103 protein-coding genes, 1 tRNA gene, 1 other RNA gene and 3 pseudogenes (2 of these 108 running past the window's edge) are annotated in these 114267 nt (G+C 72.5%); 59 read left to right on the top strand and 49 right to left on the bottom strand.

Annotated features, from left to right (window positions below; translation table 11 throughout):
- Both V2S66_RS17425 and V2S66_RS17420 read left to right on the top strand, forming a co-directional pair.
- On the top strand, positions 1-2829 hold the 3' portion of the coding sequence (locus V2S66_RS17425; protein ID WP_330796443.1) for a bifunctional nitrate reductase/sulfite reductase flavoprotein subunit alpha. 1440 nt of this gene lie to the left of the window's left edge; 2829 of the gene's 4269 nt are visible here — the last part of the coding sequence; the start codon falls outside the window, past its left edge; it ends in the stop codon at positions 2827-2829.
- A 65-nt stretch (positions 2830-2894) separates the two neighbouring features.
- Positions 2895-3110: an FmdB family zinc ribbon protein gene (locus V2S66_RS17420; RefSeq protein ID WP_330796441.1), complete on the top strand. Its 216-nt coding sequence runs from the start codon at positions 2895-2897 to the stop codon at positions 3108-3110.
- Positions 3111-3147: 37 nt separating this feature from the next.
- On the opposite strand, the gene V2S66_RS17415 is transcribed toward V2S66_RS17420, so the two are convergent.
- On the bottom strand, positions 3148-4392 hold the full coding sequence (locus V2S66_RS17415; RefSeq protein ID WP_330796439.1) for a coiled-coil domain-containing protein: 1245 nt from the start codon (positions 4390-4392) through the stop codon (positions 3148-3150).
- 148 nt (positions 4393-4540) lie between these two features.
- Between V2S66_RS17415 and V2S66_RS17410 the strand changes: the two genes are divergently transcribed.
- The 3 genes from V2S66_RS17410 (at position 4541) to V2S66_RS17400 (ending at position 6592) form a co-directional block, all read left to right on the top strand.
- A tRNA-Val gene (locus tag V2S66_RS17410) sits at positions 4541-4612 on the top strand.
- 1008 nt (positions 4613-5620) lie between these two features.
- Positions 5621-5821 (top strand): hypothetical protein, encoded by a 201-nt coding sequence (locus tag V2S66_RS17405; RefSeq protein ID WP_330796437.1) that lies wholly within the window; start codon positions 5621-5623, stop codon positions 5819-5821.
- A gap of 21 nt (positions 5822-5842) precedes the next feature.
- Entirely contained in the window at positions 5843-6592 is a 750-nt protein-coding gene (locus tag V2S66_RS17400) for a bestrophin-like domain (RefSeq protein WP_330796436.1), read from the top strand.
- A 90-nt stretch (positions 6593-6682) separates the two neighbouring features.
- Here the strand turns inward: V2S66_RS17400 and V2S66_RS17395 are convergent, their stop codons facing one another.
- Positions 6683-8104, bottom strand: coding sequence for a family 2B encapsulin nanocompartment shell protein (locus V2S66_RS17395; RefSeq protein ID WP_330796434.1), 1422 nt, complete (start codon positions 8102-8104; stop codon positions 6683-6685).
- A 221-nt stretch (positions 8105-8325) separates the two neighbouring features.
- On the bottom strand, positions 8326-9060 hold the full coding sequence (locus V2S66_RS17390; protein ID WP_330796432.1) for a DedA family protein: 735 nt from the start codon (positions 9058-9060) through the stop codon (positions 8326-8328).
- A gap of 647 nt (positions 9061-9707) precedes the next feature.
- Between V2S66_RS17390 and V2S66_RS17385 the strand changes: the two genes are divergently transcribed.
- On the top strand, positions 9708-10289 hold the full coding sequence (locus tag V2S66_RS17385) for a TMEM165/GDT1 family protein (RefSeq protein WP_330796430.1): 582 nt from the start codon (positions 9708-9710) through the stop codon (positions 10287-10289).
- Positions 10290-10302: 13 nt separating this feature from the next.
- Here the strand turns inward: V2S66_RS17385 and V2S66_RS17380 are convergent, their stop codons facing one another.
- From V2S66_RS17380 to V2S66_RS17370, 3 genes are all read right to left on the bottom strand, one after another.
- Positions 10303-10956 carry an HAD-IA family hydrolase gene (locus V2S66_RS17380; RefSeq protein ID WP_330796429.1) on the bottom strand — a complete coding sequence of 218 codons (654 nt, stop codon included), beginning with the start codon at positions 10954-10956 and terminating at the stop codon, positions 10303-10305.
- Between the two features lie 251 nt (positions 10957-11207).
- Positions 11208-11714, bottom strand: coding sequence for a hypothetical protein (locus tag V2S66_RS17375; protein WP_330796484.1), 507 nt, complete (start codon positions 11712-11714; stop codon positions 11208-11210).
- Between the two features lie 108 nt (positions 11715-11822).
- Complete coding sequence (locus tag V2S66_RS17370) at positions 11823-12974, bottom strand: peptidoglycan-binding domain-containing protein (RefSeq protein WP_330796427.1); 1152 nt, start codon at positions 12972-12974, stop codon at positions 11823-11825.
- Between the two features lie 269 nt (positions 12975-13243).
- Here V2S66_RS17370 and V2S66_RS17365 point away from each other — a divergent pair, with 269 nt between their 5' ends.
- A complete protein-coding gene (locus V2S66_RS17365; RefSeq protein WP_330796425.1) occupies positions 13244-15316 on the top strand; it encodes an MFS transporter in 2073 nt (690 codons plus the stop codon).
- A 120-nt stretch (positions 15317-15436) separates the two neighbouring features.
- Positions 15437-16234 carry a hypothetical protein gene (locus tag V2S66_RS17360; RefSeq protein ID WP_330796423.1) on the top strand — a complete coding sequence of 266 codons (798 nt, stop codon included), beginning with the start codon at positions 15437-15439 and terminating at the stop codon, positions 16232-16234.
- A gap of 141 nt (positions 16235-16375) precedes the next feature.
- On the opposite strand, the gene V2S66_RS17355 is transcribed toward V2S66_RS17360, so the two are convergent.
- Complete coding sequence (locus tag V2S66_RS17355) at positions 16376-16579, bottom strand: DUF397 domain-containing protein (RefSeq protein WP_330796421.1); 204 nt, start codon at positions 16577-16579, stop codon at positions 16376-16378.
- A 12-nt stretch (positions 16580-16591) separates the two neighbouring features.
- Positions 16592-17446, bottom strand: coding sequence for a helix-turn-helix domain-containing protein (locus V2S66_RS17350; protein ID WP_330796419.1), 855 nt, complete (start codon positions 17444-17446; stop codon positions 16592-16594).
- A gap of 339 nt (positions 17447-17785) precedes the next feature.
- Between V2S66_RS17350 and lanKC the strand changes: the two genes are divergently transcribed.
- The 4 genes and pseudogenes from lanKC to V2S66_RS17330 form a co-directional block, all read left to right on the top strand.
- Positions 17786-20533 (top strand): class III lanthionine synthetase LanKC, encoded by a 2748-nt coding sequence (gene lanKC, locus V2S66_RS17345; RefSeq protein WP_330796417.1) that lies wholly within the window; start codon positions 17786-17788, stop codon positions 20531-20533.
- A 44-nt stretch (positions 20534-20577) separates the two neighbouring features.
- Positions 20578-20697 (top strand): SapB/AmfS family lanthipeptide, encoded by a 120-nt coding sequence (locus V2S66_RS17340; RefSeq protein WP_330796415.1) that lies wholly within the window; start codon positions 20578-20580, stop codon positions 20695-20697.
- A gap of 195 nt (positions 20698-20892) precedes the next feature.
- A complete protein-coding gene (locus V2S66_RS17335) occupies positions 20893-22626 on the top strand; it encodes an ABC transporter ATP-binding protein (protein ID WP_330796413.1) in 1734 nt (577 codons plus the stop codon).
- Positions 22627-23041: 415 nt separating this feature from the next.
- Positions 23042-23998: pseudogene (locus V2S66_RS17330) on the top strand (ATP-binding cassette domain-containing protein); the annotation flags it as partial.
- 330 nt (positions 23999-24328) lie between these two features.
- Here the strand turns inward: V2S66_RS17330 and V2S66_RS17325 are convergent.
- Both V2S66_RS17325 and V2S66_RS17320 read right to left on the bottom strand, forming a co-directional pair.
- Positions 24329-24925 carry a response regulator transcription factor gene (locus V2S66_RS17325; protein WP_330796411.1) on the bottom strand — a complete coding sequence of 199 codons (597 nt, stop codon included), beginning with the start codon at positions 24923-24925 and terminating at the stop codon, positions 24329-24331.
- A gap of 269 nt (positions 24926-25194) precedes the next feature.
- Complete coding sequence (locus V2S66_RS17320) at positions 25195-25827, bottom strand: TetR family transcriptional regulator (RefSeq protein WP_330796410.1); 633 nt, start codon at positions 25825-25827, stop codon at positions 25195-25197.
- Between the two features lie 245 nt (positions 25828-26072).
- On the opposite strand from V2S66_RS17320, the gene V2S66_RS17315 reads away from it, so the two are divergent.
- The 3 genes from V2S66_RS17315 to V2S66_RS17305 are packed head-to-tail and all read left to right on the top strand — an operon-like array spanning position 26073 to position 29355.
- Positions 26073-27491: a glycosyltransferase family 4 protein gene (locus V2S66_RS17315; protein WP_330796408.1), complete on the top strand. Its 1419-nt coding sequence runs from the start codon at positions 26073-26075 to the stop codon at positions 27489-27491.
- Complete coding sequence (locus tag V2S66_RS17310) at positions 27491-28279, top strand: class I SAM-dependent methyltransferase (protein ID WP_330796407.1); 789 nt, start codon at positions 27491-27493, stop codon at positions 28277-28279. The genes V2S66_RS17315 and V2S66_RS17310 overlap by 1 nt, the downstream gene beginning before the upstream one ends.
- Positions 28276-29355, top strand: coding sequence for a prenyltransferase/squalene oxidase repeat-containing protein (locus V2S66_RS17305; protein ID WP_330796405.1), 1080 nt, complete (start codon positions 28276-28278; stop codon positions 29353-29355). The genes V2S66_RS17310 and V2S66_RS17305 overlap by 4 nt, the downstream gene beginning before the upstream one ends.
- A gap of 41 nt (positions 29356-29396) precedes the next feature.
- Here the strand turns inward: V2S66_RS17305 and V2S66_RS17300 are convergent, their stop codons facing one another.
- Entirely contained in the window at positions 29397-29684 is a 288-nt protein-coding gene (locus tag V2S66_RS17300) for a hypothetical protein (protein WP_330796403.1), read from the bottom strand.
- A gap of 73 nt (positions 29685-29757) precedes the next feature.
- Here V2S66_RS17300 and V2S66_RS17295 point away from each other — a divergent pair, with 73 nt between their 5' ends.
- Positions 29758-30564 (top strand): maleylpyruvate isomerase N-terminal domain-containing protein, encoded by an 807-nt coding sequence (locus V2S66_RS17295; protein WP_330796401.1) that lies wholly within the window; start codon positions 29758-29760, stop codon positions 30562-30564.
- Positions 30565-30655: 91 nt separating this feature from the next.
- Here V2S66_RS17295 and V2S66_RS17290 read toward each other — a convergent pair whose 3' ends face one another.
- The 3 genes from V2S66_RS17290 to V2S66_RS17280 all read right to left on the bottom strand — a co-directional run bounded on the left by V2S66_RS17290 (position 30656) and on the right by V2S66_RS17280 (position 33454).
- Entirely contained in the window at positions 30656-31480 is an 825-nt protein-coding gene (locus V2S66_RS17290; RefSeq protein ID WP_330796400.1) for a hypothetical protein, read from the bottom strand.
- Positions 31481-31657: 177 nt separating this feature from the next.
- Complete coding sequence (locus V2S66_RS17285) at positions 31658-32656, bottom strand: N-acetylmuramoyl-L-alanine amidase (protein WP_330796398.1); 999 nt, start codon at positions 32654-32656, stop codon at positions 31658-31660.
- Between the two features lie 159 nt (positions 32657-32815).
- Positions 32816-33454, bottom strand: a complete 639-nt coding sequence (locus V2S66_RS17280; protein ID WP_330796396.1) for a class I SAM-dependent methyltransferase — start codon at positions 33452-33454, stop codon at positions 32816-32818.
- A gap of 151 nt (positions 33455-33605) precedes the next feature.
- Between V2S66_RS17280 and V2S66_RS17275 the strand changes: the two genes are divergently transcribed.
- Together V2S66_RS17275 and V2S66_RS17270 are read left to right on the top strand one after the other, a co-directional pair.
- The gene (locus V2S66_RS17275; RefSeq protein ID WP_330796394.1) at positions 33606-35051 is read left to right on the top strand and encodes an MFS transporter; all 1446 of its coding nucleotides are present in this window, start codon (positions 33606-33608) and stop codon (positions 35049-35051) included.
- Positions 35052-35091: 40 nt separating this feature from the next.
- Positions 35092-35733 (top strand): response regulator transcription factor, encoded by a 642-nt coding sequence (locus V2S66_RS17270; RefSeq protein ID WP_330796392.1) that lies wholly within the window; start codon positions 35092-35094, stop codon positions 35731-35733.
- A gap of 432 nt (positions 35734-36165) precedes the next feature.
- Here V2S66_RS17270 and V2S66_RS17265 read toward each other — a convergent pair whose 3' ends face one another.
- The 5 genes from V2S66_RS17265 to V2S66_RS17245 all read right to left on the bottom strand — a co-directional run bounded on the left by V2S66_RS17265 (position 36166) and on the right by V2S66_RS17245 (position 41503).
- Positions 36166-37344 carry a sensor histidine kinase gene (locus V2S66_RS17265; protein WP_330796390.1) on the bottom strand — a complete coding sequence of 393 codons (1179 nt, stop codon included), beginning with the start codon at positions 37342-37344 and terminating at the stop codon, positions 36166-36168.
- A 59-nt stretch (positions 37345-37403) separates the two neighbouring features.
- Positions 37404-38216, bottom strand: a complete 813-nt coding sequence (locus V2S66_RS17260) for an ABC transporter permease (RefSeq protein ID WP_413966415.1) — start codon at positions 38214-38216, stop codon at positions 37404-37406.
- A complete protein-coding gene (locus V2S66_RS17255; RefSeq protein ID WP_330796389.1) occupies positions 38213-39202 on the bottom strand; it encodes an ABC transporter ATP-binding protein in 990 nt (329 codons plus the stop codon). Before V2S66_RS17255 ends, V2S66_RS17260 begins: the two co-directional genes overlap by 4 nt.
- A 131-nt stretch (positions 39203-39333) precedes the next feature.
- Positions 39334-39462, bottom strand: a complete 129-nt coding sequence (locus V2S66_RS17250) for a hypothetical protein (RefSeq protein ID WP_330796387.1) — start codon at positions 39460-39462, stop codon at positions 39334-39336.
- A gap of 550 nt (positions 39463-40012) precedes the next feature.
- Positions 40013-41503 (bottom strand): hypothetical protein, encoded by a 1491-nt coding sequence (locus V2S66_RS17245; RefSeq protein ID WP_330796385.1) that lies wholly within the window; start codon positions 41501-41503, stop codon positions 40013-40015.
- A gap of 242 nt (positions 41504-41745) precedes the next feature.
- Between V2S66_RS17245 and V2S66_RS17240 the strand changes: the two genes are divergently transcribed.
- The 4 genes and pseudogenes from V2S66_RS17240 to V2S66_RS17225 all read left to right on the top strand — a co-directional run bounded on the left by V2S66_RS17240 (position 41746) and on the right by V2S66_RS17225 (position 44683).
- Positions 41746-42618, top strand: coding sequence for a Nif3-like dinuclear metal center hexameric protein (locus V2S66_RS17240; RefSeq protein WP_330796383.1), 873 nt, complete (start codon positions 41746-41748; stop codon positions 42616-42618).
- Positions 42615-43358 carry a zinc ribbon domain-containing protein gene (locus V2S66_RS17235; RefSeq protein WP_330796481.1) on the top strand — a complete coding sequence of 248 codons (744 nt, stop codon included), beginning with the start codon at positions 42615-42617 and terminating at the stop codon, positions 43356-43358. The genes V2S66_RS17240 and V2S66_RS17235 overlap by 4 nt, the downstream gene beginning before the upstream one ends.
- Before the next feature lie 41 nt (positions 43359-43399).
- Positions 43400-44008, top strand: a pseudogene (locus tag V2S66_RS17230) (histidine phosphatase family protein); the annotation flags it as partial.
- A 114-nt stretch (positions 44009-44122) separates the two neighbouring features.
- A complete protein-coding gene (locus tag V2S66_RS17225; RefSeq protein ID WP_330796382.1) occupies positions 44123-44683 on the top strand; it encodes a hypothetical protein in 561 nt (186 codons plus the stop codon).
- A 158-nt stretch (positions 44684-44841) separates the two neighbouring features.
- Here the strand turns inward: V2S66_RS17225 and V2S66_RS17220 are convergent, their stop codons facing one another.
- Positions 44842-46371, bottom strand: a complete 1530-nt coding sequence (locus V2S66_RS17220) for an alpha/beta hydrolase (RefSeq protein ID WP_330796380.1) — start codon at positions 46369-46371, stop codon at positions 44842-44844.
- A gap of 89 nt (positions 46372-46460) precedes the next feature.
- Between V2S66_RS17220 and V2S66_RS17215 the strand changes: the two genes are divergently transcribed.
- Together V2S66_RS17215 and V2S66_RS17210 are read left to right on the top strand one after the other, a co-directional pair.
- Entirely contained in the window at positions 46461-47393 is a 933-nt protein-coding gene (locus V2S66_RS17215; protein ID WP_330796378.1) for a helix-turn-helix domain-containing protein, read from the top strand.
- An 88-nt stretch (positions 47394-47481) separates the two neighbouring features.
- On the top strand, positions 47482-47907 hold the full coding sequence (locus V2S66_RS17210; protein ID WP_330796376.1) for a PPOX class F420-dependent oxidoreductase: 426 nt from the start codon (positions 47482-47484) through the stop codon (positions 47905-47907).
- 54 nt (positions 47908-47961) lie between these two features.
- Here the strand turns inward: V2S66_RS17210 and V2S66_RS17205 are convergent, their stop codons facing one another.
- The 3 genes from V2S66_RS17205 to V2S66_RS17195 form a co-directional block, all read right to left on the bottom strand.
- Positions 47962-48498, bottom strand: a complete 537-nt coding sequence (locus V2S66_RS17205) for an NUDIX hydrolase family protein (RefSeq protein WP_330796374.1) — start codon at positions 48496-48498, stop codon at positions 47962-47964.
- A 195-nt stretch (positions 48499-48693) separates the two neighbouring features.
- The gene (locus V2S66_RS17200; RefSeq protein ID WP_330796372.1) at positions 48694-49701 is read right to left on the bottom strand and encodes an alcohol dehydrogenase catalytic domain-containing protein; all 1008 of its coding nucleotides are present in this window, start codon (positions 49699-49701) and stop codon (positions 48694-48696) included.
- Between the two features lie 929 nt (positions 49702-50630).
- Complete coding sequence (locus tag V2S66_RS17195) at positions 50631-52148, bottom strand: glycoside hydrolase family 3 protein (RefSeq protein ID WP_330796370.1); 1518 nt, start codon at positions 52146-52148, stop codon at positions 50631-50633.
- Between the two features lie 466 nt (positions 52149-52614).
- On the opposite strand from V2S66_RS17195, the gene V2S66_RS17190 reads away from it, so the two are divergent.
- The 5 genes from V2S66_RS17190 to V2S66_RS17170 are packed head-to-tail and all read left to right on the top strand — an operon-like array spanning position 52615 to position 57981.
- Positions 52615-53682: a phytanoyl-CoA dioxygenase family protein gene (locus V2S66_RS17190; RefSeq protein WP_330796368.1), complete on the top strand. Its 1068-nt coding sequence runs from the start codon at positions 52615-52617 to the stop codon at positions 53680-53682.
- 2 nt (positions 53683-53684) lie between these two features.
- A complete protein-coding gene (locus V2S66_RS17185) occupies positions 53685-55010 on the top strand; it encodes a DUF6271 family protein (protein ID WP_330796366.1) in 1326 nt (441 codons plus the stop codon).
- A gap of 5 nt (positions 55011-55015) precedes the next feature.
- On the top strand, positions 55016-56197 hold the full coding sequence (locus V2S66_RS17180; protein WP_330796365.1) for a type III PLP-dependent enzyme: 1182 nt from the start codon (positions 55016-55018) through the stop codon (positions 56195-56197).
- Positions 56198-56773, top strand: a complete 576-nt coding sequence (locus V2S66_RS17175; protein ID WP_330796362.1) for a GNAT family N-acetyltransferase — start codon at positions 56198-56200, stop codon at positions 56771-56773. It abuts the gene before it with no gap.
- On the top strand, positions 56773-57981 hold the full coding sequence (locus V2S66_RS17170) for an MFS transporter (RefSeq protein ID WP_330796360.1): 1209 nt from the start codon (positions 56773-56775) through the stop codon (positions 57979-57981). The genes V2S66_RS17175 and V2S66_RS17170 overlap by 1 nt, the downstream gene beginning before the upstream one ends.
- 185 nt (positions 57982-58166) lie before the next feature.
- Here V2S66_RS17170 and yaaA read toward each other — a convergent pair whose 3' ends face one another.
- On the bottom strand, positions 58167-58958 hold the full coding sequence (gene yaaA, locus V2S66_RS17165) for a peroxide stress protein YaaA (protein ID WP_330796358.1): 792 nt from the start codon (positions 58956-58958) through the stop codon (positions 58167-58169).
- 168 nt (positions 58959-59126) lie between these two features.
- On the opposite strand from yaaA, the gene rnpB reads away from it, so the two are divergent.
- Positions 59127-59531, top strand: an RNA gene (gene rnpB / locus V2S66_RS17160) — RNase P RNA component class A.
- Positions 59532-60157: 626 nt separating this feature from the next.
- Here rnpB and V2S66_RS17155 read toward each other — a convergent pair.
- The gene (locus tag V2S66_RS17155; protein WP_330796356.1) at positions 60158-61135 is read right to left on the bottom strand and encodes a transposase family protein; all 978 of its coding nucleotides are present in this window, start codon (positions 61133-61135) and stop codon (positions 60158-60160) included.
- A 322-nt stretch (positions 61136-61457) separates the two neighbouring features.
- Here V2S66_RS17155 and V2S66_RS17150 point away from each other — a divergent pair, with 322 nt between their 5' ends.
- The 9 genes from V2S66_RS17150 (at position 61458) to V2S66_RS17110 (ending at position 69997) form a co-directional block, all read left to right on the top strand.
- Positions 61458-62702 (top strand): helix-turn-helix domain-containing protein, encoded by a 1245-nt coding sequence (locus V2S66_RS17150; RefSeq protein WP_330796354.1) that lies wholly within the window; start codon positions 61458-61460, stop codon positions 62700-62702.
- A 109-nt stretch (positions 62703-62811) separates the two neighbouring features.
- Positions 62812-63387: a hypothetical protein gene (locus tag V2S66_RS17145; protein WP_330796352.1), complete on the top strand. Its 576-nt coding sequence runs from the start codon at positions 62812-62814 to the stop codon at positions 63385-63387.
- Positions 63384-63890 carry a hypothetical protein gene (locus V2S66_RS17140; protein ID WP_330796350.1) on the top strand — a complete coding sequence of 169 codons (507 nt, stop codon included), beginning with the start codon at positions 63384-63386 and terminating at the stop codon, positions 63888-63890. Before V2S66_RS17145 ends, V2S66_RS17140 begins: the two co-directional genes overlap by 4 nt.
- Positions 63877-64311, top strand: a complete 435-nt coding sequence (locus V2S66_RS17135) for an ATP-binding protein (RefSeq protein ID WP_330796348.1) — start codon at positions 63877-63879, stop codon at positions 64309-64311. Before V2S66_RS17140 ends, V2S66_RS17135 begins: the two co-directional genes overlap by 14 nt.
- Positions 64299-64874, top strand: a complete 576-nt coding sequence (locus tag V2S66_RS17130; RefSeq protein ID WP_330796347.1) for a hypothetical protein — start codon at positions 64299-64301, stop codon at positions 64872-64874. The genes V2S66_RS17135 and V2S66_RS17130 overlap by 13 nt, the downstream gene beginning before the upstream one ends.
- 538 nt (positions 64875-65412) lie before the next feature.
- A complete protein-coding gene (locus V2S66_RS17125) occupies positions 65413-65937 on the top strand; it encodes an NUDIX hydrolase (RefSeq protein WP_330796345.1) in 525 nt (174 codons plus the stop codon).
- A gap of 110 nt (positions 65938-66047) precedes the next feature.
- Positions 66048-66920 carry an endonuclease/exonuclease/phosphatase family protein gene (locus V2S66_RS17120; protein ID WP_330796343.1) on the top strand — a complete coding sequence of 291 codons (873 nt, stop codon included), beginning with the start codon at positions 66048-66050 and terminating at the stop codon, positions 66918-66920.
- Between the two features lie 104 nt (positions 66921-67024).
- Entirely contained in the window at positions 67025-67789 is a 765-nt protein-coding gene (locus V2S66_RS17115) for a DNA glycosylase family protein (RefSeq protein WP_330796342.1), read from the top strand.
- Positions 67790-67816: 27 nt separating this feature from the next.
- Positions 67817-69997 carry a B12-binding domain-containing radical SAM protein gene (locus V2S66_RS17110; RefSeq protein WP_330796340.1) on the top strand — a complete coding sequence of 727 codons (2181 nt, stop codon included), beginning with the start codon at positions 67817-67819 and terminating at the stop codon, positions 69995-69997.
- A 58-nt stretch (positions 69998-70055) separates the two neighbouring features.
- Here V2S66_RS17110 and V2S66_RS17105 read toward each other — a convergent pair whose 3' ends face one another.
- Positions 70056-70673: a hypothetical protein gene (locus tag V2S66_RS17105; protein WP_330796338.1), complete on the bottom strand. Its 618-nt coding sequence runs from the start codon at positions 70671-70673 to the stop codon at positions 70056-70058.
- Positions 70674-70748: 75 nt separating this feature from the next.
- Here V2S66_RS17105 and V2S66_RS17100 point away from each other — a divergent pair, with 75 nt between their 5' ends.
- The 3 genes from V2S66_RS17100 (at position 70749) to V2S66_RS17090 (ending at position 73388) form a co-directional block, all read left to right on the top strand.
- Positions 70749-71867 carry an aldo/keto reductase gene (locus tag V2S66_RS17100; RefSeq protein WP_330796337.1) on the top strand — a complete coding sequence of 373 codons (1119 nt, stop codon included), beginning with the start codon at positions 70749-70751 and terminating at the stop codon, positions 71865-71867.
- Positions 71851-72687 (top strand): endonuclease/exonuclease/phosphatase family protein, encoded by an 837-nt coding sequence (locus tag V2S66_RS17095; protein WP_330796335.1) that lies wholly within the window; start codon positions 71851-71853, stop codon positions 72685-72687. The genes V2S66_RS17100 and V2S66_RS17095 overlap by 17 nt, the downstream gene beginning before the upstream one ends.
- A 497-nt stretch (positions 72688-73184) precedes the next feature.
- Positions 73185-73388 (top strand): hypothetical protein, encoded by a 204-nt coding sequence (locus V2S66_RS17090; RefSeq protein ID WP_330796333.1) that lies wholly within the window; start codon positions 73185-73187, stop codon positions 73386-73388.
- A 285-nt stretch (positions 73389-73673) separates the two neighbouring features.
- Here V2S66_RS17090 and V2S66_RS17085 read toward each other — a convergent pair whose 3' ends face one another.
- From V2S66_RS17085 to V2S66_RS17070, 4 genes and pseudogenes are all read right to left on the bottom strand, one after another.
- Positions 73674-74120: a DUF6228 family protein gene (locus tag V2S66_RS17085; protein WP_330796331.1), complete on the bottom strand. Its 447-nt coding sequence runs from the start codon at positions 74118-74120 to the stop codon at positions 73674-73676.
- Between the two features lie 399 nt (positions 74121-74519).
- Positions 74520-75680: pseudogene (locus V2S66_RS17080) on the bottom strand (cytochrome P450 family protein).
- 4 nt (positions 75681-75684) lie between these two features.
- A complete protein-coding gene (locus tag V2S66_RS17075; protein WP_330796327.1) occupies positions 75685-76863 on the bottom strand; it encodes an MAB_1171c family putative transporter in 1179 nt (392 codons plus the stop codon).
- Positions 76860-77405, bottom strand: a complete 546-nt coding sequence (locus tag V2S66_RS17070; RefSeq protein ID WP_330796326.1) for a regulator component — start codon at positions 77403-77405, stop codon at positions 76860-76862. Before V2S66_RS17070 ends, V2S66_RS17075 begins: the two co-directional genes overlap by 4 nt.
- A 350-nt stretch (positions 77406-77755) precedes the next feature.
- On the opposite strand from V2S66_RS17070, the gene V2S66_RS17065 reads away from it, so the two are divergent.
- A complete protein-coding gene (locus V2S66_RS17065; RefSeq protein ID WP_330796325.1) occupies positions 77756-78598 on the top strand; it encodes a helix-turn-helix transcriptional regulator in 843 nt (280 codons plus the stop codon).
- Between the two features lie 38 nt (positions 78599-78636).
- On the opposite strand, the gene V2S66_RS17060 is transcribed toward V2S66_RS17065, so the two are convergent.
- On the bottom strand, positions 78637-79080 hold the full coding sequence (locus V2S66_RS17060; protein WP_330796323.1) for a helix-turn-helix domain-containing protein: 444 nt from the start codon (positions 79078-79080) through the stop codon (positions 78637-78639).
- Positions 79081-79510: 430 nt separating this feature from the next.
- Here V2S66_RS17060 and V2S66_RS17055 point away from each other — a divergent pair, with 430 nt between their 5' ends.
- The 10 genes from V2S66_RS17055 to V2S66_RS17015 all read left to right on the top strand — a co-directional run bounded on the left by V2S66_RS17055 (position 79511) and on the right by V2S66_RS17015 (position 86438).
- Positions 79511-79837 (top strand): transcriptional regulator, encoded by a 327-nt coding sequence (locus V2S66_RS17055; RefSeq protein ID WP_330796321.1) that lies wholly within the window; start codon positions 79511-79513, stop codon positions 79835-79837.
- A 1-nt stretch (position 79838) separates the two neighbouring features.
- The gene (locus V2S66_RS17050; RefSeq protein ID WP_330796319.1) at positions 79839-80858 is read left to right on the top strand and encodes a hypothetical protein; all 1020 of its coding nucleotides are present in this window, start codon (positions 79839-79841) and stop codon (positions 80856-80858) included.
- Entirely contained in the window at positions 80858-81565 is a 708-nt protein-coding gene (locus V2S66_RS17045) for an ATP-binding protein (RefSeq protein ID WP_330796318.1), read from the top strand. Before V2S66_RS17050 ends, V2S66_RS17045 begins: the two co-directional genes overlap by 1 nt.
- 120 nt (positions 81566-81685) lie before the next feature.
- A complete protein-coding gene (locus V2S66_RS17040; protein ID WP_330796316.1) occupies positions 81686-82252 on the top strand; it encodes a WhiB family transcriptional regulator in 567 nt (188 codons plus the stop codon).
- Positions 82249-82494, top strand: a complete 246-nt coding sequence (locus tag V2S66_RS34530; RefSeq protein WP_413966414.1) for a DUF2637 domain-containing protein — start codon at positions 82249-82251, stop codon at positions 82492-82494. The genes V2S66_RS17040 and V2S66_RS34530 overlap by 4 nt, the downstream gene beginning before the upstream one ends.
- 30 nt (positions 82495-82524) lie before the next feature.
- Positions 82525-83280, top strand: coding sequence for a hypothetical protein (locus tag V2S66_RS17035; RefSeq protein WP_413966413.1), 756 nt, complete (start codon positions 82525-82527; stop codon positions 83278-83280).
- 104 nt (positions 83281-83384) lie between these two features.
- Positions 83385-83609 carry a hypothetical protein gene (locus V2S66_RS17030; RefSeq protein WP_330796314.1) on the top strand — a complete coding sequence of 75 codons (225 nt, stop codon included), beginning with the start codon at positions 83385-83387 and terminating at the stop codon, positions 83607-83609.
- Between the two features lie 146 nt (positions 83610-83755).
- Positions 83756-84217: a MobC family plasmid mobilization relaxosome protein gene (locus V2S66_RS17025; protein ID WP_330796312.1), complete on the top strand. Its 462-nt coding sequence runs from the start codon at positions 83756-83758 to the stop codon at positions 84215-84217.
- Positions 84214-85959 (top strand): relaxase/mobilization nuclease domain-containing protein, encoded by a 1746-nt coding sequence (locus V2S66_RS17020; protein WP_330796311.1) that lies wholly within the window; start codon positions 84214-84216, stop codon positions 85957-85959. Before V2S66_RS17025 ends, V2S66_RS17020 begins: the two co-directional genes overlap by 4 nt.
- Before the next feature lie 341 nt (positions 85960-86300).
- Entirely contained in the window at positions 86301-86438 is a 138-nt protein-coding gene (locus V2S66_RS17015) for a hypothetical protein (RefSeq protein WP_330796309.1), read from the top strand.
- Between the two features lie 74 nt (positions 86439-86512).
- On the opposite strand, the gene V2S66_RS17010 is transcribed toward V2S66_RS17015, so the two are convergent.
- The 4 genes from V2S66_RS17010 to V2S66_RS16995 all read right to left on the bottom strand — a co-directional run bounded on the left by V2S66_RS17010 (position 86513) and on the right by V2S66_RS16995 (position 94926).
- Positions 86513-86743 (bottom strand): hypothetical protein, encoded by a 231-nt coding sequence (locus tag V2S66_RS17010; RefSeq protein ID WP_330796308.1) that lies wholly within the window; start codon positions 86741-86743, stop codon positions 86513-86515.
- Between the two features lie 211 nt (positions 86744-86954).
- On the bottom strand, positions 86955-90467 hold the full coding sequence (locus V2S66_RS17005; protein WP_330796306.1) for a ricin-type beta-trefoil lectin domain protein: 3513 nt from the start codon (positions 90465-90467) through the stop codon (positions 86955-86957).
- Between the two features lie 360 nt (positions 90468-90827).
- Positions 90828-92282 carry a glycoside hydrolase family 76 protein gene (locus tag V2S66_RS17000; RefSeq protein ID WP_330796304.1) on the bottom strand — a complete coding sequence of 485 codons (1455 nt, stop codon included), beginning with the start codon at positions 92280-92282 and terminating at the stop codon, positions 90828-90830.
- A 34-nt stretch (positions 92283-92316) separates the two neighbouring features.
- Positions 92317-94926: a lectin gene (locus tag V2S66_RS16995; RefSeq protein ID WP_330796302.1), complete on the bottom strand. Its 2610-nt coding sequence runs from the start codon at positions 94924-94926 to the stop codon at positions 92317-92319.
- Between the two features lie 542 nt (positions 94927-95468).
- On the opposite strand from V2S66_RS16995, the gene V2S66_RS16990 reads away from it, so the two are divergent.
- The 4 genes from V2S66_RS16990 (at position 95469) to V2S66_RS16975 (ending at position 104354) form a co-directional block, all read left to right on the top strand.
- The gene (locus V2S66_RS16990; RefSeq protein ID WP_330796300.1) at positions 95469-95807 is read left to right on the top strand and encodes a hypothetical protein; all 339 of its coding nucleotides are present in this window, start codon (positions 95469-95471) and stop codon (positions 95805-95807) included.
- Positions 95808-95828: 21 nt separating this feature from the next.
- Complete coding sequence (locus V2S66_RS16985; protein WP_330796299.1) at positions 95829-96950, top strand: ricin-type beta-trefoil lectin domain protein; 1122 nt, start codon at positions 95829-95831, stop codon at positions 96948-96950.
- A 427-nt stretch (positions 96951-97377) separates the two neighbouring features.
- On the top strand, positions 97378-100590 hold the full coding sequence (locus V2S66_RS16980) for a glycoside hydrolase family 3 C-terminal domain-containing protein (RefSeq protein ID WP_330796297.1): 3213 nt from the start codon (positions 97378-97380) through the stop codon (positions 100588-100590).
- Positions 100591-100886: 296 nt separating this feature from the next.
- Positions 100887-104354: a glycoside hydrolase family 3 C-terminal domain-containing protein gene (locus V2S66_RS16975; protein WP_330796295.1), complete on the top strand. Its 3468-nt coding sequence runs from the start codon at positions 100887-100889 to the stop codon at positions 104352-104354.
- Positions 104355-104750: 396 nt separating this feature from the next.
- Here the strand turns inward: V2S66_RS16975 and V2S66_RS16970 are convergent, their stop codons facing one another.
- The 7 genes from V2S66_RS16970 to V2S66_RS16940 all read right to left on the bottom strand — a co-directional run bounded on the left by V2S66_RS16970 (position 104751) and on the right by V2S66_RS16940 (position 107893).
- Entirely contained in the window at positions 104751-105080 is a 330-nt protein-coding gene (locus V2S66_RS16970; RefSeq protein WP_330796293.1) for an esterase, read from the bottom strand.
- A gap of 91 nt (positions 105081-105171) precedes the next feature.
- Entirely contained in the window at positions 105172-105384 is a 213-nt protein-coding gene (locus V2S66_RS16965) for a hypothetical protein (protein ID WP_330796291.1), read from the bottom strand.
- A 55-nt stretch (positions 105385-105439) separates the two neighbouring features.
- Positions 105440-105571 (bottom strand): hypothetical protein, encoded by a 132-nt coding sequence (locus V2S66_RS16960; RefSeq protein ID WP_330796290.1) that lies wholly within the window; start codon positions 105569-105571, stop codon positions 105440-105442.
- Positions 105572-105574: 3 nt separating this feature from the next.
- Complete coding sequence (locus V2S66_RS16955) at positions 105575-105721, bottom strand: hypothetical protein (protein WP_330796289.1); 147 nt, start codon at positions 105719-105721, stop codon at positions 105575-105577.
- A 64-nt stretch (positions 105722-105785) separates the two neighbouring features.
- Complete coding sequence (locus tag V2S66_RS16950) at positions 105786-106145, bottom strand: hypothetical protein (protein ID WP_330796287.1); 360 nt, start codon at positions 106143-106145, stop codon at positions 105786-105788.
- A gap of 81 nt (positions 106146-106226) precedes the next feature.
- Positions 106227-107315, bottom strand: coding sequence for an IS110 family RNA-guided transposase (locus V2S66_RS16945; RefSeq protein WP_330796285.1), 1089 nt, complete (start codon positions 107313-107315; stop codon positions 106227-106229).
- Positions 107316-107539: 224 nt separating this feature from the next.
- Positions 107540-107893: an SPDY domain-containing protein gene (locus V2S66_RS16940; RefSeq protein ID WP_330796283.1), complete on the bottom strand. Its 354-nt coding sequence runs from the start codon at positions 107891-107893 to the stop codon at positions 107540-107542.
- A 217-nt stretch (positions 107894-108110) separates the two neighbouring features.
- Between V2S66_RS16940 and V2S66_RS16935 the strand changes: the two genes are divergently transcribed.
- The gene (locus V2S66_RS16935; protein ID WP_330796281.1) at positions 108111-108380 is read left to right on the top strand and encodes a hypothetical protein; all 270 of its coding nucleotides are present in this window, start codon (positions 108111-108113) and stop codon (positions 108378-108380) included.
- Positions 108381-108383: 3 nt separating this feature from the next.
- Here V2S66_RS16935 and V2S66_RS16930 read toward each other — a convergent pair whose 3' ends face one another.
- Entirely contained in the window at positions 108384-108728 is a 345-nt protein-coding gene (locus V2S66_RS16930) for a hypothetical protein (protein WP_330796279.1), read from the bottom strand.
- A 392-nt stretch (positions 108729-109120) separates the two neighbouring features.
- Between V2S66_RS16930 and V2S66_RS16925 the strand changes: the two genes are divergently transcribed.
- Positions 109121-109459, top strand: a complete 339-nt coding sequence (locus tag V2S66_RS16925; RefSeq protein WP_330796277.1) for an STAS domain-containing protein — start codon at positions 109121-109123, stop codon at positions 109457-109459.
- 112 nt (positions 109460-109571) lie between these two features.
- Here V2S66_RS16925 and V2S66_RS16920 read toward each other — a convergent pair whose 3' ends face one another.
- From V2S66_RS16920 to V2S66_RS16895, 6 genes are all read right to left on the bottom strand, one after another.
- On the bottom strand, positions 109572-110060 hold the full coding sequence (locus V2S66_RS16920; RefSeq protein WP_330796276.1) for a hypothetical protein: 489 nt from the start codon (positions 110058-110060) through the stop codon (positions 109572-109574).
- A 33-nt stretch (positions 110061-110093) separates the two neighbouring features.
- Positions 110094-111023 (bottom strand): SPDY domain-containing protein, encoded by a 930-nt coding sequence (locus tag V2S66_RS16915; RefSeq protein ID WP_330796275.1) that lies wholly within the window; start codon positions 111021-111023, stop codon positions 110094-110096.
- A 20-nt stretch (positions 111024-111043) separates the two neighbouring features.
- Entirely contained in the window at positions 111044-111793 is a 750-nt protein-coding gene (locus V2S66_RS16910) for an SPDY domain-containing protein (protein ID WP_330796480.1), read from the bottom strand.
- Between the two features lie 193 nt (positions 111794-111986).
- Entirely contained in the window at positions 111987-112820 is an 834-nt protein-coding gene (locus V2S66_RS16905; protein WP_330796274.1) for a winged helix-turn-helix transcriptional regulator, read from the bottom strand.
- 43 nt (positions 112821-112863) lie between these two features.
- Positions 112864-113409 carry a hypothetical protein gene (locus V2S66_RS16900; RefSeq protein WP_330796273.1) on the bottom strand — a complete coding sequence of 182 codons (546 nt, stop codon included), beginning with the start codon at positions 113407-113409 and terminating at the stop codon, positions 112864-112866.
- A gap of 21 nt (positions 113410-113430) precedes the next feature.
- A protein-coding gene (locus V2S66_RS16895) for a hypothetical protein (RefSeq protein ID WP_330796272.1) crosses the window boundary here: on the bottom strand, positions 113431-114267 show its 3' portion. It continues 312 nt past the right edge of the window; 837 of the gene's 1149 nt are visible here — the last part of the coding sequence; its start codon lies beyond the right edge, outside the window; it ends in the stop codon at positions 113431-113433.

Here is a 114267-nt window from a genome sequence, read left to right as displayed (position 1 = left end):
GGCGAGGCGCTGCCCGACTGGCGGATCATCGCCGACATGGCCCGCGCCATGGGCTACGGAGCCGCCTTCGACTACGCCGGGCCCGAGGACGTCTTCGAGGAGATCCGGCAGGCCGCGAACCCCGCCACCGGCTACGACCTGAGCGGCGTGTCGTACCAGCGGCTGCGCGAGGGACCCGTGCAGTGGCCGGCCGCGCCGGACGGCCCGGAGCGCAACCCGATCCGCTACCGCACCGAGGACGGCGCACTGCGCTTCCCCACCCCGCACGGGCGCGCGGTCTTCCACGCCCGGCCGCACGTGCCGCCCGCCGAGATGCCCGACGACGACTTCCCCTACGTCCTCAACACCGGCCGGGTGCAGCACCAGTGGCACACCCTGACCAAGACCGGCCGCGTCGCCAAGCTGAACAAGCTCAACCCCGGCCCCTTCCTTGAGCTCCACCCCGGGGACGCCGCCGCGCTCGGCATCGGCGAGGGCGACCGGGTGGCGGTCGCCTCCCGGCGCGGCCGCGCGGTGCTGCCCGCCGTCCTCACCGACCGGGTACGCCCCGGCTGCTGCTTCGCGCCCTTCCACTGGAGCGACCTCTTCGGCGAGGAGTTCAGCGTCAACGCGGTCACCAGCGACGCGGTCGACCCGGTGTCGTTCCAGCCCGAGTTCAAGGTGTGCGCGGTCGCGCTGACGCGGGTCGGCGCCGCCGAGGAGACGCGGCGGGAGGCCGCCGGGCCGGCGCCGGGCGCGCGGCAGGACCGGTCCGCGGGGAGCGCCGCCGCCGTACCGACCGGGGTGGTGGTGCTGCCCGCGCCCGCCGGGGCCGACCCGGCCGGGACTCCGGTCCTGGCCGGTGCGGGCGCGGGCGCGGGTGCGGCGGCGGGTGCGACGGGGGGCGCGGGGGCCGCGGTCTTCGGGCTTGACCCGGCTCCCGCGCCGCCGCGGCTGGCCGAGCACGAACGGCGCTACCTCGCCGGCTTCCTGGCCGGCCTCGAACCCGGGCTGCGCGGGGTGCCGGTGCTCCCGGCGAGCGCGCCCTTCAGCGCGGAGCACGCGCTGTGGGTCAACGGCGTGCTGGCGGGCATGTACTCGCGCACCGAGGAGCCGCCCGCGCTCACCGCGGCCGCCCCGGCGCCCGCCCCCGCTCCCGCGCGGCAGATCCTCGTCCTGTGGGCCTCGCAGACCGGCAACGCCGAGGAGTTCGCGGGCGTCGCCACGCAGAAGCTGACCGCCGGCGGCCACCGCGCCTCCCTCGTCGCGATGGACGACATCACGCCGGACCTGCTGCCGCCCGACGCCGACCTGCTCGTGGTCACCAGCACGTTCGGCGACGGCGACGCGCCCGACAACGGCGACGCCTTCTGGACCGCGCTCGCCGCCGCCGACGCGCCCCGGCTCGACCGGGTCAGGTACGCGGTCCTCGCGCTCGGCGACTCCTCCTACGCCGACTTCTGCGGCCACGGCCGCCGCGTGGACGAACGGCTCGCCGCACTGGGCGCGGTCCGGCTGGCCCCGCGCACCGACTGCGAGCCCGACGCGGCGGACGCCGCCGCGCAGTGGCTGGACCTGGTGCTCGCCGCGCTCGGCCGGGAGCCGGAGGCCGTACCCGGGACCGGCGCGGGGGCGGAGCCCGTGGCGCAGGCCGTTCCGCCGGCGCAGCCGGACGCCCAGCGCCCGAGTCGGGTCCCGACCCGGCTCGCGGGCCCGGCGGCCGCCGCGCCGACCCGCGCCCGGGCCACCGCGCGGCTCGTCGGCAACCGCCTGCTGAGCCTGCCCGGCGCGGCCAAGGAGGTCCGCCGCTTCACCTTCGACACTCGGGACAGCGAGGTCCCGTTCAGCTACGGCGCGGGCGACGCGCTGGCCGTGCACCCGGTCAACTCCGCCTCCCTGGTGGCCGAATGGCTGGCCGCCACCGGCATCGACCCGCAGGCGCCGGTACCGGTGCGCGGCGTCGGCGAGGTGCCGTTCCACGAGGCGCTCCACCGCCACCTCGACATCACCCGGATCACACCCGGCCTGCTGCGCTTCGTGGCCGAGCGCAACCACGACCGGTTCCTGCGCAAGCTGCTGCGGCCGGACAACACGGACGAGCTGGCGCGCTGGTCCTGGGGCCGGCAGGCGGTCGACGTGATCACCGCGTACCCCGTCGCGGGCTGCGCGGCCGGCTGGACCGAGGTGCTGCCCGCGCTCCAGCCGCGGCTGTACTCGATCTCCTCCAGCCCGCTCGGCGACCCCCACCTGGTCTCGCTCACGGTGTCGGTGGTCCGCTACGAGAGCCCGGACGGCCGGCCGCGGGCCGGCGTGTGCTCGCCGTTCCTCGCCGACGCCGACCTGGGCACGGCGGTGCCGGTCCACCTCCGGCGCACCCGGCACTTCAGGCCGCCCGCAGACCCCGCCACGCCCATGGTCATGATCGGCCCCGGCACCGGGATCGCCCCCTTCCTCGGCTTCCTCGACGAGCGCCGCGCGCAGGGCCACCCCGGCCCGAACTGGCTCTTCTTCGGCGAGCAGCACCGCGCGACCGACTTCTACTACCGCGAGGAGCTGACCGCCCTCCTCGACCAGGGCGTGCTCACCCGGCTGGACACCGCCTTCTCCCGCGACCAGCGGGCGAAGGTCTACGTCCAGGACCGGATGCGCGAGCACGGCCCGCTGCTGTGGTCCTGGCTCGCCGGCGGCGCCCACGTCTACGTCTGCGGCGACGCGTCCCGGATGGCCAAGGACGTCGACGGCGCGCTGCGGGACATCGCCATGGCGCACGGCGGGCTCGGGCAGGACGCGGCGGCGGCGTACGTCAAGCAGCTGGCCGCCGAGCGGCGCTACGTCAGGGACGTCTACTGACGTCCGCTGCCGTCGGGTGACGGGTTTCGCCGGGCGCCGGGACGGGCTGCCGATACGCTGGGGCCATGCCCCGTTACGAGTACCGCTGCAAGGCGTGCGGCACCACCTTCGAGATGCGCCGCCCGATGTCCCAGTCCGATGCCCCCGCGCCGTGCCCGCAGGGCCACGACGACACGGTGAAGCTGCTCTCCACCGTCGCGGTCGGCAGCTCCGCCCCGGCCCCCGCGCCCTCGGGCGGCGGTGGCGGTGGCGGCTGCTGCGGAGGCGGCTGCTGCAGCTGAGCCGAGGCCGCGGCGAGGCCACTGCCCGGGGCCGGCGTCAGCGGCCCTGGGCGCGCTCTTCCCTGATGTTCGCCACGACGCGGTTCGCGGTCTCGCGCACCGCCGCGGTCTCGGTGAGGAACGCCCAGTAGTCCGGGTGGCGGCCTTCGAGGCCGGCCAGCGCGCTGTCCAGCCGGGCCACCGCCTCGTCCAGCGGGCGGGCGTGCCGCGGCTCCGGCGTCGTACGTCCCTGCATGGCAAGCCGCTGGGCGTCCCTGATCACGAAGCGGGTCTTCTCGACCTCCGCCTTCGGATCCTTGCGGACCTCCTTCAGCCGCCGCAGCCGGTCGCCCGCCGCGCCCACCGCGCCGTCCACGTCGTCCATCAGCGCGCGCACCGTCGCCAGCCGGGCGGTCGCGTCCGCCCAGCGCTGCCCGTCCCGGGCCGCGCGGGCCTCGGCGAGCGCGCTCTCCGCCTGCCGTACCGCCTGCGCGGCCTGCTCGGGCACCTGCTGGAGGTCCTGCCAGCACGCCGCGGAGAAACCGCGGCGCAGCTCGCTCAGCACCGGCGTGACGCCCTCCGCCCGGGTGCCCAGCGCCTGGACCCGGGTGCGCAGCGACACCAGCCGCTTGTCGATCTCCTGGGCGCGCTCCGGCAGCCGCTCCGCCTCGGCCCTGACCGCCTCCGCCTCGCGGCGCATCTCGTCGGCGCGCTGCACGGTCTGCTGGACGCCGTGCTTGCTCGCGCCCTCGTTCAGCCGGGTCAGCTCGGGGGCGAGCGCGGCCAGCCGGGCGGCGAGGTCGTCCGCCTTCAGCCCGGCGGCGCGGGCCGCGTCCAGCGCGTTGCTCGCCGCGAGCAGCGACTGCTTGGCGCGCTCACGGGCCGGCGCGAGCCGCGCGAGCTGCGTCTCGGCCTTGCCGAGCAGCGGGGTCAGCGAGGACTGGAAGCGCTCCAGCTCCCCTTTGACGTTCACCAGCTCGTCCTTGGCCCGGGTCAGCTCGGCGCGGGCGCGGGAGGCGGCGGTGTGGTCCAGTTCGTCGCGGTCGATGTCATGGGCGTCGACGGTGGCGATGTACGCCGCGCTGACCTGGTCGATCCGCTCGCCCAGCGCCCGGAAGGAGCCGAGGGCGCGGCGCGCCTCGGGGGAGTCGTCGACCGCGGCGATCGTCTCGATGGAGATCTCCAGGTCGCGCTGCGCGGTGTCCAGCTCGTAGAACGCCTGTGCGGCCGCGTCCTTGGCGGCCTGTGCCTCGGCGCGCAGATTGTCGTCGCCGCGCCGCCACCACGAACGTGCCGTCGTCACCGTGACACTCTCTCCCCGCGTTCCGCCGCCGACCCTGTCCCGACCCTGTCGCGGCCCTGTTCCAGCCCGTTGCTGTCCATCCTCCCACCCCGCGGACGGTTGCTGACCAGCCCCCGTGGCAAGGTACCCTGTGACGTCGCAACTCCCGGGGCGTGTAGCTCAGCGGTAGAGCGCCGCCCTTACAAGGCGGATGTCGGCGGTTCGAAACCGTCCACGCCCACCCCAGCCCCAAGCCCCGCCCGAGCCTTTCCGGCGGGGCTTCGCCGTACCCCGGGGCGCTCGGATCGGCGCCGCGTCCGCCGACGCATCATCGATCATACGAACGGTGGTTTGGCTGGGTATTGCTCCGTTCGAGGGAACGGGGTCGCTGCTCCGAATGGGGTGGGTCGGCGCTGCCGACGATGACCGGGTGAGCACTTCGTGGGGGAAGCGCGCCCCGACCTGGGCCGCGCTGATCGTCATCGTCCTCGCGACGGGTTCCTGGGGGCTCGACGCACCGGCTGCCGCCGCTGCCCGGGCCCGCTGCCCGTCGCACCAACCGTCTCCAGGCGGCGCCTGCGCCGCCGACCACGCCCGCGGCTCCGGGCCGCCGGGCCGCCGCGACACGTCGCCGAGCGGCGGCAGCTCGCCGGGGCCCGAGAGCACGCCGTCCGGCGGCGGCCATCCGCTGCCCGGCGCCGGTGGCGAGCCCTCCGGGCCGCCGAGCCCGCCCGGAGGTGTCGGCAGTACGCCGCCGAGCGCGGGCGGTGAGCCCTCAGGGCCGCCGAGCGCGCCGCCCGGTCACGCCGGGAGGCCGCCGCACGGCGGCCACGCTCCGGGCCACGGCAGCGCTCCGCCGTCCGGCGGGGACGCCCCGCCGGGGCACGGGCACAGGCCGCCAAGCCACGGCGACACGCCACCGGGGCACGGGCACGGGCACGCGCCGCCGGGCTGGCATCGGTGGTGTCGGGGGGAGTGGCCCTGGCATCGGCACCATCCGTGGCCGTGCACATGCCCGACGCCCACGCCCACGCCGACGCCCACGCCTACACCGACCCCGACACCCACACCGACCCCGACACCCACACCCACACCCACACCTACGCCGAGTCCGACGCACACGCCCACGCCCACGCCCACGCCGCCGCCGAAGGCGGCACCGGCTCCGCCGCCGCCCGTGCTGCGGCCGGTGCCCGTGCCGGCGCCGCCGGTCGTGCGGCCCACGCCCACGCCGGCTCCGCCGCCGGTGGTGCGGCCCAGTCCGACGCCGCCTCCGGCGACGGTCGCGCCCGTCGCGCTGCACTGGCCCGCGCACAAGCCGAAGGGCAGCGGGCCGCCCGCGCCGCACCGGCGCGCGCTCACCGTCACGATGCTGCTGACCACCGTGCCCGCGCTGCTCGCCGTCGCCGTGCTGCGGCCGGGCTCCAGCACGGCTCGCAGGAACCGCTAACAGGACAGGGGGAGTTCACAGATGTCGCAGTGGTTGGCTCTGCTGATCGCGATGGCCGCGGTCGGCGCTGTGGTGGTCAGCGTGGTGGTGCTCAGACACCGGAGGATCGCCGAGGACGACGATCCGTCGGAGACGCCGGACGTCATCGAGTACATGGTCATGATGATCGGGGTGGTCTACGCGATCGTGCTGGGGCTGGCGATCGCCGGAGTCTGGGAGGGCATGGGGTCCGCGCAGGCGGACACGGTGGCCGAGGCGCAGGCGCTGCACGAGGTGCAGGAGCGGGTGCAGGTCTACCCGGTGGACGTACGGGACAAGGTGCGCGCGGACGTGGACGCGTACGCGCGCTTCGTGGCGGACCACGAGTGGCCGTACATGCGCAAGCACGGCGAGCTGGCGCCGCAGGGGACCGTGCTCCTCGACCAAGTGCGCACCGATGTCACGCAGTTCACGCCGAAGACGGATCTCGCGGCGCAGGCGTACCAGCCGGTGGTCGACGCGGTCGCGGCCGCCGACCAGGCGCGGGTGGAGCGCGGGCAGAGCGCGGGCGCGACCATGCCGGGGGTGGTGTGGTTCGGGCTCGTCACGGGCGCGCTGGTGACCGTCGGGCTGATCTTCACCCTGCAGATCCGCAGGTCGCCCAAGGAGTTGCTGCTGGCCGGGCTGTTCAGCGCGCTGATCGCGTTCCTGCTGTTCCTGATCTGGGACCTGGACGCCCCCTTCGGCGGCGGACTGACCGTCTCCACCGACGTGTTCCGCCAGCTGCTCTAGCTGTGTCGCCCGGCGCGGCTCATGACGGCGGCCCCCCTGCCCGGCACGGCAGGGGGGCCGCTTCACCTCCGCGTCACGCGGAGGCGGAGGTCAGTGCCAGTTGGACACGTTCACGTTCTCCAGCACGCCCAGCGCGTCGGGCACCAGCACCGCGGCGGAGAAGTAGGTGCTCACCAGGTAGCTGATGACCGCCTTCTCGTCGACGCCCATGAAGCGGACGTTGAGCCCCGGCTCGTACTCGTCGGGCAGGCCGGTCTGGTTGAGGCCGATGACGCCCTGGTTGTCCTCGCCGGTACGGATGGCGATGATCGAGCTGGTCCTGGCGGGCGAGATCGGGATCTTGCCGCAGCTGAGGATCGGCACCCCGCGCCAGGCCGGCACCGTGGAGCCGTGCACCTCGACGGGGTCGGGGTAGATCCCGGCCCTGGTCCACTCGCGGGCGATCGCCGCGATGGTCTTGGGGTGGGCCAGCAGGTAGCGGGTGCCCCTGCGGCGGCTGATCAGCTCGTCCAGGTCGTCCGGCAGCGGCGGCCCGGCGTGCGGCTGGATGCGCTGCTCGTACTCCGCGTTGTTCAGCAGCCCGAACTCCGGGTTGTTGATCAGCTCGTGCTCCTGGCGCTCGCGCAGCGCCTCGACGGTGAGCTTGAGCTGCTGCTCGGTCTGGTTCATCGGCTCGTTGTAGAGGTCGGCGACCCGGCTGTGCACGCGCAGCACCGTCTGGGCCACGCTCAGTTCGTACTCGCGCGGCCTGACCTCGTAGTCCACGAAGGTGCCCGGCAGGGCGGCCTCGCCCCTGTGGCCTGAGGCGAGTTCGATGTTCGCCTCGCCGCGCTTGTTGGCCCGCTGGCGGGGCAGCGTCCGCACCGCCTCCAGGTGTTCGCGCAGCGGCTCGGAGACGCCGAGCAGCGATTCCAGCGCGGTGCGCGGGAGCGCCAGGACCGTCGCCGCGGTGGCGGCCTTCGCGGTGTACTCCCAGGTGTCGTCGCCGGAGAGCAGGGCCTGCTCGCCGAAGTGGTCGCCGTCGGCGAGCACCCCGAGCCGGGTGGGCTCGCCGTACGGGCCCTCGCCCAGTTTCTCGATCTTGCCGTGCGCGACCAGGTAGACGGTGTCGGCGGGGTCGCCGACCTCCGCGATGACCTCGCCCGCGTCGAACTCGCGCTGGACGAAGCGGTCCGCCAGCGCGGTCAGCGCGCCCGCGTCGTCGAAGGAGCGCAGCGCGGCGATCTCGCCGAGCTCCTGGGGGATGACCCGGACCTCGGACCCCGTCTTCACGAAGGTCACCCGTCCGTCCCCGACGGCGTAACTGAGCCGGCGGTTGACGCGGTAGGTGCCCGCGTTGACCTGCACCCAGGGCAGCACCTTGAGCAGCCACCGGGAGGAGATGCCCTGCATCTGCGGTGCGGACTTGGTGGTGGTCGCCAGATTCCTCGCGGCGGCCGTGTCGAGACTGGTGCGCGCCTGCCCGTCCTGCGCGGCGTTGGGTGCGGAGTCCTGACCCGCATCAACCGACATGGGCTGTCCTTCCGGTAAGAGGGTGATACGGCCCCGATTCTGTCGGTTACACAGAGTGCACGCTATTGCCGGAACGAGTGAGAATACTTTCCGAAATCCTGGTTAGTGCGCCGGGCGGGAGGCATGACCCGCACCTCAGCGCGCTGCGGCCCGAAGCGACGGTCAAGAAGAGTTGACGGCCGAGGAGTCGGTCGGCCGGGAGCCTTGACGGCCCTGAGCCCTCAGAGGGCCTCGACGACCGCGCCGCGGTCGGAGGGAGCCGTCTGGCCGGGGATGGCGGGCGCGGCGGGGACCGCCGGGACGGCCGGGATGACGGGGATGGTCAGCTCCACCGCCGCGGCCGCGTAGGTCGCCGCGAGCGCGAGCCGGCGCTCGCGCTGGAAGACGTACGCCGCGAAGGCGCCCGCCCCGACCAGCGCTCCGAAGGACATCGCGGTGCCGAACCAGCTGGCCCCGAGCCACTTGCCGCCGATCCAGCCCAGGCCCACGCTGTACGTCGCCCAGCAGACGCCGGCCAGCGCCGACCACGGCAGGAACTCCTGCGGCCGCCGCCGGGCGGCCCCCGCGCCGAGGCTCACCACGCTGCGCCCGGCGGGCGCGAAGCGGGCCAGCACCACGAGCGCGCCGCCGCCGCTGGTCAGCACCTGGCCGAGCCGTTCGTGCGCGGTCGACAGCCGCCGCGAGTTCGCCATCCTGCGGTCGAACCAGTCGCCGCTGCGGAACGCCAGCCGGTAGGCGATCAGGTCGCCGAGGCAGGACGCGCCCGCCGCGCAGGCCAGCAGGGCGAGGATGTCGACGACGTCGTCACCGGCCGCGCCCGCGGAGCCCGCGGTGGCCGCGCTGATCACCAGCACGCCGCTGGGCAGTACCGGCACGAAGACGTCGAGCAGGACCGACAGCGACACCAGCGCGTAGATCCACGGCCAGTCGAAGAGGGAGCCCAGTCCTTGCAGCACTTCGCCTCCTCGCTCTCCGCCGGTCGTCCGGGGGGTGGTTTCTGCGGTCCGTGCCGGTCCTGCGTGCGGCCCTGTGCGAGCGTTCCCGGTGCTCAGGGGGTGGGGCGGTGCGGCAGCGGATCTTCAACCGCCGTCAGCCGTACAGCGTACGCCAGTAGCGCCCGCCGGTTCCGTCGCGGGTGCGTGACGTAAGAGACAATCACGTCACTGTTACGACGGGAATACTTCGGGTGAAGCCGGTGCATGACAGTTTCCGCACGCCAGGGCGCGTGGCGTGGCGGCCGCCGGGGGGCCGGCGGCCGGCGCCGCGACCTTTTCGCGACCATCCTCACAGGTGCTTCACCGGCGCGGCACGCCCCGCTGCCCGGCCCGGCGCGACGACCACCTCCACGGGCCGCCCGGAACGGCGCCGCGAGGGTGCCGTAGACTGATCGGCAGCAGAAGGGGAGTAGCTCTTCGCCGGACCGTCGACATACTGCCGGGCCGTCCACGTGTGGACGTGCCGGGCCGGCGCCCGGAGGCGGTGCGGCGACGCACGCGCCAGCGAGACCTTCGGCCGCAGTGTTCCGACGCTGCCGTGCCGAGGCGACCCCTGTTCCTGCGGTTTCCCACGGCCCGGCGGCCCGACCGATCAAGGACCCGTCTCCGTGCTCAGCCTCTCCGTCGCCGCCGTGGTGTTCGGCGTCATATTCCTCGCAGAGCTGCCCGACAAGACCGCGCTCGCCGGCCTCGTCCTGGGCACCCGCTACCGCGCCTCGTACGTCTTCTGCGGCGTCGCCGCGGCCTTCGTCGTCCATGTGGCGCTCGCCATCGCCGCCGGCAGCCTGCTGACCCTGCTCCCGCACCGCCTGGTCCAGGCGGTGGTGGGCGTGCTCTTCCTCGGCGGCGCGGTGGTGCTGCTGCGCTCCCACGACGAGGAGGAGGAGAAGGTCCGCGACCCCGCCGACCAGAGCTTCTGGAAGGTCTTCGGCGCGGGCTTCATGCTCATCCTGGTCGCGGAGTTCGGCGACCTCACCCAGATCATGACCGCGAACCTCGCCGCCCGCTACGACGACCCGGTGTCCGTCGGGATCGGCGCGGTCCTCGGCCTGTGGGCCGTCGGGGCGCTGGGCGTCTTCGGCGGCCGCATGCTGATGAAGCGGGTGCCGCTGCGGCTCATCACCCGGGTCGCCGCCGCGGCGATGATCGTGCTGGCCGGGTTCAGCCTCTACGAGGCGATCGCCGGCTGAACCGTCGCGGGTGTCAGCCCGCGGTCACGACGAGGCCGCCCTCCGGGGCGGCCTCGACGCGTATCGCCGCCAGGCTGGCGACGTGCACGGTCGGTGCGTGCGCGGCGGCGCGCGGGCCGACGCCGACCACCCGCATCCCGGCGGCCTTCGCCGCCGCGATGCCGACCTCGGCGTCCTCGAAGACCACGCAGTCCTCGGGCGCGAACCCCAGCTCGGCGGCGCCCTTGAGGAAGCCCTCCGGGTCCGGCTTGCTCGCGCTCACCCGCTCGGCGGTGACCAGCACGGGCGGCAGCGGCAGCGCGGTGGCTGCCATCCTGGTCCTGGCCAGCTCCTCGCTCGCCGAGGTCACCAGGGCGTGCGGGTGCCGCGCCAGCGCGGCGAGGAAGGCGGGGGCGCCGTCGACCGGCACGACGCCGTCCGTGTCCGCGGTCTCCTCCGCGAGCATCGTGGCGTTCTCGGCGAAGTTCACCGCCATCGGGCGGTCGGGCAGCAGCGCGGCCATCGTGGCGTGGCCCTGCCGGCCGTGCACGACCCGCAGCACCTCGGCCGGTTCCAGGCCCTGGCGGACGGCCCACCGCCGCCAGCAGCGCTCGACGACCGCGTCGCTGTTCACGAGGGTGCCGTCCATGTCGAGCAGCAGGGCCTTGGCATGGAGGACGGTCGGCATCGTGGTGGGCTCCTCGCGGGGGTCACGGTCTACGCGGTGGCTCCGCCCGCCGGTCAGGGGAAGCGGGCGGAACCACTTTGTTTCTGTACGGTACAAAAGTTTTCCGGGTCGCGCCAGCCGGGGTCCCGGTGTTCACCCGTTGTTCTCCGTGCGGCTTCCCGCGCCCTGGGCCGGTGGGCCGGTGCCGGTGCCGGTCCCGGGTGTGCGGGGTCGGTGTCCGGCGGGGTGGTCGGGGGGACCGGCGGCCCCGCCTAGGACACGTACTGCAGGAGCCCCCACGTGAAGTGCGCGGTGACCCGCGCGCCACTCGCCGGGTCGGTCACGGCGAGCCGCGCGCGGCTCGGCGCGTCGGCGGGGAGCGCCGCCGCAGGCGGAAACGCGCGGGCCACCTCGTCCACCGTGCACGACCACGGCAGCAGCTCGTCGATCGTGCGGGGCGCGGCCACCGGCGCGCCCCCGGCCCGTACGAGCCACTCGTTCCAGACCGCGCCGCCCGTCGCCGCGGTGACGATCTCGAAGCGGAGGTCGGGCCAGAGCGGCAGCGGCCAGCGCAGCACGCGGCAGTCGAGGTCGCCGATGCGGCGCGCGGTGACGGACTCGGGTGCGCCGAGCGCCAGCCGGTAGCGGCGTTCACCGCCGGGGAAGGTGCGGGAGTGCACACGGGCCTGCCAGCGCTTGTGCGCCTCGCGCAGGTCCGTGTGGCCGGCGCCGAGGCGGCGCAGCGCGTCGTCGACCAGGTCGGGCTGGTGGTCGGCCATGCGGCGGAGCAGGACCAGCTGGAAGTGGGCGGGCCCGAAGGGCTCCTCGGGGCGGGCGCTGGGCCGGTGCGGTGACACCCGTCCAGTCAACCAAACCGCGGCAGCGGCTCAGTGCTGGTGTCCGCCCCAGCCGGAGGTCTGCCGCTCCAGGGCGGCGCGGGTGTGCGGCCCGTAGACGCCGTCGTGGCTGCCGTCGGCCGCGTCGCTCACCCAGTACCAGACCTGGAAGGTCGCCACCGCGCGCTGGACGTCCGCGTCGAAGACGCCGTCGATGGGGCCGTGGTAGACCCACACCTCGGCCAGTCGGGTCTGGAGGTCGGCGACGGAGGAACCGGTGTCGCCCAGTTGGAGTATCTGCGCCGTGGCGGGGGCGTTCCCGCCGGAGGGCGTCGTGGCGGCCGGGGGCGTCGGCGTCGGGCCCGGCGTGGTGGCGGTGGCGGTGGCGGTGGCCGCTGGCGTGGCGGTGGCGGTGGGCGCCGCGGCGGGCGACTGCGTGGTCCCGGGGGAGCGCGGCGCGCCGGTGGAGGGCGCCGGGGAGGCGGAGACGGCGGCCGGGACGGTCCTGGGGGTGGTGGCGGCGCGCTGGGTGACCGCCGCGGCGGTCGTGGCGGTGGCGGGCTCGGCGTCCGCGGGCAGCGTCACGTCGGGGGCGGCGGAGCCGGTGTCGGGCAGCGCGTAGCCGGTGCTGCCCTGCTCGTCGCTCATCACCTGGCCGGTCATCGCGACCGCGCCGGCGGCCAGTGCGGAGGCCGCGACGGCCGCCGCGGCCACCACGAAGCCGCGCCTGCGCCGCCGGTGCCTGCCGCGCAGCACCGCCTGCGCGTCCTCGCCGGCCTCGTCGCCGTACGGGTCCCGGTCGTCGTAGCCGGGGTGGCCGCCGTCGTGGTCCTGGGGGTACTCCCGGCCGGCGTAGCGCTCGGAGAACAGGCCGAGGTCGGCGGTGTCGGGTCCGTGGCCGACGACGGTGCCGACGAGCAGCGGCCGCACGGTGGTCTCCGCGGACCCGGCGCCCGGCTCGGAGACGTAGGGGCGGATGCGCAGCGGGTGGAAGCCCTCGGCCGCGGCCAGGTCGGCGGCGCGCTCGGCGGACCGCTCGGCCGCCCTGACCTCGCCGCCGTCCTCCGCGCTGCCGTACGGCTCGTAGGGGTGGTACGGCTCGAACGGGTCATGGCCCGGCGCCGCGGGCCCGGACGCCGGGGCGTCCCGCGGTACGGGCGGCATGCTCGGCCGCGCCTGCTCCTCCGGCTGCTCCGGCGTCACTGGATTCCCCTCCCGCCGTCGTCCCCGTCCCCCGCGCGCCCGCGGATGTCCTCCGCTTGGGCGTTCGCACGTTCATCAGATCGTGGTGATTATGCCGACACCTCTTGCCCGCGCACAGCCGGTCCCCCCACGGACCGTCGCTCATACCAGGCCATAACCGTACAAACGATGGGAATATGAAGGGTCGAATGTCGACATGGCCCGCCCGCACACCCTGGGAGCGGGCCGCGGGACGCACCCGGGACCGGCCGACACGGGAGGAGCCGCTCATGGCCCAGGACACCAGCACCGCCGCGGGGCCGGCCGCCGCGGGACCGGGCGGGCAGCACGACCGGCGGACGGTGCGCCTCGCCATCGGCGCGCTCGCGCTCGGGCTGCTGCTGGCCTCGCTCGACCAGACCATCGTCTCCACGGCGCTGCCGACCATCGTCAGCGACCTGGGCGGCATCGACCATCTGTCGTGGGTGGTCACCGCCTATCTGCTGGCCTCCACCGCGGCCACCCCGCTGTGGGGCAAGCTCGGCGACATGTACGGCAGGAAGCGGCTCTTCCAGACCGTCATCGTGATCTTCCTGATCGGCTCCGCGCTGTGCGGCATCGCCCAGAACATGGCCGAGCTGATCGCCTTCCGGGCGCTCCAGGGCCTAGGCGGCGGGGGGTTGATCGCGCTGTCCATGGCGATCGTCGGCGACATCGTGCCGCCCCGCGAACGCGGCCGCTACCAGGGCGTGTTCGGCGCGGTGTTCGGCGCGAGCAGCGTGCTCGGGCCGCTGCTCGGCGGGGTCTTCACCGAACAGCTCTCCTGGCGCTGGGTGTTCTACATCAACCTGCCGATCGGCGCCGTCGCGCTCGCCGTCATCGCCGCCGTGCTGCACATCCCTGCGCGCAGGACCGAGCACCGCATCGACTACCTCGGGATGGCGACCGTCGCAGCGGCCGCGACCTGCCTGGTGCTGGTCACCTCGCTCGGCGGCACGACCTGGGCGTGGTCCTCGCCGGGCATCGTCGGCCTCGCCGTCGCCGGGGTGCTGCTGGTCCTGGCGTTCGTGCTGATCGAGCGGCGGGTCCAGGAGCCGGTGCTGCCGCCGCGGCTGTTCCGCGGCCGCACCTTCGTGCTGTGCGCCGGGATGTCCTTCATCATCGGCTTCGCGATGTTCGGCGCGCTCACCTACCTCCCGACGTTCCTGCAGATCGTGCACGGCTACTCGCCGACGCTCTCCGGCGTCCACATGATCCCGATGGTCGTCGGCCTGCTGATCTCCTCGACCGCCTCCGGGCAGATCGTCAGCCGCACCGGGCACTACAAGGTGTTCCCGATCACCGGCACCGCCGTCACCATCGTGGGCCTGATCCTGCTGCACCAGCTCGACGAGCACACCGCGGTGTGGGTGATGAGCGTGTTCTTCCTGGTCTTCGGCCTCGGTCTCGGCCTGGTGATGCAGGTGCTGATCCTCGCGGTGCAGAACTCGGTCGGCTACGAGGACCTGGGCTCGGCCACCTCGGGCACCACCTTCTTCCGGTCCATCGGCGCGTCCTTCGGTGTGTCCATCTTCGGCACGGTCTTCGCCAACCAGCTTTCGGACAAGCTCGGTTCCGCGCTGCGCGGCCTCAAGCTGCCGCCCGGCGTCGACCCCGCAGAGCTGCGCTCCGACCCCACCGCGGTGGCCCGGCTGCCGGAGGCGGTCAAGGAGCCGGTGCGGCACGCCTTCTCGACCTCGATCACCACGGTCTTCCTGTGGGCTGTGCCGGTCGCGGCGGTCGGCTTCGTCCTGGCCTGGTTCCTCAAGGAGCAGCCGCTGCGCGGCTCGGTGACGGTGCCGGACGCCAACGAGACCTACGTCGCGAATCCGGTGGAGCGCTCCTCGCTCGACGAGATCGCCCGCTGCCTGTCGCTGCTGGGGAGCCGCGAGGCCCGGCGCGACCTCTACACCCGGATCACCGTGCTGTCCGGCGTGGACGTCCATCCGGCCACCAGCTGGCTGCTGTTGAAGCTCGCCCACGCCGGCCGGACCGATCCGGTGGAGCTGGGCGAGCGGAGCACCGTGCCGTCGGCGGTCATCGAGTCCGCCGCGGTCGAGGCGGAGTCCCTCGGCTACGCCCGCAGGGAGGGCAACCCGCTGGTGCTCACCGAGAGCGGGCAGGCGCTCGCCGGCCGGCTGACCGAGGCCAGACGCAGCGTCCTGGCCGGACTGCTCGGCGACTGGGACCCTCGACAGCACTCCGAACTGGCCGCGCTGGTCAACAAGTTGAGCGACGAGTTGTGCGGCGGCGACACCGACCGCCCGCAGCGCCGCGCCGCCGAGCGGACCGGCTCCACCCGCGCCGGCCATACCGCGACCTGACCGCCGGCCGCACCGCGTTCCGACCGCCGGGCCGGCCCGACCCGCGGGACGCGGGCGGAGTTTGGCGTGCGCGGCGGCGGCAAGGCGAGGTGCAGGAAGTGGAGAGACGGGAGGCACGTCATGTCCACAGGTGCGGTCCTGGCCCTCGCCGCCGTGCTCGTGATCGCGGCGGTCATCGCTGCGTTCACGCTGATCCACGACAGCGGAGGCGGCCGGCTCAGACGAAGGTTCGGCCCCGAGTACGAGCGCACGCTGGCCCGCCACGACGGCGACGACAGGGCGACGCGCGAGGAGCTGACCGAACGCGTCAGGAAGTACGGCGCCCTCGAACGGCGCCCGCTGGACCCTGGGAGCCGGGAGCGGTACGAGCTGCGGTGGCAGGCGGTCCAGGGGCGGTTCGTCGACGAGCCGGCGGCCGCGGTCGGCGAGGCCGACCGGCTGATCGGCGGCCTCGCCGCCGAGCGCGGCTTCCCCGCCGCCGGCTCGGACGAGCACTTCGACGCGCTCTCGGTGCACCACCCGCACCCGGTCCAGGGCTACCGCCAGGCCCACGCGCTGGCCGACCACGCCGGCGCCGGCGGCCGCCGGGCCACCGAGGACCTGCGCAGGGCGCTGGTCGCCGCCCGCGGCCTGTTCGACGAGCTGCTGGGCTCCGCCGCCGGGACCGCCGGGATCGCCGCGACCTCCGAGCCCGCCGGGGCCTCCGATGCCGCAGCGCGGACCCGCCCCGAGCCGTCCCGCGGGACGGACGCCGACGCCGGGAGCGACGCCGGCGCCGACGGCTCCGCGGACCGCGACGACGCGGACCCCCACGGCTTCACGGACCCCGAGGCCGCGCAGGACGGCGACGCCCGGCCCCGGCGTACCCCACTCGCCGCCCGCTTCGCCCCGCTCGCCGCCGCCCGCAAGCCCCGCTGACGGGCGGCCGGCGGCGCAGGCGTCGCCGGGGCGAAGCTCGGTGCGCGGATCGGCGCAAGGGTCAGCGCGAGCACCGGCGCGCGGATCGGCGCAAGGAGAGCCGGCGGCCCGAAGGCCGCCCTGGTCGTGGTCCCGCCCCCCTCAGGGGCGGGACGCCCGTGTTCCGCCCGTCCCGACCTTGATGACCTGGAGGAAACGCGCGAGATCCTGGCGTGTCGTCGTCAGGACCACCGCCGGGTTGTCGCTTTCCCGGAGCAGGACCGCGCCCCGGTGTGCGGTCAGCTCGACGCACTCGCCCTGCTCCTGCGAGTACGTGGACTTCTGCCAAATCAGGGGCGCGGTCATGGCCGGTGCCTTTCAGAGGTCTCTGGAGATGCTGTGGATGAATTCACGGGACCGGGCGCGGTCCAGAGCCACCTCCGCGAGGGTGTCGTACAGGACGCGGTAGTTGGCCAGGTGCGGCGCCGCGTGCAGGAAGCTGATCCCGTGGGCCGAGTCGATCTGCACGGTGTCGAGGGGGCGCACGGGTCCGCTCGCGTAGAGCATCGCGTGGCCGGAGCCGATGTGCCCGTCCGCGGCGAACGGGATGACGCGCACGCTTATGTGCGGCAGGTGGCTCAGCTCCTGGATGTGCTCCAGTTGCGCCTGCGCCACCTTGCCGCCACCGAACCGCATGCGCAGCGCGGCCTCGTGGACCAGCGCCTCGTACGGCGGTGCGGCGTCCCGGTAGAGGACGCCTGAGCGTTCCAGCCGCTGTGCCACCCGCGCCTCGAGCTCGTTCTCGGGGAGCGGGGGGATGGCGTAGCCGAAGACGGTGCGGGTGTAGTCCTCGGTCTGGAACACGCCGGGGATGTGGGTGATCTGAATGGTCCTCAAGTGCGCCGCGTGGTGTTCGAGTTCGGCGACGTCCAGGAGCGCGGCCGGCACCACGCCCCGGTAGGTCTCCCACCAGCCCTTGCGACCCTGGCCGTTGGCCATCGCCACGAGCGCGTCGATGAGCGCCGTGTCCCCGCACTCGTAGAACGCGGCGAGCCTGCGTAACCGCTCCTCGCTGACGCCGAGCCTGCCGGCCTCGATGTGGCTCACCTTGGCCGGGTCGGTGCCGAGCAGCCGCGCGGTGTCGCGGGCGGTGATGCCCGCCGCCTCCCGCATTTTCCGCAGCTCCGCACCGAGGCGCTCCTGGCGGGCGGTTGCGGTGCTTCTGAGCGGCATGGTGTCCCTTCTTGATGGTGGTTCCGAGTCTGCCGTTCCGCTCTCGCGGGGTCCAGATCGTTTCTGGAAATTCCGGAGACAATGTTGCAGAGGGGCACTATTGCCCCATAACGCCTTCTCTGGCAGAGCGTACGCCGACAGTCAACTCCCGTGTGCGCAGAGGTGGTTGCGCAGGCCCACTGGTTATCACGGGTCGGCCCGGGAAGCGCAGTCGCCGGCCGCGGGCCGGTCCGGCTGCGGCCGCCGGTGCGTTCTGCACGGCCACGAGGTGACATCGGTGACTTCTGCCGCCACGCGGTTGCGTGTGACTCTCATTCCGTCGCCATCCGAGGGGGATAGATGGACAACCGGTACGAGGCTTTCTGTCTGGTCGACCGCTTCTTCTACGAAAGCCTCGACCGGTTCTCCGCGCCGTCAGGAGCCGACGCGGCGCAACAGGCCGGAAAGGCCGGCGAAACGGCCGGCGAAACGGCCGGCGGGGGACCGCGGTTCGAGACCGCGGGGCGCGAGGTGCCGCCCGGCTGGCGCACCCTGCGCAACGGCGACTGGCTGCACGTCGACCCGCCGTCCGGTCCCGACGCCTATCCCGCGCAGGGCTGGAAGATCCACGTGTCGGCCGGACTCGGGAACGCCGACAAGGTCGCCGCGAAAGTCTGGGACTACTGCGTTCCGCGGGGAATCCCGTTCAAGTTCGTGCCGGGACCGCAATTGCTGCACCTGCGCAATTCGAAATACGCCGGGCGGGACACCAGCGGGAAGTTCGTCACCGTCTATCCGGCCGACGAGGGCCGGCTGCGGGTCGTCCTCGAAGAACTCGGCGAACTCCTCGACGGGGAGCCGGGACCGTACATCCTCACCGACCTGCGGTGGCGGCGCGGCCCGCTGTACGTGCGCTACGGCGCCTTCGCCAAGCGGTACTGCGTCGGGCCGCACGGCACCCTCGTGCCCGCCGTCGAGGACGGCGCCGGGCGGCTGGTTCCCGACGACAGGTCGCCGGCGTTCCACGTCCCGGCGTGGGTGACGCTGCCCGGTTTCCTGCAGCCGCACCTCGACGCGCGCAACGCCACGACGGTGGCCGAACTGCCCTACCGCATCGACAAGGCCCTCCACTTCTCCAACGGCGGCGGCGTGTACGCCGGCACCGACAGCAGGACCGGCGAGCGGGTCGTGCTCAAGGAGGGCAGGCCGCTGGCCGGCCTCGCCTCCGACGGCGCCGACGCGGTGGCCCGGCTGGAACGTGAACGCGACGCGCTGCTGCGGCTGTCCGGCCTCGGCGTCGCCCCCGAGGTCAGGGACTGGTTCACGGTGGACGACCACCGCTTCCTGGTGATGGACTTCGTGCCGGGCAAGCCGCTCAACTCCTTCTTCGCGCGCCGCCACCCGCTGCTCACCCCCGACCCCGACCCGGCGGCCGTGGCCGAGTACACCCGGTGGGCGCTGCGCATCCACGAGGGCGTGGAGAAGGCGGTGGCCGCGGTGCACTCGCGCGGGATCGCCTTCAACGACCTGCACATGTTCAACATCATGGTCGCCCCCGACGAGGAGACCGTCTCCCTGCTCGACTTCGAGGCGGCCGCCCCGGTCTCCGAGGACGCCCGCCAGTCGGTGGCGCACCCCGGCTTCGTCGCCCCACGGGACTGCCGGGGCGCCGACGTCGACCGCTACGCCCTGGCGTGCCTGCGGCTCGCGCTCTTCCTGCCGGTCACCACCCTGCTCGCGATCGACCGGGCGAAGGCCGCCCACCTCGCCGAGGTGATCGCGGCGGAGTTCCCGGTGCCGCGCGACTTCCTGGCGGAGGCGGTCCGCGAGATCACCCGCGACCACTCGGCCCCACCGCCCACCTCCCCGCCCGAAGGCGCCGCGCCGGGCGCCACCGCCCCCAGGGCCTCCGCGTCGTCCGCCGTCGGCGGCGGCTCCGCGGGAGCCGTGCGCGGCAGCCGGCTGCCGGCCGAGCCGGCGGACTGGCCGGCCGCGCGGGACTCGATGGCCGAGGCGATCCTCGCCTCGGCGACCCCCGGGCGCGAGGACCGGCTGTACCCCGGGGACATCACCCAGTTCTCCGAGGGCGGCGGGCTCGGCATCGCCCACGGTGCGGCCGGCGTCCTCTACGCCTTCGAGCAGGCCGGGCTGCCGCGCCACGAGGCCGGCGAGCGCTGGCTGCTCGACCGGACCGAGCGGCCGGTCAACGGCACCCCGCTCGGCCTGTACGACGGCGTCGCCGGCGTCGCGTACGTGCTGGACCTGCTCGGCCACTCCGAGCGGGCGCTCGGGCTGATCCGCACGCTGCTCGCCGAGCACTGGCAGCGGCTCGCCTCCGACCTGTCCGGCGGCCTCGCCGGGATCGGGCTGGTCCTCGACCACCTCGCGCACACCACCGGCGAGAGCGACCTGCGCGAACGGGCCCTGGAAGCGGCCGGCATCGTCGCAGGACGCCTGGCCACCGCCCGGCAGGGCGACTCCGGCGGCCGCCGCAGGGCCGGCCTGATGCGCGGCGCGACCGGCCCCGCGCTGCTCTTCCTGCGGCTGTACGAGCGGACCGGCGCGCCCGAACTGCTCGACCACGCGGCCGCCGCGCTGCGCACCGACCTCGACGCGTGCGTGCGCACCGCCAGCGGCGCGCTGGAGGTCGACGAGGGGTGGCGCACCATGCCGTACCTCGGCGACGGCAGCGCGGGCCTCGGCCTGGTCCTCGACGACCACCTCGGCCTCGCCCCGCACGGCCCGCACACCGCCGGCTTCGAGGAGGCGCGGGCCGCGATCGTCCGGGCCGCCACCTCGCGGCTGTACGCGCAGCCGGGGCTCCTCGCCGGCCGGGCCGGGATGGTCCTGCACCTCGCCCGCACGACCGCCCCCGGCGTGCCGGACGGCGCGCTCGCCGCGCAGATCGGCGCGCTCGGCTGGTACGGCATGGACTACGCCGGCGGCCTCGCCTTCCCCGGCAACCAGATGATGCGGCTGTCCATGGACCTCGCCACCGGCACCGCCGGCTGCCTGCTGGCGCTCGCCTCGGCCGGCGGCGCCGGGGCCCGGCTGCCCTTCCTCCCGCCGCCCCCGCGGCGGCCCACAGACCCGGCCCCGGTCGCGTGAGACCGGAGCCGTGCACCATCCCGCTCCCATCGAAAGGACATGTCATGGCGCTTCTCGACCTGCAGAACCTGGACACCGACGAGGGCAACCACCCCGCGGTCGCCGGGAGCTCGCTCAGCCTGATCGGCTGCATCAGCTCGGTCAGCTTCCTCGTCTGTCTCTGACTCCGCCGGTGACGGCGGGACCGCAGGGCCATGCCCGCCCGGCCCTGCGGTCTCCGCCCGGAGACGTCCGGGCGGGGCCCGCCCGCCGTGCCCAGCCCCTGCCCCGGTCGCGCGCCTCGCGGTGCGCGGCCGGGGCGCCCTTCCCCCGGCGCGGCCCCGTGTCGCGCCCCGACGCTTCCGGTGGAGGAATCCAGCATGGCGGTGACCACGGCCACCGGGGACCGCGTGCTCGTCGAGGCGGCGCGGCGCAGCCCCGTCCGGCTCACCGTGCTCGCCGTCCTCGCCCTGGCCGGCACCGGCCTCGCGCTCGCCCTGCCGGCCGCCCTCGGCCACACCCTCGACCTGCTGCTGCGCGGCCGCCCGGCCGGCGGCTGGGTCGCGCTGTGCGCGGCGACCGTCACCGGCCAGGTGCTGGTCGGCGCGGCCGCCGACGTGCTGGGCGCGACCACCACCGCGGCCGTCACCGCGGGGCTGCGGCGGCGGGCCGTGCGGCACGTGCTCGCCGCGGGACCGCCCGCGGTCACCGACGGCGCGGGCGACCTCGTCACCCGGCTGGTCGGCAACGCCGCCGACGCGGCAGCCGCCCCCGCCGCCGCGGCCGCGCTGCCCGCGACGCTCGCGGGACCCCTGGGCGGAGTCGTCGCCCTCGGGCTCACCGACCCCTGGCTCGCCGTGGCGTTCCTCGCCGGCGCGCCTCTTCTCGTGCTGCTGGTACGGAGTTTCGCCCGCGCGTCGTCCGACAGCATCACCCGCTACCAGGACGCGCAGGGCCGGATCGCCGCCCGGTTCGTCGACGCGCTGGGCGGCGCCCGCACCATCGACGCGGCCCGCAGCTGGGACCGCGAGCAGGCCCGGGTGCTGCGGCCGCTGGCCGAACTCTCCTTCCAGGGACGCCGGATGTGGCGGGTGCAGGGCCGCGCCACCGCGCAGGCCGCGGTGCTGGTGCCGCTGCTCCAGATCACCGTGCTCGCCGTCGGCGGACTGCGGCTCGCCCAGGGCGCGATCAGCGTCGGCGACCTCCTCGCCGCCTCCCGCTACGCGCTGCTCGCCGCGGGCATCGGCATGGTCGTCGGGCAGTTGGCGGGGCTGGTCCGCGGGCGCGCCGCGGCCCGGCGGCTGGCCGCGGTGCTGGCGGCGCCCGCGCCGGCCCACGGCGACCGGGAGCTGCCCGCGGACGGGCCGGGCACGCTGGAGCTGCGCGGCGTCAGCGTGGTGCGCGACGGCGTGACCGTGCTGGACCGGGTCGACCTGACGGTGCCGGGCGGGACGTGCGTGGCCGTGGTCGGCCGCTCCGGGGCGGGCAAGTCCGTGCTGGCGGCGCTGGCCGGCCGGCTCCGCGACCCCGACGCCGGCACGGTGCTGCTCGACGGCCGCCCGCTGCCGTCGCTGAGCCGCGCCGCGCTGCGCGACGCGGTCTCCTACGCCTTCGAACGGCCGGTGCTGCTCGGCGACACCGTCGGCGACGCGATCGGGTTCGGCCCGCGCCCGGCGCCCCCGGAGGCGACCGCGGCGGCGGCCGGCGCGGCCGGCGCGGACACCTTCGTACGGCTGCTGCCCGGCGGCTACGGCACGCTCCGCGCGGCGGCCCCGCTGTCCGGCGGCGAGACCCAACGGCTGGGCCTGGCACGGGCGTTCGCCCGGCCCGGACGGCTGCTGGTGCTCGACGACGCCACCTCCAGCCTGGACACCGTCACCGAACTCCACGTCGCCCGCGCCCTGCTGACCGGCCACGCGACCCGCACCCGGCTGCTCACCACCCACCGCGCGACCACCGCGGCCCGCGCCGACCTCGTCGTCTGGCTCGACGCAGGCCGGGTCCGGGCGGCCGCCCCGCACGCGGCGCTGTGGGCCGACCCGGCGTACCGCGCGCTGTTCGCCCCGGCGGCGGAGCGGCCCGACGCGCCGGAGGAGGTGCGGGGGCGTGGGTGAGCTCCGCGGATACCTGTGGGAGCGCCGGGCCGCGCTGGGGGTGCTGGCGCTGTGGTCGGTGCTGGAGGCCGCGCAGACCTTCCTCGGCGGGTACGCGCCCGCCCGCGCACTGGACGACGGGTTCCTGCGCGGCCGGACGGCGGTGGGCGCGGGCTGGCTCGCGCTGGCCGCGGCGGCCGTGCCGGTCGGCGCCTACGGCACCGCGCGGGTCTTCCGGGCGCTTGCCGACGTGGTCGAACCGCTGCGGGACCTGCTCGTCACCCGGGTGGTGCGGCGCGGGCTGCGCGGCGAGGGCGACCCGCCGGCCGCGGTGTCCCGGCTGACCCACCAGGTGGAGATCGCCCGCGACGCCTTCGGCGGCCTCGTCCTGGTGCTGCGCTCCTTCGTGTTCACCGCGGCCGGCGCCCTCGCCGGCATGGCCGCGCTGGCCCCGGTGCTGCTGCTGTTCGTCGTGGTGCCGCTCGCCGCCGGCATCGCCCTGTTCACGGCCGCGCTGCGCCCGCTGGCCCGCCGCCAGCACCGCGCGCTCGCCGCGGACGAGGCGCTCGCCGCCGAACTCGGCTCGCTCGCCGCGGGGTTGCGCGACATCACCGCCTGCGGCGCCGAGCAGCCGATGACCGTCCGCGCGGACGCCCGTATCCAGGCCGGCGCCGACACGGCCACGGCACTGGCCCGTTGGGGCGCGGCACGGTCCGCGGCCCTCGCGGTCGGCGGCCAACTGCCGGTCGTGCTGCTGCTGGTGGCCGGTCCCTGGCTGCTCTCCACCCACCGGGTCACCCCCGGCGCGCTGCTGGGGGCGCTCGCCTACCTGACGCAGTCCGTCCAGCCCGCCCTGCAGAGCCTCGTGCACACCCTCAGCGTCACCGGCAGCCGCCTCGGCGTCGTCCTGGACCGCGTCAACGGCCCGGACGCCGGCCGCGTCCCGGCGCCGCGTCCCGCGGAGCCCGCCGCCGCGGCGCCGGGCGTCGCGCTCGAACTGCGCGGCGTCACCTTCGGATACGGGCCAGGCGCGCTGCCGGTGCTGCGCGACCTGGACCTGCGGGTCCCGGTGGGCGAGCACCTGGCGGTGGTCGGCCCGAGCGGCATCGGCAAGTCGACGCTCGCCGGGCTGGCCGCCGGGACGCTGGCCCCCGGCGCGGGCACCGTACGCACCGCAGGGCCGCCTGCGCTGGTCCCGCAGGAGGCGTACGTCTTCCGCGGCTCGGTCGGCGAGAACCTCCGCTACCTGCGGCCCGAGGCGCCCGAGGCACCGGCGGACGCCGAGGTGCTGGCCGCGGCGGACGCGGTCGGCGCCGGCCGGCTGGTCGCGGCGCTCGGCGGCCTCGACGCGGAGGTCGACCCGGGCGCGCTGTCCGCGGGGGAGCGCCAACTGCTCGCCCTGGCCCGCACCTACCTCTCCCCGGCCGGCCTGGTGCTGCTCGACGAGGCCACCTGCCACCTCGACCCGGCCGCCGAGGCCGCCGCCGAGGCGGCCTTCGCGGCACGCCCCGGCGGGACCCTCGTGGTGATCGCGCACCGGATCAGCTCCGCGCTGCGCGCGGACCGGGTCCTCGTCCTCGACGGCACCCACGCGGTGTGCGGCACCCACCGCGACCTGCCGTCGCGCTCCGCCCTCTACCGCGACCTGGCCGGCAACTGGACCGACGGCGCGGCCCCGTCCGGCGGCCCACCGGCGGCGGCCGCAGAACCGGCCGCGGACACCTCACACCCAGCCGGCGACCTGGGAGATCCGTATGGCGTCGACCCGGTTGCGCGCGCCGGTCTTGCGGGTGATCGCGGCCAGGTAGTTGCGCACCGTGCCGTTGCTCAGGTGGAGGTCGCGGGCGATCTCGGTGACGGACGCCCCCTCGGCGCTGAGTGACAGGACGCTCAACTCGCGCCGGGTCAGCGGCATGTCCGCCGCCTGGAGGAACTCCATCGCCAGCGACTCGTCGACGAACCGTTTCCCCTGGGCCGCCTGGCGCACCGCGGCGGGCAGCCGGTCGGGCGAGCGGTCCTTGTTCACGAAGCCGAGGGCCTGCGCCTCGTAGGCCCGTCTGACGTTCCCCGGCTTCCCGCCACCGGTGAGCACCACCAGCGCGCCGGACGACCCGTCGCCCGCCGCGAACGCCCCTGAACGTTCGCGCCAGCCCGGACAGTCCGCGTCGACCACCCGCACATGCGGGTCCAACGACCGGGCGGCCTCACCCGCCTGCGGCCACCCGGCGTCCGCCACCTCGAAGTCCGACTCCCTCCTCAGCAGCGCGGCCAGTGCCGACCGCAGCAGATAGGTGTCGTGAGCCACCAGTACGCGTATCACTGTTGCCACTCCCTCGCGTCGTCCCCGTCGTGCTCGTCATCGCCCGCGGCAAGGCTGCTCCCGTGCGGCCTGCGGGCGTACGCGACCCCCCGGCGGCGGCGCGATCCCATTCCTACCCGGGCAATCCGACGGCAGGGTGGTCAAAACCGGCCAAGCGGGAGCATTCGGCGCCCCGTTGGAGGCTCCGGGGCGCGCGCCGCACCCGCGCACGCTCGCTCGTACGGGCGAGTGCCCCGGCGGGCGTGCGGTTCGGCCCTGCCCGGCCGGGGTCAGTCCAGCAGCCGGGACGCGGTCCTGATGTCCTGCCTGACCTGCGCGACCGTGGCGCGGCCCGACAGCCAGGCGACGAGCGTCGCGTGCCAGGTGTGCTCGATCACCCGTACGGCCGACAGCTGCCGGGCGTCGGGGCCGTCCGGCAGATCCATCGCGTCCACGATGATCGTGGTGGTCAGCCGGGACACCGTGTCGACCTCGGCGCTCACCGAGCGGTCCGCGAAGATCAGCGCGCGGACCATCGCGTCGGCGAGCTGCGGCTCGCGCTGCAGCCCGCGGAAGGCCCGCAGCAACGTCTCGGCGACCCGCTCGGAGGGCGCGGTGGCGGCCGGCGGCCGCTGCCGCAGCGCCTCGTGCAGCAGGGCCAGCTGGTCCTCCATGGTGGCGACCAGCAGGTGGATCTTGGAGGGGAAGTACCGGTAGAGGGTGCCGAGGGCGACCCCTGAGGACTCCGCGACCTCCCGCATCTGCACCGCGTCGAAGCCGCCGCCGCAGGCGAGCGTGGTGCTCGCGGCCAGGATCCGGCGCCGCCTGGCCTCCTGCCGCTCGGTGAGCGGCAGCGGCGACGGCCTGGCCTCGGCGGACTTCGCGCCGGGGGACGACGCCGGGCCCGTAGCCGTGTGCTCCATCGCGTGCCGCCCGCCCTTCGCCGTCACCGGGATGCCCGCGCCGCCCGCGCCGCGCGGCGCGCGCCCGGCCCCGCCCTGTGTGCATGATGGCAGGCGGGTGCCGTGCTGCGAATCACCCGGTGGGAGCCGCGAGGACCGTGCGGCGGCCGGTGGATTCCCGTTCTGTACCATCGAGTCTGAAACTTGTTCTAGATTAGCGCGACCGGTTACGCTCCGGCTCAATCGCAGGCACGAAGGGGGCCGGAGTGACCTCACAGGCCAGGCCGCTACGGATCGCGCTGCTCACCTACAAGGGCAACCCCTTCTGCGGCGGCCAGGGCGTGTACGTGCGCCACCTGTCCCGTGAGCTGGCCGCGCTCGGCCACCGCGTCGAGGTGATCGGCGCGCAGCCCTACCCCGTGCTGGACGCGGTCGGTGAAGGCGTCACGCTCACCGAACTGCCGAGCCTGGACCTCTACCGGCAGCCGGACCCCTTCCGCACCCCGACCCGCGGGGAGTACCGCGACTGGGTCGACGCGCTGGAGGTCGCCACCATGTGGACCGGCGGCTTCCCCGAGCCGCTCACCTTCAGCCTGCGCGCCCGCCGCCATCTCGCCGCCCGGCGCGCCGACTTCGACGTCGTGCACGACAACCAGACGCTCGGCTACGGGCTGCTCGGCCTCGGCCTGCCGCTGGTCACCACGATCCACCACCCGATCACCGTGGACCGGCGGCTGGAGCTGTCCGCCGCGCAGGACTGGAAGCGCCGGCTGTCGGTGCGCCGGTGGTACGGGTTCACGCAGATGCAGAAGCGGGTCGCCCGGCGGCTACCGTCGGTGCTGACCGTGTCCGGTTCCTCCCGCGACGAGATCATCGAGGACCTGGGCGTGCTGCCGCAGCGCATCCACACGGTGCCGATCGGCGCGGACACGCGGCTCTTCTCGCCCGACCCCTCGGTGCCCGAGGTGCCCGGCCGGATCGTCACCACCTCCAGCGCCGACGTGCCGCTCAAGGGCCTGGTCTTCCTCGTCGAGGCGCTCGCCAAGCTGCGCACCCGGCGGCCCGAGGCCCACCTCGTCGTGGTCGGCAAGCGGCCCGAGAAGGGCCCGGTCGCCGAGGCCGTCACCGCCTTCGGGCTGGAGGACGCCGTCACCTTCGTCAAGGGCATCTCCGACGCCGAACTGGTCGACCTGATCCGCAGCGCGGAAGCGGCCTGCGTGCCCTCGCTCTACGAGGGCTTCTCGCTGCCCGCGGCCGAGGCCATGGCCACCGGCACCGCACTGGTCGCCACCACCGGCGGCGCGATCCCGGAGGTCGCCGGTCCTGACGGCGAGACCTGCCTGGCGGTGCCGCCGGGCGACGCGGGCGCGCTGGCACGGGCGCTGGACCGGGTGCTCGGCGACGCCGCACTGCGGCGCCGGCTGGCCGCCGCCGGCCGGGCCCGCATCCTCGCCCGCTTCACCTGGGCGCGCGCCGCCCAGGCCACCGCCGAGCACTACCGCGAGGCCGTCGCGGCGCAACGCCTCGCGCGCGCGGGCGCGAAGCCGGGGCGGGCCGCGCCGACACAGACCGCGCCGACACAGGACAGGGCAGCGCAGGACAGGGCAGTGCAGGGCGGGCCCGCGGGGGACGCCCGGACCGTTGAGGCACCCGGCGCGGCCGGGAGTGTGGGGAGCAATCGCTGATGCTGACCGTCGACTTCACCCGTTTTCCGCTCGCCGCGGGCGACCGCGTGCTGGACCTCGGCTGCGGTGGCGGGCGGCACGCCTTCGAGTGCTACCGGCGCGGCGCCCGGGTGGTCGCCGTCGACCGCAACGGCGAGGAGATCCGCGAGGTCGCCAAGTGGTTCGCGGCGATGAAGGAGGCGGGGGAGGCCCCGGCGGGGGCGTCGGCCGTCGCGATGGAGGGCGACGCGCTCCACCTGCCGTTCCCCGACGAGAGCTTCGACGTCGTCATCATCTCCGAGGTGATGGAGCACATCCCCGACGACAAGGGCGTGCTCGCCGAGATGGTCCGGGTGCTGCGCCCCGGCGGCCGCATCGCCGTCACCGTGCCGCGCTACGGCCCGGAGAAGGTCTGCTGGGCGCTCTCCGACGCCTACCACGAGGTCGAGGGCGGCCACATCCGCATCTACAAGGCGGACCAGCTCCTCGACCGGATGCGTGAAGCGGGCCTGAAGCCGTACGGCACCCACCACGCGCACGGCCTGCACGCGCCGTACTGGTGGATCAAGTGCGCGGTGGGCGTGGACAACGACCGGGCGCTGCCGGTGAAGCTCTACCACAAGCTGCTGGTGTGGGACATCATGAAGAAGCCGCTGGCCACGCGGCTGGCCGAGCAGGCGCTGAACCCGCTGATCGGCAAGAGCTTCGTGGCGTACGCGACCAAGCCGCAACTGCCCCGCCTCGACGGGCCGGCCGACGCGCCGGCGCCGGACGAGACCGTGGCCGACGCCGCGGGTCCGGCCAAGTGACGTCGCTGGGCCGCGGACAGGGCCGTACCGAACGGCTCGTGCTGCCGGGCGTGCTCACCGCGGAACAGGCCGTCGCGACCGTCGCCGCGGTCGCCGCCGTGCAGCGCACCGACGGCGCGATCCCGTGGTTCCGCGGCCACCACCTCGACCCGTGGGACCACGTCGAGTCGGCGATGGCGCTGGACGCGGCAGGGGAGCACGAGCGCGCGGAGGCCGCCTACGACTGGCTGGCCCGCCACCAGAACCCGGACGGGTCCTGGTACGCCGGGTACCAGGACGGGGAGGCGCTGCAACCCACCGACCTCGGCCGCGAGTCCAACTTCTGCGCCTACGTGGCGGTCGGCGTCTGGCACCACTATCTGGCCACCGGCGACGACACGTTCGCGGACCGCATGTGGCCGGTGGTGCACGCGGCCGTGGAGTTCGTGGTGGCGCTCCAGCAGCCCGGCGGGCAGATCGGCTGGAAGCGCGAGGCCGACGGCACGCCGGTCGCCGACGCGCTGCTCACCGGCGGCTCCTCGGTCCACCAAGCGCTGCGCTGCGCGCTGGCCCTGGCCGAGCACCGCGAGGAGCCGCAGCCGGACTGGGAGTTGGCGACCGGCGCGCTGGGCCACGCGGTGGCCGAGCACCCGGAGCGGTTCCTGGACAAGAGCCGCTACTCGATGGACTGGTACTACCCGGTGCTGTCCGGCTCGGTGCGCGGCCCGCGCGGGGTGCGGCGGATCGACGCGGGCTGGGACCGGTTCGTGGTGCCGGGCCTCGGCGTGCGCTGCGTGGCGCCCAACCCGTGGGTCACCGGCGGCGAGAGCGCCGAACTCGCCCTCGCCCTGTGGGCGGTGGGCGAGTCCGACCGTGCCGTGCGCATCCTCGCCGACATGCAGCACCTGCGCGCCGAGGACGGCCTCTACTGGACCGGGTACGTCTACGACGACAAGGCCGTCTGGCCGGTCGAGCGGACCGCGTGGACCGCGGCGGCGCTGCTGCTCGCGGTGGCCGCACTCGGGGGGGACGAGGCGACCACCGCGGTCTTCGGGGCGGAGCGGCTGCCCGGGGGACTGGCGCCGGGCTGCTGCTGAGAGCGAGGCACGGCGGCCTCGGGCGAAGCGCGCGTCTGCCGTCAGGCGCGGTTGACCCGGCCCGCGATCGCGTGGCCGATCAGCAGGTAGACCACGGCGGGCAGACCGTAGTTGAGCACCGTGCGCCACTTGTCGTTGTCAGGTGTGAACAGGTTGCGCGACCAGCCCGAGAGCCAGTTCGCGGAGTGATGGACCCAGTCGACCAGGTCGTTCGCCCGGTTGGCGTCCAGCAGGGCGAACAGGATCCACAGGATCAGTATCAGTGCAGCGATGTCTGCGGCGATCAGGATGATCACCGCGGCGGGGTTACCGCCATACCGTCTGGCCATGACCACCGCCTTGCCCCACTACGGTGGTTGAAACTTGCTTTCGATTCGACAAGAAAAGGCGGCACCTCCGACCATGTCCCTGCTCGACCACGAGCGCTACTGCGCGGCCATCACCGACGAGACCGCCCTGCTGCGCGACACCGTGCGCGGCGCGGACCTGACCCGTACCGTGCCGACCTGCCCCGACTGGACGATCGGCCGACTCGCGGTGCACGTCGGCCAGGCGCACCGCTGGGTGGAGGCGATGGTCCGCGACCGGGCCGCGGAGGAACTGCCCGACGACGCCGAGCACATCGCCGACTACGAGCCGGCGGCTGGCGCCGACGCCCTCGACGCCTGGCTCGCGGACGGCGCGGACAAGCTCGCCGGCGCCCTGCGCACGGCCGGCGCCGAGCAGCCGATGTGGAGTTGGGCCCGGCCGCAGAACGCCGGCTTCTGGGCGCGCCGGATGGCCATGGAGACCGTCGTGCACCGCGCCGACGCGGCCATCGCCGCCGAGCGCCCGTACGACCCGGCGCCGGAGCTTGCCGCCGACGCACTCGACGAGTGGTTCGAGCTGGCCACCGACCCCGACGCGGTCGCCGAGGACCCCCGGGCGCGCGAACTCTTGGGCTCCGGGCAGACGTTGCACCTGCACGCCACCGACGTGCCGGGCGCGGAGTGGCTGATCGTCCGCGACCCCGACCGGCTGCGCTGGAGCCGCACCCACGCCAAGGCCGACATGGCCCTGCGCGCGACCCTCACCGACCTGCTCCTGGTCCTCCAGCGCCGCCTGTCGCCGGACAGCCCGCGGCTGGAGATCATCGGTGAACGCGCGCTGCTCGACCACTGGCTGGCGCGCACCGCCTTCGGCGCCTCCGCCGAGGACGAGACGGTCTGACCCCGCCGGTCCGCCCCGCGGACCCGCAAACGGCGGTGGGCCGCCCCCGAACTCGGGGGCGGCCCACCGCCGTCGCGTCGTGCGCCGCGGGTCAGCCGCGCTGGATGCCGCTGCTGTCCTGGAGCAGGCCGCGGCGGCCGTCCTGGGTCTGCGCGATCAGCGAGGGGCCGCGCTGGTCGACGGCCAGGTACCAGGTGCCGGGGGTGAGTTCGGCGATCTGGCCGCCCGCGCCGTCCTCGGCGAACAGCGGGCGCGGCACCGGGACGGCGAACCAGAAGGCGCTGAACTCCGCGGCGGGCGCGGCCGCCTGGGCCGCGGCGGGCTGCGCGGCGGCGCCGTACGGAGCGGCGCCGCCCTGCGCGTAGCCGGGGTCGACGGACTGCGCGCCGCCCGGGTAGCCGTAGCCGGCCTGCTGCGGCGCGGCGCCGTACGGCTGCGCACCGCCGACCCCGTACGGCTGCTGCTGGGCGGGCTTCGGGGCCCCCATCAGCGGGGCCTTGAGCGCCGGGAGGCGGTCGGACAGCGGGGCCGCCACGGCGATGGCGAGGCCGAAGATCAGCGTCAGCCAGTTGCCGGCGCCCTTGTCGTACCCGGTCGGACTGACGAAGAGGGTCGACCACACGGCCGTCCAGCCCACGAAGATCGAGAGCGCCACGGCCCACTGCGGAAGGCTCAGTCCCAGCAGCTGGCGGCCGGCGAACTGGCCCGAGCGCGCCACAAGCACCGCCGCCGCGGCGGCGAGGGCGGCGAGCGTCACCGACGGCAATATCGGGAAGAAGTCCGAGTGCCACAGGTTGCGCGAGGCGCTGCCGAGTTCGGTACTGACGCTGTAGAACGGCAGGAACGAAGCGATCAGGAGCAGCACCGCTGCTCCGATCACCGCGCCGTCTCCTCGGGTCAGGGAGCGGATGTTCACGTCAGGTCCTGTCCTTTGTCAGTTCGGTTCGTTCGGTCGTGCTGGCCGTACTCAGCCGTACGTGTCGTACCGGCATCGGGTGGTTCCGGGCGGTGCCCCATGGTACGGGTGTGATCATGACCGGGGGGCGGGGCAGGGGCATTGCTGCACGATCCATACCGGACCGCGACAGCCCCGTCACCTCTTCCCTTCCAGGAAGGCGGTGAGCCCGTCGGCGATGCCCTGGGCAGCGTGCTGCCGCCAGGCGGCGTCCGTCAACGAGGCGGCGTCGTGCGCGTTGCGCATGTTGCCGCACTCGATGAACACCTTGGGCACGGTGGAGAGGTTGAGGCCGCCGAGGTCGCTGCGGACGGTCAACCCGCTGCCGCCGCCCACGTAGTTCGCGAACGGCTCCTTGGTCGCCGCGGCGAAGTGCGACCGCAGCGTGGTGGCGAGCAGCAGCGAAGGTCCGGCGATGGCGCGGGTGTCGGCGATGCCGGCGTGCAGCGACTTGGGCGCGATCACGTGGAAGCCGCGGTCGGCGGCCGGAGCGCCGTCCGCATGGATGGACAGCGCCGCGTCGGCGTGCGCCTTGTCGCCGATCCAGGCACGCTCGTTGACGCAGGGGCCGTACGGCCGGTCGCCGTCGTAGGTCAGCGTGACCTTCGCGCCGCGCGCCCGCAGGATCGCCCGCACCCGGCGGGTGACGTCGAGGGTGTAGGACGCCTCGGCGTAGCCCGCGTTGGTCTCGGTGCCGGTGGTGTCGCACTCCTTGCGGGCGTTGCCGACGTCCACGAGCTTGTCGATCTCGGCGGTGTGCTTGGCGTTGCCGAGGTTGTGGCCGGGGTCGAGCACGACGACCTCGCCCGCCAGCGGAGGCGTTCCAGCAGGATGCGTGCCGGTGCCGGTGCCGGTCACGGGGCCGCTGCTCGCGGAGTGCGTCGCGCCGGGTGTGCTTCCGGCGGCGCGCGAGGCGCCTGCGCCGGAGTCCACGTCGTGGTCCACACCGGAGTCCACGCGGGTGTCGGCGCCGGTACGGCTCGCCCCGTTCGCCCCGTCCGCGCCCGGCGCGGCCGCGGCGGACGAGCCGGTGGCCGAGCATCCCGCGAGGCAGACCGCGGCCAGCGCGCCCACTGCCGTCATGGCGATGGCGGCTGCACCGCCCCGGCCGCCCCCGCGTGACTCGTTGCTGAACACGCCCGCGACTCTATAGGCCGGGTACGCCGCCCCGCACGGCCACGGTCCGGTTCGTCCCGTTGCGGGCGGCCGACCCGCCCGCGTCCCGCACGGCCGGTCACGCACCGCGACCGGACCCGGCCCCCCGCCGGCGCCCCCGACCGCGCCCCGGCGTCGCGGTCACACGGCGAGCACGCCCGGCTCGCGGCGCAGCACCCGCAGCGAGCCGGTCACCGACACCTCGGCGAACGCCCCGCTCTCCAGCGCCCGCCGGTAGATCCGGTACGGTGCCTGGCCGCCGTCCGCCGGATCGGGGAACACGTCGTGGACGACCAGCAGTCCGCCCTCGGCGAGCAGCGGGGCCCAGCCCTCGTAGTCGGCGGCGGCGTGCTCGTCGGTGTGGCCGCCGTCCACGAACACCAGCCCGAGCGGCTGCCGCCACAACCGTGCGACCTGCGGCGACCGGCCGACCACCGCGATCACGCTGTCCTCCAGCCCGGCCGCGTACAGCGTCCTGCGGAAGGCGGGCAGGGTGTCCATCCGCCCTACCGCCGGGTCGACGAGCGAGGTGTCGTGGTACTCCCAGCCCGGCTGCTGCTCCTCGCTGCCGCGGTGGTGGTCGACGGTCACCACGACGGTGCCCGCGCCGCGTGCCGCGTCGGCCAGCAGGATCGTGGAACGCCCGCAGTACGTGCCGACTTCGAGCAGCGGCAGCCCGAGGCCCGCCGCGGCCTCCTTGGCGGCGGCGTGCAGCGCGAGCCCCTCGTCGAGCGGCATGAACCCCTTGGCGGCCTCGAAGGCGGCGAGCACGTCGGTCATGCGCCCACCCTACGAGGGCCGCCGCCCGCCCCCGCGCCGCCGCCGCTCCGACCGGGAGCGACCGTACGGGCGACCCCGGTCCACGGTCCTAGGACCCCTGTCCGCCGAAATGCCGATGCCCCGGCGGAGGTCCGCGGGGCAGCATGGGGGGATGAGCGAACTCGTCGGGCAGCGCGCACGGACCGGACGCGGCGGCGGCAGGTCCGCGCCGCCCGCATGGGCGGTGCTGCTCGCGGTGTGCGCCGGGCAGTTCCTCGTCGTGCTCGACGTGTCGGTGGTCAACGTCGCGCTGCCGTCGGTCCGCGCCGACCTCGGCCTCGGCGAGACCGGCCAGCAGTGGGTGGTCAACGCCTACGCACTGACCTTCGCCGGCTTCCTGCTGCTCGGCGGCCGGGCGGCGGACCTCTTCGGCCGCAAGGCCGTCTTCCTCACCGGGCTGGGCCTGTTCACCGCCGCGAGCCTGGCCGGCGGCCTCGCGCAGGACCCGTGGATGCTGATCACCGCCCGCGCGGTGCAGGGCCTCGGCTCGGCCGTGCTCGCCCCGACGACGCTGACGATCCTCACCACCTCCTTCCCCGAAGGCCCCCTGCGGACCCGGGCGATCGGCACCTGGACCGCGGTCGGCGCCGGCGGCGGCGCGGCGGGCGGCCTGGTCGGCGGCCTGCTCACCGACTACGCGTCCTGGCGCTGGGTACTGCTGGTCAACGTGCCCATCGGCGTGCTCGTACTGGGCGGCGCCGCCTACTTCCTCACCGAGAGCCGCGTCGGCGGCGCCCGCCGCCTCGACGTCCCCGGTGCGCTCCTGGTCACCGGCGGCGTCTCGGCCCTGGCGTACGGCATCGCGGAGAGCGAGTCGCACGGCTGGTCCTCCGGGTACTCGGCGCTGCCGCTGGCCGGCGGCGCGCTGCTGCTCGCGGTGTTCACCGTGGTGGAGGCCCGTACCCGCCAACCCCTCATGCCGCTGCGGCTGTTCAGAATCCGCTCGGTGTCGGCGGCCAACTCCGTGCTGCTCGCCACCGGCGCGGCCACCTTCACCACCTGGTACTTCCTGTCGCTCTACATGCAGAACGTGCTGCACTACAGCCCGGTGAGGGCAGGACTCGGCTTCCTGCCGCACACCCTCGCCATCATCGCCGGGTCCAAGCTCGCGCCGCGCCTGATGGGGCGCGTGGACGCGCGGCTGATCGGCGCGGCCGGCGGGCTGGCCGGCGCGGCCGGGCTGATCTGGCAGAGCCACCTGTCCGTCCACGGCGGCTATCTGGGGTCGATCGCCGGGCCCGGCGTCGTCACCATGTTCGGTGCCGGCCTGCTCATGACGCCGATCGCCGCGGCGGCGACCTCCGGGGTGGCGATGGGGGAGCAGGGGCTGGTCTCGGGACTCCTCAACACCTCACGCCAGTTGGGCGGTGCGCTCGGCCTCACCGTGCTGGCGACGGCGGCCGTCAGCCGGGCCGCCGAGCGGTCCCACCAGGGGGCCGCGCCGCTCACCGCCCTCACCGCCGGCTACGCCAGGGGATTCCTCCTCGGCGGTGTCATCCTCGCGGTGGGCACCTGCCTCATCGCGCTGCTGCCCAGGCCCGCCGCCCGCCCGGCCTGACGCCCCGGACGCCCCCGGCCGGGGTGGGTAGGGTGGCCGGATGAGCGGAGCGGCGCCCGGGGCGCGGTCGGGCGGCGTGATCCGCGTGCTGCTGGCCGAGGACCAGGGGATGATGCGCGGCGCGCTGGCCCTCCTGCTCGGCCTGGAGGACGACATCGAAGTGGTCGCGCAGATCGCGGCCGGCGACCGGATCGTCGACGAAGCGCTCGCCGTCCGGCCGGACATCGCGCTGCTCGACATCGAACTCCCCGGCCGCAGCGGGCTGGACGCCGCCGCCGAACTGCGCGACAGGCTGCCCGGCTGCCGGGTGCTGATACTCACCACGTTCGGGCGCCCCGGGTATCTGCGCCGCGCGATGGAGGCCGGCGCGGCGGGGTTCCTCGTCAAGGACGGCCCGGTGGAGGAGCTCGCCGACGCGATGCGGAAGGTGCTGCGCGGTGAGCGGGTGATCGACCCGGCGCTGGCCGCCGCGGCCCTCAGTGCGGGGCCGAGCCCCTTGACCGCCCGCGAGCAGGATGTTCTCAACGCGGCGGCGGACGGGGCCACCGTGGCCGACATCGCGGCGCGGGTCTTTCTCTCCGAGTCCACCGTCCGCAACTATCTCTCTGCCGCGATCGGCAAGACCGGGACGCGCAACCGTATGGAAGCGGTGCGCGCCGCGCGGCAGAACGGCTGGCTCTGACCCCTCCGCTGCGCGGACCTCCCCCCGCCCCACCGCGCGCCGAGCCCATTCCCCGGGCTGCGCCCGGACCGCGGTGGGTGTTGCGCCGCACCGGGGGCGCGGGCAACCGGCCGCCGGTCGGTGGTCCGTCTGCGACGGGAGTTGCCCCTTCGGGCCGGTGGCGGCGTGCAGCCGTCGTGGTGGCTGGTCGCGCCGTTCCCCGCGCCCCTGAAAAACCCGGGCTGCGCCCGGACCGCGGTGGGCGGTGCGCCGCACCGGGGGCGCGGGGAACTGCGCGGGCAACCGGCCGCCGGTCGGTGGTCCGGTCGGCGACCGCAACAGCCCCTTCGGGCCGGTGGCGTCGTGCAGCCGTCGTGGTGGCTGGTCGCGCCGTTCCTCGCGCCCCCTCAAAACGGGCTCGCGCCCAGCGCACCGCTCGCGCCCAGCGCAGCGTCAGGGCTCGTCGAAGGGGAGGGTGGCCGTGACGTGGAAGCCGCCGGCGGGGGCCGGGCCGGAGGCGAGGGAGCCGCCGGCGGCGGCGAGCCGCTCGGTGAGGCCGCGCAACCCGGTGCCGGCGCGCCCCTCGACGGCGGCCACGGCGGCCGGGCCGCCACCGTTGTCGGTGATGGCGAGATGCGCCCGCCCCCCACCGGTACTCAGCTCGATCACCGCCCGCGTCGCGCCGCTGTGGCGCACCACGTTGGTGACGCCCTCCCGCACCACCCAGCCGAGCAGCGCCTCGGCCTGCGGGGAGAGCGGCGGCCCCGACTCCTGGACGACGACGTCGATGTCGGAGGCGGTGAGCGCCGAGCGCGCCCGGTCCAGCTCGGTGGACAGGCTGCCCTCGCGGTAGCCGGTGACCGCCTCGCGGATCTCGGTGAGCGCCTGGCGCCCGACCGACTCGATGTCGGCGACCTGGGCGAGCGCCGCGTCCAGATCGCGCGGCGCGAGCCGGCGCGCGGCCTCGGACTTCACCACGATCACCGACATGGTGTGCCCGAGCAGGTCGTGCAGGTCGCGGGAGAACCGCATCCGCTCCTGCGCCACCGCCGAGCGCGCCAGCTCCTGCCGGGTGGCCTTGAGCTGGGCCACCGCGTGGAAGAGCGTGATGATCACCGAGACGACGAGCCCGGACAGGAAGGTGCCGTACGCCAGGCTCGCGGTGGCCCAGAACCCCTCGTGGTGCAGGCTCGCGATGGTGCCGGCAGCCGCGCTCAGCGGCGTGAGCATCAGCCCGAGGTGCTGCCGGCTGCGCGACACGCTGCCGACGCAGAGCGAGACCAGCACGAACAGCAGCATGAAGTTGCCGCCGTAGCCGACGGCCAGCGCGAGCGTGGTCACCGCCAGGACGCACAGCAGCCGGAACGGCAACGCGCCCGCGCCCCGCTTCTTGCTGAACGCGGCCCGGACGGTGGCCACGTACAGCACGCAGAAGAGCGCGAGGCCGGCCGCGGCCGGCCAGGGGTGTGCGACCTCGCCCTGGACGATGTCGGAGGCCGGCCCGACGGCCATCAGCAGCCACGGGATCAGCGCCCCGCCGTCGGGGCCCTTCAGCCGCTCGATCTCCTCGTCGAAGTCCGCGGGGCCGCGCCGCCACCACGATCTGTCGCAGGCATCCTTCTCGCTGCTCACACCGGCCCCCGTTCGGTACGTGTCCGCACCGGCGGGCACGGTGTCGAAGACCACGGCGCTCACGCGGTGCGCGCGCTCGCGCGGTACGCCAGAACAGCGTAGCCAGCGAAGACGGCCAGCCATCCGGCCAGCACCGCCACCGTACCGAGGCCGGGGGCACGGTTGTCCAGGATGCTCCACCCGAGGTCGCCGTAGCGGGCGGTGGGGGTCCAGCGGGAGAGCGCGGCGAGCCAGTGCGGGAAGGCCTCGGCGGGGATCCACAGGCCGCCGGCCACCGACAGGCCCATCATGCAGGCGGTGTTGGCGACGGAGGTGGTCTGCCCGGTGAGCCCGTAGCCGTTGCCGAGGCCCAGCAGGGTGAAGGGCAGGGTGCCCAGCCACAGCAGCACCGCGGTGGCCGCCCACTGCCACGCCGCCAGCCGTACCCCGTCGGCGAGCGCCCCGGCGGTGAGCACCGCGACGATCGCGGGGAGCACGGTGACCGAGGCGGTCAGCGCCCGCCCGGTCACCACCTGGAGCGGGCTGAGCGGGGTGACCCGCAGCTGCCGCAGCCAGCCGTGGCCCTTGTCCTCCGCGACGCCGCCGCCGACCGCGAGGGCCGCGCCGAGCGCGCCGTACGCGGCCATGCCGACCATCGAGTAGCGCGCGTAGCCGGCCCTGTCCTGGGCGTCGGTGATGCCGAGGTTGGTGAAGAGCAGGTACATCGCCAGCGGCATGACGGCGCCCATGACCACGAAGCCGCCGTCGCGCAGGGTGCGGCGGACCTCCAGAGCGACGTACCGCGGCAGCGGGCGGCCGAGGCCCGCGGGTCGGACGGCGGCGCGCGCGGAACCGGGGTGCGGGGCGCGGGCGGTGGGGGTGGGCGCGCTCATCGGGAGACCTCCAGGTGCGGCGCGGCGGAGCCGGCCGCCCCGCCCGCGGCCGCCCCGCCCGCCGGCTCCCCGCTCGGTGGCCCCTCGCCCTGCGGCCGGGTGCCCGCGGTCAGCGTGAGGAAAGCGTCCTCCAGGCTGGCCGGCGTCACCGCGAGGCGGCGGACGCGGTCGGTGGCGGCGAGCGCCACCACGGTGGCGTCGGAGTCGCCGGTGCGCAGCACCGCGCGGTCGCCGCGGATCTCCACGGCGGTCACGCCGGGCAGCGAGCGCAGCCCCTCGCTGCCCCGGCCGGCCAGGTCGAAGGAGACCAGGGTGCCGCCGACCCGCTGCTTGATCTGCTCGCCGGTGCCGTCGGCGACGGCCCGGCCGCGGTCGACCACCACGACGCGGTCGGCGTTCTCGTCCGCCTCCTCCAGGTAATGGGTGGAGAAGAGCACGGTGTTGCCGCGCGCCGCGTAGCCGCGCATCGACCGCCAGAAGGCGCGCCGCGCCTCCACGTCCAGCGCCGCGGTCGGCTCGTCCAGCACGATCAGCGCCGGGTTGCCGGTGACGGCGAGCGCGAACCGCAGCCGCTGCGCCTGCCCGCCGGACAGCTTGTCGACCCTGCGGGCGGCGAGTTCGGCGATGCCCGCGAGGGCGAGCGCCTCGGCCGGCCGCATCGGCAGCGGGTACGTGGAGGCGACGAACGCGGTCAGCTCCCCGACGGTGACCCGCGGGATCGGCCGCGCGTCCTGGAGCATCGCGCCGACCAGACCCGCGGCGACCGCGGCGTGCGGCGGCCCGCCGAACAGCTCCACGCGGCCCGCGTCCGGCTCGTCCAGGCCGAGCAGCAGGTTGATCGCGGTGGACTTGCCCGCGCCGTTGCGGCCGAGCAGCGCGAGGGTCTCGCCCGCGGCGAGCGTGAGGTCGAGGCCGTCCAGCGCCGGGACGGCGCCGAACTTCTTGCGGACCTGCGCCAGCCGGACCGCGTTCGAGGGGGTCGCCATGACGACGACGCTACGACCGCGCGCGTACCGCCCGGCAGAGCGGAAAGTCCCCGGGCCGCCGGGACAAAAGTCCCGGCCCCCGCGCGCCTCGGGGCGGGCGGGGGCCGGTGGGCTGCGCGACCGGGTCCCGGTCAGTTCTCCTGCGGGCGGCGGTGCTTGCCGTGCGGGGCCGAGGTGTCGTTCTCCTCCGCCGATGCCTGCCCGCGGTGGCGTCCCGCGGCGTCGTGGTCCGCGTGACGGGTCGTGTTCGCTTCGGACATGTGGTGCTCTCCCCGTGATGACCGGTGACAGATGAACGTGGAGCGCGGCGCACCGGCGTACGCCGACAACGCGCGAGATGGGGTCGACCCGTTCCGCGACCAGGCCACAGGGGCGCCGGTCACACCGGGTGCCCGGGATGCGCGACTTCGGTGAGTCTACTGAAGGAGCCTGCGCCGCGATCACCCGAACGCCCGGCGTGTCGCCGCTGATGCAGAGCCGATACACGCCTGATACGGGACGTGCCCACCGCCCTCACAACAGCCCCGCCCGCACCCCTCCCACCAGCCGCGGCCACCGCAACGGGCCATGCCCGCAACGGAGTTGGACCGCGACCGGCGCTGCCCGCGCGGCGGGACTCGCCCGCGACCGGACTGCGCCCCACCGGACTGTGCGCGACCGGACTGTGCGCGACCGGTCCGGGCCCCACTGGTCTGGGCTCAACTTGTCTCGGCCCAGCTGGACACCGGTCAACTGGACTGGCGTCACCGGCCGTTGGTCAACCACTGGGTGCGACACGCCCGTTGCCCACCTGCCCGTCGCACAAGGCGACTACGCCGAGCCGGACCATGCCCCGCCGGACCACCCGGACCCGGCGGCCGTCGCCGGCAGCGGCGCCTGCTGGAGCGGCAGCACGGCCAGCGGCCTCCGCACCGGCTTCAGGCGCCGCGGCTCCTTCACCCGCCGCGGTCCCGACCGGGACCCCGGCTGCGGCGCGGGCCGTGGCGGGGCGATCGCGAGCGGGGCCGGCGCATGGAGCGGGGGCAGCCCGTACGCCGTCAGCCCGCAGTCCCGCGCGACCGCGTACGGCAGCCGCAGGTCGCCGCCGGGCAGCCACAGGCCGGCCGCGCCCAGCCAGCCGGGCGGCGAGCTGCGCCAGTGCACGCGGCGCTCGCCCGGCCGCCACAGCGCGAGCGACTCAGCGCCGCCCGGCACCTCGGCGCGCAGCGCGACCACCGTGGACTCGGGGGACAGTATCTGGCCGGGCTGCGCGGCCACCGGCGTCAGCTGGGTGCCCCGCACCGCCAGCGCGTCGGGGAAGCGGACCGGGCGGTTGCCGCCGAGCACCCCCCAGCCGATCCTGGCCTCGCCGGTCGCGTCGCTGCGCAGCACCAGCAGCCCGCTGTCGGGTTCGGCCAGCAGCAGCCGGTCGTCGCTGTCCTCGGTGATCTGCAGCAGCGGGCTGACCGCGCCGGTGTGCAGGTCGGCGACGACCGCCTTGGTCCGGCCGTCCAGCGCGCGGTCCAGCGCCAGCAGCCGTCCTGAGCGGTCCAGCCACACCCCGCCGGTGCAGCGGCCGCCGACGGTGATCACCCGCTCGGGGACACCCGCGGAGCCGCCGTGCACCCGCCACACCACCGTCCTGCCGTCCGCGCCCGCGTCCTCGTAGCCGAGGGCGAAGGCGTCCGGTGCGGCGGGCGCGGGCGGCAGCAGCCGCAGCTCGGCGCCCGGCAGCGAACCGGCCGGGACCTCGCCGGTGCCGGCCCCGCTGGGGTAGAGCAGCACCAGGTCGTGCCGCTGCCCGACGCGGCGGGCGGCCAGCACCCGGCCGTCGCGCAGCGGCGCCACCGCGGTCCCGGCCTCCTCGGGCTGCGGACCGGGCAGCGGCACCGCGTACGGCTCCGGGCCGTCCAGCGTCCACCGCTCGGCGAACCACGCGGCGCCCGTCCCGCCGCCGCCCGTCCCGGCGCCCTGGGTCCCGTCGTCGGCCGCGGCCTGCGCGAGGCAGGCCGCGTACGCGCCGTCGGCGGTGATCGTGAACCCGGTCCTGCGCAGCACCCTGCGGGTGGCCTCGGGCACCTCGGCCGGCCCCCGCGCGGCCGGGGGCTCGAGGCCGTCCCCGTACAGCTCCTCGTACGGGTCGGGGGGCGGGGCCGGGTACCGGTCGGCGGCGTCCCCCGGAGCGGGGTGGGCCCGCGGGGCCGGGCGGGCCGGGTGGGCCGGGTTGTCCGGGGGGATCGAGGGGGCCCCGGACGGGGTCCGGGCGGGATCGGTCGGGACTCCGTCCTGGGACGGGTCCGCGGTGTCGGCGCTGGCAGTCATGTCGGTCGTCCACCTCCGGCACAGGAACGTACTTTTCGTACTTCCTGACGATCAACGCGAGCGCGGGCGTTTCACACGTAAGGGTGCGGGTTCCACCGATTCCGCCGCGCGCGCGGGGCAGGTGTGCTCCTGCCTCGCGGGGAGCGTTCCGCGCACGGCGGGAGGACGGGGGGCGGAGCGCCGCGGGACCGGGGCCCGGCGGGCTCGACGGGGGCCCTCCGCGGCCAGGTAACCTTCCTTCCGTGCCCACTGTCCGCGACGTCGTCGCCGCCCTCGACGCCCTCTGGCCGCCGGAGCTCGCCGAGTCCTGGGACGCGGTCGGCCTGGTCTGCGGAGATCCGGCCGCCGAGGTCTCGCGGGTGCTCTTCGCCGTCGACCCGGTGCAGCAGGTCGTCGACGAGGCGGTCCGCATCGGAGCGGACCTGCTGGTCACCCACCACCCGCTCTACCTGCGCGGCACCACCACGGTCGCGCCGACCGGCCCGGCCGGCTTCAAGGGCCGGGTCGTGCACGACCTGATCCGGGCCGGCGCCGCCCTGCTCGTCGCGCACACCAACGCCGACCGCGCCGACCCGGGTGTCTCCGACGCCCTCGCCGCCGCCGTGGACCTGCGGGTCCTCGGGCCGCTGGTGCCCGACCCCGCCGACCCCGCGGGACGCCGCGGCCTCGGCCGGATCTGCGAGCCGCTGGTGCCGCTGACCCTCGCCGAGTTCGCCGCGCGGGCCGCGCACGGCCTGCCGCGCACCGCCGCCGGGCTGCGGATCGCCGGCGACCCCGACACCACCGTCCGTACCGTCGCGGTCTGCGGCGGATCGGGCGACAGCCTCTTCGACGAGGTCAGGGCGGCCGGGGTGGACGCCTATCTGACCGCGGACCTGCGGCACCACCCGGCCTCCGAGGCCCGCCAGGTCGGCGCGCCCGCGCTGGTCGACGCCGCGCACTGGGCCACCGAGTGGCCGTGGTGCGAACAGGCCGCCGGCCAGCTCGACGCGATCTCCGACCGGCACGGGTGGGCGCTGCGCACCCATGTCTCGCGTGCGGTCACCGACCCGTGGACGATCCACGCGCCCTCCACGTCCCCGTCTGTCCCTTCTTCTTCAGGAGCCCCCCGCTGAACGCCGAGCCCGCCGACCAGATCCGACTCCTCGAAGTCCAGGCCCTCGACTCGCGTATCGCGCAGCTGGACCACAAGCGCAAGAGCCTGCCCGAGCACGCCGAGCTGGAGCGGCTCGGCGCCGACCTCACCCAGCTGCGCGACCTGCTGGTCGCCGCCCGCACCGAGGACAGCGACACCGGGCGCGAGCAGACCAAGGCCGAGCAGGACGTCGACCAGGTGCGCCAGCGCGCCGTACGGGACCAGCAGCGGCTGGACTCCGGCGCCGTCACCTCGCCGAAGGACCTGGAGAACCTGCAGCGCGAGATCACCTCCCTCGCCAAGCGGCAGTCCGACCTGGAGGACGTCGTCCTGGAGGTCATGGAGCGCCGCGAGGCCGCGCAGCAGCGCGCCACCGAGCTGACCGGCCGGGTCGCGTCCCTGGAGACCAAGGTCGGCGAGGCCGAGCAGCGCAAGACGGCGGCGCTGAGCGGCATCGACGCCGAGGGTTTCACCGCCGCCAAGGAGCGCGAGGTGCTGGCCTCGGCCGTGCCCGACGACCTGCTCAAGCTCTACGACAAGCTGCGCGCGCAGCAGGGCGGCGTCGGCGCGGCCCGGCTCTACCAGAAGCGCTGCGAGGGCTGCCGGCTCGAACTGAACATCACCGAGCTGAACGACCTGCGCGCCGCCCCCGCCGGCACCGTGGTGCGCTGCGAGAACTGCCGCCGCATCCTGGTGCGCACGGCCGACTCGGGGCTGTGAGCACCCCGGGCCCCGCTCACCAGGCCCACCGGACCACGGTGCTGGTGCTGCTGCGGCACGCGGAGAGCACGCTCACCGCGCAGAAGCGATTCTCCGGCAGCGGCGCGAGCGAGGACCCGGAGCTGTCGGAACGCGGCCGCCGGCAGGCCGAGCAGGCCGCGCGCGAACTCGCCGCGCGCGGCGGCGTGCAGGCCGTGGTCAGCTCGCCGCTGGCCCGCTGCCGGCAGACCGCGCAGGCGGCGGCGGACCTGCTCGGTCTGGAAGTGGCGGTCGAACCCGCCCTGCGCGAGGCGGACTTCGGCGACTGGGAGGGGCTGGCCTTCGCCGAGGTACGGGAGCGGCACCCGGCCGAGCTGAACGCCTGGCTCGGCTCGGCGGCCGCCGCGCCCCCGGGCGGCGAGAGCTTCGCCGAGGTCGAGCGGCGGGTCACCGCCTACCGGGACGCGCTGCTGGCCGCGATGCCCGGCCGCACCGTCCTGCTGGTCTCCCACGTCACGCCGGTGAAGACGCTGGCCCGGCTGGCGCTCGGCGCGCCGGTCGAGTCGCTGTTCCGGATGGACCTGGCGCCGGCGTCACTCTCCGAGATCGCCCACTACGAGGACGGCAACGCCTCGCTGCGGTCCCTCAACACCACCTCCCACCTGCGCTGACGTCCCTGCGCTCGTCCCCCGGGTGGCGGTGCCCGCGACACCGGGTGATCCTCATGGGTGTGCGTCCTCGACAGGGCCCGCGCTCCCGCGCACGGCCCGCCCCGGAGGTGCCTCATGCCGACCGGAATCCCGCTGCGCCGCGTGCTGCCGGCGCTCGCCCTCGCCGTCGCCCTGCTGGTGCTCCCGGCCTGCGGCGGCTCCTCGTCCAGCAGCTCCGACGGCGCCGGCGCGCGGCCGATCGCCACCGCCAGCCCGACCACCAGCGCGCAGAAGCAGAAACTCGCCAAGACCCGGTTCGTGGCGAACGCGAGCCTGGCCGCGGGAGCCACGTACCAGTGGATCGTCAAGCCGTACCGCGCCGGGAAGTTCAAGAAGGGCGCGCACCGCCGGACCTTCGCCCTGGTCAAGGCGGGCCTCGCCGGCACCTTCGCCTACAACAGGCTCAAGGCCGCCTCGGAGAACGCCAAGGGCGATCCGACGCTCGCCAAGCTGATGGCGCCGGTGACCGCGGGCATCGCCTCGTTGAAGGACCTGCCGTCCAAGCTGCGCAAGGGAGACGACACCGGCGCGACGGTCGGCACCTTCGACTCCCTGGTCAACCAGGTCAAGAAGGCCGGCGGCGAAGCCGGCGCCGACGTCACGAACAAGGTGCCGGCCCTCAGCGACCTCAGCTGAGGCACTGACTCCTGCCCGTCCGACCGCCGGCCGCAGTGGGGGGCCGGGCGGCCGGGCGGGCAGGACCTCGCCGTCGCCCGGCCGCGCTCCGGACGTCGCCCGCGCGGGCCGTCAGCGGGAACCGCGCGTGCCGCCGGCGGCACGGCGGCCGGCGCGGGTCAGTCCGCCAGCCGTCCCAGCACCGTCCGCATCGCCCGGCGGACCGCCTCGCGGGCCGGCTGCGTGTGGTCGGCCGTCTCGAAGCCGTGCCGGCCGCCGGGCACGTCGATCACGGTGAGGTCGGCCCCGCACCGCGTGGCCTCGGCGGCGAACTCCGCGACGGTCGCGGCGATCTCGGGGCGTTCGCGCTCCACCCTGGTGAGCACGACCGGCAGCCGTCCCGCGCCGCGCACGGCCACCGCCGGGCGGAACCGGGAGTCGCCCCCGTGACCCCAGTTCGGCAGCGGCGCGAGCATCGGGTACGAGAGCGCGACGCAGCGCAGCCAGGGCGGGGGCGCCGCGAGCCAGTCCGCGGCGAGCAGGCCGCCCACGGAGAAGCACCACAGCGCGATCCGGTCGGCGTCGACCAGCGGGTCGGCCCGCACCAGGGCCACCGCCTCGGCGACGTCGTCGGCGGCCCGCCCGAAGTCGCCGACGCCGTACAGCCGGTGGTCCAGCGTGACGCCGATCGCGCCGAGGCTCGCCGCGTAGCGGCCGTAGCCGATGAAGGCCGGCCAGTCCCGCGGCGTCGGCCGCAGCTCCGGATGGACCGGGCCGCCGTGCACGAACACCACCGCGGGGCGCGGCTGTTCGGTGGCGGGCCGGTACACGTCGACGCGGCCCAGCCGCTCACGCGGCCGCTGCGCGGGCACGTCCAGCAGGAACTCCGCCAGGTGCGGCGGCGGTTGCCGCGCCGCGGCGGTCATGCGGTGACCCTCGCCCGCCGCGGCGCGCAGCAGCACCTCGGTCAGCCCGCCGGGCGAGGAGAGCATCGGCCAGTGGCCGGTGGCGAGTTCGAAGTAGGTCAGCCGGGGGTCCGCCAGCGGCCGAAAGCGCGGGTCGCCCATCCGGACCAGGGCTTCGACGGTGTCGATGCCGGGGCCGTTGCCGGTGCACAGCACCCCGGTCGCGGGCAGCCGCCCGCCCGCACCGGACAGCCGCAGCGGCTGGGTGAGCGTGCCGGGCGGCTGCGCGGTGGCCTCGTGCGTGAGCCGGGCCAGGGCCTCGGCCGGGACGCCCGCGGTGCTGCCGAGCCGCTGCCAGCCGTCCGGGGAGGGCGGCGCGGGCAGCGGCGCGCCGCCGCTCCCGGCCGCTCCGGGCAGCAGCGCGAGGGCGGTGTCGCCGTCCCCGGCCGGGGCGGTGTCGACGAGGACGAGCCGGGCCACCCGTGCGGGCCGCCGGTCCGCCGCCCCCGCCGCGACGCGCGCGCCGTAGCAGTGCCCCACCAGCACGATGTCCGCCGGGGCCGCCGGGGCCGCCGGGTCCGCCGCACCCCCGCCGTCGGCCGCCGCGGCGGCGTCGATCAGCGCCACCACCTCCTCGACGTGCGCCGCCAGGTCCGTCCCCGGACCGGCCGGCGCGGCGCCCGCACCCAGGCCGGTCAGCGTCACCGGCTCCGCTCGCGCCCCGGCCTCGCGCAGCCGGCCTGCGACGTCCTGCCACACCCAGCCCCCGGTGTGCATCCCCGGCACCAGGAGGTACGTCGTCATGTCGGTCCCCTTCCGCGGCACTTCGCCCACGCCCCTCGCGGGCGGCGCCGCCGGTACCGTAGGAACTCCCCCTGAGGGAGGTTCAAGCCGTGGCAGCCGGCCGTACGCCCCCGGACCGCACGTGGAGCATCGGAGAACTCGCCGAACTCGCGGGCGTGACCGTCAAGACCGTCCGCTTCTACTCCGACCGCGGCCTGCTCCCCGAAGGCCCCCGCAGCTCCGGCGGCCACCGGCGGTACGGCCCGGCGGCGCTGGAGCGGCTGCGCACCGTCCGCTCGCTGCGCGCGCTCGGCCTGCCGCTCCCCGACGTGCGCAGGGTCCTCGACGGCGACGGCACGCTGGAGGACGTCGTGGCGGGGCAGTTGCGGGACGTCGGCTCCCAACTCACCGCGCTGCGCTGGCGCGAGGCCGCGCTGCAGCTGCTCGCGGACTGCGGCCCGCGGGAACGCGCCGAGCGGCTGCGCCTGGTCGGCTCGCTGGCCACGCCGCCGGGCACGGCCGCGCTCGCGCGCTTCTGGCGGTACTGGCTGCCGCCGCGGATGCCCGCCCGGGTGGTGTCGCGCGTCCTCGAACTCACCGTCCCGCAACCGCCGTCCGACCCCACCCCCGCGCAGGTGCTGGCGTTCGCCCGGCTGCACGCCCTCGTCTCCGGCGCGTGCGACGGCGGTGAGCGACCCACGCCCGCGGCGCACCGCCCGGACGGCGGCCACCGGCCCGCGGTGCTCTACGAGGGCCTCGACGAGGCGTACGCGCTGGCCGCGCCGCACCTGCGCGCCGGGCGCGCACCGCGCGAGGGCGACGCGCTCGACTGCTTCGTGGCCGCGTACGCCCGCTCCCGCCGGCTGCCCGACACGCCTGCCTTCCGGGACGAGTTGAGCCGCGTTCTCGCGGCGGACCCCCGGATCGACCGCTACTGGCAGCTCGTCGCCGAACTCAGCGGCCCCGCCCACACCACCCCGGGCGCCGCCCACGACTGGCTCTGCGCCGCCCTCGCCGCCTCGGCCGCCCACCCGGCGTCCTGAGCCGCGCGCGCGGATCGTGCCGACGTGCCACCACCCGTTCGGCGTGGTGGAGTTGGTACGCTCGGGGCGTGACTGAAACGATCACGGCATGAGCGTGCTGCCCGGTGAACTGCGCGACCTGATCGCCTCCGGTCCGATGGCCCATCTCAGCACCGTCAACGCGGACGGCAGTCCCCAGGTCACCGTCATCTGGATCGGCCTGGACGGCGACGACCTGGTCAGCGGCCATATGTCGTACTACACGAAGCTGCGCAACATCGACCGCGACGCGCGGGTCGTGCTGTCGCTCGACGCGCCGCGGGTGCCCGGCCTGCTGATGAACGAATACGCCGTGCTGCGCGCGCGGGCCGCCGTGCAGCGCAGCGACCACGCCTGGGACCTGCTCAACGGCCTGACGAAGGTCTACGTCGGCCCCGACGTGGAGTTCCCCGCCCCGAAGGGGCCCGGCTTCGTGGTGCGCTACAGCATCGAGCAGGTCGGCGGCGTCGGCCCCTGGGCGCCGATCACCCGCTGAACGCCGTGCCGGCCGTGCGCGCCCCGGGCAGGGCGCGGGACGGCCGGCCGCGTCTCAGCTCAGGCAGCCCACGTGGGCGAGCGCCTGCTTCAGCAGGACGCCGTGGCCGCCGGGCATGTCCTGCTGGAGCTCCGGCGAGGACGCCTCCTGCGGGGTGAACCACACCAGGTCCAGGGCGTCCTGCCGGGGCCGGCAGTCGCCGGCCACCGGGACGACGTAGGCCAGCGACACCGCGTGCTGGCGCGGGTCGTGGTAGGGCGTGACGCCCTGCGTCGGGAAGTACTCGGCGATGGTGAAGGGCTGCGGTGAGGCCGGCACCCGGGGCAGCGCCACCGGGCCCAGGTCCTTCTCCAGGTGGCGCAGCAGCGCGTCCCGCACCCGTTCGTGGTGGAGCACCCGGCCCGAGACCAGGGTGCGGCTGACCGTCCCGTCCGGACCGATGCGCAGCAGCAGCCCGAGGTGGGTGACCTCCCCGTTGTCGTCGACCCGCACCGGCACGGCGTCGACGTACAGGATCGGCATGCGTGCGCGGGTCATCTCCAACTCGTCCGAGGAGAGCCAGCCGGGCGTGGTTTCGGTGATGTCGGCCATTGGCGCATGGTACGTGCCGCGCCGGGCGCCGTGCGGGGTCGTCGGCGCACCGTACGCGCCGCGTCACGCGGTGTGCGGACCGAGGAGGCCGGCGAGGCCGATCCGGGCCGGGAACGCGGTGCGGACGCGGTCGCGCATGCGGTCGCTGCGCGTGCCGGCCCTGGCGGGGCGCGGCGGGCGGGGGCGCGGAGGGCTTCAGCCGAAGGCGATCACGTCGCGGCCGCCGCCGCCCTTGCCGAAGGACCCGAGCGCGGCCGGCGCCTCGTCGAGGCCGATCGGGGTGACCTCCGGCAGGATGCCGTGGGCCGCCGAGAACGCCAGGGTGTCGCGCAGGTCGTGCGGCGAGCCGGACGGCGACGCCATGACGTGCAGCCGGTTCAGCACCATCGGCATGGTGGGCAGCGTCAGCGGGTCGGGGCCGTAGCCGCACAGCACGAGGGTGCCGTCGGGGGCCAGCCCGCCCAGGGCCGCCGCGGCGGCCGCGCTGGACGGCGCCGCGTTCAGGATGACGTCCGCGCCGCCGTCCCAGGACCTCAGCGCCTCGGCCGGGTCGGTCTCCTCGGTCGCCACGAACAGCTCCGCGCCGTACGCCTTCGCCCGCTCCTCGCCGCGCCGCGACCGGCCGAGCACCGCGACCCTGGCGCCCATCGCGGCCGCGTACCGGACGGCCAGGGTCCCGACACCGCCCGCGCCGATCACCGCCACCCGGGACCCGGCGGTCGCGCCGGCCCGGCGCAGACCGTTGAACGCGGTGATCCCGGCGCACATCAGCGGCGCCGCCGCCACCGGGTCGAGCCCGGCGGGCAGCGGGGTGACGAAACCCGCCTTGAAGACGGCGTACTCCGCGTAGCCGCCGTCGACGACGATGCCGGTGACGCGCTTGGCGGCGCACAGGATCTGGTCGCCGCGCACGCAGTGGTCGCAGTGCCCGCACGAGTCGTACAGGAACTGCGCGCCGACCGCCGTGCCGACCTCGGGGAAGGAGACGCCGTCGCCGGCCGCGACCACCACGCCGGTCACCTCGTGGCCGGGGATCACCGGGAAGCGGGCGAAGGGGTAGTGGCCGCGCACCAGGTTCAGGTCGGAGAAGCACACGCCGCAGGCGGTGATCCGCACCAGCACCTCGCCGGGGCCGGGCGCCGGCGTTTCGCGGTCGATCAGGGTCAGGGGTGCGTCCACCGCAGTGGCCAGCGCAGCACGCATGTCGTTCGCTCCTCGGTCGGGTGAGCGGCGAACCCCGCTCACCACCACCATCGGCGCCGCCCGGCCCCGGATGAAGAGGGACGTTCACCCTGGGGTCGGCAACCCCCGGGTGAGCGGCTCCCGCCCGGAGGGACGCGACGCATCGTCAAGGAAACCGGTGACTCGGTGCCAAGGCGGCTGTCAGTGCCGCTGGCTAGTGTCGGAGACATCCGCGGAGCCTCGGCCGGGCCGCCGCGTCAGCACTTTCGCGGGACGCGGCGCCGCTCGGGGCGTACGTCCGCCCGCAGGAGAAGAGGACACGATGAAGACGTCGCGAGACAACAACTGGCTCCCCGCCGCGAACCCCTCCGGACCCTCCGGACCCTCCGGACCCTCCGGACCGGCGGGCCCCGCGCGGACCTGACCGGACCGGGCGCGCCCCGCGGCACGCGCGAACGCAGCGTGCCGCGGAGCCCCCGGAGCCGCCCCGGACGAGCGCGCCCGCCGAGCCGGCGGCCCGGCCCGCGCCGACCGCGCGACCGGAACGCGCGCCCTGGGCCGGCTGCCGTGGCCGGGTCCGGGTGACCTCGGCTTCCTGGGCCGCTAACGGCCACCGTGGCCTGGCGGCCGATCTGCTACGCGGCCACCGCGGCCTGGCGGCCGACCTGCTGCGCGGCTGCCGTGGCCTGGCGGCCACCTCGGCTGCCTGCCGGCCACCGTGGCCGTGCACGGGCTGCTGCGGCGGGTGCAGGCCGGCTCCCGGCTCGGCCGCCGCTGCCGCAGCCCGGCAGCCTCAGCCGGGTGCCGGCTACGGCGGTTACGTCGCCGTCGCCACGGCCGGCCACCTGGGCCGCCTGCCGGCTGCCCGGCTCTGCTCCTGCCGCAGGCAACCGCGGCCGCAGGCCGCCTGCCTGCCCGCTACGGCGGCCCGCTCCCCGCCCGTCCGCCGGCTACGCCGGCCGCGCGCCGGCGAGGAGTTCCGCCGCGGCCACGCCGGACGCGGCGGTCGCACCGTGGGTGAAGATCCGGACCGCGCCGGTGCCGGGGTCGTCCGGCAGGCCCATCTCCACCACGATCGCGTCGGGGCGCGCGCCGGTGAGGTCCGCGAGGGCCTGGCCCATCCACTTGTTGCGCGCGGCGTCGCGGACCACGACGACCAGCGGGCGGGCCGCGGCCGGTGCGAGCGCCGACTCGGCCAGCACGTCGGGGCGGTCCGCGAGTTGCCGGTGGTGCACCCGCACGAAGGTGGTGCCGGGCAGCCGCTCGCGCAGCGGCGCCGCGACACCCCACGGGGTCTCCTTGCCGATGGCCAGGTTGGTCGACGGCACCAGCTCCACGACGTGCGGCGCGGCGGCCAGCGGCAGCACGCCGTCCGTAGGGCCGCTGAGCCGCACGGCGCGCCGGGCGGCGGCGTAGCCGATGTCGCCGCCGACCGGGTCGACCGGCACCGAACGGGCCAGCGCGGTCGACCAGTCGGCGAACTCCCGCACCCGCCGCGACGCCTCGGCCAGCCGCTCCTCGGTGAGGTCACCGGCGCGGACGGCGTCGGTGAGCGCGTCGGCGAGCCGGCCGGGCACGTCCTGCCCGGCGCTCTCCCCGCCGACGCACACCGCGTCGGCGCCCGCCGCGACGGCCCGCACGGTGGCTCCGCCGATCCCGTACCGCTGGGTGACCGCGCCCATCTCGATCGCGTCGGTGACGATGAGGCCGTCGAAGCCCAGCTCCTCGCGGAGCAGCCCGCCCAGGATGCGGCTGCTGAGGGTGGCCGGCACCTCGGGGTCGTACGCCGGCACCAGCAGGTGGCCGCTCATCACCGCGCGCACGCCCGCCGCCAGGGCGGCCCGGAACGGCGGCAGCGCCTGGGCGGCGATGGTCTCCAGGTCCGCGTCGTAGCTGGGCAGCCCGTGGTGGGAGTCGACGGCGACGTCGCCGTGCCCGGGGAAGTGCTTGGCGCAGGCGGCCACGCCGCCGGCCTGCAGGCCGCGCACCCAGGCGGCGGCGTGCCGTGCCACCCGGTCGGGCTCGACGCCGAAGGACCTGACGCCGATGATCGGGTTGTCCGGGTTGGAGTTGACGTCCACGCTGGGCGCGTAGTCGAGGGTCACTCCGGCGGCGTGCAGCTGGCGGGCGAGGTCCCGGGAGACCGACTCGGTCAGTTCGGTGTCGTCGACCGCGCCGAGCGCGAAGTTGCCCGGCCGGGTCGAGCCGGTGGCGGACTCGATGCGGGTGACGTCGCCCGCCTCCTCGTCGATCGCGACGATCAACGCCGGGTTCGCCGCGCGCAGTTGCGCGGTCAGCAGGGCGACCTGCTCGGGCGAGACGATGTTGCGGGAGAAGAGCACGACGGACGACAGGCCGTCGCCGATGGCCCGCAGCACCCAGTCCGGCGCCTGCGTGCCGACGAATCCCGGCTGCAGGACGGAGAGCGCGAGTCCTCGCAGCTCGTTGCTTTGCTTGCTGGCGGACATCGACGGGGCCTTTCCCTCAGGGCCGACGCGCTGATCGCACCCGGCGATCATTGGTACGGACCAGCGGATAGTGACCCAGTGAGTTCCGGGGTGTCAAGACAGGATGGCACCTGCTCCGTCACGCAACCCGCCGACCCCGTTGCGTATCTTCCCCCGATGCGCCGTTATTGACGAGAAGTCACCCGCGGTAGGTGGCGGATCGCGTACCGCGACCAATGGCGCGCCTGTGCGCGGCGTGGTCGCTGGCGCACGTCAACTCGCCGTTTGACAGGGCGAGTTGGTCTAGTCCACGTTAGGGACACGCGAGTTGAGCGAGCGACGGCTGTGGCTGGTGCTGCGGCATTGACGCCCGTCGCCGTGCGTGTTCTCTCGCGTCCCGACGACTGCGTGCCCTGCGTGACGCGCCCTGCCGGCACCGTGGTGGCATCGGCTCGAAAGCTGATCCGGAAATCTTGGAGTGACTGCTTTGTTGGCTCCTGACCGCCCTTACCGGGCGTCGTCCGAACTCCCGTACTTCAGCGCGGACGGCGAGACCTATATCGCCAGGAACCCGCTGCGGAGCCTGCGCAAGACACGAAAGCTGCGGGTGCTGTCGGAAGAGGACTTCGCCTTCTGGCAGGAATACGGCTACGTCGTCGTCGAACAGGCGATCCCCGCATTGGCCGCGGAAGAACTGCTCGACTTCGCCTGGGAGTTCCAGGGGCTCGATCCGCACCGGCCGGAAACCTGGTACGAGGAACGGGAGTTCCGTACCGACCTGGACCGCGAACTCCACATCTACGGCTTCGTCGAGGCGTACCACCACCAGCTCATGTGGGACAGCCGGCAGACCCGGAGGGTCTACGACGCCTTCGTCGACGTCTGGGACTGCGAGGAGCTGTGGGTCACCCTCGACCGGCTCAACCTCAACCCGCCGAACGTCGGGAACCGCGACCGCGCGCTCATCGCCCCCACCGAGCGCGGCTTCGACATCCGGCTGCACTGGGACATCGACAGCACCCTCGACGAACTCCCGCAGCGCGTCCAGGGCATCATCGCCCTCAACGACACCAAGCCCGACCAGGGCGGCTTCCAGTGCTCGCCCGAGCTCTTCCACCGGTTCGACCGGTGGAAGGCGCAGGCGCCGGCCGACCGCGACCCGATACGCCCCCGCGTCGACCCGGAGGAGTTCCCCGTGGTGCGGCCCGACCTCAGGGCGGGCGACCTGCTGATCTGGAACGGCGCCCTGGCGCACGGCGTCGCGCCCAACGTCTCGCTGGACGGGGTGCGGGCCGCGCAGTACCTGTCGATGATGCCCGCGCTGGAGTCCCACCGCGAACTGCGGCGCTCCCGCGTCGAGTCGTGGCGCACGCTGAGCACCCCCGAGTGGAACGCGACGCTCGTCGGCGACGCCCGGCGGCACGAGTCGCTGCGCTACGGCCCCGCCACGCTCACCGACCTCGGCGCGAAGCTGCTGGGCTCGCGGTCCTGGCACGAGCAGGACGCCCAGCCCACCGACGGCGCCAGCCCCTCCGACCAGGCGCCCGGAGCGTAGCGATGCGCCGAATCTGCCTCGCCCTGCCCACCAACCGCCCCTGCACTCCGGCGATCTCCGCCACCCACCGCGAAGCCCTGTACGCCGCACAGCACTTCGGCGTCGAGGTGCACCTGCTGATCCTCGACTCCAGCGACGCGTTCGCGTACCGGCAGCACGCGGCGGCCGTCCGTGAGCTGCCGGCCGCGCCGGGAGTCACCACGCACCACCTCGACGAGGCCGCGCAGCGGGAGTTCCTGTACGAGGTCATCGACCGGTCGGGGGCGGACAAGCCCGGACTGATGCTGGACCTCATGCTGCCCTCGGCGCTCTCCTACGGCGCCTGCACCAACCGCGCCTTCCTGTTCGCGGCGGCGCTCGGCTGCGCGTCCGTGCACCGACGGGACTCCGACAGCACCTACCAGGCCGCCGCGCCCGGCGGCGAGCCGGTCTTCCCGGTCCACCACGAACTGCGCACGCTCGGCAGCACCGCGGGCGAGGCCGCCGCCGCCGTCTCAGCGCTCGACCTGGACGCCCGGCACACCGGCAAACCCGTCTCGATGGTGGGCAGTTCGTTCATCGGTGAGATGTCGGTGGACATCGAGGAGATGTACCGGCTCGACCCCGAGACCTACTACGAGGTGGTGGGTCTGTGGGCGCCGTTCGACTGGCCGGCCGCCCGCAAGCGCGAGTTCGCCGGCGACTCCTTCCGCGGCGCGGGCCAGGAGCCGTTCACCGCCGACCACTCGACGCTGACGCTGGTCGATCCCATGCGGGTCGACATGTGCAACATCGCCTTCCACGGCGTGCACGAGTCGGTGCCGCTGCCGCCGGCCACCGACACCATCGGCAGCGACTACTTCCTGATCCACCTGGTGCACGACGCGACCCTGCCCGCCGTGCTGCACAACCGGAACATCGTCAACCACTACACCCCCGAGCGCCGGACCGACCCGGGGTTCATGGCCTACCACCTGCGGTTCGCGAAGTTCTTCCTGTCGATGCACTACCTGAACTTCGTCTACGAGCGGATGGAGCGGGCGGGGGAGTCGCTGCTCGACGACCGCCACCGGGTGCGGGGCGGCGCGATCGTCGACCTGCTCTGGGAGAGCAGCCGGCTCGACCCCGCGCAGAACGTGCGGCGGCTGGACGTCCTCGACCGCGCCTACCGCCGGCTCGGCGGCCGGTACGCCGAGTTCGCCGACCGGCTCGCCGCCGGCCGGGAACGGCTGATCGACGAGGCCCGGCGGGACGTCGAGGACTTCGCGCTGCTCACCGAGGCATGGCCGGCGCTGATCGACGCGGCCGGGACCACCAGCCCCGGCCGCTCCCGGCAGCGGCCTGCCTGACGCCGATGACGCACCCCGCCCCCCTGCACGCCGCCCTCGCGGCGCTCGACGAGGACCGGATCGTCTTCGACCTCACCGGCATCGAGGACCGCTACGCCTCCCTGCTGGAGGAACTGCCGGGCGTCTCGCTGCGGTTCGCCCTCAAAGCCTGCCCGGTGGACGAGGTGCTCGACTGCCTCGCCGCCCGAGGCAGCGGAGTCGACGCGGCGAGCCCGCAAGAGATCCGGCAGGCCATCCGCGCCGGCGTCCCGCCCGAGCGCGTCCACTACGGCAACACCGTCAAGTCCGACACGGACATCGCCGAGGCGTACCGGCTCGGTATCAGGGACTTCGCCACCGACAGCCTGGAGGACGTCACCGCGCTCGCCCGGCACGCCCCGGGCGCACGGGTGTTCTGCCGGCTGGCGACCGACGGTGAAGGCGCCCTGTGGGGGCTGAGCGGGAAGTTCGGCTGCTCCCCGGCCGACGCGCTCGCCGTCCTCGACCGGGCGGCGGCCGGCGGCCTGGAACCGGCCGGCCTGTCGGTGCACGTCGGGTCGCAGCAGATGACCGCCGAGGCATGGCTGCGCGCCTTCGAGCAGCTCTGCGACGTCATCGCCGAACTGGCCCTGCGCGGAACCTCGTTGCGCTACGTCAACCTCGGCGGCGGCCTGCCCGCGCTCGGCTACCTCGACCGGCGCGGCGAGCCGCTCGACCCGCCCCTCGACAAGGTGTTCGCGGTCATCCGCGAGGGCATGCAGCACTGCCAGGACGCCGCCGGGCACCGGCTGGACTTCGTCATGGAGCCGGGCCGGTACCTCGTCGCCGACCACGGCGCCGTCCGGGCGCACGTCTCGCGGCTGTCCCTGCGCCACGGCGCGGACGGCGCGCCGCAGCGGTGGCTCTACCTCAGCTGCGGCCGGTTCAACGGCCTGTACGAGATGGACGCGCTCCAGTACCGGCTGGTCTTCCCCGGCCACGAGGGCGGCCCGACGGTGCCGGCCCGGGTCGCCGGGCCCACCTGCGACAGCGACGACGCCTACTCCGGCGGCCACCGGCTGGTCGAGGTGCCCGCCGCGCTCGCCTCCGGCGACCCGGTCTGGGTGTTATCCGGCGGCGCGTACGCCGTCAGTTACATGACGCAGGGGTTCAACGGCTTCCCGCCGCTGCCCTGGAGTTGCGTGCGCGCGCCGCGAGGCGGGGCGTAGATGGACCGCGAGATGCGCATCCGGCCGGTGGCCGACGCCGACTGGGACGGCATCGTCACCCTGGAGGCCGGGGCCTACACCCCCCTCGGGCTGTGCGAGGGGCGCGCCGCGCTCGTAGCCAAGGTCCGGGCGTCGCCGGCCACCTGCTTCGTGCTCGACGCGGGGCGCCGGCCGGCCGGCTACCTGCTGGCGCTGCCCTACCCGGAGTCCGCGTACCCGGAGCTGGCCGACCGCGACGAGTCCGTCCTCGACTCGCCCAACCTGCACCTGCACGACCTCGTCGTGGCCGAGGAGCTGCGCGGCCGCGGCCTCGGCAGGCGGCTGCTCGGCCGGCTGACCGCGGACGCCCGCGCGCGGGGGTACGAGCGGATCTCGCTCGTCGCGGTCGGCGGCAGCCACACCTTCTGGTCGGCCAACGGCTTCACCGCGCACGACGGAATCGCCGACCCCCGTTCCTACGGGGCGGGTTCGGTGTACATGTCGATGCCCCTGCCGCCGTGGCGGACCGGGCGGCAGGACCGGCTCGGCGCCCCGCCGAGCGCACCACCAACACGAGACGAAGTGGGACCAGTCTGATGCTGCGCGTGCACGATCCCTTCCGCCGAGGGCAGTTGGCGACCGCCGCCCTGTTCTGCTCGCTGGGCTTCCAGTACGCCACCTGGGCCTCGCGGCTGCCCGCGATCACGTCCCATCTCGGCCTGAGCGCCGCGCAGGTCGGCCTGCTGCTGATGGCCACCGGCATCGGCGCGGTGGCGGCATTCCCGCTGGTGGCGATCCTCATGAGGAGGCTGGGGTCGCGGCGGCTGGCCCTCGTCACGGCGGTCGGCCTGGCGCTGCTGCTGCTCGCCATGTCCGACCTGCCGGACTACCCGGTCGCGCTGCTCGTCATGCTCTGCGACGGCGCGCTCGTCGCCGGACTGAACGTCGCGATGAACGCGCAGGGCGCCGCCCTCGAAGCCGTCCACGGGCGCAACGCGATGGCCAGGCTGCACGCCACCTTCAGCGGCGGTTCGCTGGTTGCCGCCCTGCTGGCGTCCGGCATGAACACCCTGACGTCCACCGTCCTCGTCCACTTCGCGGTCGCCGCCGCCCTGCTCCTGCTGCTGGCCGGCTACGCGCGGGACGGGCTGCTCACCGAGGAGCAGCAGGTCCCGCGGAAGGAGACGGCGGCGGGCGCCGAGACGGCGGCGGGCGCGGCGGAGGGACCGGGCGCCGCGAAGAGCCGGGGCCGCTGGACCATGCCGACCCGTGTCACGCTGTGGCTGGGCGCCGCCATGGTCTTCGGCACCGTGACCGAGGGCGCCATGAACGACTGGTCGGCGCTGTACATGAAGGACGTCGCCAAGGCGTCGGCGGAACTCGCGCCGATGGGCATCGCCGTCGTCTCGGTGATGATGGTGCTCGCCCGCGTCTTCGCCGACGGCTGGCGCGGCCGCTGGGGCGACGGCCGCATCGTCCGCGTCGGCAGCGCCGTGGCCGGCGCGGGCCTCGCGCTGGCCCTGCTCAGCGGCGGCGTCGTCCCCGCGCTGATCGGCTTCGCCTGCGTCGGCCTGGGCATCGCCGCCGTCACGCCCTGCGTCTACGTGGCCGCCGCGAAGAACGGCTCCGACGCGCTGACCGTCGTCGCCACCATGGGCACCACCGGCCTGCTCGCCGGGCCGCCGCTGATCGGCTTCATCGCCAACGGCAGCGGGCTGGTCTGGGGGCTCGCGGCGGTCGCCGGCTGCGCGGTCCTCGTCTCCGTGTGCAGCACGCAGATCCGCTGGACCCCGGCCGAGGCGTAGCGGACACGGGCGCGCGGACACCGGCGCACGAACACCGGCGCGCGGGCGCCGGAGACGGGGGCGGCGCCGCGGGCAGCGCCGGGCTCAGCGCGTGACGTCCGTCCGCTGCGCGTCGACGGAGGCGCCCGCGCCCGACCCGCGACGCCGCCGCCTGCCCCGCGGGCCCGGCTCCGTGCAGGCCCGGCTCAGTGCAGGTCGTGCACCAGGACGTCGAGCCGCCCGGCGCCCGCGCCCGGCGGGCTCTCGACGGTGAAGCCGAGGTCGCGGAGGGCGGCGGCGAGCGCCGCGGGGGTGCGGGGGTGGGCGCCGGCGGTGAGCAGGGCGCGGACCAGGCGCCCCTTGGTGGCTTTGTTGAAGTGGCTGACCACGGTGCGCCGTTCGACGCCGTCCACCACGGACACCTGGAGCACCCGCACGGTCGCGGTGCGGGCGGCCAGCTCGCCGCGGGGCTTCCACGCCGCCGCGTACGCCGAGGACCGCAGGTCGAGCACCAGCCCGCCGCCCGCCACTTCCGGCAGCACCGCGTCGAGCCACGGCTTCCAGTACGCGGCGAGGCCGCCGGCCCCCGGCAGCCGTACGCCCATCGAGCAGCGGTACGCCGGGATGCGGTCGCCGAGGCGTACCGCGCCCCACAGCCCGGAGAAGACCAGCAGCGAGGACTGCGCGCGGCGGCGGGCCGCCGGGTCGAGGGTGGCCAGGCCCAGCGCCTCGTAGAGGACGCCGGTGTAGAGGCGGCCGGCGGGCAGCGCGGGCGCGGTGCGCAGGGCCGCGTTCCTGGCGACCTCCCCGCGCAGCCCGGGGCTCAGCCCCAGCACCTCGGCGGCCTTCTCCTCGTCCGCGGCGCACAGCGCCGTCAGCTCGTCCAGCACGGCCGCGCGCGGCTCGGTCAGTCCGGGCAGCGACAGCGCGCCGAGATCGCCGGGCCGTCCCCGCCCACCAGCGGCTTTGCCCTCGGACGGCGGAAGCAGGACGAGCACGGCGGTATCTCCCTCGGACGGACCAGCGAACCCGCAGCAGCCTACGTCCCCGCCGTACGCCCGCCGCCACCACCGGGAGCGGGTCCGCCTGGTCGCCCCGAGGCCGGGGGCGCGAAGGCGCTGTTCGCGCCCGCCCAGCGCGACCACTACGATGGGCGGCACGGCAGACGAGCCGGGCGGACGGCCGCGTCGGACCCCCTTGGGGCCCGCCGAGGAACGTCCGGGCTCCACAGGGCAGGGTGGTGGCTAACGGCCACCCGGGGTGACCCGCGGGACAGTGCCACAGAAAACAGACCGCCGGGCGCCGCGAGGCGCCCGGTAAGGGTGAAACGGTGGTGTAAGAGACCACCAGCGTCCGGGGTGACCCGGACGGCTTGGTAAACCCCACCTGGAGCAAGGTCAAGAGGGCGCCGTAGCGATACGGCCCCGCGCGGACGTTCGAGGGCTGCCCGCCCGAGTCCGCGGGTAGACCGCACGAGGCTGCCGGCAACGGCAGCCCTAGATGGATGGCCGTCGCCCCGACGACCGCGAGGTCCCGGGGCACAGAACCCGGCGTACAGCCCGACTCGTCTGCCCTTACCTGCGGTGTTTCCCCGGAAAGGGCCTCTGACCTGCATCGGATGCCCTTTCCGCTCTGTCCGCCGATTGCCGCTCTAGGCAGCGGAAAGTCCCTCGAAAGTCCCTCGGACAGACCTGAAAGTCCCTGAAAAGTCCCTGGAGCGGAAGGGCGAGCGACGCCTCGGCCGCCCAGGGGGTTCGCTTCACGAGTACTGGCGCTGCTGTCGACACGGGAGGAGCGAGGTTTGGCCGGAGCGGCCAACAGCGCACTCGTAATCCGTAGGTCTCGGGTTCGAATCCCGAAGACGGCTCCGAAAGGCCCAGGACAGGCATCATCTGACCTGGGCCTTTGTGGTTTCAAGATCAATCCGTGTGTGCTGAGCAACTCTGTCGGGGCGTTCTCACCGCTGCCGCTGGACAACCGGTGGACAGGCGTGCAGCGAGCGGGCAGAGCGGTAGACAAGCGCAGGACTGCGGACAGGCGACGAGACGATGAGGCCGGGGTCTCATTCGTTGCCAAGGACCACCAGCCCCTCGAGAGTAGGTTGGAAGGTTCCCACAGGGCCGATGATCTGCAGGCCCTTACGAGCTCGTGCATGGTTGTCGGCGGGACGTGCTGGGGTGACGTCGCGGCTTGTTGATCATGTTGTGCGGCGGGTCAGGAGTGCGGGTCCGGTGGTTTGGTCTGCTGACTGTTGATCGGACAGGAGGACGGCGACGGCTTGGACGGTGTCGGACAGGTGGTGGCGGTGGCCGTGGTGTCGGGCGAGTGCTTTCCAGTTCTTGAGGTGGGCGATGCCGTGCTCGACGGGGATGCGGCGTGAGGAGTGGGCGAAGCGGGCCTGTTCGTGGTGGGCCATCAGCCATTGCAGGTGTTCGAGGTGTTTGCCGCGGCGTTTTCGCGGCGGGGTGACGACCTGGCCGTAGGTCTGTGCGGCCAGTCCCTGGTAGTCGGCGTCGGCGAGTATCTCCAGGTCGATGGTGTCGGCGACCGAGCCGACCTCGCCGCAGAAGAGGATCCGGCCTCGGGCGTCGGTGACGACCAGGGCTTTCATCGCGTTCATCCGGCTCTTGCCGGAGATGAACCTTGCCCGTCCGGGCTGATGTGCTGCGGGTCTTCGGACCTGGATCTCGGTGGCGTCGATGATCCCGGTCGGTCCGGTCGCGCCGAGATAGGCGCCCACATCGGCCAGCGTGCGGAGCCTGGGACCGGGTGCGGCGCGGCAGCCGCGGTCGGACAGGAGCGGACGGATCTCCCCGATTGCCCGGGTGATGGTCGACCGATACACGCGAAGCCAGCGGGCCAGCACATCGTGGGTGACACCGTGCCGCAGATGGACCAGCGTCGCGAGCAGCCGATCGACGAACACCAGCTTGTACTTCGCACCAGCTCCGACCGCCCGCAGACGGCGACGGCCACACAGCTCCGCATCGCGCCGGGCCTGCAAGACCGGACCCAACTCCGCCACCAGATCAGCGATCACGCCCGGCGACAGGCTCGTGATCCGCCGCTCCGACACAATCAACCCACGTGATCCGACCCCCACCACAACAAGTCCAACGAACCATGCTGACCACGGCCACGGCCAACCATGCACGAGCTCGTAAGGGCTGATCACGCCTTCATCGTCCCCCGCTGCTGCATCCTCCAGCCGCTCCGCGAGCGCACCGCGCAGTTCGATATCAGCGCGGCGGTTCCCCTACCGCAACGACTCAACAGCGCGGTGAAGCAGCTCAGCCAGTGCCTCAGCGGACTCGCTGCGATACGTCATGTCTCCAGAGTTCCAGACCAACCAGGCTCCGCGAGGTCGTTAAGGAAAAAGCTGAGTAACCGTCAGTCCGTCGGCCGGAATGCAGAACTGCGCCCCCGTGACGAAGGACCACGGGGGCGCAGTTCGGAGTAGCGTTCTGAGTGTCTAGGTCAGAACGGAAGGCTCCAGTATGCCTCTTAGCAGTGATGAGCACATCGGTACTCGCGTACGGATCGCACGCAATGCGGCCGGACTGACGCAAGTTGAACTCGCTGACTTCCTCTCTCGCACAGAGAGCTGGCTGGCCAACGTCGAGTCGGGTCGCCAGCCGCTCGACCGTTATTCGATCATCACGGGTATCGCGGAGCGCTGCGACGTCGATGTGGTGTGGCTGCTCGGGCAGCCTTACCGGTTGCAGCGCAGCGGCGGAAACCTGGCCCACGCCCACATTCCAGCGCTGCGCACCGGGATGCGTCGAGCCGGCCTGATCCTGTCCGGACACCCGGGGCTGAACCCGCAGGGCCGACCGGTGGACATGGCAGAGATGGGCCGCCAGTCCGAGAAGGCCAACGCGGCCCGGCAGGCGGCGAACCTGCCGCTGGTGGCTACGCTGCTCCCGGCAATGATCGAGGACCTGAACACCGCGCTCCTCACGTCGCAGGGATCAGAGCGGGAGGAGGCGCTGCGGCTGATGGTCGACGCCGCCCGCACCGCCCGGATGTGCCTCAACCAGCTGGGGTATCCGGACTTCGCATGGTTCGCCGCAGAGGTTGCCGCCGCTGCCGCGACGAAGCTGGGCGATCCGGTCGTCAAGGCCGCGGTGGCTTGGGATCGGTGTGGGGCTCTGCTGCACCAGGCGTCAATGCGTGAGACCGTGGCCGTGGCAGAGGCCGCGCTGCGGGACCTAGAGCCGTACGCGGTAGGCCAGCACGCGGATATGGCAGCGGTGTCGCTGCGGGGAGCACTGCACCTGCGTGCTGCCATCGCTTACGCCCGCGGTAACCAGGCCGTCGATGCGTGGGCGCGGATCGACGCCGCCCTCGACGATGCAGAGCAGCTCGGCCCGGGGTGGTACGACGTCCGTCAGCAGACGGTGTTCGGGCGGGGCACGGTCGCTGTGCACGCTGCGGAGGCCGGCGTGGAGGTCGATGAGCCGGATAGCGGGCTGAGGCGCGTGCCGCGGGTGAACATCAGCGAGGTGCCCAGCAAGGAGCGCCGTACGCACTACGCGATCGACGAGGCGCGCTCGCTGCACCGGCTGGGCCGCAGCCCCGCCGCGGTGCTGAAACTGCGCAGTGCGGCGGCGGCCGCTCCGTACTACGTGTACGCCGACCCAATGGCGCGCGCTCTGGTCTCGGATCTGGCGCGTATCGGTGTGCCGTCGCAGGCCACCGTGCTTTCGCACCTGATCAGGAACATGGAACTGGTCTCCTGACCACCCCTGCGAGAACAACCCCTAGAAAATTTAGGGGGCATGACCCGGTCTGGTCGAAATCCTCAAGGTGTCACTGTTCGTACGTGAGTGATCACCAGGGGGATTTGGCGTGGAGCCGGTCGATACCCGCAGGGCTGACTTAGCAGCCCGTGCCTACGCGAGCGTTCTGGGCTGGCCGCTGGTGGTGGGATACCGCCACCGTCCCCGCCAGGGATGCACCTGCGGGGACCCTACGTGTCCGACGCCGGGCGCGCATCCCGCGCCCGGCCCGCTGCGCTATCCCGGACCTACGGAGTTCGCCCGTCAGCTGGAGGACGCCCCCGGCGCCGCGCTGATCGCGCCCACGGTCTACTTCGACGCTCTGATCGTCTCCAAGCGCATCGGCATGTCCTTGATGGTCGAACTGGACCACATCGCGCCGGTGCCGTGCCTGTTCGACGGCGGGCGCGCCGTCCTCCTGCTGCTCCCGGCCACCGGTCGGTACGCCCTGTCGCCCCGCATGCCGGCGGAGGTGCGCAGCGGCCCGGATCAGTGGATCGCGCTGCCTCCCAGCCACGGCGTGCACTGGGACACCCATCCGTGGGTCGACCGGACCACTTCCCCCGTCGAGCTGCTGCATGGACGGGACGTCAGCTGGCACCTCGACTACGCGTACAAATGCGAACTTGAGGAGGCCAGGAAATGACCGGGCACACCCCCGCAGAGCAGGGGCGGCACATAGCGTCCGGGGACTGGCTCCTGTCGGCCGCGCCCGTGCGGTTGGAGGCCATCGCGCAGTGGCGCGATGCGGGCTCGGCCTGGCTGGTGCCGGGCATCTTGTTCGCTGCCGTAACGATTGCGGCTGGCCGAGTCCATGAGGCGGCCGGCGTCGGCAGGCACGGTAATGGCCGCGTGCTGCTCCCCGAAGTCCTCGATGGGCCGGTGTTCCACCAAGAGAGAGTGTTTGGCCGTCAGGCCGCTTACACGGTGCTGCTGCCGGGTTCGGCTGCCCGTAGGTGGCGGGTGCCGGGCACGGTGGTGCACCCGCCGGCCGCGCAGCTGCTCGTGCCCGCCCCGGACCGGGTGCAGCCGGTCACCGACGGTCCGTGGTGGGTGGTCCCGTTCGAGGGTCCTGGCCTGCTGTGCACGCCCGCCGTCCTGGCTGGTTTCCTCTCCGGCGCCCACACCCCGGGGGGTGAAGGTGCGTAGCCTGCGTGCGCTGACCGAGCCTGCCCGACTGGTCGATCAGCCCGTGGTCGCGGCGAACTACGAGCGGGTGCCGTCCGCTTGCCCGGCGGCGCGCACCCTGGTCGCCGGCGCCCTGCGTGCCTGGGGGCTGGCGGACTTGACCGATGCCGACCTGGTGCTCAGCGAGCTGGTGTCCAACGCCATCAGGCACGCCGAGGGCGACGGTATGCGGGTCACCGCGCTGCGGCTGTCCGGCCGGAGGGTACGCATCGGGGTCATTGACCGGGGGCGGGGCCGCCCCACCGTGCAAGCCCTCACGGCCGACGGGGAGTCCGGGCGCGGCATGTGGCTGGTGGCGTCGCTGTCGGCCGCGTGGGGCGTGCAGGTGTTGCCCGGCGGCAAGTGCGTGTGGTCGGAGATGGAGGGCCCGTGGCGGGCATGAGCTGGCTGCCGGTGGAAGATCCGGTGGAACTGCTGCGCGTCGATGCCACGTGGAGCGCGGTGTCGCTGCCCACGTCCTGGGCTGAATACGCGCTGAAGCTGGTCGGTGCCCACGCCGGTCCGGTGTTCGAGGACCCGCATCTGTCCCACCACGTGTGGATCCTCGCGCCGCGCGCGGTCAACCACTGGCCGGACCTGTCGGAGATCGGCGTCACGGTTCACGGCCCCGGTGGCCGCCTGCTGGTGCCCGGGGAGGACGGCTGCCACGACGGGACGCGCTGGCTACGGCCCCCTGCGAACCGGCCACTGACCGACCCGGAGCTGCTGCGCGCCGCGGTGGAGCAGGTTGTCGGCCCGCTGGAGGACGCTGCGGCCGCCGGTCCGGTAGTGCTGTGCGCACACTGCGGCACTCCGATGCGCGAGGGCCACCGGCTGTCGTGGTTCGTTGGAGCTTCCGGCCCCTATCGCGCGACGTACGCGTGCACGCGCTGCTGGATCGCGGAGATCGCCGGCGACAGTCCCCGCCGCCACCTGCACGCCGTGCGCCAGTGGGGGCGGGCATGAGCGAGCGCACCGCACAACTGCTGTACATGACTGTACTGGCACTGCTGGTCGTGGCCTTGGGCTACGGCATCGCCCACCAGTAGACCTCCACCCCGGCCAGGCACCTTGCCGTGCCTCGCCGTGACCCGTGGCACGGCGGGCCGGGGTGGTCCCCAGGCTCGGCCGCTGTTGGAAGCCCCGGCGGCGGAGCCACCCGGCCCGGCCGCCGACGGAAGCCCGGCGGCCGGGCCATCAGGCCAGGCCGCCGATGGACGCCCGGCGGCCTGGCCGCCCCACCACAGCGAAGGAGCAGCCCGATGTTCCGCAGTCCGTGGGTGATCGGCGACTGCTGGCGGTGTGAGGCCACGGGCCTTGCCGTGATGTGGCTGGGCCCTGTGCACACCGATGCCGGCACGGGCGCGTTCCACGCCTGCGAGGAGTGCATCGCGCGCTTGGAAGCGCTGACGCTCGCCGAGCTGCGCGGCACCAGCCACCCCCAAGACTCCCGCCCCGGGTCCGGGCCGGGGCGGGTCCCTTCCCCTACAACGACTGGAGAGACATGGCACACCCCTTCGCCCCCACCAAGCAGGACGACGACAGGCACTCCCTGTACGGGCAGTGGCTGATCCTGGACGACGAGGGCCACGTCCTGGTCGTCAACCCCGCCTTCGGCGGCCCGGCGGGCAAGTTCCGGCTGGTGGGGGGCGGCGCCCTCGTCAACGAGGCACCGCACCTGACGGCGATCCGCACCGCCCACATCGAAGTCGGCCTCAACCTGGTGCCAGACACGCTGCTGCTCACCGACTACGCCCCGCGCGACGAGGAGTCGGGCCGGTGCGAGCGCACCACGCTGGTGTTCCTGCACCACCTCACGCCCGCGGACGCGATCACCCTCAACACCGGCACTCCCCTCGGAGCGCCAGCACCGCTGTCGGAGTACCGGTTCCTGGACGAAGACCAGCTCGAGGACTTCTGCGCCCCATACATGGTGCGCCGCATCCGCGCAGCCCTGGAAGCGGCCCCGCACGGCCCGACCGCGCGCGGCTACCTGTACGAGAGCCGCCAGATCGCCTACGTGGCGTGACTCAACCGCCGCCGGGTGCCTGCTGTGGGGGCGGTCTCGGCGGCCGGGCGGCGGCCCTGCGGCGGTAGGGCCGCCGCCTCCCCTTCCGACGATCTTATGGAGGCTTTGCTGTGACGGACATCAAGGTACCGAAGCGGCCGCCCGGCACGCTGCGGATGATGATCTGGAATCTGCTCAACGGCGGTGTGGACCGCGGCAACGAGGCCCGCCTCATCGACCAGTTGAAGGTGGTGGCGGCGTGCGCGCCGGACCTGGTGTGCCTGACCGAGTGCGCGCAGTGGCACCTGGACAAGCAACAGCTGCTGAAATACGCCGAACAGACCCTCGGCATGCGGTCCGCGGTGCTGGCCCGATCCCACGTAGGCGACGGCCGGAACAACACGACGTTGCTGTACGGTCCTGACCTGCGGCTGGTGAACTACAACGTCCGCGGCAAGGGGAGCTTTCACCACGCACTGATCCGCGCGCGGTTCCGTCCCCGCGAGGCGGGCGACATCCCGAGCGCGGACTTCCTGGTGTACGGCACGCACCTCCACCCCTACGACGGGGACTCCCGGCTGGCTGAGGCCCGGTGGATGACCGACAGCGGCGGCGTGTTCCCCGGCCTGCCGGCGCGGGCCGTGTTGCTGGGCGACCTCAACACCGCCGACCGTGAGTTGGAGGACTGGTCCCAGGTGCCCGTCAACCTGCACTCCCGGTACCGGATCGTGAAAAACGACGGTGACTTCGGCGGCGTCGACCAGCGCGCGGTGCGGGTGCTGTTGAACTCCGGGTGGAAGGATCCCCACACCGTGCTGGGCGTGCCCCGGCCGCCGACAGTCGGCCACTACTACGCCAACGAGCGAGTGCCGTGGAGGCTGGACTACGCCCTGCTGTCGGGTATGCAGCCGGCCGCGGTGTGGACGCACCCGTTCGATGAGAACTTCAAACTGTCCGATCACTTGCCGCACTTCGTGGACGTGCAGACCCCGGAGTGGTCGTGAGCGGCTGCGCGGCCGGGTGCTCTTGGCCCAAGGGCGCCCCGGGTGGGTGCGGCGGGCAGCAGACCGCTGGGGACGCCAGGCCACTCCCACAGAAAGGCGCCACGATGAGCACCACCACGCTGCTCACCGACCACCCGGCGTGGATCGTGCGGCCGGACGGCACCAGCTGCCGTCTGGCCGTCGACGGCGAGGACGCAGTGCTCCTCACGTGGGACGGGGGCCGGCTGCACTCCCTACGCGTGGGCGGGGACGACCGACAGGCCGTGGCGCCGGTGGAGACGGGCGCGGGCTCGCTACCGCCGGCCGCGCCCAGCGCGCTGACCGCGGCCCTGGCGCAGTTGGGAAGCGTGCAGCGGGTCCCCTCGCCCACGTTGTGGGAGGCCATCACCAGTGGCCTGCTGCGGCGCATCGTCCGCGACCGGCGGGCCCGCGCCTTGTATCAGCTGTGGATCACCGCGTACGGGCCGGCGTGGAGCACGCCGGCCGGGCTGATGCACACCGTGCCCGGCCCAAGGACCGTCCTGGACCTGACCGACGACGCGTTCACGAGGGTCGCCGCCACTCTGCAAACCCGCAAAGCCCTGCCGGCGGCTGCGGCTGCCTATCTGAAGCACGCGGACACCTGGGGCCGGCTGCCCGGCGATCACCTGATGCACGCGCTGCGCGACGTTCCCGGGCTCGGCCCGTGGACCGCCGCCCGCGCGGCCGCGGACTTCACCGGCGACCACTCGCTCTACCCGTACAGCGACCCGCTCGTGCGGACGTGGGCGGCCAAGGCCGCACCGTCGGTCCAGCTGCCCAGCAGCGCGGGGGGTTCGCGGCCGCCTGGCGCCGGTGGGCCCCCGAGCGCGAGCAGCTTCACGCCTTGACCACTCACACACTCGCCTGGGGGATCCATGCTCGGCAAGGATGTACCGCACTCGCATGACTCCAGCGACGGCGCGGAGCAGAGGCGGCCGCTGGACCTGCTGCTCAGCGAAGCTGTCCGCCATGCCGCAGACGTGGACCTGAGCCCGGTGGACGCCGCGTTACCGCTGGACCCTGCACGTTTGCGGCAGCACGTGGAGACCTCCCTCGCCGGCAGGGCCGGTAGGGTCCGGGTCGCCGGCACACTGGACCGCCGCCTGGTGGCCATCGAGCGGCCGGACGGCCGATGGACGCTCGCGGACCTGTCCGGCAAGTCCCACAGCACCCGGTCTTGGCCGGCGTGGGCCGCCGGCCGCATCCACGTGGACGACCCGGACTCGTGGCTGTCCACGGCCCGGCTGGATGAGCAGGCCGTGTACCGGCTCAGCCGCCCCGTGGTGCTGCTGGCCGCGCTGTACCACCCGGAGCACTTCCCCCTGCCCAGGTTCCCGCTGGGCATCTCAGACGTGGCCCGCGCGGCCAGGGCCACACTGCTGGGCACGGTGGCCCTGGCCGACATGCAGCTCGGCCTCACGCTGCCGGACCTGGTGCAGCTCGTCACCGACCAGGCCCCGGACATCCTGGGGATCTCGGCCACGTTCGGGCAGCACGACCTGATGATCGAGCTGATGGACGCGGCGAACGCCCTGCCGTCCCCGCCGCGGGTGATCGCCGGCGGCAGCCTGACCGCCCGCAATGAAGGGCTGCTGCTGAACCGGTACCCGGATCTGCTGATCGCCCGGGGTGCCGGTGAACTGACGGTGCAGGACCTGATGGCCCACTGGCACGGGGACCTGGCACTGCACGAGGTGCACGGGATCGGCTACAACGGGGCCGCCCGCGGCGAGAGCACGTTGACGATCGGGCGGCGCCGCACCGCCAAGCCCGTCAGCCGCGCGCAGGACGACTTCCTGCCGGAGCTGGACCTGCTGCCGGACACGTTCGAGCACCAGGGGGTTGCCCAGCTGGAAGCCTCGCGCGGGTGCACGAACTTCTGCTCGTTCTGCCCGCGCGGCCACAAGGGCCAGTGGGCCGGAGGCACCCCCGAGGACTTCCGATGGATGCTGGGCGCCATGGGCGAGGTCTTCGACCGGTACCCGGAGATCTCCCGGACGCTGTACCTGGTGGACGAGGAGTTCATCGGCCGGGGCCCGGACGCCGTGCCGCGGGCGCTGGAGATGGCCGAGGTACTGCACGGGGCACGGTATCGATGGGAGACGAGCTGCCGCATCGACCAGGTGAGCGACCCGCAGCGGGACGTCATCTGGCACGTCGAGCGCGCCGCCATGTGGCGCGGCCTGGTGGATCGGGGGCTGCGGCGCTGCCTGTTCGGCGTGGAGTCCGGGGTGGACTCCATCCTCACCCGGTTCAACAAGGAGACCGGCGGGGAGCAGAACGCCCTGGCCGTGCGCACGCTGTCCGCGCTGGGGGTGCCCACGCGGTTCACGTACATCACCTTCGACCACCTGATGAGCTTCGAGGAGCTGCGGGCCACGTACGCCTACCAGGGGCGCACGGACCTGCTGTTGCGCCCGCTGCCCGGTGTGCCGGTGGAGGAGATCGCCCACGGCGTCCGGGACCCGCAGTGGGTCCAGGCGAACGCCACCGGGCGAGCGTTCCACACCGGCATCTCCTACATGCTCGTGTCCATGGAGTGCCTGATCGGCGCGGCGTACACCAAGCAGGTGCAGCGCGCCGGGCTGGCCGGGCAGGTGCGGCCGTCGATGGGCCGCCAAGACGCGCAGTTCGCGGACTGGCGGATCGGGGTGTGCAGCCAGTGGGCGCAGCTGTGGGTGGACCGCTCCTTCGCGCTGGACTACACCCTCAAGTCGTTGGAGAAGATCCTGGACGGCGAGCCGCGGCGCCATGTGCGTACGGCCCGGGTGGTGCTCAAGGACGCCGCGTACACCGTGCTCGGCGGCCTGACCGACGCCGCCGAACAGGCCCCGGCCATACCGGTGCCCGGCCAGCATGAGGTGCTGGAGCAGCGCATCCGGGCGCTGCTGGACACGCAGATCGGGGTCCTGCGCGAGCGCATGGCCCAAACCGTGGTGGACATGGCCGGCGTGCTGCCCGAGAGGCACGCGGACAGGCTGCGTCATGAGCACGGCCGGTGGGCTGAGGCCCGAGAGTGGCAGCTGATCAACGCGGCGGACCCCTGTGGCACCTGAACGGCATGACATAGGGCTGCCCCGGCCGGAGCAGCCGGGGCAGCCCTACGGGGGTGGGTCAGGAGCCGGCCTTCTCCGGGATCGGCACCCAGTTGAACTCCGGGCAGTACCGGGCGTACGTCACCAGCTTCCAGGCCGCGTACTCCTCCAGGCGGCCGGCTTCGCGCAGCAGGTGCTTGACCCAGGTGTGGGCGATGCGCTCCGGCAGGCTCATCTCCGCGTCGATCTGGTCCAGCATCCGGCAGGCGACGGTGAAGTCCTCCTCGGTCAGGGCGCTGACGTCGATCTCGACGCCCGCGATCTCGAACGCGAACACCAGGCGGGTGGTGCTGAAGGAGGTGTAGCGCTCTCCGAGGAAGCGGGCGCGGCCTGCGTCGGCGAAGGCGCCCATGAGCTGGTTGCGCTGGTCGACGGGGAACCCGATGCCCAGGTCCAGGTCGGACGTCTCCAGGTTCAGGCGGGTGCCGAAGGAGCCGACGTCGCGCGGGGTGCGGCCGGTCCACTGCTGGATCAGGGCCGATGCCTCGGCGCGGATCTTGAGCAGCCCAGGGTCGTGGGCGCGCATCGACTCGTAGAAGGCCGTCGCCCGCTGGAACTCCTCAGCCGGGAAGCCGTCGGGGTCGGCCCAGCCCTTGGCGGTGATGGCGTGGAGATCGAGGGGGGTTGAGTTCGTCACGGCGCACACCGTAGCGGCAACCGATCAGAGATATCTCATGGTTTGTGAGGAAATATACCCATGGAGGGAAGCGGGATGAGCATCCACGAGAGTGGCCTGGAGGACCGGACGTTGACGGGAGGGTTGACGGTCCACCCCGTCGGCATCGGCTGCTGGGCGATCGGCGGCCCGGACAGCAACCTCGGGTTGCCGATGGGCTGGTCCACCGCCGACGACGCGGCATCGCTGCGGGGTCTGGAGACCGCGTACGAGATGGGCGCCAACCTGTTCGACACCGCCGACGTGTACGGGCACGGGCACTCCGAGCGGATCATCGGCCGGTTCCTGCACCAGGTGCCCCGCACATCGGTGGTGCTGTCCAGCAAGGTCGGATACTTCGCCGGCACGGCCGAGCACCCGTACGTGCCGACCCACATGCGGCGGCAACTGGAGACCAGCCTGGAGAACCTGGACACCGATCACCTGGAGATCTACTTCCTGCACAACGCCAACTTCGGCCCAGACGACCGGTACCTGGAGGAGGCGATCGACACCATGCGGGACTTCCAGGAGGAAGGCCTGATCGGCTGCGTGGGCATGCGCGGCCCACACCGGTTCGTCACGGACCGGCTGACCGTGCCCAAGGAGCAGCGGGAGGACAAGCACGCCCGGTTCCGGTACCTGTTCGACCAGATCCAGCCGGGATACCTGGCCGTGCGCTACAACGCGCTGACGCCGCCACCCCCGGCCGGTGGTCCGGACATCTTCGCGTTCGCCGCCGAGCACGGCGCCAGCGTGCTGATCAACAAGCCGCTGGGGCAAGGGTTGTTGACCGGAAAGTACGACCCTGCGCGGCCGCCGGCCTTCGCCGCCGGGGACCACCGGCTGCGCAAGGCGTGGTTCACACCGCAGGCGCTGGGGATCATCGACCGCGGCCTGGAGCCCCTGCGGCAGCGGTTCGGGCCGGACAGGCAGGGTCTGGTGCGGGCAGCCCTTGGCTACTGTGTCCAGCACGCCGAGAACGCCGCGGTGCTGGTGGGCTTCACCACCCCGCAGCAGGTGGCCGAGAACCTGACGGCGGCGGGCAGCCCGCTGTCGGCGGAGGACGTGGTGTTCATCCGCGAGAGCGCCGGACGGCTCCAGCAGGAGCTGGATGCGGCCGGTGAGGTGTTCCTGGACGAGACGGAGGCCCGCGCTCATGACCCCCGCGGCTGACCAGCTCTCCCTCCTCGGCCCGGCCGGGCCGAGGCACGAGGCGGCTACCGACGCCGCCCGGCTGGTGGTGTTCAACGCCCAGCATGCTTCGCCGCCACGCGCCTACCGCCAGGCGGAATGGCTGGCCGGCCAGGATTGCGCGGACCTGCTGGTGGTGACCGAGGTGGGGGTCGGCCCTGGCGGGGCAGCGCTGACCGCGGCCCTGGCCGAGCACGGGTACGCCTCCGTTCTCGCCCCGCAGCCTGCCGCCGCGGACTACCGGACGGTGCTGGCCTCCCGCGGAGCCCCACTGGTGCCCGTCCCGAGCGGGGCGGGCGTGCTGCCGCACCGGGCGCCTGCGGCCACGGCGGTAATCGGCGGCCGCCCGGTGCTGCTGCTGGGCCTGTACGTGCCGTCCAGGGGGCCGAAGGAGCGGCGCAACGAGTCCAAGCGCGCGTTCCAGGCCGCGGTCACCGAAGCTCTGCCGGGGCTAGTGGCCTCCGCCGGGGGGCTGGTGATCGCGGCCGGCGACCTCAACGTGGTGGAGCCGGGCCACCAGCCGCACCATGCCGTGTACGGGCAATGGGAGTACGACTTCTACCGGTCCTTCGCCGCCGCTCGGCTCACCGATGCCTTCCGGGCGCTCCACCCGGAAACCGCCGCGCACAGCTGGTACGGGCGCAGCGGACAAGGCTACCGGTTCGACCACGCCTTCGTCACCGCGCCGCACAGCGGGCAGGTGCGCCGCTGCGACTACGAACAGGAGCCGGTCGCGCTGGGGCTAAGCGACCATGCTGCCCTGGCGCTCGTCGTCGCTCTGGACACCCCGGGGTCCATGTGAAGCCCCCCACGATCGTGTCCAGGAGGAGGTCTGGGAGGTCGCTCAGGCTGCGATGGGCACGCTCGACGCCAACTCGGGCAAAGGCAAGAGCCACACGTAGCGGGACGTGGAGCACGAGCTGTGCGACGTGATCCTCGCCAGCATGGTCGCGCCGCTGGCCTTCAACACGGACGGAGCGAAGGCGTTCACTTGCAGGCCGTAACCGCCCGGTCGCTGGCATAGCGCCATGCAGTGAACTTCCGCACGTGGCCGCTGCTGCTCGTTGTCGACGTCGAGGACAAAGGCGCCACTCCGCCGGGTTGGGTGGAGGTCGCTGCTCTGCCGGTTCACGAGGGGCGGCTGGGATACCAGCACGGCCGGGTCGTTGCTGGCGCGCCCGCGGCGGCCCGCGACGCCGCATACCGTGCAGGCCCGCGGCTTGACGAACCAGGTATATCAGCCTCCTGCCCGTCGTGGCGGGAGGTCTCGGGCCAGGTGCACGGTCTGCTGGGCGGGGCATGGATCGCGGCGCACAACGCGCTGTGGACTACTGGGCGCTCCGCTCGCACCTGCCAGCGTGGGAGCCCGCCGGAGTCCTGGACACGCTGCGCCTGGCACGGGCCGCCCGGACGGGGCTGGCGTCGTACCGCCTGGGCAGTCTCGTCGACGAGATGCGGCTGGACATGGGCGGCATCCCGGACGGACTGCACGGGGCCCGCTAGGACGCATACGCATCGGCGCTGCTGCTGCTCGCCTCGGCCGAGCGGTACCCGGAGGGACGCGCTGACCGTGGTGGCGGTGCCTGCGGGCCTGCCGGGTGCGCGGCGGCCGGGAGCCGACCCTGCGGGCCCTGCATCAGGGTGACAGGCGCGATCTCCTCAGACCCCGAATACGTCGATGCTGCCTACTGGGGCCGGACGCGGTGAGCGACTCGACCGCCGCGTCCGGCGGGTGCGCCGGCAGTTCAGGAGCCAGTCGCGCGGCGAGCTTGCGCTGAGGGGAGCGGATCAGGATCGATTCCCCTGAAATAGGGCATTAAATCCTTCGGAAAATTCTTGGATCTGCTGCTCGCACGCATGTGATGTAACCGTCTCGAAATACCATGCGGTTTCGGACTTGATCGCTTTTCCCCATATCCCCCAGGTCAGGATGACTCGCCCATCTGTGCGCTCCGCGGATATTTTCAATTGCTCTTCGCTGGACTGCCAAATGCGGGCTTCGGTCCAAATTCTCGATTTCCCGGTCAGCGATGAGAAGAATTCCACGAGCCCGTCACCGTTCAGTGTCCGGATCAGGTCCTTGATGTCCACCCATGCGCCCTTGATCTGAATTGGGATGTCAAGAGCGGGATCGCCTCCGTATGGCCGCTCCGGCGTGGAGAATATGATGTGGACCCCTTGTCCTGGGTCTCCTATACACAGCATCTGGCTGCTACGTGCGTCATGTATGAGCATGTGGACATTCTATTGTATTTCTGTCCACCTTGGAGGGTGATGCTGGCCACGTCGTAGCGCTACGGGCCGGGCGCACGCGTCTCCGGATTCGTCGCTGATGTGGCCGACGGGCGGTTCGACATCTGTCCAAAGAATTCACCCTATGGCGGTCGGCTTTCCTCAAGGCAAATTTTCGGAGGAAGCGGGCCCTCCTCGTAACCTGTTACCCGCGGCCCTTGCAAGTTCCGCCCTCTTTGGCTTTGTCGTGTCGATAGCCACATTGGATTCCTGTGTCACGGCCTCCGACCGGCCACCGACCTTCACAGCTAAACCTGGTGCGAGAAGCTGTGGACCCTATACCAGCCGGTTCCCGGAGTCGGCGATTCTGCGGCCTGCCAGGGGTGGCCCCGTTCCAGGTGGCTAGGTCTGAACAGGTAGCGCGCCCAGTCCCCGCACCATCCGAGTTTTCGCCAGTGCAATTCACCCGGAGGCACGGCGATTCTGAGCCGGGGGAAAGCGGGTCGCGATCGTTCGCAGGGCGATTTCCGCTTCCGCTCTGGCCAGCGGGGCTCCGACGCAGCGGTGGATGCCGTGGCCGAAGGCCAAATGGCTGGTGGCCAGGCGGTCGGGGTCGAGCCTGTCCGGTTCAGGGAACCGGACAGGGTCGCGATTGGCGGCTCCGAGAGCGACGAGCACCGGGGCGCCGGCCGGAATCTCGGTGGCTGCGATTGTGATGGCCTCGGTGGTGTACCTGAATGTGGCAGTGCTGACGGGTGAGTCGTAGCGCAGCAGCTCGTCGAGTACGGCTGGGATGCGCTCCGGGTTGCAGCGTAGGCTTTCCAGCTCGGTTGGGTGTTGAAGGAGCGCCAAGGCGGCGTTGCCGAGAAAGTAGGTCGTGGTCTCGTGGCCGGCCACTAGCAGCAGCACGGCGAGGGAGACCAGCTCGTGTGCGCTGAGGTGGTCTGCGCCGTCGCGTGCTGCGATGAGCTTGTCAAGGAGCGAGTTGCCGGGCCGCGAACGCTTGGCGGCGATGAGCCCGGTCATGTAGTTGGCCATGGCGTGCGAAGCCGTGTCGATGACGTCGGGCCTTCCGGGTGCGAACAACTCGCGGGACCAGCGCTGGATGTCGGGCCGGTCGGCTCCGGGGACGCCGAGTAGCTCGCAGATCACGATGGCCGGCAGGGGGACGGCCAGGTCGGCGATGAGGTCGACCTGCCCCTCGACGGGCCACCGGTCCAGCAGGCCGTCGGTCGTCTGGTTGGTGAACGGGCGCAACCGTGCGACGGCGCAGGTGGTGAACGTTTTGGTTACCATCTTGCGGAGCCGGGTGTGCTGGGGCGGATCAGTGGCCAGCATGCTGTGGGCAACCGCTGGGTGCAGCCGACGCTGTGAGTGCTTGCCGGCGAAGAAGGCCGCGGTGTCTTTGGACAACCGTGGATCAGCCAGGGCCTGTCGCGCTTCTTCGTAGCCCGAGACCAGGTAGTTGGTGTGCCCGCTTGAGCCGGTGGGGACTGCCTGGACCGGGCAAGAGGAGCGCGTGGCCGCGACGGCAGCGTGGGGGTCGTGGGTGGGGTCGGTCATGTGCTCAACCTCCAACGGGGGTCTGGTCGTCGTCGGCGAGGCGCGCAGTCTGGCACCCATAGGCGTCGGCCACTCGGAGGAGCCACTGAGTGTCCTCGCGCAGGTCCTTGCGGGAGGCGGCTTCCCAGGACGGCGGGGCGACTTCCTTGGCGAGGAGGCCGACGTTCCTCGCGGCCAGGGCCGCCTTCACCACGGCGGCCTCGACGATTGCGGCCTTTTCTTCCGACTCGACGTTGGTGGTTCGCTGCATGCTCTCCAGGACCTGCTGAGAGCGGTAAGGGCGGAGAGCGAGGATGCCGTCGCTGATCTCGATTACCCGCCGCTGGAGCAGGAAGTCCGCGTCGGCCGAGGCGTCGTGGTGAGGTGTCGCGGGGAGCACGATCTCCGGCATGGCGGCTGACAAGTCCTGCCAGAGCGGGCCGAGCGCGTCGCAGGAGCGCCTTTCCCAACGGTGGCGGCGCGCCTGGCTGATCGGGTAGGCCACGGCATGCAGGGTCAGGCCGATGCAGATCAGCAGCACCGCGAGGGCAGGGGACGTCACGCTGAACACGCAGGGTGTGGCGACCAGCGAGGAGCACTCGGTGTGGTCGCGGATGAGATGGATGCCCAGGCCCAGTGAGACCAGGACGGTCAGCTCGTACGCGGTGTACACCAATGCGAAGGCGCAGCCAGCCGCAGCCAGGCGCAGACCGAGCCGGACGCTGCCGCGGCGGGCCGACCTCGACTGCCGCACGGACTGCTGGGCGAATTCGATGATGGCGAAACCGAGGTACGAGATGAACAGCAACAGGTAAAGCGCGTACACCTGAGGTGAGCGGTGGGTCATCTGTTCGTAGGTGAACAGCACGGTCATCCCGACGGCCGAGGCGGCGAAAAGGGCGAAGCGCAGTCGGACGCGGCGCTTGGCTTCGGCGGGTTCGAGGTCGAGCTGGAAGGACACCGCCAGGACGGCGGTGGCCGCTGCCAGTGAGGCAGTGTTGCTCAGCAGCCTGGCCACGTGCGGCACGACCGTCTCGACGGCGTCATCGAGCAGCGGTGAGTAGGAGGCGAAGGCCAGCGCGAACGAGCCGAGGAGCGCTCCCATCGCCCAGGTGCCCGCAGGCCGAGGCGTACCTCGCCCCAGCACCCAGTAGCCTGCAGCAACTGTCAGCAGGCAGGCCATGCCAAGAAAAACGGCGTTCATCGTGAGCGGAACCGGCCTTTCTTGATGGGCTGGGCGAACAGGGCGTCCCAGCTATCCGGCCCTCTTCCGAGCTGGCAGGAGGGGGCTTCACGTTCGCGGTAGATGCGCTGACGGATGATCGTGGCCATCGTTTCAGCTTCGAGTTCGTCGGCCGTCGAGTAGCTCGTGCGTCCCGACATGCGCATCACCAGCGTCGGATTCACGCCGAGGGCGTGGGCGGTGTCCGCATCGACCTCCAAGCTGCCGGGATGGTCGCAGTACACGTGGCACAACTCATGGGTGAGGATGTGCCGCTGGTGGTTCACGGACGTGCCCTCCTCGTAGAAGACGAGGTCAACTGTCGGCGTCTCCACTCGAATGCCGCACGGTGCGTCGACAGCGCCGAGCGTGTCCAGGGACTTCAGCACGATGGGCTTACCGCGAAGCACCGTTATGGCTTCGCGCAGGTCGCGGGTGCTGAAGCGATGAGGGAGACGCAACAGGTCGACCTGATCTTCACACCGTTTGCGCAGTCGACTCGCTTCTGATTCCAGCAAGGGCACAGCGATCCCCCCTCTAACTGAGCGGTGCACCAGGGATCTGATGCCGGTGGCAGGAGAATGCCAAGGGTTGGCTGGCACTCGCGCTTCCTGGCACTTGCCGTTCCGGTTACGGAAGGTGGTCAAGCCGACGGATATGCCAGGTGGGTTGCCTGGGGGGCGCAGGGGGCTCGTCGTCGCGCCCGTCCGTCAGAGCCTTGAGGGATCGGGGCGTTGTCACCAGAGCGCGCATAGTTGGATGGTCGACCTTTTGAGCAGCCGATTACCCTAGGTGACAATTTGATGATTCTCTGACGGGTGCGCAGAGTGTCGCGTGATCCAAATCATGCCATGACGTGATCTAATCCCACGTCATGGACTCCCCGGACCAGCGGGCTGACGGCGGTGATTCCGGCGAGGAGTCCCTGTCTGAACTGCTCCGCTCGTGGCGCAGACGCGCCGACCCCCGAACCTTTTCGGGGCTGCCGGTGCACGGCCGCCGTGGGAAGGGCCTGACGCACAATGATGTGGCTCGGCTGGCCGGTGTCAGCGCCCGATGGTATGGCTCGCTGGAGCAGGGGAGGGAAGCCGGCTACTCCGTGGACTTCCTCGACCGCGTCTCGGCTGCGCTGCGGCTGAGCCGGGCCGAGCGTCAAGCGCTCTACCTGCGGGCAGTCGGGCGCCCTCCGGCGCTCGCCGCGGTGCCTGCGCCGGATGCGACTGCCGAGATGGACGAGACGCTCCAGCGGTTCATCGACAACCAGTTGCCTGACCCAGCTGTGGTGACCGACCTGGCGTGGAACATGATCGGCTACAACGAGGCCACGCGGCTATGGCTGCCGGGGGCGGTGGAGTACGCCAACCAGATGCGGTGGACATTCCTCAGCCCCGATGCGCACGAGCAGCTCGTGGACTGGGACCGCGACTGGGCCCGACCCTATCTGGGCCAGGTCCGCTACGAGCGAGCCAACCATCCGAAGAACGAGGCCCTGCAGCGCCTGGAGAACGAGATCCTTGAGGGATCGCCGGCGGCGCGGAGGATCTGGGACCAGCGCGAGATGGTCGATCACGGTGACGGAATGCTGCGCCGGGTAAAACTCCCCTACCACCAAGGCCGCGAGGTCGCCGTTCGCACCGTTGCCCTGCGGCCGGCACGCAGCGACATACTCCGCGTGACCGTGCTCATGGAGGAGGGCCAGGATCCGGTCGTCCACTGAGCGGCGGCATCCACGGTCCTGAGTCGTGGCCGGTCTGCTCACTCATCGTCTAGCAGACCGGAATCGTCGTCCGGAATCCCCTCCAAGCGGCGCGCCTGGTCGATCACCGCGGCCACCATCTTCAGACTGCTGATGCTGAGTCCGTTCGCGCGCAACGCAACCCTGCGCACGTCCGCGTCCCGCATCGCCGCGACCACGTCGATCTCGGCCATCGTCCGGTCAGCCACCTCCTCCTCGAAGAAGTAGCTGGCAGGGACGCCGAAGAAAGCAGCCAGGGCGCGGATAGTGGCCAGCTTGGGGTTTTCGTTCCTCCCCGTCCGGAGCTGCTGAATGGCACTGGCGGTGATGGAGAAGCCGGTCGCTTCGTGCACGCCCTGCGCCACCTCCGCGTACGTGTACGGCCCGCGCCCGGGTGGGTGCACCTCGCGGAAGAGGCGGTCGAGCAGATCCGCAACGCTTCTCCGCCCCTGCTTCTCGGTCATCTTCGTCCCTCCGTCATGACCTCGATCATATCCACTCCACTTGTGGTCCGACCCCAAACGGTCGCGCTCGGCGACATCGCAGTTGACGAAGGGTCGCAAGCGTGGTGTACGTTTCCCGCGTGATTCATCAACGGCAGTGTTCCCTGCCTGGTGGGAATGGGTGTGCAGAGGCTGGACTTGCTGCGATGGCTCGCCCTATGGTTCTGGTCACCGCGCAAGCGGATCAAGGATCGGCAGAGGGCCGAGAGGAGGGGCGGTGCACGTGCGTGGGCCGTGATCGGGGGCGGAAACGAGACCGGCGCCCAGGAGCTACCAACTCCTGAACGCCGGGCCGGCACCCCGAAGGACACCGATTCACATCTCGCGGGCGGCGGGGCTATCTCTGCACGAGAACCGCCGCACCGCGCTCCTACGAACAACGGAGTATCGCATGCCCGCTACGCCGAACGGAAGTTTGGCATGCACGGATGCCGACCGTCCGCGCCGCCTCGCCGCACAGCTCGCCGACATGATCCCCGGCGCGGCCACCGTGCGCGTCAGCCTTACCGACCCGACGCGGACCTGGCCCGACCCGCACGCGGTCGCCAAGGACGCGTCGGGGAAGCCGGTGGAGCTGAGCCGGAAGACCGCGAAGGTCGCGGCCCGCTGGATCCTGCGGGTCTGGCCGGAGGCCGACTGGACAGGGTCCCACACCTTCGACCTGGCCACCGTCACGCTCACCCGCAGCGACCTGGTCGCGGCAGGCCGGGGCCGCTGACGTGCCGCGAATACGGACCATCAAGCCCGAGACCTGGACGTCCGAGACGCTCGCCGAGGTCAGCATCCCCGCCATGGTCACCTTCCTGGCGATGACCAACATGGCCGACGACTGGGGCCGGCACCGCGACAACGCGGCGATCATCTTCGGCATCATCTGGCCGCTGCGTGCCGAGCACGGCGCGGTCCAGGTCGAGGACGACCTCACCCAGCTCGAGAACGCCGGGGCGATCTGCCGGTACACCGGGTGCGACGGCAAGCGCTACTTCCACTACCCGACCTGGTTCAAGCACCAGAAGATCGACACCCCCTCCCAGTCCCGGCTCCCGGCATGCCCGACGTGCGAGCCGCAGCGGTGCGGGGTCTGCAAGGGCCCCTGCACCGAGCGCCCCGATACCTCTCCGAAGGCTCCCGGAGACCTCCCGGAGGGTTCGGAGAACCCTCGGGGAACCCCCGAACCGCCCACGCAGCCCGCGCCGACCCCTCCCGCGCCCGCCCGGGACGCCCCCGCGCCCGCACAGGACACCGCCGGGACCACCGACAGCACCCACCGGGAGACCGCTGACAAAACCGCAGGTCAGACGGGATTCGCCGAACCCTCCCGGAAGGCTCCCGGAAAGGTCGGGGAACCCTCGGGGTCTGGATCTAGGATCTTGGATCCTGGATCTTTCTTCCCTACGGGGCGCGATGCGCCCGACGCGGGCAGCGTCTCGACCGCCCAGCTCGTCGGGGAGTACGTCGCCTCGTGCGACCAGCGCCCGCCGGAAGACGTGGTCGGTCACCTGGGCCGGGTGATCAAGAAGCTCCTGGCCGAGGGCATTGCGGTGGAGCACGTGCGGGCGGGGCTGCGGCGCTTCGGCGAGATCCAGGGCCACCCCTCGCGGCTGCCGAGCCTGGTCAACGACGCCATGAACCCGCCCGCCGCCGGTTTGGCCCGTCCGGGATTCCGGCCTAACGTGCCCGCTCACACCGCGTGGACCAATCCGGTCGACGCGGCCACCGCCTACGCCGAGGAGCTGTGATGCGCACCCGAACCCGTGAACCGCAGACCCTTGGCGGGGCCGGAACGCTCGGCCGGATGGCTCGGATCCTGGCCGCCCGGAACATCGACCCGGGCACCGTGGTCGCCGCCTCGGTGGGCGCGCCGGAGCCGTACGCGCCGCTGGACGCCCTGCGGGCCGCGGTGCTGCCGCGCTACCGGGACGCGGTGGCCGACCATCCGCAGGTCCTGGCCTGGTGCCGGGAGGTCGCCGCACAGGCGGTCGCCCCGGGCATCGGCGCGCGGCGGCAGGTGGCCACGGGGCCGTCGCTGCTGATGGCGGGAGTGGTCGGCGCGGGCAAGACCCACCAGGCGTACGGCGCGCTGCGGGCTTTGGTCGGGGCGGGCGTCGGGGTGCGGTGGCGGGCGACGACGGCCGCCGACCTGTACGCCGAATTGCGCCCCCGCGTCGGGGCGGACACCGAGCGGGAGCTGGCGGCGGTGTCCCGGGTGCCGCTGCTGATCCTGGACGACCTCGGCGCGGCGAAGGCGTCGGAGTGGACCGAGGAGATCACCTACCGGCTGGTCAACCGCCGGTACAACCATCTCCTGCCGACGCTGATCACCACCAATCTGCGCATCAGCGACCTGCGCACCTACGTCGGCGACCGCGTCGCCAGCAGGCTCACCCAGATGACCAGCCGGGTCGAGTTCGAACCGGTCGACCGCAGACGCATCCGCGCCGCCTGACCTCCGGTCAGGCGGCCCTCTGCCGGGCCCGCCCCCAGCGCGCCGCCCCACCAACTTCCCGACCAGGCACCTCCGCCGACGCCCACCTTGCGCGCGGAGAGCGATCGGAGCACACCGCGCATGCCCAGCACGACGACCACCCCGGCCCACCACCGCTGCCTGGGGGACCAGAGCTGGCAGAACCAGGCGGTCTGCCAGCCCACCGAGTACCACCCGGTGGACCCCGAACTCTTCTTCCCCGACCCCGAGGAGATGGACAAGATCCGCGCCGCCAAGGCCCTGTGCAACCAGTGCCCGGTCCGCCAGACATGCCTGGACGCAGCCCTGGAGAACGCCGACACCCACGGCATCCGAGGCGGGCTGACCGAGCAGGAACGCGCCCCGATGCACACCCGGCTGCCGCACCGCCTGGACTACTCCCGCGTCAACGCAGCCGTCGCCGGACGCGACATCCACCTCACCTCCGCCGAGCGCCAAGCCGTCATCCACGCTGCCTACCGTCACGGCCTGCCCGCCCGCCGCCTGGCCTGGATCCTTAAGATCGACGAGGAGACCGCGCTGAAGCGCTACCGCGAGACCCGCCAGGCCCTTTGCCACCGCGACCTGGGAACCACCACGCCCACCAGCCCCCCGCCCGAGCACGGCGGTCAGACCCGGGACCGCGACGACTTCGGGACAGCGGCGTGAACCCCGACACCGCGCCGACGACGGCGCTCGTCACCGGCTGGGACCGCCTGGCCGTCATCATCCTCGGCGGAGCCGGATGCGCCCTGTCGGCCAGCGCGCTGATGCAGATGGCCATCGCCATCCACATCCGCCCCGCCCTGTGCTGGCTCTTCCCCCTGGTCGTCGACGGCTTCATCGCCTACGGCATCCGCGCGCTGCTCGTCCTGCGCACCGCCCCGCTGCGCGCCCGCCTCTACGTCTGAACGCTTGTCGGCACCGCGACCGGGGTCAGCGTGTGGGCCAACGCGCTGCACGCGGTCCGCCTCAACCAGACTGCCCCGGCCGGCGGGCTGCAGCTCGGCGACACCGTGGTCGCCTACCTGTCCACCGTCGCCCCGCTGGCCCTGGCCGGAGCGGTCCACTTGTACATCCTCATCGCCCGGGGCCCGGACAACCACGCCGACCGAACCGACCAGGCTGACCGCCCCGGTCACCACCAAGGCGGTCAGCGGTCACCGGGCGCCGGTCAGGCCGGTGCCGGTCAGCCGGTCAGCACGCCGACCGACCCGTCCCGGGTGACCGGGGAACTGCCTACCGCGCCGGTCCGGTCACTGACCGGGGCAGGTGACCCGGTGGGCGACGGCCGCCCGGTCACCGGTCACCCCGGCACCCGCAACCAGGCACACCAGGCTGCTGACCTGGGCGGTCAGCCGGACAGCGGCCCAGCGGTCAGTGACCGACCGGCCGCCACCGCGCCCGTCAGCGCCCACCCGGTCCGTCACCCGCCGGTCACTGACCTGCCGGTCACTCCCGCGCCGGTCAGTGACCGCGAGCCCCGCAGAGCCGGTGACCCGCGTCCTGACCTGGACACCCAGGAGCTGCTGGAGATCGCCCGGTCAGCGGTCAAAGCCCAGGACAAGCTGACCCGCCAGGTCGTCGCCCAGGCCATCCGGGGCCAACGCATCCCGCTGTCCAGCGACACGCTGACCGCGCTGATGGCCCAGCTCCGCGAGCAGCGCGACGAGCCGCTCACCACCTCCCGGGACTGACCCCGCACCACCAGCTCGCGTGACCGGGCCGGACAACCCGGCCCGGTCACCCACCCCCGAACAGCCACCTTCCGATTTCCTCCGACCGACTGGAGAGCACCATCATGCGCACCAACCCTGCCACGTCCACCGAAGTGGAGACCTGGCTGACCGTCCTGGTTCGGGAAGGCCACCTCCACCGCGCCGAAGCAGGCCCGGACACCACCTGGGTCGTGCAGAAGAGGCGTCACAGCCGCCAGTGGACCCTGCACCACCCGGTCCTGGCGATGGACTTCGTCGAGGACATCCTGCGCGAGGTCCACCAGCAGGAAGCGGAGTCGGACCGGTGAGCGCCAACGACACGTCGCCCAGCACGTCCGGACAGCAGCGTGAGGCCATCTCGGCTCCTGGCGGAGCAAGTTGTGGGGTAAGCACTGCTAACCCCGCTCCCGCCCCCAAGGGGGCGGGAGCTTCCCGTTCGGCAGCAGGCCCGGGGGTGCTTGCTGCCGAACGGGAAGACGGCCCAGGGGTGCCGTCGGGGGAGGAACAACTGCCGTCGAACCCCGCCATTCGCGTCGCGTCACGCCGACGACGTCCGCGCCACAGCGCCCAGCGCCGTACCTGCACCAGCCTGCGTTTCAGCGAAGCCGAATGGACCGCTGTCCAGCAAGCCGCCCTCGCTGCCGACCTCGCCCCCGGTGGTTACGCAGCCGCCGCCACCCTCGCTGCCGCATCCAGCGTCAACCCCACTGCCGCGGTCGCGGACTACCGGCGTGGGGTGCAGGAGCTGATGGAGTCCAACCGGCAGCTCGCCGCCGTCGGCAACAACTTGAACCAGGTCGCCCACTTCCTGAACACCGGCGGGCAGCCCGCTGGCGACCTGCGACAGCTCCTGCACCGCATCGACACCGTACTGGCCACAGTGGATGACGCGGTGGCCTGGCTGGTCCGCCGGTGATCCCCAAGATCCGGTACGGCACCCGCAGCACGTACGGCCTGGTCCGGTACCTGTTCGGTGCCGGCAAACGGGACGAGCACACCGACCAGCACTTGGTCGCGTCCTGGAACGACTACGCCCCCGACCCCGGCCGCAACCCTCACCACACTGTCGCCCAGCTCGCCGCCCAGCTCGACCAGCCGGTCAAAGCCCTCGGGGACCGGGCGCCGGACACGACGTTCTGGCACTGCTCGGTGCGCGCCGACCCCGGCGACCGGCACCTCGACGACAACGACTGGGCAGCCATCGCCCGCCGCATCGTCCAGGCCGTCGGTATCGCTCCCGAAGGCGACACCGCCGCGTGCCGGTGGGTGGCAGTCCGCCACGCGCAGGACCACATCCACATCGCCGCCACCCTGGTACGCCAGGACGGCCGCCGCGCCGGCCTGAAGTTCGACCAGCGCAAGGCACAGGCCGAAGCCCGCCAGATAGAAAAGGACTACGGCCTGCGCCAGCTAACCCCCGGCGACGGCACCGCCGCCAAAACCCCCACCAGCCAGGAACGGTTCAAAGCCGAGCGCACCGGCCGGGACGAGACTCCGCGCGAGACGCTCCGCGAAGCCGTCCGCCAGGCACTGGCCGGAGCCGCTGATGAAGCCGAGTTCTTCACCCGGATGAAGGACAAGGGCCTACGGGTCAAACCCACCCTGGGCTCGTCCGGGGACGTCCTCGGCTACGCGGTGGCCCTGCCCGGCGACCGCAACGCCAAGGGTGAACCCATCTGGTTCGCGGGCTCCACCTTGGCAGCCGACCTCTCCCTGCCCCGCATCCGCCTCCGCCTCGCAGGCGGCACCCCCGACCAGGACGCATCGCCACGAACCGGTGGTGCCCGGACCAACTGGTCAGCGCCTGCCTGTGGCCGCCGAGCCGCGTCCGGGATCGCCGAGCGCGCCGTCGTTCTCCTGGACAGCGACGACGACGGCGAGGCCGCAGCCCAGCTCGTCGGAATCGGCGAAGTCCTGGACGCCGTCGCCCAGACCTCCCCGGTCGCCACCCGCGCCGAGCTGGCCGCCGCCGCCCGCTCCTTCGAACGCGCCACCCGCAGTCACATCCGCGCCGAACAAGCCGACATCCGCGCCCTGCGCTCCGCCGCCCGGGGCATCATCCAGGCCGGCGGCGCCCTGGGCCGGGGCGAGGACGGCGGCGCCACCGCGATGCTGCTGTCCACCCTGGTTCTGGCCGCCATCGCCGCCGCCCGCTGGCACTCCGCCCGCGGACACGCCCAGCAAGCCGAAGCCTCCCGCCGGACCGCCCAGCACCTGCGCGCCGCCTACCGCCATGCCGCGGCAGCACCCATGAAGGCCCTGCACGCCAAAGGCGGTGCCCTTCCCGAAGCCCAACGCCGCGGGTATGAGACGACCCTGCGCGCCGCCCTCCCCGACCACGGCGTCTCCGCAGCACCGTCTGCGGACACGGTCGCGCTTGCCGCCATCCTGGCCGAGATCGAACAGGCCGGCCACGACCCCCAAGCCCTGCTCCAGCAGGCCATCGACATGCGCGAACTCGACACCGCCGAGAACGTCAACGACGTCATCCTCTGGCGCCTGCGCCGCCTGGCCAACCTCCCCGCATATCCCGCCGAGCCCGCCCGCAACCCGCAAGCCGGCACCGCCCGCATCAAACCCCCAGCCCCCCGGACCACACACCCGGCAATACCCAGCCCGGCTGCCTCCGACCCCCGCAACCGCCCGCCCCGACGCTGAACCCCGAAGTCAAAAAGCCCTGGACAACGCTCCCACCTGCTGTTATGGATGGAATGGAAGGACCTCGAACGGGAGATGACGCTCGTGCTCAGAACCACCCACCAGCAAGCGGCCCCCGCTGTCACTCCGTCGCCCCTGCCTGTCGGCGGAGACCCGCTGCGGCAGCTCCAGTACGAAACCGAGCCGCCCACCGTTCGCGGCACGACCCGGTTCACCGGCCACCCGCAGGAACTGGCGTTGCGTGGCATCCCCGTCATGTGCTCGGCCTGCCAGGCACGCCGCGACTGGATCCTGATCAACCACGGCTGCAACGTCTGGATCCGCTGCCGCTGCGGCAACCAGTGGCTCGAACCAGAAATCCGCGGGCGGACTTCGACGCCCTGCTCACCAACCCGAACTGGACCAACTACCCCAGCCTCGAACAGGCCATGACCGCCGCCGGCTTCGACGGCTCCTTCGCCGGCATCTACCTGGCGTAGCCAAGAGGGAACGAGCCAGCGGCAAGGAGCGCCACCAGCACAGTGGTGGCGCTCCTGCCTTTTTCCGGCGTTGATCAGCCCCGGGCAGTGCCCTTGGGAAGCTGGCCCCGGAAGTCGCAGCCGGGGCAGGTGTCCTCGCCTTCGATGTGGCCTTCGTACCAGCCGTGCACAGCGGCGTGGAGGACCGCTTCCTTCCAGTCGGTTTCGCCGCTCTCCACAGAGGCGATGGCGTTACCGACGATCACCCGGAGCAGTGGGCTTTCCGGCGACGGGTACGGCGGGGAGGGCATCGGCGAGTCGGTCATACCCCGAGCCTATGGGCCGCAGGACCATCACTCAGCCGCGATCGATGTTCCGGGGGATCTAGTTGGCGATCTACGGCCGCGTCCGCGTGCAAGTAGGTCCGATGTACTGCTGTCAATCCAGGCAATGGTGATATCAGTGTCGGCTCTATCACTGAACGGTTGGTGCGGGCGTGGCCGCCACCGGAGGGTGGCGGCCACGCCGTGAGCGGTGTCAGCCGAGGGTGAAGCGCTGTGCGGTGGTGTTGTTGCAGTCCCAGATCTGGAGGGCGTCGCCGGCCTGCTGCTTGTTGCCGTTGTCGTCGAGGCAGCGGCCGGACTGGGGGTTGAACAATGTGCCGTCGGGGCGGGTGACCCAGGTCTGGGCGGCGGTGCCGTTGCAGTCCCACAGTTGGGTGGGGGTGCCGTTGGCGGTGGCGCCGGCCGCCACGTCCAGGCATTTGCCGAAGACGTGCAGGGTCTGGTCGCCGGGGGCGGAGAAGCGCTGGGCGTCGGATCCGTTGCAGTTGTAGAGCTGGAGAGGGGCGGTGGGTGACGGGTCGGCGTTGACCACGTCGGCGCACAGGCCGGCCGGTCCGGTCAGCGGTCCGGGGGGTAGTTTCCACACCTGCGCGGGCGAGCCGTTGCAGTCGTAGATCTGGAGCTGTACGGCGCCGGGCGTGGTGGTGCCGCCGGGTACGTCGAGGCAGCGGCCGGAGGCGGTGTTGACCAGGGTGCCATCGGTGCGGTGGGTCCAGGTCTGGGATCCGGTCCCGGTGCAGCCGGCCAGGCTGGCCTGTGCGTTGTTGCCGGTGGCGCCGCCGGTGACGGTCACGCACTTGCCCAGTACGCGCAGGGTGTTGTCGGTGGGGTGGGCGAAGGTCTGGGCGGCGGTGTGGTTGCAGCCCCACAGCTGGAGGGTGGTGCCGTCGGCGGTGTTGCCGCCGTTGACGTCCAGGCACTGCCCGCCGGCGCCGATCACCTCGCCGCCGGTGGGGTTGGCGGTGGCGCTGCCGGTGAGCGCGACGGTGTGGGCCGAGGTGAGGGGCAGCGCGGCGGTGGTGACGGTGACGGTGCGATGGTTGGCGTTCCACGACCAGTCAGTCTCGGGCACCTGGACGCCGTCGACGGATACGGCGGTCGGTGCGGCGGAGTTGGACAGCCGCAGGGTGTAGGCGCGGGAGGTCGGGGCGCCACTGAAGCCGCCGCTCTGGGCGCCGATGGCCAGGGTGTGTGTGGTGTCGTTCCAGGACAGATGCGCGTTGGTGGACTTGCCGGTCTTGTAGTCGTTGCCCTCGCCGGCGTCGGAGTAGAGCGAGAAGGTGCCGTCGGCGCCGGCGGCGACGTTGACGGTGAGTTTGGTCAGCGGGCTCTGAGCCTGGTTGTCGACGTAGTCGGTGCGGGTCGGCATGATGCCGCCGCTCTTGATCAGGACCGGCATCCGCGAGAGCGGGGCGGTGATGGTGACGGTCGTCGGGCCGGTGTAGGTCTGGCCGGTGAAGTAGTCGGTCCAGCTGCCCGGCGGCACCCACACCGATGCCGAGCCGTTGCCGCCGGCGTCGTTCGGCGTGGTGATCGGTGCGACGAGGACGCCCGGCCCGTAGAGGTACTCACCCGTGGCGGTGTACGCGGCGTCCTGCGCCGGGTAGTCCAGGTACATCGGCCGCACGATCGGCACGCCGGTGGCGTTGGCCTGCTGGGCGAGGGTGTAGGTGTAGGGCACCAGGGCCTCGCGTAGCCGCAGCGAGGACTCGGCGCTGGCCGCGGCGGCGCCGGTGTAGTTCCACGGCAGGCGGTCGCCGTGGTCGGAGTGCATCCGGTCGACCGGCTGGAACACCCCGAACTGCATCCAGCGCGCGTACAGGTCGTCGGCGAGGTGGCCGCCGTGGAAGCTGCCGATGTCGTGGCTGACGTTGCTCAGACCGGCGGCGGCCTCATCAGCGGTAAAGCGGGCCTCGTAGGCCAGCATGTCCCAGTTGGGAGGGGTGTCCCCGGTGAATTGGAGGGTGTTGCGCCGCTCCGACCAGGGACCGATGGGGAAGTTGCTGGCGAAGCCGTTAGGCGGAGAGGTGCCGATGCGGGCGAAGGCGAAACCGCGCAGGCCCTTGGCGGTCCCGTCGTCGGCGTATGCCTGGTTGAGCAGGTTGTCGGCGGCGACGTGCGGGTCGGAGGCGCTGGAGTCACAGCAGTCGTCCAGCCACCAGGCGCGGGTGCCCTGCTGCTCGTAGGGCTGGTGCAGGGCGAGGTAGGCGGAAAGCTGCTTCGGGTTGGACCAGTCGAACTTGTAGGTGGTCCCGCTGAGAAGGGCCAGGCCGCCGGCCGCGCTGTTGGTGGCGGCGAACTTCGGGTCGTTCTTGTCGATCGTCGGGTGGATATTCATGGACACCGACAGGCCCTGTTGCTTGGTCCAGTTCAGGAAGCCCTGGGGGTCGGGGAATAGGCTGGTGTTCCAGTTCCAGCCGTTCCAGTTGTTCGGGGCCTTCCAGTCGGTGTCCACCACCAGCCAGTCGATCGGGGTACGGGTGCTGCGGAATGTCGGCAGCAGCGTGTTCTGGTAGTCGGCGGCCGAGTAGGCCGAGTACCGCGAGTACCAGACTCCGTACGCGGACTGTGGCAGCAGATTCGTCCCGCCGGTCAGCGCGTTGAGGTCGGACAGGCCCTGCTTGTAGTTCTGGCCGTAGCCGAAGAAGTAGCCGTCCTGGTACGGCTGGGCGCCGTGGGAGGGGCGGTCGGTGACGGTGTGGTCGGCGCCGAGCAGCGCGGTGCGGGTGTCGTCCAGCAGGTACCAGCCGTCGCGGTCCAGGATCCCGGGGTGCTCGGGCACCGGCAGCCCGGGGTTGTCCAACGACCGGTACCAGCCGCCCAGCACGCTCGTCGGGCCGGCGCCGTAACCGGTGGTGGTCAGGTTGGTCGACGCTGCCGGGTAGGCGGTGGTGGCGACCGGGGTCACGGCGATGCTGTCGATGTTGACCTTGCCCGTGTCGCCCGCGTTCTGCGCCAGGCGCAGGGTGTCGGTGCCGGCGGTCAGATTCACTGTGGCGGAGGTGGTGGACCAGGTCTCCCACGAGGAGGTGGGCGGGAAGCTCAGTGCGGGGCCGGCTGCGCCGTTGACGGTGGTGGACAAGCCCGCGACCGTGGAGTACCCGTTGGAGTAGCGCACCTGGAGCCGGTAGGTGCCGGTGGAGGGGACTGCCGAGACGTCCTGCGCGAGACCGGCGCCGGTCTGCTCGAAGCCCGCGACGAACCCGGATCCGGTGTGCCCCCCGTGGTCGTACGCGACGGCCGCCTTGCCGGAGAACAGATCGTTCTCCGCCTCACAAGCGGCGCCCACCGCGCAGTACGAGGGAAATGCGGGCTTCGCGTTGACACCGGTGCCGGCCAGCGTCACAGACAGGTTCGCCGCGGTGAACGGTCCGCTGCCCTGCTTGTAGCGCAGCGTCAGCCCGCTGGTCTTGATCTCGCGGTAGCCGTCGGACGTCACATCCGTGGTGTACGCGGCAGCGGGGAGGTTCCGGTTGACGACGTTGAACGTCGTGCCGTCCTGGAACGCGCCGTCCCCGGCGTACTCCAGCCGCACCAACGTCGGACTCAGCACCTCGAAACGGGCGCTGCCGTCGACGACGCTGGACGACGCGGCGTGGGCTGCAGGCGCCGCAAGAGCACCGGACGCGATCAGCGCACCCAGCAGACCGAGCACGGCGCCGGCAGCAGGCACCCGTCGGTGCCTGCGGAAACGATTGAGAGGCATGAACACCCTTCTAATGACAACGTTGTCGGAGTAGGTCTGGATCGTGCACTTTGAGGTCGCCGGGTGTTGGGAGAGCGCTCTCCTGAATACTTGCTTGGCGGGCCTCCGTCAATACTCGGCGGCTTCTTCCCGTGCCATGTGAATGACGTTTTTCGACGCTTGGAGATTGTGTGCTCGAGGATCCCGTCGGGGGTCTTAGTCCATGTGAACGGCTGGCAGCGGTTGCTGAGTCACACGCATGTCGGGCTGGGTTCGGCCGACAGGCTGGGGAGTCCGAAGCAGAGCCGACGCTGTGGCCTGGCGCTGTTGGTCAGCGCCAGGCCGGCGATCATCGCGTATGAGGTGTGCCGTTCCTCCGTGTCAGGAGGGGAGGTTCCAGCGCTGGGCGTTGGTGTTGTTGCAGTCGAAGATCTGCAGTTGGGTGCCGTCGGTGGTGCTGGAGTTGGGGATGTCCAGGCAGCGGCCGGACTGGGGGTTGACCAGGGCCTTGGTGGCGGAGTTGTAGGTCCACTTCTGGCTGCCGGTGCCGTCGCAGCCCCAGAGTTGCACCAGGGTGTTGTTCCCGGTACCGCCGAAGGCGACGTCCAGGCACTTTCCCAGGATCTGCAAGGTGCCGTCGGAGGCCACGGTGACCTGCTGGGCGCCGCTGTTGTTGCAGGTCCAGATCTGGACGTGGGAGCCGTCGGCGGTAGAAGCGGCGTTGTCGTCGATGCACTTGCCGGCGTTGTCGGACGTGATCGCGCCGGTACGGGTGGCCGGCGGTGTGCCGCTTCCGCCGAGGGCTGCGACCAGGGCCTCGGCTGCGCTTGCCTGGGTGGTGGGTGTCCACAGGGCGAACGGGCCGATGAAGGAGTTGCCCTGTTGGCCGGAGCTATTGGTGTCGTTGGCCACGATGGAGTTCGCCGTGGTGGTGAGGAACGAGTCGTATTGCGTGGTCTTCGCGGCGGTGGCCAGGGCGCGCAGGTAGCGGGCGAAGATGCCCTTGAACGCGGAGCCGTCGCCGGTGCAGTTAGGCTCGCAGCCGTCGTAGAGCACGCCGTTGTGGTTGAAGCGCGCGACCGCGGCAGTGGCGATGGACGTCGCGGTGGTCAGCAGCGACGTGTCGCCGGTGGCGCGGGACTGCTCGGCCAGTCCTTGGAGGATGACGCCCTGGTTGTACGAGTAGTTCGCTGTGCTGAGTGTGCAGTTGGGGACGTTGAGCCCGTCGCGGACGAGGTTGCCGCTGATGAGGCCCGAGTTCTTGAACCAGTTCCACTCGGAGGTGGCCCAGCCGCCATAGGTCGTGTCACCGGCGATGCGGTTGTGCAGTCCGGCGGTGGCGGCGAGGAAGAGTTCGTTGGCGATCGAGGCTTTGTACTGCTTGGCGGTGCTCCAGTAGACGCCGCCGCCGCAGGTGGAGTCCCAGTAGTTGTGCATGTAGTTGGTGGTGGTCTTGGCCATGTTCAGGTAGTTGGTGTTGCCGGTGAGGTCGTAGGCCTGGAGCCAGGCCAGGGCCCACCAGCCGGTGTCGTCGATGTAGTCGTTGGTGAAGTTGCTGTGCTTTGCGTACGCGCCGGTGATGGCGTAGTCGTAGCTGCGGTCGCCGGTGGTCTGCTCGTATGTTTCCACGGTGCTCAGCGACACCGCCGAGGTCCACCAGCCCTTGGTGTCGATCAGTCCGTTGTTCGCGTCGTAGGACTTCATCAGGACCGCGATGCTGCTGGCGGCCGGGGTCGGTGCGGCCTGAGCGCTGACGGTATTGGGGATCAGCAGGAGCAGGCCGAGTACGGCGATCACCGCCCGTGCCGACCATCTTTTGAGCGTGGAGGGATTCATTGGTCTTCCACCTCTTGTGGGGGGAGGGGAGCGGTCAGGAGGGGAGGTTCCAGCGCTGCGCGTTGGTGTTGTTGCAGTCGAAGATCTGCAGCTGGGTGCCGTCGGTGGTGCTGGAGTTGGGGATGTCGAGGCAGCGGCCGGACTGCGGGTTGACCAGGGCCTTCGTTGCGGAGTTGTAGGTCCACTTCTGGCTGCCGGCCCCGTCGCAGCCCCAGAGTTGCACAAGGGTGTTGTTGGCGGTGCCGCTGAAGGAGACGTCCACGCACTTGCCCAGGATCTGCAAGGTGCCGTCGCTGCCGACGGTGACCTGCTGGGCGGCGGAGTTGTTGCAGGACCAGGACTGGATGTGGGAGCCGTCGGCTGTCGAGGCGGCGTTGTCGTCCAGGCACTTGCCGGCGTTGTCGGAGGTGATCGGGCCGGTGCGGGTGGCCGGCGGCCCCGGGGGCTTGGCGCCGCCGTTGCCGTTGTAGGAGGGCGGCGCGGAGGAAGCGCCGGTGGCCCAGTTGGTGTTGGCGGTGGTGCCGAGGGTGAGGTTCAAAGTGCCGCCGCCGGTGGCGAAGTTCGCCGGCAGGTAGGCGTTGTTCCAGTTCGCGCCGTTGAGTGTGGCGCTTTGTACGTAGGGGGCGTTGTCGGCGGCCTGCGGGGCGTTGACCACCAGGTGGCTGCCGTTGCCCAGCGTCACGTCGACGTTGGTGAACAGCGGGCTGCCCAGGGCCAGGTCGGAGGTGCCGGGGGTCTCGGGGTAGAAGCCCATCGCGGACCAGACGTACCAGGCGCTCATCGTGCCCAGGTCGTCGTTGCCGACCCCCCAGTTCGCCGGGCTGTTCGGCCACAGCTGGTCCTGGACCTGGCGGACGATCTTCTGCGTCTTCCAGGGCTGGCCGACGTAGTCGTACTCCCAGGGCAGTTCGATCGACGGCTCGTTGCCGAGGTCGGCGTGCGAACCGCCGGAGCCGTGGAAGTCCGACAGCACGCTGTCGAGGTAGCTGATGTACTTGGCGTTGCCGCCCATGGCGTCGGCAAGTCCCCGGATGTTGTGCGGGACCGCCCCGGTGTACTGCCAGGACGTGCCCTCCACGAACTGGTCGCTGCTACTTGCGTTGAACCCCGACTTCCAGCTGCCGTTCAGCTGCTTGGGCTGCATGAAGCCGCTGCCGGTGTTGAAGACGTTCTTCCAGTCCTGCGCCCGGTTCGCGAACTGCGACGCGGTGGTGGTGTCGCCCAGCGCGCCGGCGAAGGCGGAGGTCGCGAAGTCCTGCGCGCTGTACTCGAGCAGCGTGGCCACCGAGCCGTAGAAGTCCCGCGGGTAGGAGCCGTCCGAGGGCAGGTAGCCGTACTTGGTCTGCAGGTCCAGGCCCATCCTGATCGGGTTGGACGTGGTGCCCTCCTTGACCATGTCCGCCTTGGCGGCCGCGGTGTCGAAGTTCCGGGCGCCGAAGGCGTAGTAGTCCGCGACGATCGCCGGGCCCGGGTCGCCGTTCATCACCTGGGTCTCGGCGGAGTTCAGCGACCACTTGGGGAAGAACCCGGCCTGCGCGTAGTCGTTGACCAGCGACTGCGCGCTGTCGGACGCCTGCTGAGGTGCGACCAGTGCCTCCAACTGCGCCTGGGTGCGATAGATGTCCCACCCGGAGTACGTGCCGTACTGGGCCTTCTGGCTGCCCGAGACGGTGTGCACCTGGTGGTCGAAGCCCCAGTACCTGCCGTCGCTGTCGCTGAGCAGGTTCGGGTGCAGCAGCGAGTGGTACAGCGAGGTGTAGAACACCTTCTGCTGGTCGGAGGTGCCGCCGCTGATCGCGATCTTGCCGAGCACGCCGTTCCACGCGTTGTGCGCGGCCGTGCGGGTGCCGTTGAAGTCCCAGTTGGGGTTCTCCGCAGCCCGGTTGGCCGTCGCGCCGGCGATCGAGACGTACGACAGGCCGACCTTGGCCTGCACCGTGCGGTTGCTGGTGGTGTTGAACGTGACCGAGTCGCCGCCGTTGAAGGTGCCGTTGCCGGTCATCGGCTGGTCGAAGACCATGTCGAAGTACGCGGTGTACGAGGGCGCCGACGCGCAGAACAGCCCAGCGTCCACCGAGCCGCTGACCTCGGTGCTGCTGACCCTGTTGAAGTGCAGGTTGGTGGCCTTGTCCGCGTTCAGCTTGAACAGCAGGTTCGCCTGCGTGGTCGCCGGGAAAGTGAAGCGGGCCATGCCTGAACGGGCGGTGGTGGTCAGCTCGGTGTTGACCCCGTTGTTGAGGTTGACCGAGTACGCGCCCGCGCTCGCCGACTCGTTGCTGTGGCTGAAGCCGACGGTGGCGTTGCCGTCGACCCCGCCGGTGGTCGGCAGTACGGGGATGTCGCCCATCGCGCCGCAGCCGGGCCCGGAGATGTGGTTCAGGCTGAAGCCTGTGACAACGTTGTCAGAGTAAGCGTAGTTACCGCCGGGCGGCCGGGAGGACGTGTCGGGGCTCCACGAGACCATGCTGAACGGGGTGTCCGCGCCGGGGAAGGTGTTACCGCCGTTGGACGTCCCCAGCAGCGGATTGACCAGGGAGGCGGGATCGGAGACCGCCGCCGGCGCGGCCGCGTGCGCGGCGGTGGTGGGGGCGGCCACTCCGAGCAGGAGGAGGCAGCTTGCCAGGGGAATACGCCATCGCTTCATTGCGGCTCCAGGTGCGAACGGCACGGCTGCGGCACGGCTGTTGCTGCACCGGTGGGGGGTTGAATCCCGCACAGCAAAGGGCAGCGCCTCGCCACCTGTCAACGCAAATGACAGAGTTGGACGGCGGATACGTACGGACATCGGAGCAGCGGTGTCACTTGGTGGGAGGTGACCGACCGTCACGTACAGCTGTCCCTCCACCGGCGCGGGCGGCCCGGCCAGTGGCCCCGACCTCTCTGCTCATGGTCGGCTCACCCACCCCCACCAGGGCATGCACCGAAGAAGCGGACCGGCGGCGGCAGTCGCCGCCGACCGGGGACACCGTCGCCATCACCCTGCGTGGCCCAGGAGTGAATCCGGACCCGAATCATCCGACCACGTGTCCAGACGATTGACGCCGTTCCGACGGCTGGCTAGCTTCTACGGAGAGCGCTCTCCGGCATTCGATGATGTCCCCCCGCATCAGACACGGTTCAGGAGCCCCCCATGCGCGTGCAGAGATCCCGGCGGGTTACCGTGCCCGCACAGCAACCATGACAACGATGTCTTCAAGTATCGCCCTCGGCGCCGCGGCACCCGCCGTCAACGCGGTGATCCGCGACAGGTTCTGCTACGCCCGGGGCCCGGGACTGAGCGCCCAAGGCCGGCGGCCGGTCAGCGCCGCCGTCCAGTCCCACTCGGTCGGGTTGTTCCTGTCGCTGACCTCGGCGCCGCACAACCGGATCTCCGGTGACACGGCGTACGTGAACGAGACGGGGAGCGAGTGGGCCTGGTTCCAGAAGAGCGGCATGGCTGACGACATCACCAGGCCGACCCCGAGCACACCGCTGCACCACCGACCGATGGCACCTCCGCGCAACTGCCCGATCGGCCTGCTTTAACCCCCACGGTGAGGACCGGTGATGAAGAGATACATGTTGGGTCTTGTCACAGCGCTGACGGCTGCGCTGAGCATGGGCGCCGTGCTGCCGGCGGTGGCGAGCGCGGGATCGGCGCAGGCTGCCGCCGCACCCGCCAAGTTGCGGGTCATGCCGCTGGGTGACTCGATCACCTGGGGAGTGGGCAGCAGCACCGGAAACAGCTACCGGGGCGCACTGTGGGACCAGTTGACGGGTGAGGGGCACGCGCTGGACTTCGTCGGGAGCGGGCGCAACGGCACGCTCGCCGATCCTGACAACGAGGGGCACTCGGGCTGGCGGATCGACCAGATCGCCGGCATCACCGACGGCGTGCTGGCCCGCGACCGGCCCAACGTGGTGACCCTCGAGATCGGCACCAACGACCTGAACCAGAACTACCAGGTGCCGACGGCCACCAGCCGGCTGCGAGCGCTGGTCGACCAGATCACCGCCGACGTACCCGACGCCACCGTGCTGGTCGCCTCCCTGATCGTCTCCACCAACTCCACCGAGGAGCCGAACCGGCCGGCTTTCAACCAGGCGGTTCCCGGCATCGTCCAGGCCGAGCAGGCCGCGGGCAAGGACGTCGCCTACGTCGACATGAGCGCCCTGACACCGTCCGACCTTTCCGACGCCCTGCACCCGAACGACGGCGGCTACGTCAAGATGGCCGCTGCGTTCAACCGCGGCATCCAGGCGGCCGACGCCGCCGGCTGGATCAAGGCACCCGTGGCCACCGGCGGGTTCGTCCAGTCCGGGATCACCGGCAAGTGCCTGGATGACGCGTTCAGCTCCACCGCCAACGGCACCCCCGTGCAGTTGTGGGGCTGCGACGGCAGCGACGCCCAGTGGTGGACACTGCACACCGACGGCTCGCTCAGGACACTGGGCAAGTGCATGGACGCCGCTGCCGGAGGTACGGCAAACGGCACCAAGGTCCAGCTGTACGACTGCAACGGGACGGGCGCGCAGGTCTGGCAGCCGTACAACGGCGGCTACCGCAATCCGCAGTCCGGCCGGTGCCTGGACGATCCCGCCTCCTCCACCACGGACGGCACGCAGTTGCAGCTCTTCGACTGCAACGGCACCAACGCGCAGAAGTGGACCACCCTGACGGCAGTCTGAGCCGGACCAGCGCGGGCCGGAACCGGTTCGCGGCGGCACCCGGCCCCTATCGGGCCGGTGCCGACGCGTCCCACCGAAGGCCGCGACGCTGTCGTGCCCACCCCGAGCCGACGCGGAACCTGAACCGCCTCCAATAAGTCAACCAGGGACGAAACAAAGCACTGCCGGCGCCAGCGCGTCGCCAGAGGTCTGTCACGTGTTGATCGCTGACCTGGTGGGCCAGGAAGCCTGAGCGCGTCGCCCGCCTTGGTCCCGCGTGCGGGCCGTTGATGTCCGCTGATCGCAGTAATTCCGATTGCGGCCGGCCGTCTCGGCGCGCGCCCCGGCCTGGCACCAACAGCTGGACGACTGCAACGCACCGGGTGCCCAGATGTGGGCCGACCTTCCGGCGCTGTAGCGCCCATTCCCCCCATGAAGGAGAAATTCAATGCCAGCACGACGATGGCTCGGTGCCGCGCTCGGCGGCGCCCTGATCGCGGCCGGGATAGCCGGGCAGGCGGCGACCGCGCCCGCTGCGGCGGCCAGTGCCGCATGCCCGTGGGTCGGCTCGACCGCCCCGGTCGGCGACCGGGTGACGCAACTGCTCGGTGCGATGTCGCAGAACCAGAAGCTGTCCATGGTCGCCGGTACCGGCAGCAGCGCCTACGCGGGCGTCGTCCCGGCGATCCCGGGCCTGTGCATCCCGGAACTGGACCTGGAGGACGGGCCGTCCGGAGTGGGGGAGGGGTTGTCCGGTGTCACGCAGATGCCCGCGGCGGTCAGCGCCGCGGCCACCTGGGACACCGCCGCCGAGCAGCAGTACGGCGCTGTGGTGGGAGCCGAGCAGGCCGGGAAGGGCTCGGAGGTCGACCTCGGCCCGACAGTGAACCTGGTCCGCGACCCGCGCTTCGGCCGCGCCTTCGAGACCATGGGGGAGGACCCCTATCTGGCGGGCGCGATGGGCGCCTCGGAGATCCGCGGAGTGCAGAGTCAGGGCGTGATGGCCCAGGTCAAGCACATCGCGGTGTACAACCAGGAGACCAACCGCAACAACCCCTCCGACAACGCTGTCATCGGTGACCGGGCGCTCCAGGAGCTGTACCTGCCGGCCTTCCAGGCCGCGGTGCAGCAGGGAGCCGCCTCCTCGGTGATGTGCTCCTACAGCACGATCAACGGCACCTACGCCTGCCAGAACAAGAACCTGCTGACGACCATCCTGCACAACCAGTTCGGCTTCCAGGGCTACGTCACGTCCGACTGGGGCGCCACCCATGCCACGGCCGACTCCGCCAACGCCGGTATGGACATGGAAATGGGCAGCAGAGACTACTACGGCGATCCGCTGACAACGGCCCTGGCCAACGGCTCGGTCTCGCAGAGCACCCTGAACACCATGGTGGGCCGCATCCTCACCGAGATGTTCACCTTCGGCCTGTTCGACAAGGCGCCCAGCGGATCCACCGGCACGCACGTGAGCACCACCGCCCACGTCGACACCGCCACCCGGATCGCCGAAAACGGCACCGTCCTGCTGAAGAACTCCGGCAGCATCCTCCCGCTCACCACCTCCTCGGGATCGGTCGCCGTCCTGGGCAACTGGCAGAACTCCGGCGGCGGCAGCGCCTCGGTCCACGCGGACTCCGTGGTCAGTCCCCAACAGGGAATCGCCACCCGCGCCGGCTCAGGCGTGAACGTGCAGTACGCCCAGGGCTCCACGACCTCCTCCACCCTCGCCGATGTCCCGGCGAGCGCGCTGACCCCCGCGTCCGGCAGCGGCAGCGGCCTGACCGGCCAGTTCTACAACAACACCGACCTGTCCGGCACCCCGGTCCGCACCAGCAACAGCGCAACCCTGGACTTCGAGTGGAACGGCGGCTCACCGGGCGCAGGCGTCAACGCCACAAACTGGTCGGCGAAATGGACCGGCACGCTGAAGGTGCCGGCGACCGGCGTCTATACCTTCGCCACTACCAGCGACGACGGCAGCCGCCTCATCCTGAACGGACAAAAGCTGATCGACCAGTGGGGGGACCAGGCGCCCAGCCGCCGCTCGGCCAGCTTCACTCTCACCGCGGGCCAGACGCTGCCCGTCGAGGTCGACTACTACAACAAGTCCGGCGGCAGCAGCCTCAGCTTCTCCTGGACTCCGGCGAACTACACCGACAGCGCCATCACCCAGGCCGTGTCGCTGGCCAAGAACTCCGCAGTGGCCGTCGTCTTCGCCAAAACCGACGAATCCGAGGGTTCGGACCTCCAGGATATCGAACTGCCCGGTGATCAGAACCAGTTGATTGCCGACGTCGCCGCCGTCAACCCCCGCACCATTGTGGTCCTGAACACCGGATCGGCCGTCACCATGCCCTGGATCGGGAGCGTGGCCGGGGTCATGGAGAGCTGGTACGCCGGCCAGAGCGAAGGCACTGCGATCGCTGCTCTGCTCTACGGCGATGTGAACCCCTCGGGCAAACTCCCGGTCACCTTCCCCAAGTCGCTCACCGACGTGCCCGCCAGCACAGCCGCGCAGTGGCCGGGACAGAACAACCAGGTCCAGTACTCCGAAGGCCTGGCCATGGGCTACCGCTGGTACCAGTCCAAGGGCATCACCCCCCTGTTCCCGTTCGGCTTCGGCCTGTCCTACACCACCTTCGGGTACAGCGGCCTCAACGTCAGCGGGCCGGACGCGCACGGCAACTCCACCGTGACCGCCACCGTCACCAACACCGGCAACCGCGCAGGAACCGACGTCGCCCAGCTCTACCTCACCGCCCCATCCGCCGCAGGAGAACCCGGCGAGCAACTCAAGGGCTTCCAGCGCGTCGACCTCCAGGCGGGTGCGAACAAGCAGGTCACCTTCACCGTGCCGGCGCATTCCCTGGCCTACTGGAACACCGCCACCGGCAACTGGTCCACCGCCACGGGCACCTACGCCATCGCCGTCGGTGACACCTCGGGCAGCCCGCAGTTGACCGGCAGCCTGAACGTAACCACGACGAACACGGGCAACACCGTGACCGTCACCAATCCGGCGGGCATGAGCAGCCCCACCGGTTCCGCAGTCGCGCTGACCCTGCACGCCTCGGACTCCGCCTCCGGCCAGAACCTGACCTGGACGGCAGGGGGCCTTCCCGCTGGCCTGGCCATCAACTCCGGCACCGGCACCATCACCGGCACACCCACCACCGCAGCGACCAGCACCGTCACTGTCACCGCGACGGACGGCACCGGTGCGGCAGGCTCCACCACCTTCGTGTGGACCACCACGACGCCAGGTGGCGGCGCCGGAACTATCGTCTCCGCACTGGCCTCCACACTGTGCCTGGACGTACAGGCGGCCAACTCCGCCAACAGCACGCCCGTCCAGACCTACACCTGCAACGGCAGCGACGCCCAGCAGTGGACCACGGGCACGGACGGGACCGTGCGCGCACTGGGCAAATGCCTGGACGTCACCGCCGCCGGCACCGCCAACAACACCAAGGTCCAGCTCTACGACTGCAACGGCAGCAGCGCCCAGGTCTGGCAGTACCGGGCTGACGGCTCGTTCCTGAACCCCTCCTCGGGCCGCTGCCTGGACGTGCCGGCCGCTTCCACCGCCATCAGCACCCAGGTGCAGATCTACGACTGCAACGGCAGCCCGGCGCAGAAGTGGACCCGGACGTGAGCCCCGCTGATCGGGGAGGGATCACAGCCCCACCCTAAAACGGCAATTCGCGACACTGATGACCGCCCGCGGGTCCGGGCGGGGTCTTTGGACTCCCGGGCCCGCGGATCGGCAAGAGCCGTGGCCTTGACGCCCATTCGGGCAGGCAACACACTGTGCGCGATGTTGCGTCGGGCTACGAGAGGGAGGTGTCGCACAGCTCTGACAACGTTGTCTAAAAAGTGGTTCGGGTGACCCGGAAGCGCCCCGTCCACGAAGAGCAGCACGTGCTTTCCGCCGTGTCGAAGGAGTTCTCCTTGTCTGCCATTCATCCACGCCGTGCGCGGGCCGTCCCGGCGGTCCTGGCGGCAGCAGCCGCCTTGATCGCCTCCGCGCTCGCGGTCGCTCCCTCCGCGTCCGCGATCCCCGCGGAGGCGACCGCGACAAGCTGCCCCTGGGTCACCTCCAAGGCGCCGATCGCCCAGCGTGTCGACCAGGTGCTCGCCAGGATGACCCTGGCGCAGAAACTGCAGGAAGTGCACGGTGACGGCAGCGACGCCTACGCCGGTACGATTCCCGCCATCCCGGAACTGTGCGTCCCCGCGTTGACCCTGGACGACTCCCCGGCCGGCGTCGGCCACGGGATGTCCGGGGTCACCCAGCTGCCCGCACCGGTCGCAGCCGCTTCGACCTGGGACACCCAGCTGACCAAGCAGTACGGCAAGGTGATCGGCAGCGAGCAGTGGGGGAAAGGCAACGTCGTCGACCTCGGCCCCACGGTCAACATCGTCCGCGACCCGCGGTGGGGCCGCGCCTTCGAGGCATACAGCGAAGACCCGTACCTCACCGGCCAGATCGGCGCCGCCGACATCGACGGCATCCAGAGCACCGGCGAAATGGCACAGGTCAAACACCTCGCGGTCTACAACCAGGAGACCAACCGCAACAGCTCCACCGACAACGCGGTCATCGACCAGCGCACGGAGCAGGAGATCTACCTGTCGCAGTTCGGCGACATCATCAAGCAGTCGAACCCCTCGTCGGTGATGTGCTCCTACAGCTACATCAATGGCCAGGCCGCCTGCCAGGACCCGTACGTCATGCAGCAGGTGCTGCGCAAGCAGTGGGACTACCAGGGCTTCGTCACCTCCGACTGGGGCGCCACCCACTCCACCATGCCGTCGGTCAAGGCCGGCATGGACATGGAGATGGCGACCGGGCAGTACTACGGTGACCCGCTGGTGCAGGCCCTCGCCGGCGGCCAGGCCACCGAGGCCGACATCGACAACCTGGTGCGCCCGACGCTGACCCAGATGTTCCGGTTCCACCTGTTCACCCGGCAGCCCACCGGCACGCCGGACACCGTGGTCACCACGCCCGCGCACCGCAAGGTCGGCCGTCAGGTCGCCGAGGACGGGACGGTGCTGCTGAAGAACCAGGGCGGCATCCTGCCGCTGTCGCCGAGCAAGAAGTCCTCGATCGCGGTCATCGGCGACGACGCTGGGCCGAATGCGCTCACCTCGGGCGGCGGTTCGGCGGCCGTGCGGGCCGACTCGATCGTCACCCCGTACGACGGCATCGCCAAGCGCGCGGGCAAGAACGTCACGGTCACCTACTCCCAGGGCGACAGCTCCAACGGCGGTCTGCCGCTGGTGCCGTCCAATGTGCTCACCCCGAGCTCCGGCTCTGGCAACGGGCTCACCGTCCAGTACTACGACGGCACGGCGCCGGCCGGTTCGCCGGTCGCCACCGGAAACGTCGACCAGGTGGCGTACAGGTGGAACGGCGGCTCCCCGGCCGCGGGGGTGCCCGGCAGTAACTGGTCGGCGAAGTACACCGGCACCCTGACGGCGCCGAGCACCGGCACCTACACCTTCTCGCTCAACAGCGACGACGGCAGCCGGCTGATCCTGGACGGCAAGACGCTCATCGACAACTGGCACGACCAGGGCGGCGACACCGCCGCGAAGGGCACCGTCGACCTGACCGCCGGGCAGAAGGTCGCCGTCGAGCTGGACTACTACCAGGGCGGCGGCGGCTCGTCGCTCCAGCTCGGCTGGCAGGCGCCCGGCGGCCCGGCGACCCCGCTGGAGGCGGCGGTGGCCGCTGCCAAGGCGTCCGACACCGCCATCGTGTTCGCGAGCAACAACGGGAGCGAGGGCAGCGACCTCAGCAGCATCGACCTGCCGGCCGACCAGAACGAGCTGATCCAGGCCGTGGCCGCGGCCAACCCGCACACGATCGTCGTCCTGAACACCGGCTCGGCGGTCACCATGCCGTGGCTCGACTCGGTCGAGGGCGTCTTCGAGGCGTGGTATCCGGGGCAGGACTATGGCAGCGCTATCGCGGCGCTGCTGTTCGGCGACGTGAACCCGTCGGGCAAGCTGCCGGTGACCTTCCCCAAGAGCCTGGCCGACGTGCCGGCCGCGACGCCGGCCCAGTGGCCCGGTGTGGACGGCAAGGTCGCCTACTCCGAGGGCCTCAATGTCGGCTACCGCTGGTACGACACGAAGGACATCGCACCGCAGTTCGCCTTCGGATCGGGCCTGTCATACACGTCGTTCGAGTTCAGCGACCTGAAGGTGTCCAAGCCCACCACGACCTCGCTCGGCAGCGTCAAGGTCGGCGTCGACGTCACCAACACCGGTGAGCGGGCCGGCTCGGACGTCGTCCAGCTCTACGTCGGCGATCCGGCCGCCACCGGGGAACCGTCCTCGCAGCTCAAGGGCTTCCAGAAAGTCGACCTTAAGGCCGACCAGACCAAGCACGTCACCCTGACGCTGCCCGCGACGGCGTTCCGCACCTGGAACACCACCGCGCAGGCATGGCAGGTCGCCGACGGCGCCTACCAGCTGATGGTGGGCGACGCCTCCGACCACCTGCCGCTCCAGGGCACGGTGCGCGTGACTCGCACCTACGGGCCGCAGGGCGTGACGCTCAAGGCGCCCTCCGTCCTTCCGAGTGGACACACCCAGATCACCGGCACGTTCATCAACGGCTCGGACCTGCCGGTGACCGGTGTCGTCGTCACACCGGGCGTGCCGGCCGGCTGGAAGATCAGCCCGGCAAACGTCACGCTCAAGAAGGTGCCCCCGCACACACAGCAGACCGTCGCCTTCACCCTCACCCCGCCCCAGCAGGCGACCCCCGGCACCGGACGGATCACCCTGGACGCCACCTTCCACGAACAGAGCGTGGGCAATGCGAAGGTCGCCCAGGCCGGCCAGGACGTGAGCACGCCCTACCCCAGCTTCGCGGCAGCCTTCAACAACAAGGGCGTCAGCGACAACGCCGCTCCCACAGCTGCCAACTTCGACGGCTCCGGCTACAGCTACTCCGCCCAGAATCTCGCGGCAGCCGGCATCACCCCGGGCGGCACGGTCACCTCGGGCGGCGCCACTTTCAACTGGCCGCAGGCGCAGCCGGGCACCGCCGACAACATCGCCACCGCCGGCCAGGTGGTCCCGCTGGCCGGCAGCGGTACCCAACTGCACGTCCTGGGCGCGGGCGGCCCCGGCAGCCAGAGCGGCGACATCATCGTCACCTACACCGACGGCACCACCTCGACCGGGAGAATCACCCTCAACGACTGGTGGGCCAACTCCGCCAGCCCCGGCAGCACCCTCGTAGCCACCACGAAATGGAACCAGGGCCCCACCGGCAGCGGCCCCCACGACGTGAGCCTGTACGCCACCTCCATCCCCGTCACCGCGGGCAAAACGGTGGCCTACCTCACCCTGCCCGACCTACCGGGGCTGCACCTCTTCGCGGCCTCGGTGAGCTGAAGGAGGCCGCCACGCGTCGCCGATGAGGTTCGGCCGGTGCGCATAGGAGTCAACCTGCCTCGGGACATCCGCGCCCGAGGCAGGTGACGGGTTACCGTCCGAGGTGTTACTGGCGGCGCGCCTGATGAGAATCATGAAGTGCACTCTCTGGCAGAGGTAGGTGCTACCTGCTGCCTGCCGGGAGGGGAGCACGTACCCCATCCGGTGCCAAGTGCCGACGGGCTTGAGAGCGTCGGCGTCAGGGCAGTGGTCAGCGTGGAGTCAGTGCCGACGACGGCCTCCTCCTTGTTCGTCTTCGACGGTGAGCGTACGCAACCGCCGACCTGATCGGGCATACGGCAAGGCCGCCCCTTGCCGGTGGGCACGGGGCGGCCTTATGCGGTTGCGGTCGGGGAGTCAGGTGTCGGCGAGCTGGTTGGACAGGTTCAGGGCGGCGGTGGCGTAGGCGAGGGCGTGGCACAGGCCGGTGACCTCGTAGAGGGTGGGGCGGACCAGGTCGGGCCAGTGGTCGGGGGCGGCGGGCCAGCGGGCGAGCAGCACCTCGGTGGTGGCATGGCCCAGGTGGGCGTGGACGGTCCAGCCTGCGCGGGAGGCGGGTTCCCAGCGCAGGCGGATGCGGCCCAGGGGAAGTCTGGTGGCGTGCGTCGGGAGCCAGACCACGTCGAGGGGTCCGTCGGGGAGGCCGGAGATGCGGCGGACGAGCGCGCCGCCGGTATCGGTCGGCATCGGCTGGAGGGCGAGCGTATGCAGCGGCAGCGTGGTGGAAGCGCGAGAGGGGCTGGGGATAGGTGTCTCCTGGAGGGTGGGGCGGGCGGGTTCAGGCCCAGGCGAGGGCGTCGCGGATTCCGGGCGGGAGGTAGCCTTCCTGGCCGTCCTCGGCGATGAATACGACGCCGTCGCTGATGACGATGCTGGTGCCGAGGAAGTGGGCGAAGGGCCAGTCGGGGTTGATGGCGAGGCGGACCTGCAGGTTGGGGTCGAGGTTCTGGAGCTGGCTGAGCAGGTAGCCGACGGTCAGGTTCTGGGGCACGGAAACCTCCGGGAAGTGGGATGCGGGAGGAACGGATGGTGGCGCGGTAGGGGCGTCAGTGCGGGTCGAGGCGGAGCAGGTCGCGCAGGACCTTCGGGCCGTTCGACGGGCTCGGCTCCGGCGCGCGGTGGTTGGCCAGGTGTCGGCGGCGGGATTCGTTGACGTAGCCCTTGCCGGGTTCCTGCATCTGCTACTGCCCGCATGAGCAGACGGAGCGGCTGTAGGCGCGGCCGGGGCAGTCGGGGTGGAGCGGCTTGCCGGAGCTGGTGTGCTGGTGCTCGGCCGGGCACAGGGTGCTGTCGGCGTGGTGGTTGGTCAGCGGAGCGCGGAAAGCCACGAAGGTTCCTCTCGGTCGGGGGCCGGTCGGCCCGGTGTGCGGGCCGACCGGGGGCGAGATGGGTTCAGGCGGCCAGCAGGAACAGGCGCTCGGTGATCGGCGCGCTCTCGTCGGCCACCGCGACCAGACCCTTGTGCAGCAGGCGGAGCAGGGACCGGGCGGTGTCGACGTGGCGGGTGCCCATGGCGTGGCTGATCTCGGGGAGGCAGGCTCCGTCGGGCCGGGCGGCGAGGAGGGCCACGATGCCGCTGTCGCGGTCGAGGGACTGCTCGAAGGAGTAATCCCAGGTGTGCACCAGGCCGTTGACGGTGACGACGAGGCTGAGCACGAACCCGGTGCTGTGCACCGGGCTGGTGGCCGCCAAGGCGAGGCCGAAGACGGTGACGGCGGGACCGCAGAACCGGTGGGTGGCGTGTGAGAGCAAGGGCGACTCTTTCGTGCGGGCGGCAGTGGGCAGGGGCGGCCGGGCCGGTGGCCGACCGCCGGTGGGATGCTCTTATGGATGTCAAGCTGCGGTTGTGAGCTGTTCTGCGGTGATGGTCGTCGGCGTGGGGGCGGTCAGGATCTGGTAGATCTCGCGGGCGATGTACCGCTTGAGGCAGCGGATGATCTCCTTCTTCGACAGGCCCTCCTTCGTCCGACGCTCCATGTACTCCTTGGTGCGTTCGTCCCAGCGCAGGCGGCAGAGGACGATGCGGTAGAGGGCCGAGTTGGCCGCTCGGTCGCCGCCCCGGTTGAGGCGGTGGCGCTGGGTGCGCCCGGAGGATGCCGGAAGTGGGGCGGCGCCGCAGAGCATGGCGAAGGCGGCTTCCGAGCGAAGGCGTTCGGGGTTCTGGCCGACGGTGACCAGCAGTTGCCCGGCGACGTCGGAGCCCACTCCGTTCTGGGCGAGCAGGGCCGGGGCGATCTCCGAGGTGAGCGGGGCGATGAGCTCGTCGAGCTCGCCGACTTCCTCGGTGAGTCGCTGGTGGCGGCGGGCCAGGGTGCGCAAGGCGAGCTTGGCCGCGACGGCGGGCTCCCCGGCACGGGCTGTGTCGGGTCGGGAGGCCGCGCATGTGGCGATCAGTTGCTTGTCACCCAGCTCGCGCAGGACGGCGCGTAGTTCCTCCGGCGCGCTGATGACCAGGGTCTTCATCTGCCTTTGTACGTCGGCTCGTTGGCGGACCGCGCTGCGGCGGGCGACGCGCAGGCTCCGCAGGGCCTCCACCTGGCCGTCGCGGAGCTTGGGTATGCCGGTGCGGCGTCGGGCCAGGGCCGCGCGGGCCGCCGCCTCGGCGTCCACCGGGTCGGACTTGCCCTGCCAGCGGCGGGCCTTGCGGTCCGGGCGGTCGATCTCGACCACGCTCACGTCCTGCTCGTGCAGGTAGCGGGCGAGTCCGGCTCCGTAGGCGCCGGTGCCCTCCACCCCGACCAGGACCAGGGTGCCGAACGAGTGGAGCCAGGCCAGGAGCTTGCGGTAGCCGGCCGCTGTCGCCTCGAACTGCTCGGCGCCCAGCGGGCGCCCCGCCGAGTCGATAGCCGCCGCGGTGTGGGTGTCCTTGTGTGTGTCGACGCCGCCGGTGATCTCGCGGGCCTGCTGTGCGATGGTGGACATCGCCGTCCTCTCCACTCGAGCGGTCAGGGCGGCAGCCACCGGCCGAGCGGGCGGACGAGACAGTGATGGGGCCTCTGGCCAGGCTCTTATGAAGTCACGCAGGCCGGTCCGGTGGCTGCACATGAGCGTCTCCCGGACAGAGTCGACAGATCCCGTTGAGGACCCGAGGTCAGTCAGTGGGTGGGTCAGACCCCGCCGGGAGACGCTCATGAACATCCTCACTGTCAGCGGTCGACGTGGCCGGTCAGCGCTTCGAGGAAGGCAGCGACGGCCCGGCTCGGCACGTGCAGGCCGAACTCCTGCACCCAGGGCTTCTCGTCGGGCTCCGCGGGGGTGGCCCGGACGGTCCAGACGATGTGGCGCTGCCAGGCGGCGAAGTCTTCCGGCAGCCAGCCGACGTAAACCCGACCGTCCGGGCTGGTGCAGTGGACGTTGGCCTGCGGGGTGTCCACGATCGCCCAGCCGCGCTCGCTGACCAGGCTGAGCACCGGCTCCGCGCTGCCGTCGCCGGCCAGGGAGGGGCGCTGCACGACGACGGGGCGGAACAGGGCGGGCAAGCTGCCTTCGGTGGTGTTCAAAACGGGGCGGTCCCTTCGTTGACCTGCGGTTTTTCCCGACACCCGTACGTTGACATGGGGTGTGCCGAAGTACGTAGTCCTTTCCGGAGGGATCGCGTCTGCCGTGGGCGAACTGCACCCGGAGACGGGAGAACCGGCTGCCGGGAATGGATCGGGGCGGCCGGTTGTCGTAACTGGGTTGCGGCGCACGGCCGCACGGGGCCGGAGGGGGAAGCGCATGGCGGAGCGGGGCGGCAGACACTGGGACGGGGCTGGGCTGGAGCGCAAGATCCGGGCCACTGGGCGGCCGTGGACGGTCGGCGACATCGTGATGGTCGCTGACGGCCAGTGGGCCGTGGACCTCACCGCCCCGGCAGACGCCGAAGCGGACACGGTGGTGGAGCGCCGGGCGGCGGACGGGCGGAGCGTGGAGATGACGGTGGAGGAGCTGGCCCGCGCGATCGGCGCCCGGTTCGGGGAGGCCCGCCACGACGACACGACCGACTGAGTCTCAGCGCTTCTTCGTGGCCGTGGCGGCGGCGCGGGCCGCCGCGTTCTGGTCGGCGATGTCCGCAGCGAGCCGGAGCACGGTGCCGGCGGCGGAGTGTCCGAGCGGAGCTGCGGTGATGACCTGGCGGATGAGCCGGTATGCGGCGTGCGGGCTCCATTCGAGCGGGCTGTCGGGGTAGGGCTGGTGCCCGTTGTCCATCCGGACGAGGTCGCGGCGGACTCGGCGCAGCGCGGTGAGGTCCACGGTGGGTCGCGCGGTGGTGCGGGCGGTCTCGATGGCGGCATCGAGGAGCTGAAGCAGCGCAGAGTGGGCGGGGGTCCATGAGGCGGGTCGTTCGGTTGGCATAGGAAAGTCCTCCTGGTGGTTGCGGCATCTTCGGACGGTGCGGGTCGACACCGTGGTGTGGCCGTTAGCCGGCCGCCGGGGCGTGATCGCCGGGCAGCGTTTCGTTCCGGGCGCAGGGGCGCAGGGGCGCAGGGGCGCTGGCGGCGGGCGAGGGCGGGGGGCAGGGCGGAATGGTGGCGCGTCTCACCTGTTCCAGTGGATGTCGTGGTGCGAGGATGGTGGGACGAGAGATTGACCGGTGTCCTGCTGCCGCGGTTGCGGAGCAGCCGGTTCACGGGTCCCGGGCATTGCCCCCTTCACGGGCACTCGGACCTGCCATAGCTGCCGGGGCCGCGTTTGTCGGCGTCTCCAGCCTCTTTGGGCTCATGACCCCCGTGAAGGGGGCGCCCAACATGGTCATCACCACTACGAACGACGGCGTCACGGCTGTGATCAGTCCGCGCGGGGAGATCGATTTCGAAGCACTGCCCGACCTGCTCGCCGCCGCCCGGGACCTGCCACAGTCCGTCACACAGGTGACCTGGGACTTTCAGGGGGCCGCGTTCATGGACGTCGCTGGTCTCCACCTGCTCGTTCAACAGCGGCTGGACTGCATCGTTACCAAACGAACACTGGCAGTCACCGGCCTACGCCAGCAGCCGCTGCGACTTCTGCGGCTGGCCGAGGAACTGTTCCCTGCCGGCCGCTGGGCCGACCTCCTGCGAGGGAGTCTGCCGGTGTCCACCGGCTGAGGCCCGACGCCCAGCCCTGCCTCCTGCGGCAGAAGCACAGCTCTGGTGCCCCACATCTTTCAGCACCTGGACGTGGTCATCTCGTCGACGCCCCCTGATCCATGCTCAGGGATCACCGGCGGCGCCCGCCCGCGACTACCGCCGGGCCGGCAGTGGCCGAAGCGGAGGGCTGGCCTGGCGGCGATCCGGAGGCGCGCGGTGCCTGCACGGAGCGGGCGACGGCGGCTTGGGCGAGCCGTATCGCCGGGGCCTGGTCCGGGGGCCGGGCGGCTTCGCGGGCGTCGATGATGTGGCCGATGGCCTGCAGTCGGGCTTGGCTTTCGGCCTGGACGACCCGCAGATCCGCCGCCGCCCGGGTGATCCGTTCCAGGTCGTAGAAAGCCGGCACCTGGCCGGGCCGGGTCATGGCGTGCAGGCGGTCCTGATGCACGACGGCCGCGTTGGACGAGACGACGAGGGCGGAGCGGATATGCATCGCGGAGCGCAGCAGCGGGTCCTGCACCGGGCGTTGAACCGCGAGAGTCTCCAAGTCCTCGATGGGGCGGGCCCAGGCTTTCTCGATCATCGTAGTGGCCTGGTCCAGGACGCTGGCGTCGCACACGGGTGAACTCCTCTTCTAATCAGTTGGGTTGAGTCAGCGGCCCAGCCGCAGGCCTTGCGGAGCGGACGGCTGGCGGGGCGCCGGGATGGCGGGTTGAGTGGTTCCCGCGGGCGGTGCGAGGCTGGAGCGGGCGCGGGCGGCCCGGATGCGGAGGTCGGCTGCTGTTTGCGGGCCCAAGGCGGCGCGTTGGACGGCCTGGGTGACAGCGGTACGGCGCACGTCGAGCGGCGTCGGTGCCCGCGGGCCCGCAGGTGCGGGTGGGTGGAGGGGCGTGAGCGTGGCCAGACGTTCCATGCCGGGACTGATCGCGTGGCGTTCGCGGACCACGGGCGTCGGGTCGGCCATGGCGGCGGCCGTTGCGGCGATCAGGTGGGTTGGGGTGCGGGTGGTGAAGACCGCCTCGGCGCGGGTACCCCAGCCAGGGGGCCCGGCCCACAGCATGATGGTCTCGTCGTTCTGGCCCACGGAAGCGATGTCTATCAAAGCGCCTGCCTGCCCGTCGGGGGCGATGATTGCGACCGTGCCGCGCTCGGGCTTGCGGCGGGTCCATCCGGCATCGGTCAGCGGCTTGAAGGCGTCGGTCCAATACATTGGCGGCCTGGCCAGGAACCGGGCCTCGCTTTGGGTGGCTTCGGCCTGGGCGTAGTCGTGCTCCAGGGCGGTGGTCAGGCCGGCGACGATCTCCGCCGGGGTCACGTGGTTGAAACTGGCGGTCCAGCGGGGAGCGGAGACGGCGTCCTCGGCGGCGCTGATTTTCCACAGTTCGAAGTCGTCGCCGAACCAGCCGATGCGGATGCGTTGATCGGGGCTGGTGACGAGGAGCTGGCAGGGGCCGTCGTTCAGGTGGTGGTGCGACCAGTGGGCGACGGGGGCGAAGCCGGCGTCGCCGGTTCCGTCGGATCCGGCCAGGTAGCGGGGGGTGACGAGGTACTCGGCCCACGGGTCATCGGGGGTGGATGACATGGAAGTGCTCCTTCGAGCGTTCAGCGGCGCCGGAAGGGCACGGGCGGGGTGGGGCCGGGCGCGGTCGCGTCGGCGGCCGTCGCGGGAACGGCAGGAAGAGCGTGCGGCGTGCGGGCGAGCGCAGCCGACTTGCGCCGGTCGGAGTCCGGCTCGGCGGCGGGTGTGGTGGTGACGTAGGGCAGGTTCCGCTCGGGGATAACGGAACGGGGCCGCTCGACGGGCTCGGTGCTGCTGAACGCCTGAACCGTCTGCGTGACGAGGTAGAGCGGTGTGTCCTGGGTGAAGTCGGCGTGCCACCGCTGCCCGTTGACCTGGTTGACGCAGGCGTACATCGTCCACATCGCCCGGCTGTCGCCGGACAGTTCGGCGTAGTCGTCGATGTCGAAGCCGCGCCGACTGAAGTAGGCGTGCCCGTCCGGGGAGTGCCGACAGTGCTCCATGGTCGTGTCGTCCCTGTGCCAGCCGCGCCCGGCAAGGATGCCGTCGGCCGAAGCGCCTTGACCTTGAGGACCGCGATCCCATGGGTAGGGGTGGTCGCTGTCCAGGCACTCGACCAGGGCTTTGGTGAAGGCGCCCACGATCTCGGTGGGGGTGTTGCGGCTGAAGGTCGCGGACCAGGCCGGCATGCCGAGCGGCTCGCGGTAGCGGGTGACGCGCCAGCCGCCGTCGCGGCTGTGGGGCAGGTAGGCGACGTGGACGTCGTGGTGGGGGCTGACGAAGAGCTGCCCGTTGTCGGTAGTGGTCCAGCCCCAGTCGCGGTGCGAGTACAGGGCGTTGCCGATGGCGGCGGGGTTGCCGCGCCCGGCCAGGTAGACGGGAAGCTGACCTGGACTGGCTGCTCGTCGGGCTGCGGGGTGCTCATGAGGGGGTGCGCTCCGGGGTGGGGTGGGGCCCGCGCGCCGCCGGGAGCGGCGCGCGGGACAGGTGCCGGCGGAAGGACGGGTCTCGCTCTGGGCACGGGGATCACCTTGCGCGGGCGGGAGCGGACTGGGCGGTGATGGTGGCCGGCACCCGCTGCTGCGGCGCCGGGGCGTGGCTGAACAGACCGCCTGGTGCGGCCGGGCTGCGCCGCAGAGCCGCTGCGGTGCGTATGCCTTCCTCGCCGCGAGGGGCCGCGCGGTGCGTGCGGGTGACTGTGGCCACGGGAGCGGCGGGCCGGGTGGCGGCGGTGGGGTCACTCCAGTGCCCGACGGCGGCGTAGACCGGGCCGAGGGCGCGGCCGGCGGCGGTGAGGGTGTAGGGGTCGCCGTGCCGGGGGCCGGTGCGGGTGACCAGGCCGTCGGCGTGGAGTCGGATCAGCCGCTGCCGGGTGTAGGGGTCGTCCAGGCCGACCGCCTCGCCGATGTGGACGAAACGCATGGGCCCGGCGTCCAGGGCCTGGATCACGGCGGTGGTGTGGCGCAGGTTCAGCCGGCGCAGCGCGTCCTCGACGCGCTCGGCACTGGCCACACCGTCCGGCGAGAAATGGACATGGTCGTGGGACCAGGCGGCCAGTGCCTGATGGACCGGGGCCAGCGAGGTACCGAATCCACTGAGCTGGTACGGGGCTCGGAGATCCGCGCCGCGGGTGACCAGGCCGTCGGCGTGCATCTGGGCCAGCCGCTTGCTGAGGACGGGCTGGCTGATGAAGGGGAGTTGGGATCCGATGTCGCGTACCCGCATCGGCTGGTGCTGCTGGGCCAAGGTCTGCACGACCCAGGTGGTCCACTTCGGCGCGATCAGGGACAGCGCGTCCTCGATGCGGCGGGCGTGGACGGCACCGGTCTGCGTGACGGTGGGCTGGGCGATGGTGGACATGGCGTACTCCAAAGGGGCGGAAGGCGCGAAGGCGAGCGGGTGGTCAGCGGGTACGTTCGGCGCGGAGCTGCTGGAGAACGGCGCCGAGGCGGCGGTTGCTGATGTGGATGCCGCGGTTGCGCAGGGCCTGGCGCAGCGCGTCGCGAGTCAGGCGGGGCAGGCAGGCTGCGGCCTGGCAGGCGGCCTCCATCACGTCCTGGTCTTCGACAGCGCGGCCAGGCCGCCGGGACACCGGGAGACGGCCGGCACCGGGCTGGTCGAGCAGCAGCCGGATGTCCAGCAGGTCCCACAGCGTTTCGGCCTGGGTCTGCTCCTGCTGCTCCACGCGCATGAGTTCGGCGATGTAGGGGCGCAGGCGGTCGTCCCGGGGGCTTCCGTCGGCGACGGCGTCCTGCACGGTGGTGCGCAGGGCGCGGCGCGTTGCGCGGCCCTGCTCGCCGGTCCGCTCCAGCGCGGTCAGGCGGCGCAGCACGATCGGCAGAACGGGGTCGGCGCAGCGGTAATGGGCGACCTCGTCGCGCAGGCGATCCAGGGAGCGGCCGTACCGGTGCTCGACCAGGCGGCGGGTGTGAAAGGCGGTGGTGGACATAGGCGTTTCCTTGTCTGGGAGTCAGCGGGAGCGAGTCGGCTTGGCCTGGCCGGGGGTGCCGGCGGCAGGGAGTTCCGCCGGAGTCGAGGGAGGGGTGTTCCGCGTGGTGCGGCTGAGGGCGGCGGTGGTGCGCGGGTCCTGGGCGCAGCCGGCGCGGAAGGCCGCCTCCCCGGAGTCGGTGAGGGAGAGCTGCTGGCCGAAGTTCAACGAGGTGCTCGTGTCCCGCTCGATCCAGCCGTGCTCCTGCATCGCCTCCACCGTCGCGGTGGAGATCCGTGCACCCGAGCCGGTGTAGACGCCCAGGCCGGATCGGAAGGCGCGCTCTTTCAGCAGCACCCGGCCGCGCTTGATCTCCTCCAGCGCCAGCAGCTCCTCGCGCGTAGGGAGCGGATCGGCAGCAGGGCTCGAACTGTCAGCCGCCGCTGCGGGGTTGGCGATATCACGTGCGGCGGGCCCGGAACCGGTGGCGGGTGTGGCGGCGTCGCCGGCGGCCTGCAGGGCTTCTTGGCCCAGCGGGGTCAGTACCAGGAGCTGTCCCTGGGTGGGCGGTGTGGCGGTGTCGAGGTCGAGCAGGCCGTCGGCGAGCATCCGTTCGACGGTCTGCGTCGAGATGGGGACCAGGACGCCGGTGCCGTCGGAGAGGTACCGGTCCTGCTCGGACAGCGCGCTCTGCTTCAACCGCAGCCCGCCGCGCTCGACCGCCCGCAGGGCCTGGACCCGCCGGTCACCGGCAACGGCCCGGTCGTCGTCCCCATGGTCCGGTGCCTCCTCCGCCGTATGATCCCGAGCAGGGCCGAGCCCTGCCGATGGCGTCTGGCTGGCTTCGGGAAGCAGGCGCTGGTAGGAGGACACGGTGCG

This window comes from Actinacidiphila polyblastidii (assembly GCF_036353415.1).
GTDB lineage: Bacteria > Actinomycetota > Actinomycetes > Streptomycetales > Streptomycetaceae > Actinacidiphila > Actinacidiphila polyblastidii.
This window is presented reverse-complemented; position numbering and strand designations above follow the sequence as displayed.

Bases quoted from the DNA above. Each gene is read 5' to 3' on its own strand.
- V2S66_RS17420 (WP_330796441.1), top strand. From the start codon at position 2,895: ATGCCCCGTTACGAGTACCGCTGCAAGGCGTGCGGCACCACCTTCGAG.
- V2S66_RS17400 (WP_330796436.1), top strand. From the start codon at position 5,843: ATGTCGCAGTGGTTGGCTCTGCTGATCGCGATGGCCGCGGTCGGCGCT.
- V2S66_RS17395 (WP_330796434.1), bottom strand. From the start codon at position 8,104: ATGTCGGTTGATGCGGGTCAGGACTCCGCACCCAACGCCGCGCAGGAC.
- V2S66_RS17380 (WP_330796429.1), bottom strand. From the start codon at position 10,956: ATGCCGACCGTCCTCCATGCCAAGGCCCTGCTGCTCGACATGGACGGC.
- V2S66_RS17375 (WP_330796484.1), bottom strand. From the start codon at position 11,714: ATGGCCGACCACCAGCCCGACCTGGTCGACGACGCGCTGCGCCGCCTC.
- V2S66_RS17365 (WP_330796425.1), top strand. From the start codon at position 13,244: ATGGCCCAGGACACCAGCACCGCCGCGGGGCCGGCCGCCGCGGGACCG.
- V2S66_RS17360 (WP_330796423.1), top strand. From the start codon at position 15,437: ATGTCCACAGGTGCGGTCCTGGCCCTCGCCGCCGTGCTCGTGATCGCG.
- V2S66_RS17355 (WP_330796421.1), bottom strand. From the start codon at position 16,579: ATGACCGCGCCCCTGATTTGGCAGAAGTCCACGTACTCGCAGGAGCAG.
- V2S66_RS17350 (WP_330796419.1), bottom strand. From the start codon at position 17,446: ATGCCGCTCAGAAGCACCGCAACCGCCCGCCAGGAGCGCCTCGGTGCG.
- lanKC (WP_330796417.1), top strand. From the start codon at position 17,786: ATGGACAACCGGTACGAGGCTTTCTGTCTGGTCGACCGCTTCTTCTAC.
- V2S66_RS17340 (WP_330796415.1), top strand. From the start codon at position 20,578: ATGGCGCTTCTCGACCTGCAGAACCTGGACACCGACGAGGGCAACCAC.
- V2S66_RS17335 (WP_330796413.1), top strand. From the start codon at position 20,893: ATGGCGGTGACCACGGCCACCGGGGACCGCGTGCTCGTCGAGGCGGCG.
- V2S66_RS17320 (WP_330796410.1), bottom strand. From the start codon at position 25,827: ATGGAGCACACGGCTACGGGCCCGGCGTCGTCCCCCGGCGCGAAGTCC.
- V2S66_RS17310 (WP_330796407.1), top strand. From the start codon at position 27,491: ATGCTGACCGTCGACTTCACCCGTTTTCCGCTCGCCGCGGGCGACCGC.
- V2S66_RS17300 (WP_330796403.1), bottom strand. From the start codon at position 29,684: ATGGCCAGACGGTATGGCGGTAACCCCGCCGCGGTGATCATCCTGATC.
- V2S66_RS17295 (WP_330796401.1), top strand. From the start codon at position 29,758: ATGTCCCTGCTCGACCACGAGCGCTACTGCGCGGCCATCACCGACGAG.
- V2S66_RS17280 (WP_330796396.1), bottom strand. From the start codon at position 33,454: ATGACCGACGTGCTCGCCGCCTTCGAGGCCGCCAAGGGGTTCATGCCG.
- V2S66_RS17275 (WP_330796394.1), top strand. From the start codon at position 33,606: ATGAGCGAACTCGTCGGGCAGCGCGCACGGACCGGACGCGGCGGCGGC.
- V2S66_RS17270 (WP_330796392.1), top strand. From the start codon at position 35,092: ATGAGCGGAGCGGCGCCCGGGGCGCGGTCGGGCGGCGTGATCCGCGTG.
- V2S66_RS17260 (WP_413966415.1), bottom strand. From the start codon at position 38,216: ATGAGCGCGCCCACCCCCACCGCCCGCGCCCCGCACCCCGGTTCCGCG.
- V2S66_RS17255 (WP_330796389.1), bottom strand. From the start codon at position 39,202: ATGGCGACCCCCTCGAACGCGGTCCGGCTGGCGCAGGTCCGCAAGAAG.
- V2S66_RS17250 (WP_330796387.1), bottom strand. From the start codon at position 39,462: ATGTCCGAAGCGAACACGACCCGTCACGCGGACCACGACGCCGCGGGA.
- V2S66_RS17245 (WP_330796385.1), bottom strand. From the start codon at position 41,503: ATGACTGCCAGCGCCGACACCGCGGACCCGTCCCAGGACGGAGTCCCG.
- V2S66_RS17225 (WP_330796382.1), top strand. From the start codon at position 44,123: ATGCCGACCGGAATCCCGCTGCGCCGCGTGCTGCCGGCGCTCGCCCTC.
- V2S66_RS17220 (WP_330796380.1), bottom strand. From the start codon at position 46,371: ATGACGACGTACCTCCTGGTGCCGGGGATGCACACCGGGGGCTGGGTG.
- V2S66_RS17210 (WP_330796376.1), top strand. From the start codon at position 47,482: ATGAGCGTGCTGCCCGGTGAACTGCGCGACCTGATCGCCTCCGGTCCG.
- V2S66_RS17205 (WP_330796374.1), bottom strand. From the start codon at position 48,498: ATGGCCGACATCACCGAAACCACGCCCGGCTGGCTCTCCTCGGACGAG.
- V2S66_RS17200 (WP_330796372.1), bottom strand. From the start codon at position 49,701: ATGCGTGCTGCGCTGGCCACTGCGGTGGACGCACCCCTGACCCTGATC.
- V2S66_RS17195 (WP_330796370.1), bottom strand. From the start codon at position 52,148: ATGTCCGCCAGCAAGCAAAGCAACGAGCTGCGAGGACTCGCGCTCTCC.
- V2S66_RS17185 (WP_330796366.1), top strand. From the start codon at position 53,685: ATGCGCCGAATCTGCCTCGCCCTGCCCACCAACCGCCCCTGCACTCCG.
- V2S66_RS17180 (WP_330796365.1), top strand. From the start codon at position 55,016: ATGACGCACCCCGCCCCCCTGCACGCCGCCCTCGCGGCGCTCGACGAG.
- V2S66_RS17175 (WP_330796362.1), top strand. From the start codon at position 56,198: ATGGACCGCGAGATGCGCATCCGGCCGGTGGCCGACGCCGACTGGGAC.
- V2S66_RS17170 (WP_330796360.1), top strand. From the start codon at position 56,773: ATGCTGCGCGTGCACGATCCCTTCCGCCGAGGGCAGTTGGCGACCGCC.
- V2S66_RS17150 (WP_330796354.1), top strand. From the start codon at position 61,458: ATGCCTCTTAGCAGTGATGAGCACATCGGTACTCGCGTACGGATCGCA.
- V2S66_RS17140 (WP_330796350.1), top strand. From the start codon at position 63,384: ATGACCGGGCACACCCCCGCAGAGCAGGGGCGGCACATAGCGTCCGGG.
- V2S66_RS17125 (WP_330796345.1), top strand. From the start codon at position 65,413: ATGGCACACCCCTTCGCCCCCACCAAGCAGGACGACGACAGGCACTCC.
- V2S66_RS17115 (WP_330796342.1), top strand. From the start codon at position 67,025: ATGAGCACCACCACGCTGCTCACCGACCACCCGGCGTGGATCGTGCGG.
- V2S66_RS17110 (WP_330796340.1), top strand. From the start codon at position 67,817: ATGCTCGGCAAGGATGTACCGCACTCGCATGACTCCAGCGACGGCGCG.
- V2S66_RS17100 (WP_330796337.1), top strand. From the start codon at position 70,749: ATGAGCATCCACGAGAGTGGCCTGGAGGACCGGACGTTGACGGGAGGG.
- V2S66_RS17095 (WP_330796335.1), top strand. From the start codon at position 71,851: ATGACCCCCGCGGCTGACCAGCTCTCCCTCCTCGGCCCGGCCGGGCCG.
- V2S66_RS17090 (WP_330796333.1), top strand. From the start codon at position 73,185: ATGGATCGCGGCGCACAACGCGCTGTGGACTACTGGGCGCTCCGCTCG.
- V2S66_RS17085 (WP_330796331.1), bottom strand. From the start codon at position 74,120: ATGCTCATACATGACGCACGTAGCAGCCAGATGCTGTGTATAGGAGAC.
- V2S66_RS17075 (WP_330796327.1), bottom strand. From the start codon at position 76,863: ATGAACGCCGTTTTTCTTGGCATGGCCTGCCTGCTGACAGTTGCTGCA.
- V2S66_RS17065 (WP_330796325.1), top strand. From the start codon at position 77,756: ATGGACTCCCCGGACCAGCGGGCTGACGGCGGTGATTCCGGCGAGGAG.
- V2S66_RS17060 (WP_330796323.1), bottom strand. From the start codon at position 79,080: ATGACCGAGAAGCAGGGGCGGAGAAGCGTTGCGGATCTGCTCGACCGC.
- V2S66_RS17055 (WP_330796321.1), top strand. From the start codon at position 79,511: ATGCCCGCTACGCCGAACGGAAGTTTGGCATGCACGGATGCCGACCGT.
- V2S66_RS17045 (WP_330796318.1), top strand. From the start codon at position 80,858: ATGCGCACCCGAACCCGTGAACCGCAGACCCTTGGCGGGGCCGGAACG.
- V2S66_RS17040 (WP_330796316.1), top strand. From the start codon at position 81,686: ATGCCCAGCACGACGACCACCCCGGCCCACCACCGCTGCCTGGGGGAC.
- V2S66_RS17030 (WP_330796314.1), top strand. From the start codon at position 83,385: ATGCGCACCAACCCTGCCACGTCCACCGAAGTGGAGACCTGGCTGACC.
- V2S66_RS17010 (WP_330796308.1), bottom strand. From the start codon at position 86,743: ATGACCGACTCGCCGATGCCCTCCCCGCCGTACCCGTCGCCGGAAAGC.
- V2S66_RS17005 (WP_330796306.1), bottom strand. From the start codon at position 90,467: ATGCCTCTCAATCGTTTCCGCAGGCACCGACGGGTGCCTGCTGCCGGC.
- V2S66_RS17000 (WP_330796304.1), bottom strand. From the start codon at position 92,282: ATGAATCCCTCCACGCTCAAAAGATGGTCGGCACGGGCGGTGATCGCC.
- V2S66_RS16995 (WP_330796302.1), bottom strand. From the start codon at position 94,926: ATGAAGCGATGGCGTATTCCCCTGGCAAGCTGCCTCCTCCTGCTCGGA.
- V2S66_RS16990 (WP_330796300.1), top strand. From the start codon at position 95,469: ATGTCTTCAAGTATCGCCCTCGGCGCCGCGGCACCCGCCGTCAACGCG.
- V2S66_RS16985 (WP_330796299.1), top strand. From the start codon at position 95,829: ATGAAGAGATACATGTTGGGTCTTGTCACAGCGCTGACGGCTGCGCTG.
- V2S66_RS16980 (WP_330796297.1), top strand. From the start codon at position 97,378: ATGCCAGCACGACGATGGCTCGGTGCCGCGCTCGGCGGCGCCCTGATC.
- V2S66_RS16970 (WP_330796293.1), bottom strand. From the start codon at position 105,080: ATGCCGACCGATACCGGCGGCGCGCTCGTCCGCCGCATCTCCGGCCTC.
- V2S66_RS16960 (WP_330796290.1), bottom strand. From the start codon at position 105,571: ATGCAGGAACCCGGCAAGGGCTACGTCAACGAATCCCGCCGCCGACAC.
- V2S66_RS16945 (WP_330796285.1), bottom strand. From the start codon at position 107,315: ATGTCCACCATCGCACAGCAGGCCCGCGAGATCACCGGCGGCGTCGAC.
- V2S66_RS16935 (WP_330796281.1), top strand. From the start codon at position 108,111: ATGGCGGAGCGGGGCGGCAGACACTGGGACGGGGCTGGGCTGGAGCGC.
- V2S66_RS16930 (WP_330796279.1), bottom strand. From the start codon at position 108,728: ATGCCAACCGAACGACCCGCCTCATGGACCCCCGCCCACTCTGCGCTG.
- V2S66_RS16925 (WP_330796277.1), top strand. From the start codon at position 109,121: ATGGTCATCACCACTACGAACGACGGCGTCACGGCTGTGATCAGTCCG.
- V2S66_RS16915 (WP_330796275.1), bottom strand. From the start codon at position 111,023: ATGTCATCCACCCCCGATGACCCGTGGGCCGAGTACCTCGTCACCCCC.
- V2S66_RS16905 (WP_330796274.1), bottom strand. From the start codon at position 112,820: ATGTCCACCATCGCCCAGCCCACCGTCACGCAGACCGGTGCCGTCCAC.
- V2S66_RS16900 (WP_330796273.1), bottom strand. From the start codon at position 113,409: ATGTCCACCACCGCCTTTCACACCCGCCGCCTGGTCGAGCACCGGTAC.